Origin of the sequence: Corynebacterium yudongzhengii (assembly GCF_003065405.1) — a bacterium.
GTDB lineage: Bacteria > Actinomycetota > Actinomycetes > Mycobacteriales > Mycobacteriaceae > Corynebacterium > Corynebacterium yudongzhengii.
The window spans coordinates 2,240,322-2,355,664 of the sequence record NZ_CP026947.1 but is presented as its reverse complement, the minus strand read 5'-3'; the positions used below and the strand labels follow the sequence as shown (position 1 = coordinate 2,355,664).

The 115,343-nt window shown below is 65.3% G+C and carries 94 protein-coding genes, 1 tRNA gene and 5 pseudogenes (2 of these 100 cut by a window edge); 62 read left to right on the top strand and 38 right to left on the bottom strand.

The genetic code is table 11. The features are described from left to right. Window positions 1-126, bottom strand: the 5' portion of a protein-coding gene (trmB, locus tag C3B44_RS10885) for a tRNA (guanosine(46)-N7)-methyltransferase TrmB (RefSeq protein WP_108432380.1). It extends 684 nt beyond the left edge of the window; only the first 126 of its 810 coding nucleotides appear in the window; it begins with the start codon at window positions 124-126; its stop codon lies beyond the left edge, outside the window. A 541-nt stretch (window positions 127-667) separates the two neighbouring features. Here trmB and C3B44_RS10880 point away from each other — a divergent pair. Then, a complete protein-coding gene (locus C3B44_RS10880) occupies window positions 668-2,491 on the top strand; it encodes a phosphoenolpyruvate carboxykinase (GTP) (RefSeq protein WP_108432379.1) in 1,824 nt (607 codons plus the stop codon). 450 nt (window positions 2,492-2,941) lie between these two features. Here the strand turns inward: C3B44_RS10880 and C3B44_RS10875 are convergent, their stop codons facing one another. The 3 genes from C3B44_RS10875 to C3B44_RS10865 form a co-directional block, all read right to left on the bottom strand. Then, a complete protein-coding gene (locus tag C3B44_RS10875; RefSeq protein ID WP_108432378.1) occupies window positions 2,942-3,985 on the bottom strand; it encodes a FecCD family ABC transporter permease in 1,044 nt (347 codons plus the stop codon). Beyond that, window positions 3,986-4,927 (bottom strand): FecCD family ABC transporter permease, encoded by a 942-nt coding sequence (locus C3B44_RS10870; protein WP_328588280.1) that lies wholly within the window; start codon window positions 4,925-4,927, stop codon window positions 3,986-3,988. An 85-nt stretch (window positions 4,928-5,012) separates the two neighbouring features. Further along, window positions 5,013-5,966: an iron-siderophore ABC transporter substrate-binding protein gene (locus C3B44_RS10865; protein WP_108432377.1), complete on the bottom strand. Its 954-nt coding sequence runs from the start codon at window positions 5,964-5,966 to the stop codon at window positions 5,013-5,015. 207 nt (window positions 5,967-6,173) lie between these two features. On the opposite strand from C3B44_RS10865, the pseudogene C3B44_RS10860 reads away from it, so the two are divergent. The 5 genes and pseudogenes from C3B44_RS10860 to C3B44_RS10840 all read left to right on the top strand — a co-directional run bounded on the left by C3B44_RS10860 (window position 6,174) and on the right by C3B44_RS10840 (window position 9,660). After that, window positions 6,174-7,038 (top strand): annotated as a pseudogene (locus tag C3B44_RS10860) (ABC transporter ATP-binding protein). Window positions 7,039-7,379: 341 nt separating this feature from the next. After that, window positions 7,380-7,808 (top strand): phosphatase PAP2 family protein, encoded by a 429-nt coding sequence (locus C3B44_RS10855; RefSeq protein ID WP_146183456.1) that lies wholly within the window; start codon window positions 7,380-7,382, stop codon window positions 7,806-7,808. 136 nt (window positions 7,809-7,944) lie between these two features. Beyond that, entirely contained in the window at window positions 7,945-8,430 is a 486-nt protein-coding gene (locus tag C3B44_RS10850) for a hypothetical protein (protein WP_146183457.1), read from the top strand. Between the two features lie 99 nt (window positions 8,431-8,529). Then, window positions 8,530-8,922, top strand: coding sequence for a sensor histidine kinase (locus C3B44_RS11690; RefSeq protein ID WP_146183458.1), 393 nt, complete (start codon window positions 8,530-8,532; stop codon window positions 8,920-8,922). A 27-nt stretch (window positions 8,923-8,949) separates the two neighbouring features. Next, on the top strand, window positions 8,950-9,660 hold the full coding sequence (locus tag C3B44_RS10840) for a response regulator (protein ID WP_108432373.1): 711 nt from the start codon (window positions 8,950-8,952) through the stop codon (window positions 9,658-9,660). Here the strand turns inward: C3B44_RS10840 and C3B44_RS10835 are convergent. Beyond that, entirely contained in the window at window positions 9,564-10,292 is a 729-nt protein-coding gene (locus C3B44_RS10835; RefSeq protein ID WP_108432663.1) for a class I SAM-dependent methyltransferase, read from the bottom strand. The two genes, C3B44_RS10840 and C3B44_RS10835, sit on opposite strands and share 97 nt — an antisense overlap. Before the next feature lie 84 nt (window positions 10,293-10,376). On the opposite strand from C3B44_RS10835, the gene C3B44_RS10830 reads away from it, so the two are divergent. Continuing rightward, window positions 10,377-11,489: a glycosyltransferase family 4 protein gene (locus tag C3B44_RS10830; RefSeq protein ID WP_108432372.1), complete on the top strand. Its 1,113-nt coding sequence runs from the start codon at window positions 10,377-10,379 to the stop codon at window positions 11,487-11,489. On the opposite strand, the gene C3B44_RS10825 is transcribed toward C3B44_RS10830, so the two are convergent. Both C3B44_RS10825 and C3B44_RS10820 read right to left on the bottom strand, forming a co-directional pair. After that, entirely contained in the window at window positions 11,461-12,963 is a 1,503-nt protein-coding gene (locus C3B44_RS10825) for an MmpA family trehalose lipid delivery protein (RefSeq protein ID WP_108432371.1), read from the bottom strand. The genes C3B44_RS10830 and C3B44_RS10825 overlap by 29 nt on opposite strands. Window positions 12,964-12,968: 5 nt before the next feature. After that, window positions 12,969-14,174: a porin PorA family protein gene (locus C3B44_RS10820; protein ID WP_158268628.1), complete on the bottom strand. Its 1,206-nt coding sequence runs from the start codon at window positions 14,172-14,174 to the stop codon at window positions 12,969-12,971. 78 nt (window positions 14,175-14,252) lie between these two features. Between C3B44_RS10820 and C3B44_RS10815 the strand changes: the two genes are divergently transcribed. Next, complete coding sequence (locus C3B44_RS10815; protein ID WP_108432369.1) at window positions 14,253-15,416, top strand: acyltransferase family protein; 1,164 nt, start codon at window positions 14,253-14,255, stop codon at window positions 15,414-15,416. Window positions 15,417-15,867: 451 nt separating this feature from the next. Here the strand turns inward: C3B44_RS10815 and C3B44_RS10810 are convergent, their stop codons facing one another. The 3 genes from C3B44_RS10810 to C3B44_RS10800 are packed head-to-tail and all read right to left on the bottom strand — an operon-like array spanning window position 15,868 to window position 19,910. Continuing rightward, a complete protein-coding gene (locus tag C3B44_RS10810) occupies window positions 15,868-19,128 on the bottom strand; it encodes an alpha-(1->3)-arabinofuranosyltransferase domain-containing protein (protein ID WP_199222399.1) in 3,261 nt (1,086 codons plus the stop codon). 22 nt (window positions 19,129-19,150) lie between these two features. Continuing rightward, a complete protein-coding gene (locus C3B44_RS10805; RefSeq protein ID WP_108432368.1) occupies window positions 19,151-19,348 on the bottom strand; it encodes a DUF2613 domain-containing protein in 198 nt (65 codons plus the stop codon). 34 nt (window positions 19,349-19,382) lie between these two features. Beyond that, window positions 19,383-19,910 carry a universal stress protein gene (locus tag C3B44_RS10800; RefSeq protein ID WP_108432367.1) on the bottom strand — a complete coding sequence of 176 codons (528 nt, stop codon included), beginning with the start codon at window positions 19,908-19,910 and terminating at the stop codon, window positions 19,383-19,385. Window positions 19,911-20,000: 90 nt separating this feature from the next. On the opposite strand from C3B44_RS10800, the gene C3B44_RS10795 reads away from it, so the two are divergent. The 5 genes from C3B44_RS10795 to C3B44_RS10775 all read left to right on the top strand — a co-directional run bounded on the left by C3B44_RS10795 (window position 20,001) and on the right by C3B44_RS10775 (window position 27,649). After that, window positions 20,001-21,167 carry a glycoside hydrolase family 3 N-terminal domain-containing protein gene (locus tag C3B44_RS10795; RefSeq protein ID WP_108432366.1) on the top strand — a complete coding sequence of 389 codons (1,167 nt, stop codon included), beginning with the start codon at window positions 20,001-20,003 and terminating at the stop codon, window positions 21,165-21,167. Window positions 21,168-21,225: 58 nt separating this feature from the next. After that, window positions 21,226-22,905, top strand: coding sequence for a VanW family protein (locus tag C3B44_RS10790; protein WP_235840397.1), 1,680 nt, complete (start codon window positions 21,226-21,228; stop codon window positions 22,903-22,905). 555 nt (window positions 22,906-23,460) lie between these two features. Continuing rightward, window positions 23,461-25,248 (top strand): gamma-glutamyltransferase, encoded by a 1,788-nt coding sequence (locus tag C3B44_RS10785; protein ID WP_158268629.1) that lies wholly within the window; start codon window positions 23,461-23,463, stop codon window positions 25,246-25,248. A gap of 74 nt (window positions 25,249-25,322) precedes the next feature. After that, a complete protein-coding gene (pgsB, locus tag C3B44_RS10780) occupies window positions 25,323-26,561 on the top strand; it encodes a poly-gamma-glutamate synthase PgsB (RefSeq protein WP_108432364.1) in 1,239 nt (412 codons plus the stop codon). A gap of 47 nt (window positions 26,562-26,608) precedes the next feature. Beyond that, window positions 26,609-27,649 (top strand): poly-gamma-glutamate biosynthesis protein PgsC/CapC, encoded by a 1,041-nt coding sequence (locus C3B44_RS10775; protein WP_108432363.1) that lies wholly within the window; start codon window positions 26,609-26,611, stop codon window positions 27,647-27,649. A 15-nt stretch (window positions 27,650-27,664) separates the two neighbouring features. Here C3B44_RS10775 and C3B44_RS10770 read toward each other — a convergent pair. Beyond that, window positions 27,665-27,738: transfer RNA gene (locus C3B44_RS10770), tRNA-Gly, on the bottom strand. Between the two features lie 82 nt (window positions 27,739-27,820). Between C3B44_RS10770 and dcd the strand changes: the two genes are divergently transcribed. The 4 genes from dcd (at window position 27,821) to C3B44_RS10750 (ending at window position 30,678) form a co-directional block, all read left to right on the top strand. Next, a complete protein-coding gene (dcd, locus tag C3B44_RS10765; protein ID WP_108432362.1) occupies window positions 27,821-28,384 on the top strand; it encodes a dCTP deaminase in 564 nt (187 codons plus the stop codon). A gap of 65 nt (window positions 28,385-28,449) precedes the next feature. Continuing rightward, window positions 28,450-29,769, top strand: a complete 1,320-nt coding sequence (locus C3B44_RS10760) for a UDP-glucose dehydrogenase family protein (protein ID WP_199222400.1) — start codon at window positions 28,450-28,452, stop codon at window positions 29,767-29,769. An 11-nt stretch (window positions 29,770-29,780) separates the two neighbouring features. Further along, on the top strand, window positions 29,781-30,146 hold the full coding sequence (locus C3B44_RS10755) for a hypothetical protein (protein ID WP_146183459.1): 366 nt from the start codon (window positions 29,781-29,783) through the stop codon (window positions 30,144-30,146). Window position 30,147: 1 nt separating this feature from the next. Beyond that, window positions 30,148-30,678, top strand: coding sequence for a hypothetical protein (locus tag C3B44_RS10750; RefSeq protein ID WP_108432359.1), 531 nt, complete (start codon window positions 30,148-30,150; stop codon window positions 30,676-30,678). Window positions 30,679-30,684: 6 nt separating this feature from the next. Here the strand turns inward: C3B44_RS10750 and C3B44_RS10745 are convergent, their stop codons facing one another. The 8 genes from C3B44_RS10745 to C3B44_RS10710 are packed head-to-tail and all read right to left on the bottom strand — an operon-like array spanning window position 30,685 to window position 39,171. Continuing rightward, a complete protein-coding gene (locus tag C3B44_RS10745; protein ID WP_108432358.1) occupies window positions 30,685-32,247 on the bottom strand; it encodes an ABC-ATPase domain-containing protein in 1,563 nt (520 codons plus the stop codon). Next, entirely contained in the window at window positions 32,248-33,522 is a 1,275-nt protein-coding gene (locus C3B44_RS10740) for a pyridoxal phosphate-dependent aminotransferase (protein ID WP_108432357.1), read from the bottom strand. Between the two features lie 21 nt (window positions 33,523-33,543). Continuing rightward, the gene (locus C3B44_RS10735; RefSeq protein WP_235840398.1) at window positions 33,544-34,167 is read right to left on the bottom strand and encodes a DUF1707 SHOCT-like domain-containing protein; all 624 of its coding nucleotides are present in this window, start codon (window positions 34,165-34,167) and stop codon (window positions 33,544-33,546) included. A gap of 10 nt (window positions 34,168-34,177) precedes the next feature. Next, on the bottom strand, window positions 34,178-35,059 hold the full coding sequence (locus C3B44_RS10730) for an anchored repeat-type ABC transporter permease subunit (protein WP_108432356.1): 882 nt from the start codon (window positions 35,057-35,059) through the stop codon (window positions 34,178-34,180). After that, a complete protein-coding gene (locus C3B44_RS10725; RefSeq protein ID WP_108432355.1) occupies window positions 35,059-35,784 on the bottom strand; it encodes an anchored repeat-type ABC transporter ATP-binding subunit in 726 nt (241 codons plus the stop codon). Before C3B44_RS10725 ends, C3B44_RS10730 begins: the two co-directional genes overlap by 1 nt. Beyond that, window positions 35,784-36,632 carry a choice-of-anchor M domain-containing protein gene (locus tag C3B44_RS10720; RefSeq protein ID WP_235840399.1) on the bottom strand — a complete coding sequence of 283 codons (849 nt, stop codon included), beginning with the start codon at window positions 36,630-36,632 and terminating at the stop codon, window positions 35,784-35,786. Before C3B44_RS10720 ends, C3B44_RS10725 begins: the two co-directional genes overlap by 1 nt. Beyond that, window positions 36,629-38,104: an anchored repeat ABC transporter, substrate-binding protein gene (locus tag C3B44_RS10715; protein WP_108432353.1), complete on the bottom strand. Its 1,476-nt coding sequence runs from the start codon at window positions 38,102-38,104 to the stop codon at window positions 36,629-36,631. Before C3B44_RS10715 ends, C3B44_RS10720 begins: the two co-directional genes overlap by 4 nt. Next, window positions 38,101-39,171, bottom strand: coding sequence for a choice-of-anchor M domain-containing protein (locus tag C3B44_RS10710; RefSeq protein WP_158268630.1), 1,071 nt, complete (start codon window positions 39,169-39,171; stop codon window positions 38,101-38,103). The genes C3B44_RS10715 and C3B44_RS10710 overlap by 4 nt, the downstream gene beginning before the upstream one ends. 161 nt (window positions 39,172-39,332) lie before the next feature. Between C3B44_RS10710 and C3B44_RS12105 the strand changes: the two genes are divergently transcribed. Then, window positions 39,333-42,758 carry a choice-of-anchor M domain-containing protein gene (locus tag C3B44_RS12105; protein WP_108432351.1) on the top strand — a complete coding sequence of 1,142 codons (3,426 nt, stop codon included), beginning with the start codon at window positions 39,333-39,335 and terminating at the stop codon, window positions 42,756-42,758. Between the two features lie 743 nt (window positions 42,759-43,501). Here C3B44_RS12105 and C3B44_RS10700 read toward each other — a convergent pair. Both C3B44_RS10700 and C3B44_RS10695 read right to left on the bottom strand, forming a co-directional pair. Further along, a complete protein-coding gene (locus C3B44_RS10700) occupies window positions 43,502-46,744 on the bottom strand; it encodes a (Fe-S)-binding protein (protein WP_108432350.1) in 3,243 nt (1,080 codons plus the stop codon). A gap of 69 nt (window positions 46,745-46,813) precedes the next feature. After that, window positions 46,814-48,220, bottom strand: a complete 1,407-nt coding sequence (locus tag C3B44_RS10695) for an FAD-dependent oxidoreductase (RefSeq protein ID WP_108432349.1) — start codon at window positions 48,218-48,220, stop codon at window positions 46,814-46,816. 337 nt (window positions 48,221-48,557) lie between these two features. Between C3B44_RS10695 and C3B44_RS10690 the strand changes: the two genes are divergently transcribed. From C3B44_RS10690 to C3B44_RS10655, 8 genes and pseudogenes are all read left to right on the top strand, one after another. Further along, a complete protein-coding gene (locus C3B44_RS10690) occupies window positions 48,558-50,246 on the top strand; it encodes a nitrite/sulfite reductase (RefSeq protein ID WP_108432348.1) in 1,689 nt (562 codons plus the stop codon). A gap of 65 nt (window positions 50,247-50,311) precedes the next feature. Beyond that, the gene (locus tag C3B44_RS10685) at window positions 50,312-50,518 is read left to right on the top strand and encodes a hypothetical protein (protein ID WP_235840400.1); all 207 of its coding nucleotides are present in this window, start codon (window positions 50,312-50,314) and stop codon (window positions 50,516-50,518) included. Window positions 50,519-50,523: 5 nt separating this feature from the next. Beyond that, window positions 50,524-51,318, top strand: coding sequence for a phosphoadenylyl-sulfate reductase (locus tag C3B44_RS10680; protein ID WP_108432346.1), 795 nt, complete (start codon window positions 50,524-50,526; stop codon window positions 51,316-51,318). Window positions 51,319-51,352: 34 nt separating this feature from the next. Continuing rightward, entirely contained in the window at window positions 51,353-52,255 is a 903-nt protein-coding gene (cysD, locus tag C3B44_RS10675) for a sulfate adenylyltransferase subunit CysD (RefSeq protein ID WP_199222401.1), read from the top strand. After that, window positions 52,255-53,568: a sulfate adenylyltransferase subunit 1 gene (locus C3B44_RS10670; protein ID WP_108432344.1), complete on the top strand. Its 1,314-nt coding sequence runs from the start codon at window positions 52,255-52,257 to the stop codon at window positions 53,566-53,568. Before cysD ends, C3B44_RS10670 begins: the two co-directional genes overlap by 1 nt. Then, entirely contained in the window at window positions 53,568-54,245 is a 678-nt protein-coding gene (locus C3B44_RS10665) for a sirohydrochlorin chelatase (protein ID WP_108432343.1), read from the top strand. The genes C3B44_RS10670 and C3B44_RS10665 overlap by 1 nt, the downstream gene beginning before the upstream one ends. Next, complete coding sequence (locus C3B44_RS10660; RefSeq protein WP_108432342.1) at window positions 54,242-55,162, top strand: sulfite exporter TauE/SafE family protein; 921 nt, start codon at window positions 54,242-54,244, stop codon at window positions 55,160-55,162. Before C3B44_RS10665 ends, C3B44_RS10660 begins: the two co-directional genes overlap by 4 nt. Before the next feature lie 667 nt (window positions 55,163-55,829). Then, window positions 55,830-57,047 (top strand): annotated as a pseudogene (locus C3B44_RS10655) (thiolase family protein). On the opposite strand, the gene C3B44_RS10650 reads toward C3B44_RS10655, so the two are convergent. Then, on the bottom strand, window positions 57,044-58,162 hold the full coding sequence (locus C3B44_RS10650; protein WP_108432341.1) for an MFS transporter: 1,119 nt from the start codon (window positions 58,160-58,162) through the stop codon (window positions 57,044-57,046). The pseudogene C3B44_RS10655 and the gene C3B44_RS10650 overlap by 4 nt on opposite strands. Window positions 58,163-58,180: 18 nt before the next feature. Continuing rightward, entirely contained in the window at window positions 58,181-59,395 is a 1,215-nt protein-coding gene (locus tag C3B44_RS10645; protein ID WP_108432340.1) for an acyl-CoA dehydrogenase family protein, read from the bottom strand. A 190-nt stretch (window positions 59,396-59,585) separates the two neighbouring features. Here C3B44_RS10645 and C3B44_RS12015 point away from each other — a divergent pair, with 190 nt between their 5' ends. The 4 genes from C3B44_RS12015 (at window position 59,586) to C3B44_RS10630 (ending at window position 64,126) form a co-directional block, all read left to right on the top strand. After that, window positions 59,586-60,134: a TAXI family TRAP transporter solute-binding subunit gene (locus C3B44_RS12015; RefSeq protein WP_235840401.1), complete on the top strand. Its 549-nt coding sequence runs from the start codon at window positions 59,586-59,588 to the stop codon at window positions 60,132-60,134. Beyond that, on the top strand, window positions 60,053-60,697 hold the full coding sequence (locus tag C3B44_RS12010; RefSeq protein WP_235840402.1) for a TAXI family TRAP transporter solute-binding subunit: 645 nt from the start codon (window positions 60,053-60,055) through the stop codon (window positions 60,695-60,697). Before C3B44_RS12015 ends, C3B44_RS12010 begins: the two co-directional genes overlap by 82 nt. Before the next feature lie 134 nt (window positions 60,698-60,831). After that, window positions 60,832-62,823 carry a TRAP transporter permease gene (locus C3B44_RS10635; protein WP_108432339.1) on the top strand — a complete coding sequence of 664 codons (1,992 nt, stop codon included), beginning with the start codon at window positions 60,832-60,834 and terminating at the stop codon, window positions 62,821-62,823. 118 nt (window positions 62,824-62,941) lie between these two features. Then, window positions 62,942-64,126 (top strand): CaiB/BaiF CoA transferase family protein, encoded by a 1,185-nt coding sequence (locus C3B44_RS10630; RefSeq protein ID WP_108432338.1) that lies wholly within the window; start codon window positions 62,942-62,944, stop codon window positions 64,124-64,126. 50 nt (window positions 64,127-64,176) lie between these two features. Here the strand turns inward: C3B44_RS10630 and C3B44_RS10625 are convergent. Next, window positions 64,177-65,568, bottom strand: a pseudogene (locus C3B44_RS10625) (aldehyde dehydrogenase family protein). A 187-nt stretch (window positions 65,569-65,755) separates the two neighbouring features. Here C3B44_RS10625 and C3B44_RS10620 point away from each other — a divergent pair. After that, window positions 65,756-66,277 (top strand): gamma carbonic anhydrase family protein, encoded by a 522-nt coding sequence (locus C3B44_RS10620; protein ID WP_108432337.1) that lies wholly within the window; start codon window positions 65,756-65,758, stop codon window positions 66,275-66,277. Here the strand turns inward: C3B44_RS10620 and C3B44_RS10615 are convergent. Both C3B44_RS10615 and C3B44_RS10610 read right to left on the bottom strand, forming a co-directional pair. Further along, entirely contained in the window at window positions 66,274-67,494 is a 1,221-nt protein-coding gene (locus C3B44_RS10615) for an acyl-CoA dehydrogenase family protein (RefSeq protein ID WP_108432336.1), read from the bottom strand. The two genes, C3B44_RS10620 and C3B44_RS10615, sit on opposite strands and share 4 nt — an antisense overlap. Further along, window positions 67,491-68,696, bottom strand: coding sequence for a CaiB/BaiF CoA transferase family protein (locus tag C3B44_RS10610; RefSeq protein WP_108432335.1), 1,206 nt, complete (start codon window positions 68,694-68,696; stop codon window positions 67,491-67,493). The genes C3B44_RS10615 and C3B44_RS10610 overlap by 4 nt, the downstream gene beginning before the upstream one ends. A 143-nt stretch (window positions 68,697-68,839) precedes the next feature. Between C3B44_RS10610 and C3B44_RS10605 the strand changes: the two genes are divergently transcribed. The 3 genes from C3B44_RS10605 to C3B44_RS10595 all read left to right on the top strand — a co-directional run bounded on the left by C3B44_RS10605 (window position 68,840) and on the right by C3B44_RS10595 (window position 71,575). Beyond that, on the top strand, window positions 68,840-69,745 hold the full coding sequence (locus C3B44_RS10605; RefSeq protein WP_158268631.1) for a LysR family transcriptional regulator: 906 nt from the start codon (window positions 68,840-68,842) through the stop codon (window positions 69,743-69,745). 118 nt (window positions 69,746-69,863) lie between these two features. Further along, on the top strand, window positions 69,864-70,673 hold the full coding sequence (locus C3B44_RS10600) for an enoyl-CoA hydratase/isomerase family protein (RefSeq protein ID WP_199222402.1): 810 nt from the start codon (window positions 69,864-69,866) through the stop codon (window positions 70,671-70,673). Window positions 70,674-70,684: 11 nt separating this feature from the next. Then, window positions 70,685-71,575 (top strand): 3-hydroxyacyl-CoA dehydrogenase family protein, encoded by an 891-nt coding sequence (locus tag C3B44_RS10595; RefSeq protein ID WP_108432332.1) that lies wholly within the window; start codon window positions 70,685-70,687, stop codon window positions 71,573-71,575. 98 nt (window positions 71,576-71,673) lie between these two features. Here C3B44_RS10595 and C3B44_RS10590 read toward each other — a convergent pair whose 3' ends face one another. Both C3B44_RS10590 and C3B44_RS10585 read right to left on the bottom strand, forming a co-directional pair. Then, window positions 71,674-73,488 carry a flavin-containing monooxygenase gene (locus tag C3B44_RS10590; RefSeq protein ID WP_108432331.1) on the bottom strand — a complete coding sequence of 605 codons (1,815 nt, stop codon included), beginning with the start codon at window positions 73,486-73,488 and terminating at the stop codon, window positions 71,674-71,676. 30 nt (window positions 73,489-73,518) lie between these two features. Next, window positions 73,519-75,051, bottom strand: a complete 1,533-nt coding sequence (locus C3B44_RS10585; RefSeq protein WP_108432330.1) for a carboxylesterase/lipase family protein — start codon at window positions 75,049-75,051, stop codon at window positions 73,519-73,521. Between the two features lie 712 nt (window positions 75,052-75,763). On the opposite strand from C3B44_RS10585, the gene C3B44_RS11835 reads away from it, so the two are divergent. Then, a complete protein-coding gene (locus tag C3B44_RS11835) occupies window positions 75,764-76,003 on the top strand; it encodes a transposase (protein WP_108430616.1) in 240 nt (79 codons plus the stop codon). Window positions 76,004-76,108: 105 nt separating this feature from the next. After that, a complete protein-coding gene (locus C3B44_RS11830; RefSeq protein ID WP_199906018.1) occupies window positions 76,109-76,594 on the top strand; it encodes a transposase in 486 nt (161 codons plus the stop codon). A 392-nt stretch (window positions 76,595-76,986) separates the two neighbouring features. Here C3B44_RS11830 and ahpD read toward each other — a convergent pair whose 3' ends face one another. Further along, on the bottom strand, window positions 76,987-77,514 hold the full coding sequence (ahpD, locus tag C3B44_RS10575; protein ID WP_108432329.1) for an alkylhydroperoxidase, AhpD family: 528 nt from the start codon (window positions 77,512-77,514) through the stop codon (window positions 76,987-76,989). A 2-nt stretch (window positions 77,515-77,516) separates the two neighbouring features. Beyond that, window positions 77,517-78,113, bottom strand: a complete 597-nt coding sequence (locus C3B44_RS10570) for a peroxiredoxin (RefSeq protein ID WP_108432328.1) — start codon at window positions 78,111-78,113, stop codon at window positions 77,517-77,519. 217 nt (window positions 78,114-78,330) lie between these two features. On the opposite strand from C3B44_RS10570, the gene C3B44_RS10565 reads away from it, so the two are divergent. Further along, window positions 78,331-79,692 carry a M20 family metallopeptidase gene (locus C3B44_RS10565; protein ID WP_108432659.1) on the top strand — a complete coding sequence of 454 codons (1,362 nt, stop codon included), beginning with the start codon at window positions 78,331-78,333 and terminating at the stop codon, window positions 79,690-79,692. Here the strand turns inward: C3B44_RS10565 and C3B44_RS10560 are convergent. Continuing rightward, window positions 79,689-81,200 (bottom strand): AI-2E family transporter, encoded by a 1,512-nt coding sequence (locus C3B44_RS10560; RefSeq protein ID WP_108432327.1) that lies wholly within the window; start codon window positions 81,198-81,200, stop codon window positions 79,689-79,691. The two genes, C3B44_RS10565 and C3B44_RS10560, sit on opposite strands and share 4 nt — an antisense overlap. A 794-nt stretch (window positions 81,201-81,994) precedes the next feature. On the opposite strand from C3B44_RS10560, the gene dnaK reads away from it, so the two are divergent. From dnaK to exaC, 5 genes are all read left to right on the top strand, one after another. After that, window positions 81,995-83,845, top strand: coding sequence for a molecular chaperone DnaK (gene dnaK / locus C3B44_RS10555; protein WP_108432326.1), 1,851 nt, complete (start codon window positions 81,995-81,997; stop codon window positions 83,843-83,845). A gap of 34 nt (window positions 83,846-83,879) precedes the next feature. Beyond that, window positions 83,880-84,623 (top strand): nucleotide exchange factor GrpE, encoded by a 744-nt coding sequence (gene grpE, locus C3B44_RS10550; protein ID WP_108432325.1) that lies wholly within the window; start codon window positions 83,880-83,882, stop codon window positions 84,621-84,623. Between the two features lie 183 nt (window positions 84,624-84,806). Then, on the top strand, window positions 84,807-86,000 hold the full coding sequence (gene dnaJ, locus C3B44_RS10545) for a molecular chaperone DnaJ (protein ID WP_108432324.1): 1,194 nt from the start codon (window positions 84,807-84,809) through the stop codon (window positions 85,998-86,000). Window positions 86,001-86,015: 15 nt separating this feature from the next. Continuing rightward, window positions 86,016-86,420 (top strand): heat shock protein transcriptional repressor HspR, encoded by a 405-nt coding sequence (locus tag C3B44_RS10540; RefSeq protein WP_108432323.1) that lies wholly within the window; start codon window positions 86,016-86,018, stop codon window positions 86,418-86,420. A gap of 66 nt (window positions 86,421-86,486) precedes the next feature. After that, the gene (gene exaC, locus C3B44_RS10535; RefSeq protein ID WP_108432322.1) at window positions 86,487-88,007 is read left to right on the top strand and encodes an acetaldehyde dehydrogenase ExaC; all 1,521 of its coding nucleotides are present in this window, start codon (window positions 86,487-86,489) and stop codon (window positions 88,005-88,007) included. Here the strand turns inward: exaC and C3B44_RS10530 are convergent. Both C3B44_RS10530 and C3B44_RS10525 read right to left on the bottom strand, forming a co-directional pair. Further along, window positions 87,973-89,184 carry an alpha/beta hydrolase gene (locus tag C3B44_RS10530; RefSeq protein ID WP_108432321.1) on the bottom strand — a complete coding sequence of 404 codons (1,212 nt, stop codon included), beginning with the start codon at window positions 89,182-89,184 and terminating at the stop codon, window positions 87,973-87,975. The two genes, exaC and C3B44_RS10530, sit on opposite strands and share 35 nt — an antisense overlap. Continuing rightward, complete coding sequence (locus C3B44_RS10525; protein ID WP_146183492.1) at window positions 89,181-89,444, bottom strand: hypothetical protein; 264 nt, start codon at window positions 89,442-89,444, stop codon at window positions 89,181-89,183. The genes C3B44_RS10530 and C3B44_RS10525 overlap by 4 nt, the downstream gene beginning before the upstream one ends. 90 nt (window positions 89,445-89,534) lie before the next feature. Here C3B44_RS10525 and C3B44_RS10520 point away from each other — a divergent pair, with 90 nt between their 5' ends. Further along, the gene (locus C3B44_RS10520) at window positions 89,535-90,353 is read left to right on the top strand and encodes a carbon-nitrogen hydrolase family protein (protein WP_108432319.1); all 819 of its coding nucleotides are present in this window, start codon (window positions 89,535-89,537) and stop codon (window positions 90,351-90,353) included. On the opposite strand, the gene C3B44_RS10515 is transcribed toward C3B44_RS10520, so the two are convergent. Together C3B44_RS10515 and C3B44_RS10510 are read right to left on the bottom strand one after the other, a co-directional pair. Beyond that, a complete protein-coding gene (locus tag C3B44_RS10515; RefSeq protein ID WP_108432318.1) occupies window positions 90,331-91,557 on the bottom strand; it encodes an FAD-binding oxidoreductase in 1,227 nt (408 codons plus the stop codon). The two genes, C3B44_RS10520 and C3B44_RS10515, sit on opposite strands and share 23 nt — an antisense overlap. Before the next feature lie 10 nt (window positions 91,558-91,567). Then, window positions 91,568-92,632 carry an LLM class flavin-dependent oxidoreductase gene (locus C3B44_RS10510; RefSeq protein WP_108432317.1) on the bottom strand — a complete coding sequence of 355 codons (1,065 nt, stop codon included), beginning with the start codon at window positions 92,630-92,632 and terminating at the stop codon, window positions 91,568-91,570. Window positions 92,633-92,837: 205 nt separating this feature from the next. Here C3B44_RS10510 and C3B44_RS10505 point away from each other — a divergent pair, with 205 nt between their 5' ends. The 4 genes from C3B44_RS10505 (at window position 92,838) to clpB (ending at window position 100,113) form a co-directional block, all read left to right on the top strand. Continuing rightward, window positions 92,838-94,223: a sodium/glutamate symporter gene (locus C3B44_RS10505; RefSeq protein ID WP_108432316.1), complete on the top strand. Its 1,386-nt coding sequence runs from the start codon at window positions 92,838-92,840 to the stop codon at window positions 94,221-94,223. 502 nt (window positions 94,224-94,725) lie between these two features. Continuing rightward, window positions 94,726-96,186 (top strand): DHA2 family efflux MFS transporter permease subunit, encoded by a 1,461-nt coding sequence (locus C3B44_RS10500; RefSeq protein ID WP_328588299.1) that lies wholly within the window; start codon window positions 94,726-94,728, stop codon window positions 96,184-96,186. 33 nt (window positions 96,187-96,219) lie between these two features. Next, window positions 96,220-97,458, top strand: coding sequence for an MFS transporter (locus tag C3B44_RS10495; RefSeq protein WP_235840502.1), 1,239 nt, complete (start codon window positions 96,220-96,222; stop codon window positions 97,456-97,458). Window positions 97,459-97,548: 90 nt separating this feature from the next. Next, on the top strand, window positions 97,549-100,113 hold the full coding sequence (clpB, locus tag C3B44_RS10490; RefSeq protein ID WP_108432315.1) for an ATP-dependent chaperone ClpB: 2,565 nt from the start codon (window positions 97,549-97,551) through the stop codon (window positions 100,111-100,113). 14 nt (window positions 100,114-100,127) lie between these two features. Here the strand turns inward: clpB and C3B44_RS10485 are convergent, their stop codons facing one another. Continuing rightward, window positions 100,128-101,219 (bottom strand): M20 family metallopeptidase, encoded by a 1,092-nt coding sequence (locus tag C3B44_RS10485; protein WP_158268673.1) that lies wholly within the window; start codon window positions 101,217-101,219, stop codon window positions 100,128-100,130. A gap of 28 nt (window positions 101,220-101,247) precedes the next feature. On the opposite strand from C3B44_RS10485, the gene C3B44_RS10480 reads away from it, so the two are divergent. The 7 genes from C3B44_RS10480 (at window position 101,248) to C3B44_RS10450 (ending at window position 105,679) form a co-directional block, all read left to right on the top strand. Beyond that, window positions 101,248-101,679 carry a DUF4265 domain-containing protein gene (locus C3B44_RS10480; protein ID WP_108432656.1) on the top strand — a complete coding sequence of 144 codons (432 nt, stop codon included), beginning with the start codon at window positions 101,248-101,250 and terminating at the stop codon, window positions 101,677-101,679. An 11-nt stretch (window positions 101,680-101,690) separates the two neighbouring features. Then, the gene (locus C3B44_RS10475) at window positions 101,691-102,056 is read left to right on the top strand and encodes a hypothetical protein (protein ID WP_108432313.1); all 366 of its coding nucleotides are present in this window, start codon (window positions 101,691-101,693) and stop codon (window positions 102,054-102,056) included. Between the two features lie 92 nt (window positions 102,057-102,148). Next, entirely contained in the window at window positions 102,149-103,063 is a 915-nt protein-coding gene (locus tag C3B44_RS10470) for an ABC transporter ATP-binding protein (RefSeq protein WP_108432312.1), read from the top strand. Between the two features lie 25 nt (window positions 103,064-103,088). Further along, on the top strand, window positions 103,089-103,634 hold the full coding sequence (locus tag C3B44_RS10465; protein ID WP_108432311.1) for an ABC transporter permease: 546 nt from the start codon (window positions 103,089-103,091) through the stop codon (window positions 103,632-103,634). Then, window positions 103,631-103,876 (top strand): hypothetical protein, encoded by a 246-nt coding sequence (locus tag C3B44_RS10460; protein ID WP_108432310.1) that lies wholly within the window; start codon window positions 103,631-103,633, stop codon window positions 103,874-103,876. Before C3B44_RS10465 ends, C3B44_RS10460 begins: the two co-directional genes overlap by 4 nt. Before the next feature lie 28 nt (window positions 103,877-103,904). Then, window positions 103,905-105,059, top strand: coding sequence for a sensor histidine kinase (locus C3B44_RS10455; protein WP_108432309.1), 1,155 nt, complete (start codon window positions 103,905-103,907; stop codon window positions 105,057-105,059). After that, window positions 105,056-105,679, top strand: coding sequence for a response regulator transcription factor (locus C3B44_RS10450; RefSeq protein ID WP_108432308.1), 624 nt, complete (start codon window positions 105,056-105,058; stop codon window positions 105,677-105,679). The genes C3B44_RS10455 and C3B44_RS10450 overlap by 4 nt, the downstream gene beginning before the upstream one ends. Before the next feature lie 437 nt (window positions 105,680-106,116). Here C3B44_RS10450 and C3B44_RS10445 read toward each other — a convergent pair. Both C3B44_RS10445 and C3B44_RS10440 read right to left on the bottom strand, forming a co-directional pair. Beyond that, window positions 106,117-107,039: pseudogene (locus C3B44_RS10445) on the bottom strand (IS256 family transposase); the annotation flags it as partial. Between the two features lie 54 nt (window positions 107,040-107,093). Then, window positions 107,094-107,902: pseudogene (locus tag C3B44_RS10440) on the bottom strand (IS256 family transposase); the annotation flags it as partial. A 175-nt stretch (window positions 107,903-108,077) separates the two neighbouring features. On the opposite strand from C3B44_RS10440, the gene C3B44_RS10435 reads away from it, so the two are divergent. The 8 genes from C3B44_RS10435 to C3B44_RS10400 all read left to right on the top strand — a co-directional run. Next, a complete protein-coding gene (locus C3B44_RS10435; RefSeq protein ID WP_235840500.1) occupies window positions 108,078-108,284 on the top strand; it encodes a LuxR C-terminal-related transcriptional regulator in 207 nt (68 codons plus the stop codon). A gap of 269 nt (window positions 108,285-108,553) precedes the next feature. Beyond that, the gene (locus C3B44_RS10430; protein WP_108432307.1) at window positions 108,554-109,384 is read left to right on the top strand and encodes a sulfurtransferase; all 831 of its coding nucleotides are present in this window, start codon (window positions 108,554-108,556) and stop codon (window positions 109,382-109,384) included. 11 nt (window positions 109,385-109,395) lie between these two features. Then, entirely contained in the window at window positions 109,396-110,427 is a 1,032-nt protein-coding gene (locus C3B44_RS10425) for a type III secretion system chaperone family protein (RefSeq protein WP_108432306.1), read from the top strand. Window positions 110,428-110,471: 44 nt separating this feature from the next. After that, a complete protein-coding gene (pyrE, locus tag C3B44_RS10420; RefSeq protein WP_108432305.1) occupies window positions 110,472-111,023 on the top strand; it encodes an orotate phosphoribosyltransferase in 552 nt (183 codons plus the stop codon). Further along, window positions 111,007-111,687: a TrmH family RNA methyltransferase gene (locus C3B44_RS10415; protein ID WP_108432304.1), complete on the top strand. Its 681-nt coding sequence runs from the start codon at window positions 111,007-111,009 to the stop codon at window positions 111,685-111,687. Before pyrE ends, C3B44_RS10415 begins: the two co-directional genes overlap by 17 nt. A 97-nt stretch (window positions 111,688-111,784) precedes the next feature. After that, on the top strand, window positions 111,785-112,984 hold the full coding sequence (locus C3B44_RS10410) for a glycoside hydrolase family 76 protein (RefSeq protein WP_108432303.1): 1,200 nt from the start codon (window positions 111,785-111,787) through the stop codon (window positions 112,982-112,984). Window positions 112,985-113,091: 107 nt separating this feature from the next. Then, window positions 113,092-114,126: a class II fructose-bisphosphate aldolase gene (gene fbaA, locus C3B44_RS10405; protein WP_108432302.1), complete on the top strand. Its 1,035-nt coding sequence runs from the start codon at window positions 113,092-113,094 to the stop codon at window positions 114,124-114,126. A gap of 96 nt (window positions 114,127-114,222) precedes the next feature. Then, window positions 114,223-115,343 carry the 5' portion of an FUSC family protein gene (locus C3B44_RS10400; protein ID WP_235840497.1) on the top strand. The gene runs 55 nt beyond the window's last position, so 1,121 of the gene's 1,176 nt are visible here — the first part of the coding sequence; the start codon lies at window positions 114,223-114,225; its stop codon lies beyond the right edge, outside the window.

Below are 115,343 nucleotides of genomic sequence, written 5' to 3'. Positions count from 1 at the left end.
GGTGACCTGGCCGAGGCGTGGATAATCGAGGCCGTCGCGGAACTCGGTCTGCGGCGGGCGGCCGGCGGGGAGCTCGCCGAGGCCAGTGTGGGTCGCGTCGGCGGGGTGCGGGTGTGAAACGTTCATCGCTACCTATTGTTCACGTGACGTGCGGCAACACAAATCTCTGCGGGGGTTTTAAAGAGTTCCTGTGACACGCGCGAGAGGTTATGACCTCTTTGCTAGTGGCGGTGTGGGGCGGTGGTGTCGTCGAGGTGTCCGCGGGCTGGGCGTGCTCCGCCGGTTGTTTGCAGACGAAAAGGAATGCGCAGCGGGGGTAACAGGGGAATGGGACTATCTAACAAGCTGTGCCTATGGCACTGTCACTGTGCGAACCTGGCCTTGGCAGGGGTGTGAATGTGTGGTGTGGCCGGGCGCTATACCCCGCTTCGGGGGTGGATTTGGTGTGGTGCTGGTCAAGTTTTGCGGGGGCCTATCCGGGGCCTTCGCGGGTGGGCGCACTGTTTATGACCAGTGGACTTTGCCTGCGCAAAGTTAAGGTGCGCGAGGTCGGTGGGAGTGGATATTCTGGAGGTGCGAGAGCGAAGGGTTCGCCGCGTCCGCTTCGGGTGCGCAGCATCCCGGAGCTGGTAACTCACCGTTGACGCTTACTTAGTCAGGAGAATGCATGACCACCGCAATCAAGGGCCTGGTCGGCGAAGCGCCGACCGACAATGAGCAGCTGATCAGCTGGATCAACGAAGCCGTGGAGCTGATGCAGCCGGAGAGCGTTGTCTTCATCGACGGCTCCCGCGAGGAAGCCGACCGCCTTTCTGCCGAGCTGGTCGAGGCAGGCACCCTGATCAAGTTGAACGAGGAGAAGCGGCCCAACAGCTACCTCGCCCGTTCCAACCCGTCCGACGTTGCCCGCGTCGAGTCGCGCACCTTCATCTGCACCGAAAGCGAGAAGGATGCCGGTTCGACCAACCACTGGGCCCCGCCGAAGGCGATGAAGGAAGAGATGCGTGAGCACTTCCAGGGCTCCATGAAGGGTCGCACCATGTACGTCGTGCCCTTCTGCATGGGCCCGATCAGCGACCCGGACCCGAAGCTCGGCGTCCAGCTCACCGACTCTGCCTACGTCGTGCTGTCCATGGGCATCATGACCCGCATGGGCCAGCAGGCCCTCGACAAGATCGGCACCGACGGCGAATTCGTGCCCTGCCTGCACTCGGTGGGCCACCCGCTCGCCGAAGGCGAAGAGGATGTTCCCTGGCCGTGCAACGAAACCAAGTACATCACCCACTTCCCGGAGACCAAGGAGATCTGGTCCTACGGCTCGGGCTACGGCGGCAACGCCATCCTCGCGAAGAAGTGCTACGCCCTGCGTATCGCCTCCAAGATGGCCCAGGAAGAGGGCTGGATGGCTGAGCACATGCTCATCCTCAAGCTGACCAACCCGGAGGGCAAGGTCTTCCACATCGCGGGCGCCTTCCCTTCGGCCTGCGGCAAGACCAACCTCGCGATGATCACCCCGACCATCGAGGGCTGGAAGGCCGAGGTCGTCGGCGACGACATCGCCTGGCTGCACCTGCGCGAGGACGGCCTCTACGCCGTCAACCCGGAGAATGGTTTCTTCGGTGTCGCGCCGGGCACCAGCTACGACTCCAACCCGATCGCCATGAAGTCCATGGAGCCGGGCAACATCATCTACACCAACGTTGCGCTGACCGATGACGGCGACGTCTGGTGGGAGGGCATCGACGGGGAGACCCCGGACCACCTCATCGACTGGAAGGGCAACGACTGGACCCCGGAGTCCAACGACAAGGCGGCCCACCCGAACTCCCGCTACACCATCCCGATCGCGCAGTGCCCGACCGCGGCGCCGGAATACGACGACTGGAAGGGCGTCAAGCTCGACGCCATCCTGTTCGGCGGCCGCCGCCCGGACACCGTCCCGCTGGTCACCGAGTCCTTCGATTGGAACAACGGCACCATGATCGGCGCGACGCTGGCCTCCGGTCAGACCGCGGCCTCCGCCGAGGCTTCGGTGGGCTCCCTGCGCCACGACCCGATGGCGATGCTGCCGTTCACCGGCTACAACATCGGTGACTACTTCCAGAACTGGCTGGACATGGGTGAGCGCGGCGGTGACAAGCTGCCGAAGATCTTCCTGGTCAACTGGTTCCGCCGGGGTTCCGACGGACGCTTCCTCTGGCCCGGATTCGGCGAGAACTCCCGCGTTCTGAAGTGGATCACCGAGCGCTGCGAGGGTAAGGCCGGCGCCGCTGAGACGCTCGTCGGCTACACCGCGCGCCCGGAGGACCTCGACCTCGAGGGTCTGGATGCCCCGGCCGAAGACGTCGCGGAAGCATTGGCTGTCAACCCGGAAGAGTGGCAGCGCAACGCCGAGGAATCGGCGCAGTACCTGTACACCCTCGGCGCGCGCGTGCCGGAGGAGATCTACAACCAGATCAACGAGCTCAAGGCTCGCGCCCGCAACGCTTAAGCTGCGCTAGCTGACCTTAGCTAATTCAGGCCGTCCACCGTTTGCCGGTGGGCGGCCTGAAGTGCTGATACTTATTGTGTTGTTTGGTGGAGAATGGAACGGGCCTACGACTATGCCGCGGCATAGTGCGGACTGAGTTTTTACGCATGTGCGTAATCGGAAATTGATGAATCCCGGGGAACTCATAGGTACGCGGGACGCACTGTCATCTGCGCCGCTGGGGCCTGGGACGTGACTGCCAAAGCCGGATGGCTTTTACCAATTACCCCGACATCGTCGCTACCGTCTTGCCGGAGAAGCGGTACAAACAAACCGCATCTGACACTTAATGATGGAGAACTATAGCGGGCTGACGGTAGCGGAACGCGATAAAGCCGCACGGGGTCTTGTCGCCGCCCCAGAGAATGAGCCCTCCACGGCATCCCAGCAATAACGTAAAAGAAGCCGGGGCTAGCGGCGGAAGGCTCGTGAACTATGCCGCCCGATGAGGACGACGAGGGCAATGCCGCCGATAACTGACGTGATTGCGCCAACCGGAGCGGTGACCGGCAAGAGTCTTTCGATCACAGCGCAGACCGACAGCAGTGCCGCTCCTGCAGCCCCAGCTACGATCGGTGAGGGCGGGGCGTTTCCCGTGAGAAGCCGGGCGCCATGTGGGGCGAGCAACGCCACGAAACCGATGGGCCCGGCGACGGAGACGACGACAGCGGCTATGCCCGTGGTGGCGAGGAGCAATAGGGCGCGCTGCATACGGACGTTGACGCCGAGCATAGTGGCAGAGACATCGTCGTGAGCAAGCACGGGGAGGTCTTTCGCGCACCACGCCCCGACGATGAGGAAAGGCACTAAGGCGAGACAGAGTGGGGCGATGGCGTCCATGCGGATGAAGCCGGTGGCGCCCGCGAGCCAGGTCTGTGCCTCTGCGGCGCGCAGGATCTGCGTCTTCAGCAGGAGGTAACTGACTACCGCATGACACATGAGCGAGAGGGAGAACCCAATAAGAACAATCCTTTGGCTGGTGCCCACTCCTCCTAAAAGACTCAGGACGACGACGATCGCTAAAGATCCCAACATGGCGAGGGCTGCGCGCCACCAGAAGGTCGGGATGTCCTGGGCGAATTCTGGTCGCGTAGAAATGGTGCCCAGCACCACTGCGACGGAGGCACCCCCGGTCACTCCCAGCACGTCGGGTGAGGCCAACGGGTTACGCGACATGGTTTGGCTCCAGGCCCCGGCCATTCCCAGAGCAGCGCCGATAATAACCGTCGCGAGCGCGACCGGAAGGCGAAGGTCCCAGATCACGTTGATATGGGAACGACTACCTCCGCCGGTGAGAACGTCAATGACTTCCACGGGAGAAAGCTGCAGAGCCCCTAGGCTCAGCAGCGCCACATACGCCCCGGCGGTGATGAGGAGAAAAACCAGCAGCACCACGGTGGAACGGCGGCGCCGACGTGTGTGCAAGGTGTGTAACTCGTCGAGCGTGGTCGGCATTTAGATAGTGTCCTTCTTCCACCCCAGGCCCCGCTTCACGGCAATGATCAGCAGGGGAGCGCCGATCATGGAGACCACGATCGCCATTTCCAACTCGCCGGGGCGCATGATCAAACGGCCGACGATATCAGCGATGAGAACCGCCACCCCGCCGAGGAGAGCGGCGGGCGCCACGAGCACGACGACGCGTGGACCCAGCCAGGCGCGCAGAAAATGGGGCACGGCAAAGCCGACGAAAGCAATCGGGCCCGCCGCGGCGGTAGCGCAACCTGCGAGGATGACAATTCCGGTGGTCGCTAGAAGCCGGGCGCGCAGCGGTGAACCGCCGAGGGCGGTCGAGGTCTCCTCGCCCATGGCGAGCAAATCGAGCGGGCGGGCAGCCAGAGCCGCTAAGACCAGGCCAATGAGCAGCCCGCAGCCCGCGATCGCCACATCTTCGTAGGAGCGCCCGAACGTCGAACCGACGGTCCAGCGGCGCATGCTTTCCAGTACCTCGGTCGAAAACAAACCGATGACGACGGCCGCCGACTGCAGAGAGGCGGACACGCCTACTCCCGCTAGCACTAAAGCCAGAGGGTTCAATGACCGGTGGGCGAGGAAGACGACGAGCAAGACGGCCAGCGCGGAGCCGATCAACGCCGAGAACGTTCTGCTCCCCGCGGTGATCGCGAACCCCGACACGGCGCCTAGGGCAACGAAAAACGACGCGCCCGCAGTGATGCCGATAATCCCGGGATCTGCCAGCGGGTTTCCCGTCCATGACTGGGTGAGCAGCCCTGCGACGGCGAGTGCGGCTCCGGCGAAGAACGCCAAGAGCGTTCTCGGGATGCGTAGATCCCACACGAGATCGCGGATCTCGGCAGGGGCGGTGCCGCTCAGTCCGGCGATCACGTCGGCAGGCGCGAGCATCCGGGAGCCGAGGAACAGCGATGCGACCAGCAACAGGACCGCGATGCCCCCAAGAATCGTGATCGCTAAATGTTTCGGTGTCGTGTTTTTCGCCCGTGTCACTGTTTGCACGGTGTTTTTAGGAGAGCTGATCGTCGAACTGATCGATGACCCACGGAATGGTCACGGGATTCGGCATGCTCATGGCGTTGCCCACATCAGTGGAGAAGTAGTGGACGCGCCCGTCTTTGACGATGTCGAGATTCTGGAAGGTCTGGTCTTCCTTAATGGTGTCGACGGCGCCGTTGTAGTCCAGAACAAACAGGTAGTCCACGTCGTTGAGCTCCGCGTAGTTCTCCGGCGCGTAGTCCACGAAGAAGCTGGAGCCATCGCCTTCGAGTTCCTCCGGAATGGTGAACCCGAGGTTCTCGATGAACTGCCCGCGGCCATCACCAGGGGTGTAAAGGCCGAGCTTTCCTTCGTAGGGCATGACGATCGCTGCGGTCTTGCCCTGTAGCTCAGCGTGGGAGTCTTTGAAGTCCGCGAACTTCTGGTTCGTCTCCTCGACGAGCTCGTCGCCTTCTTCCTTTTTGTCAACGGCCTCGGCGATCGTCTCGATCTGCACATCCCAGGGGACCTGCCAGTCCTCGTGTTCCTCGGGCCTGACGGTGGTGGGTGCGATGGCCTCGAGCGCGTCGTAGGCTTCCGCGTCGACGGCCTGGTTAACGGCGATGATCTGCGTGGGATCGGCCGAGGAGATCTCTTCGAGGACGTCGGCCGTAAATCCTTGCGCGGTGTTGTAGATGACGGTCGGCTCCGCATCGCCGATCAGATCTTTCGACCAGGGCCCCACTCCGGGCTCTTCCACGTCGCCTTCGGTGCCCCACGGGGCAATCGCTACGGGGGTGATGTCCAAGGCAAGCAGGGTATCGGCATCTCCGAGGCCGACAGCGGCGACCCGCTGTTCCTCGTTGTTGTTGGCAGCCGCGTCCGGGGTGGGTTCGCCTTCGCCCTTCGAGCAGCCAGTAAGAACGAGTGCGGCGGAGGCGACCGCAGCTCCGGCGGCGGGCAGGCGCTTGGTGAATCGGTCCATGGTGTCCTCGGCTAGGGATTGGCAGGGGTGCTGATCGCAATAATAGTAAACACACCGCACCTGATTTAGGCAAGGCTACCCTTATTCTCTGGGTTAGTGATGGGGCGCACGCTGCGCAGCGTGGCGGATGCGACGATCCAGTAACGGGATCTTGCGCACACTCAAAGAACCGGAAAATCGCGAAATTCTTAGGCTAGGCTAGCCTCTATGGCACTTCCGGATGTAGAGCACGCCACCACGAAGACGACCACCTCCAGGGCGCAGACGGTACACAGTGACATCGCTCCGCTCGAGGTCACCGATCTGCGCGTTGGGTATCGAGACGGCCGGGATGTGGTCAAAGGGATTAGCCTGCAGGCCCGCGCCGGCAATGTGACCACCCTGATCGGGCCTAACGGCTGCGGCAAATCGACACTGCTGAAATCTATGTCCAAAGTGCTCACCCCCCAGCGCCGGATCCGTGCGGGTGCAGGGGAAAAACCTTCATGATCTCAACGCCAACGCCGCCGCGCGATTAGTGTCCATGCTGCCGCAGCACCCCCTGGCGCCGGAAGGCTTGCAGGTTGGCTCGCTCGTGGCGCGCGGCCGCCATCCGTGGCAGCGCAGGTTTGGGGGACTGTCGGACATCGATAAGCGAGCCGTCGAAAAAGCCTGCGACGAGACCAATATCGCCCACCTGCTGGACAGCAGCGTCGATTCCCTGTCGGGCGGGCAGCGCCAACGCGTGTGGCTGGCGATGGTCCTGGCGCAGGATACGCCGGTGATTCTTCTCGACGAGCCCACCACCTTCCTCGATCCCGCCAACGCCATCGTGATGCTGCAGTTGGTTCGCCGCCAGGCCGAGGCCGGGAAAACCGTGGTGATGGTGCTGCATGATCTGACCCTGGCGAGCCAATACTCGGATACCATTTTCATCATGAAAGACGGCGAGGTCTTGGCCCAGGGAAGCCCCAAAGAGGCGCTGACGCCGGATGCACTCGCGCGCGTCTATGGGCTCGAGGCGGAGGTGTGGGATGACCCCCAGAGCTCGCGCCCGGTGATTGTTCCGCGAGGTTTAAGCGCAGTGGTGTAGGGGCGTCACTGTCGGCGGTGCTCGCAAAGCGGTACTAACGGACAGGGTGGGCCGGGGCAGGGGTGTCCATCGGAACCGTAAATCCCCTGTGGTGTGTACTCGCTGCCCTTTGTGGGGGATCCTTATAGTCACAGTCGTTGTGGCTGGTGATGGCCGTATTTGAAGGACGTGTCTATGTCTGACCGAGGCGCGATCACACAGAACTGCGAACGATGTTGATGAAAGGAACAAAAAATGCAAGAAATCCGGAACAAAACCGGTTACCTCGAAGCTATCAACACAATACCCTACATCTTTAAAGCAGTCGTTGCGGGGCCCTGGGAGTTGCCTTCTGGGTGATCATGTTTTCCGACGAAGGATTCTGGCCCAAGGCGCTGATCACACTCGGAATCCTAGTTCTCCTCGTCCTGTTTTTTCGCGGCAGGACCTATTTGCGTATTCATACTGAAGGTCAGGTAGCAGTCGGGTTGTTCCCGCTTGCTCGGCGGAAATTCGGCGTGGACGAGATCGTCGACGTGTGCCCAGAAGTGATCCCGAAGGAACAACGGATCCGCAGAGAGTGGGGCGGCCGCGGGAAGATGGAGGACGAAGACGGGCAGTTATTCGATTGTGGTTCGTCAACTCGGTCGATTGTCCTGTACTTAACCGAGGGCCGCATCGTGAAGGTCGGGTTCGGCGATGACGACGGCAACGTCGATGAAGCGGCGGCGAAGGTCCGAGAGGCCGTCCTGAGCGCCCAACGCAGGCAAGAGAGTGAGTCGCGGCCGTAAAAGTAGAAAGCATTCGAAAAGTAATCTACTTCGGCAGAATTAGAGCCGCGTCTTTTGTACGCTCAGTGCTGTGTACCTAGCGCGTAGCTTTTTTCGGACCCGGCAGATCTTGAGGTCGCCGCGTGCGATTTCGGCCGTGGCGCTGGTACTGACATTCACCGAGATTCTGGTCAGGGGATGGGACGTCGATGTTGCCGCGCTCATCTGTGCCTGGGGAGCGGCCGCCCTCATGGGCGTAGCCCCTTTCAGAGGAATCCCTTTGATCCTTGGCTTGGTGTTGTTGCCGGCATTCATCAGCAGCGACATCATCTACGCCCCAGCTTTCGCTTTCATAGTTCTGCTGTGGAGTGAAGCGGCGCGGGTGGGGTTCGCGGCACCGGTGGTGAGCACGGTGTTAATAGGGGTTTCGTACCTGCTGGCCGATAACGGCGACAGCGAGTTATTCACCGACACGCAGTGCCAAGCTCTAGCTTTTGCTCTGCTCTCAGCGGCGTTTCTCTTCACCTGCTTCCCGAGGCTTACAGGAAAGCTCGCGGATCGAGAGCACGATCACAAGGAGATCCACGACCATCTGGGTACGCCGCTGAGCAACATCTCGCTGTTGGCGAGGGGGTCCTGTTAGGACGGGCGGAAACTTGCCGCAATCCAGACGGAAGCCAAACAAGCGCTGCAGTTCATTCGCGGCGGCTCGCAGGCCTTGGAGAAGCGGGACCCGGGTGCGGTGGACACGCTCGTCGATAATTGCCGAGCCTTGTCGTCCGTAGCCGGTTTTCCTGTCCAGGTCACGGGGAATGCGAAGAATATCTCTTTCGGCGCGAGGCGTGCTCGGGAAGTGCGGTATTGCTTGCGAGAAATCACCGCCAATGTGATCAAACATGGCCACACCGAGGACCCGGTGACTATCACCGTGTCGCAACATCAGGGTGGGGTCTACATCGGGATCGAGAATTCGCTGAGCCGCCAACGCGTGCCGAATATTTATAGTACGGGCAGCGGGCTCGACATCTTGTCGGACCGCATGGAGAGAGTCAATGGCCGATTCGATTACACAACCGACGGCACGCGGTGGTGCTCGGCCCTTATTCTCTTCGACGAAGACAACGAGAAGAGGTAATCTCCTGTGGTCGGAACACTCCCAGTCATGGTGGTTGATGATGACCCCATCAGCGTGCGGGGCATATCGGCAATGCTCAAATCCGATGAATCGATCGAGGTCATAGTCGCCCCGAACGATCCGGATCAGGCGATCGAAACCGCCCGGAAAACCCGACCCAAGGTCATCCTGCTCGATTATCACTTCCCAGAAACGACGGGCATCGACCTGATCCATCAATTCCGCTCGGTTTATCCCACGCCGAAGATCCTCATGCTGTCGGCGTTTTCTACTCCGGAGTTAGCTTATGCCGCGCTGGGGCGCGGGGCGCAGGGCTTTCTTGAGAAGACGGTCACGCGGGAATACTTGACTGGGGCCTGCCACCAGGCGCTCTACGGAGGCATCACTCTCTCGCCGGCGCTGTGCAACGATGTCCTGAGGCAGCAAGTAAAAAGCTCCAAGAAGTCATCCTGGAGATTTACTCCCCGAGAAATAGAGGTAGCCGAGCTCCTCGCCGAGGGTAGAAGCAACGCGTCGATAGCGAACGAGCTGAAGCTCACCGAGTCAGCGGTCAAGAAACACGTCAGCAGCGTGATGCGCAAGACGAAGACGGGATCCGCTTCGAGGCGGCACTGGCCCTTAGGCACTTCCACTTTGGCGTTTCACCATTTTGACACCCGCGCCACGATGACGAGGTTGGACACGAAAAACTCGCGCAGGCCAGGTATGCGCACCATCCACCACGCCCAGGCGGGGTGATAGCGCGGGAAGCAGAGCTCGATGAGCGCCAGCCCGCGGTCCTCGAGCGATTGGGCCCACCGGAGGCCGTCGGAGCAGGAGACGTCGAAAAGCGAGGTACCCCAGACGTTTTTCGGCGGGCGGCCGTGGAGGCGCTCGTAGCGACGCCGCGCGTACTCCCCGCCGACGTAGTGCGGCCAGAGCCCGGTCTCGTGGCCGCCGAAGGGCCCGAGCCAGACGGTGTAGGAGAGTACGACCAACCCGCCGGGGCGGGTGACGCGGACCATCTCGTCGCCGAGGGCGGTGAAGTCGGGGACGTGTTCGGCGACGTTCGAGGAGTACGCGATGTCGAGGGAGTGGGTGCGAAAGGGCAGGGCGGTGCCGTCGCCACGCACGGAGGTGCTCAGGCTGATGCCGGCGGCGGCCATCTCCCCGACGTCGGGCTCGAGCCCGAGATAGCGCGCCCCGCGGCGCTCGAAGGCTTCGGCGAAGTAGCCGGGGCCGCCGCCGACGTCGAGCACTGTCTTTTCCTTAAGGTCCTCGCCGGTGATATCCCCGGAGAGCGCGCTGATGAGGCGGGCGGTGTCCTCGGCCAGCGGCCGGTAGAACTGCGCGGGGGCGGTCTGTTCGTAGCGAAACGAACGCAGCAGCATGAGCGATCTGTCGAGTGTGGCCAGGCCACGGGTGGCGGGAAACTTCACGTCTACCCAGTCTAGGGAAGTAGGGTGGCGCGAAGGATGAAGATTTTTTTGTTGTGCTGGAGAGATTCCACCCACCCCCAGGGCGGTGGCTCTGAGCGCTACCTGGAGCGCGTCGGCGAGCACCTCGCGGCGCAGGGCCACGAGGTTGTCTACCGCACCGCCGGGCACACGGATGCCCCGCGGCGGAGCCGCCGTGACGGGGTCCGGTACTCGCGCTCCGGGGGCAAGTACACGGTGTATCTCAATGCGTTGGCGGGCCTGCTGTTGGGCCGGCTGGGGCTGGGGACGTTGCGGGGGTGTGACGTGGTCGTCGATACGCAAAACGGCATCCCGTTTTTCGCCCGCCTGGTCGCGGGGGTGCCCACGATCCTGCTCACCCATCACTGCCACCGCGAGCAGTGGCCGGTGGCCGGCCCCATCATCGGGCGTCTCGGGTGGTTTCTGGAGTCGGTGCTCGCCCCGCGCATCTACCGCGGCGCGCAGTACGTGACAGTCTCCGGCGCCTCCCGCGACGACCTCGTCCACCTCGGGGTGAGGCCGCAGGATATCGCGATCATCGAAAACGGCATCGACCCGGTGCCGGAGCACGTGCCCCACCTTGAAAACGATGGCCTCACCCACCTGGTCACCCTGTCGCGTTTGGTGCCGCATAAGCAGATCGAGCACGCCATGGACGCGCTCGCCGGTCTGGAGGAGTCGGTGGTGCTCGACGTCATCGGCAACGGCTGGTGGGCGGATGCCTTGCATGAATACGCCGCTGAGCAGGGCATATCGGATCGCGTTATCTTCCATGGCACGGTCAGCGAAGAGCACAAGCACGCCCTGCTCGAGCAGGCGCGCCTGCATCTCATGCCCTCGCGCAAGGAGGGGTGGGGCCTGGCCGTGGTCGAGGCGGCGCAGCACGGCGTGCCGACGATCGGCTACCACTCCGCCGGCGGCCTCGGCGACTCGATCCGGCATGGAGAGACCGGGTTGCTTATCGACGGCCCCGCCGACCTCTCCGCCACCATCCAGGCGCTCTTGGACGATGACGCGAAACGCCGCCGCCTCGGCGAGGCGGCGCGCACGCTCGCGCACAGCTATTCGTGGGCGTCGACGGCACGCCGTTTCGAAGAGTTGCTCAACGACGTCGTCGCAGCCAACCGCTGAGTACGAGCCCGGCACCTAAAAACATCCAGAAGACCGTGAGCACGATGCCGGCGGTGCGCTCGCCTGGCTCGGCAGCCGTCTCGATGACGGTGCCATCGCCGGCGACGACCATCCCGACACCCAGGCGCTCCAGCCGGTGGAGATCGCCCTGATGAAAGGCCTCGACGGCGGCGGTGTAGCGACGGATCGGCGGGTCGGTGCGCACCCCGTCGACGAAGAGTTCGCCGGATTCGACCACGGACATCGCCTTCGTGTGTGGCTCGATGATGACCGCGCCGTCCTCGCGCCGGGTCAAGGCGTCGCGGTCGAGGAAGAGGGTGTCGCGGCCGTCGGCACGCGCGATGAGCTCTTCGTCGAGCGTGATCTCCACTGGGCGCAGCTCGTCGACCGCGAGGGGCGCGTCGGGAATCTGGGCGATCGCCAGGGCCGCCGCCAGCGCGCAGAACGCCGGGCGCAGCATGCCGGCGAGCGCGACGTAGGCGGGAATCGCCAGCATCACGAGCTTCTGGCTATCGCGCACCAGCCCGCCGCCGGGCACCGTGGTGACCAAGAGGCGCAGCAGGTCCGGAATCAGCCACGCCGAGATCGCCACCGCCAGCCCACAGCCCGCGAGCACCAGCAGCCGGCGCGGCACGTTGCGCCACACGCTCAGCAGCAGCAGAAACAGCGCCACCCCGAACAGCGCGAAGCCGGCTTCGCGGGAGGCGGGCACGGCCTCGGCGTTCCAGATCCCGCCGAGGCCCACCAGCGCGCCGGGCGTGCCGACGTACTGCTCCGCCCGCGGCGCGAACGCCGTCACCGAACGTGCCAGCGAGGTGCCGGCGGAAGGATCGGCCAACCCGGGTAGCAGCCACGGCAGGCTCGCCGCCGTCCCGGTCACGAGAAGCCCGAGGCGCATGAGGTGCCGGCGGGCGGTCACGACCGCGACGACGGTGGCGATGATCGCGCCCGTCGGCGTCAGCGAGGCGGCCACCACGGCGATGGCGGCGATCAGCGGGCGAGCGCTCAGGCCGGCCGCCGCGATCAGCGGCAGCAGCCAGGCGGCGATCACCAGCGACCAGTGGCCCTGCAGCAAGCGCTCGACGACGAAGGGGTTATAGACCGCGATCGTCATCCCGGCCGCGATCGCCCAGGCGGAGGCAGCTGCGCCAGCACGTTCGCAGACCACGACGACCAGCCACCACGCCCCCACCGCGGCGGCGGCGCCGGCGGCGATAAGGGCGAGGCGGGCGAACCACGAGGCGTCGATAAGCATCCCCACGATCGCGAGCACCCCGTCCTGCGGGGCGTTACGCGCGGGCAGATCCCCCATGCCGACGGCCGCGGGACTCAGCGCCGGATCGGCGAGCACGAGCATGTCGCGCAGCGCCAACTCGCCGGGGTGCAGCAGCGGGTGGGTCAGCGCCCCGACGAGCAGCACCGCCCAGGCGGGCAGCAGGATCCTAGCGAGGGGGTTGAGCCGGTCTAACGCCATGGTCTCTAGCGCTCGTTGGCGGGCAGGGACTGCAGCGCGCGGCGGTGGCGCAGGATCAGCCAGGCGATCGCGGCGGTGGCCACGACGGCGAAGAAACGGCCGATCCACGCGAGGATCTGCAGGATGCGCAGCTGGGTGACTTCGCGGGCGGTGGCGTCATAACGCGCCTCGCGCATCTCTTCGGTCCAGGAACCGCTTAAGTGAAACACCGTGCGGGAAGGGTTCGGGTCGGTGTGCTCGCGGGCGAGGTTTTCGGCCTCCTCGGCGTCGCGGGCGAGAAACGCGTAGTAGTAGCTATCGACGTCGAGGACGTGGCCGGTATCCGGCTCCACGACGATCTCGCGCCCGGAGGTGAGGTAGGTGTGCAGCTCGACGTCATCGTCGGCGCTCAAGCCCAGGGCGGCGAGCTCCTCGTCGCTGTAGAAACGCTCGGCGCGGCCGTTGAAGTCGAGGTTGCCGAGGAGCAGATCGGCGATGGGGGCGTTGGGGGCGGTGGCGTCGATACGCACCGGGTTTAAGTCCTGGGCGAAGACGTAGGCATCGAGATCGCCGACGGCGGTGGGATCGATGTAGTCGATCGGCTCGTCGCGGCCCGTGGCCGGATCCGAGAACAGATACGAGCGGCGCTCGGTGTTGAAGGGGACGAAGTGGCGCAGGCCCGGGCGGGCCTCACCCTCGGCGGTGGCTTCCTCGCTGAGGGCAGCGGAATACGCCCGGTAGGTGTGCGGGGTGCCCGGCACCGGCAGGGCGGAGCCGCGATCGAGGGTGACGTGTTCGTCGAAAAGCACCAGCGGCTCGCCGTCGAAAATGATCTCCGTGTGGGCCTCTAAGATGAGCTCGTCGCGTTCTGCGCCCTTCGAGGTGGTGTGGGTCTGCTCAAGGGACGCCGGCGCGGTAGCTATGGTACAGCGCAGGGGCGCTTCGTCGCGGGTGTCCCGGTACTGGGCGCACTCCGGGTCCTGCGGCAGGTTGCGCTCGCCAGCGGGCCAGGAGCCGCCGAGGTGCATCACGGTCGCCGGCGTCGGAGCGGTCGCGGTGGTGAAGGTCTCATTGACCGGCAGGGGCTTCAAGAAGTTGATGACCAGCGGCGGAACCACAGCGCCCACGAACAGCGCGAGAAGCAGCGTGACGACGAGCCACCGCAACGCCCGCACCGGCAGAACCGGGCGCTGGGTGACGTCCTCGGCGGCGGTGTGTGCAAGTGTTCCCATCCGCGGTCCCTCCCTATACAATCGTGCGCAATCCTCCCACGCCTGAAAGCCGGGGCCGTCGACGAAGAAGAGAGGCAGATGGCGCATTCACCTCGCGACCCTACCGGTACAGCTTACAAACCCCGGCACATCGATTCCCTGGAAGGGCTGCGGGCGGTGGCGTCGGTGGGGATCATCGTCACCCACGTCGGCTTTCAGACGGGCGTCGATCCCGCCAGCCACCTCGGCGCCGTGGTGAGCCGCTTCGACTTCTTCGTCGCTGTCTTCTACGCCTTATCCGCCTTTCTGCTGTGGCGCTCCTATGGGCCGGGCACCGGGCGTTTAGCCACGGCGCGCGGGGTGGGGAAGTACTATCGCTCGCGCATCGGGCGGATCATGCCGGCATACCTGGTGCTGGTGGTTTCCGTGATCGTGCTGCTCCCCGAGGCCACGACGATGACGGCGCCGCAGATCATCGCTAACTTAACGCTCACCCAGATCTACATCCCCGACGGTCTGGTCTCCGGGCTTACCCACCTGTGGTCCCTCGCGGTCGAGGTGGCGTTTTACGCGGTGCTTCCTTTGATCGCGCTGGTGTTGGCCCGCGGTTCGAAGCGCGTGCGGGTGGCGGTGATCTGCGTGGTGGCGGTGATCTCGCTCGGCTGGGCCTACCTGCCTTTTGTTGAGGCCAGCCCCGCCGACGGCGTGGCCAACCGGCAGATCTGGCCGCCGGCCTATACGCTGTGGTTTTCCGTCGGCCTGCTCGCCGCGGAAGCGGAAGGTCATGTGGGCCCGCGGCTGCGGCGTGTGCTCTCTGTGCGCTGGCCCTTGTGGATCTGTGCGCTGTTAATCGCGTGGATAGCCGGGCGTGAGTGGTACGGGCCGCTGGGGCTGACCCACCCAGAGCCCGACGAGTTCGCCCGCCGCATCATCGCCGGCGCGCTTTTTGCCGCGCTCTTCGTGGTCCCGCCGGCGCTCGCGCCGCGGGAGGAGTTCCTCTCTGGTGCGGTGATGACCACGCTGGGGCGCTGGTCGTATTCGATCTTTCTGTGGCATGTCGCGCTCATGGCGGTCATCTTCCCGCTGAGCGGGATCTCGTACTTCTCCGGCGGCTTCGTGCCGATCCTGGTGCTCACCGTCTTGGTGACGGTGGTGGTCTCCGCGCTGAGCTACCAGTTCGTCGAAGTGCCCGGGCAGCAGATCGTGCGGAGGATCGGTGGCCGTGTGGTGAGCAGGGGCGAGGCGGGGCGCGTGGGCAGCTGACGGTGCGGCGGCGCTGGAGTTCCACGTAGTGGTATCGCTTCATGGTCCCTGAGGTGAGTGCCCTGCTTTTTGGTGCGGTTTGACGTTGCTGCCGCACAAACCCTTGAAGGAAGATGCTTGAGGGGCGCGTCCTTCAAGGGTTTGCATGTTCGCTCCACGGAACCGACCGCGACTGGGATTGAGTCCCCGCATCCGCATGCCGCGCTAGCGCTGGTCGAAATCAGCCTTATAGAAAGGGCTCTCGCGCGGTCGAAACCAGTACTCCTTTAGGGGTGACTGTTTTCGACCGCGGTGAGAAAGAAGCGTAAAAACCGGCAATCCACGAGGAAAGATCGCCAAATCTCCACCAGTGAGAGCGACGAGCACGCTGTTTTTCTAGCTCAGCACGTACCAAATAGTAAAGATAGTAAAGGATAGTAAAGCACGCCCGCGCCGAAGATCCGCACGAACCTCACCGTTCGCGCCGGTGTCGCCCCGGCGATCCATCCCGCGCACTCGGCAACAACCCCGGCAGCGCACACGCGAGAGCCGCGGCCAGGACGACGGCTAGGATGGTCTCATCGCCCGCGTAGTTGGGGCTCGGCCACGGCGCACGCGCCAGCCACGCCCCGCCGACGCCCGTGAGTACCGCCGCCAGCGCATACGCCGGCAGCAGGGTGAAGCGGCGCACCAGCGCCACCAGCGCGATGGCGAGCGCGCCGGGCCACCCCGTCGCCACGACGATCCCGCCGGCGAGCACCGCCGCCGTGCCCAGCCCCGGCGCTTGATCGTGGAGGCCGTAAGTGAAGCGACGGGTCGTCGTCACGCGAATGCCAAGCACCCCCAGGCAGGCCAGCAGCACCAGGATGCCGATGCCGCCGCCGATGAACAGCGCGCCGCGGTAGGCGTAATCGCCGGCGAAGCTCAGCTGGAGCTCGCCGCCGACGCCGGCGGGCACCACGAAGCCCTGCATGCCGGCGCCGATGGTGGTGGGGGTGAGGGGGTGGTCGTCGATACGCGCGCGCAGACCCTCGTTGGCCGACAGCCCGGGGAAGACGATGCGCTCGGTATCTGATGCCTCGATGTGCCGGCCGGTGAGGCGCTCGGTGGCGGGCGCAGGGGCAAAGCCTGGCTCGGTGAGCGTGACCCACTCGGCCTCGGATTCCACGCGGTGCGTGCCGGGGGCCAGGGTGAGCTCGTCGCCGGGGGAGTAGGTCTCGCCATCGATGGTGACGTCGGTGTCCGCATCCACGGTGACGGTCATCTCGCGGGGGGCGGTGATGTCGCGGATGAGCACGCCCGTGTCGACGATCAGGCGCTGCAGCACGAACATCCGCACGTTCGGGGAGGTATCGGGTACGGTGACGACGCGCTCAATGTCGTGGCCCTCCACCTCGATCTCCTGCAGGCCCACCGGGTTGTCGGAGGCGATGGTCAGCCGGATCGTGCCGGTCGCAGGCCCTGGGACCACCACCTCCCGGGACTCGCCGGCGGGGATGTCGAGGGTGGTGCGAGGTGGGTCGTCGGCAAGTGGGGCGGTGGAGGCGACGAGCTCGGCGTCCTGGTTCGCGGTGATGCGCACCCGCTCCTGGCCTGTGAAATCGCCGCTGAGCTCGATCCACTCGCCGGCGGTCTCGCCGGGGGCGGGCCACCAGGCGGTCTGCTCGGAGCCGTCGACGGCTGCGGTCACCGAGCGCGCCGGGTCTGCCCCGCCGAGGCTCGTGGCCTGGGCGGCCGACGATGAGGCGCGCACCGCACCACCGTGCTCCACGACGGCGGTACGCGGGCTCGTCGAGGGGTAGTCGGGGACGTGGTTGCGTACGTCGGCACCTTCGGCGCGATCCGCCAGTGGCGCGGAGATCGCTTCGTCGACCGTGCCGTAGTTCCGCGTCGCGAGCATCGGCGTATCGGTGACGATCTCCGCGTCCTCGGCCACCAGTTCGCGGGGGCGAAAACCGGTCAGTGCGTCGAGCACCGCCACCGACTCGCCGCCGCCGGCCACCGTGACGGGAGCCGCCTCGGTGAGGAAACCGCGCCGATCGGCGGCGAAGGTGATGATCTCCAGCTGCCCGTCGCCGAAGCGTGCCACCTCCGAGCCCGGGGCCTCGGCGAGCGCCTCGGCGTCGATGTCCGCACCGGCCACGTGGTCGTCGTCTAAGTCGTGGCGCACGAGCACCGCCCCGATCCCGAGCGCGGGCAGAACGTCGCCGGCGCGCTCCGGGTGGTCTTCGAGGACGCTCATCACCCCGTCGAGACCCCGAATCGCTTCGGGCGTGACCAGCGGGATGGCGTCACGGACGGCCCACGGGACGTCGAGAAGCGGCTGCGCCGGCTCGTCGCGCGTCCAGCCCCACTCCTGCCGCGCGAACGAGGCCTGCGGCACGATGAGGCTGCGCGTGCCGGCGGCGTGCTCGTTGAGGTGCGCGGTAGCCTCCACCCAGTGCTGCGGGGTCTGCGACCACGTGCCCAGAGGCAAAAGCCGCCCGGAGAACACCGGGCTGATCGCCGCGAGCCCCACGAGCACCACCATGACGGCGCCCGCGTGCCGACGGCCCGGCTGCCCCAGCGCCGCGCGCGTGGCGGGCAGCGCCAGGTGGGTGCCGAGGTGCGCGAGCCCCACCATGAGCGGCAGGCGCACCAGCGGGTCGGCCTTGTGCAGGTTGCGTAGTGGGGCGCCCGAGGTGTCCAGAAACTCCAGCCAGGCGCCGGCGGCAGGCCCGTGGGCGGCGCCGAGGATCGCCACCCCGGCGGCGAGCAGAACCAGCCACAACCCGCGGGCGGGCAGGCGGCGCCGGCACAGCCCGGCCAGGCCGGCGGCGGCGATCGCCATGGTCACGAGCACCAGCACCGGTTCGCTGACTAAAAGCAGGCCGGCGCGGCGTTCGGCGTCGGCAAACGGGGACCAGCTGGTGGTGCCGCGCAGGATCTCGCCGAGGTTCAACCACCGGTTGGTCACGAACGCGGATTCGATGAAGTCCGTAAACGGCGGCGCGTAGCGCCCGAGCACCAAAAGCGGGCCGATCCACCACAGGCTCACCAGCGCGCAGCCGGCCAGCCAGGCCAGCGCGAACCCGGCGGCACGTCCACGAGAGGCCTCGGCGCACGGCCTTGCGATGCGCCAGAGCAGCGCGATTGCCGCCGGCAGGCAGGCGAACGCCGTGGCGGTGGCGTTGACCGCGCCCATGAGCGCCACCGGCACGATAGCCGCGGCGAGCGCGCGCACATCGAGGCGCGGGGAGAGCACCGCCCACAGGACCCAGGGGGCGAGCATCGTCGGCCAGGTCTCCGAAGAGATCGCCGTCAGCGTGGTCAGCGTGCGTGGACTGAAGGCATAGAGGGCGGCGGCGATGATGCGGAAGGGGTGGCTGCCGACGTCGATACGCTGCGTCAGCAGCAGAAAACCCGAAAAGCCCACGCCGACGACGATCGTCCACCACAGCCTTTGGGCGACCCAGTCGGGAAGAAAGTCGGTGAGAAGGAAGAACGCGCCCTGCGGGAAGAGGTAACCGTAGGCCTGGTTCTGTAGCTGGCCGAGCGGGAAATTGGGGGTATAGGCGCTCAGCGCCCCGGCGAGGAAGCCGGCAGGATCGACGTGGAGATCGAGCTTGGTATCGGCGGCGATCTCGCCGACCGGTTGGAAAAACATCGCCAGCGCAATAAGCACCCACGCGACAACGTGGGTGGTGGCGGCGGGATGGCGCTGCGCTGTGCGCCAGGGCTGCGCGCGGCGCATGCGGGTGATACCCGGCCGGCGGCTACTCGCGGGAGCCGTACTCAGGGCTACCCATCAGGGCCTGCTCCGCTGGGACGGCGTTGCCCTGCGGCACCGTGTTCTGCCCCGAGAACAGGGAGACGCCGATCACGCCGACGACGCCGAGTGCGACGCCGACGACCGCACTGGCCACGACGGGGCCGAGGGTGCGGCGGTTGAGCGAATCCGTTTCATAGGCCATGAGGGGAATAGTACCAGGTGGGACGCGAGAAAAGCTAGAACGCGCTCAGTGGGGTGTCGTGATCGTCGCCGTCTTCCGGCTGCTCTTCGTCCTCGGCGGGCGGGACGACGAACACCGGCAGGCCCCCGTTTTGCATGAGCTGCTCCGCGGTCGAGGTGTTGAACCACGAGCGCACGCCGCTCAGGCCCCGGGTGCCGACGACAATCACGTCCACATCCAGCTCCTTCGCCGCGTCGATGATGGCTTGGGCGGTGGTCCCGGAGGTCTCGACGAGGTGGGCGCGCGCCTTGATCCCGAGGTCCCCGGCCAGCGTGACCCCCTCTTCGAGGGCTGCGCGGGCGTGGGTCTGGGCGGCGTCGTGGTCGTCGTACTCGAGCTCGACCGTGGTCTGCGGCAACCCGGTCCGGCCCAGCGCACGGGCGGTCTGCCGGGTTACCGGCTCCCAGGCGGTGATCAGCTCGACGGCGCCGGGGCGCAGGAAGCGCGCTGCCTGCTCGAGAGCGCGCCGCGCCCTCCAGGTACCGTCGAAGGCGATGAGAATGGTCAGGGTGGAATCGGTCACTGTCTTGTAAATCCTCCCTTGGGGGCGCAGGTGTGCATCCCAGTGTAGGCACACTGTTACAGTGGTGGACTGAAACCCTGCGAGGTGGGTATGACCAGTAGACGACGTTTCCTTCTCGCCACCACGGCGGCCGCCGCCGGGATGGCCGCCTGCTCACGCCCTGAAGAAAAGCCTGACGACGCCCACCCTTCCGCCTCCACACCCCCGTCGACCTCCTCTACGGAGCCGGCGCCGCCACCCAGCCCCGAGGAGATCGCCCGCCAGCGGGTGCCGGCGGATCTGCGCGCCCGGATCGCCTCGCTCATGCACGTCGGCGTGCGCAACGCCGACGACGCCCGGGCGAAACTCGCCGAAGGGGTGGGTGGCTTATTCGTCGCCAGCTGGGCTGATCCTCGCCTGCTCTACGAGCCGGGCCGGGATCTCGCCGCGCTGCGGCATGAGGCCGGGCATCGGTTTGCCACCTCCATCGACTTCGAGGGCGGTCGCGTGCAGCGCCATCAGCAGGTGCTGGGGTCTTTTCCTTCGGCGCGCGAGCTCGCGGCCACGGGGGATACGGACCTGGTGCGCGATACTGGCTACACGATTGGGCTTTCGCTGCGTCGGCACGGGGTGACGGTGGACTTCGCGCCGGTCTTAGATATCGACGTCGCCGCGCTCGACGTCATCGGCGATCGCTCGTTTTCCCCGGACCCCACGGTCGTGGGGAGATTCGGCGCAGCCTTCGCCGAGGGCCTCAACTCCGCCGGCGTGGCACCCGTGTACAAGCACTTTCCCGGCCACGGGCGCGCTTCCGGCGATACCCACTACACCCAGGCGATCACCCCGCCTCTGGAGGAGCTCTATTCCTTGGACCTGCCGCCTTTCGCCACGGCGCTGGCCCGGCGCCCAGCCGCGGTGATGATGGGGCACATGGTGGTGCCGGGTTTGGGTGCCGACGGCCTGCCCTCCACCCTGGACGGCATCGCCTACCAGCTGCTGCGCACCGGCGACTATCCCGGCGGCCGGAAGTTCTCGGGCCTCGTCTACACCGACGACTTATCGGGCATGCGCGCGATCTCCGATATCTTCTCCCTGCCGGATGCTGTGACCACCGCCATCGAAGCCGGCGCCGACCAGGCGCTGTGGTCCTCGGGCGCGCAGGTGGCAGAAGCCATCGACGCTGTACAGCACGCCGTCGAGAGCGGGCGTATCCCCGAGCGGCGTATCGACGAGGCCGCCCACCGCCTACAGCTGCAGCTCTATTGGGCAGGCGTCTAAGTCGGTGCTGGATAGCTCCAGTTCTGGTTTTTAGGTGGAATGCAGTTACCCTAGGGTTGTGAATCAGCCTGGAAATACCTCAAGTGGACGGCGGGTAGCTGCGATCGTGCTCGGCTCCATCGTGGGCCTGACCGTGATCCTCGGGGGCCTGTATGCCTGGGACTACCTGTCCAACAAGGACAACGTCCCCCGCGGCACCACCGTCGGGGGAGTAGAGATCGGCGGCATGTCTCATGCCGAGGCCGAGGAGAAGCTGCGCACCGAGCTCGGCGGCGTCGAAACCGACCCCGTCACCGTCGCCGCGGGCGAGGAGTCCAGCCAGCTCATCCCCGCCGAGGCGGGCCTGAGCATCGACTGGCAGGCCACCATCGCCCAGGCCGGCGAGGAATCCGCCAACCCGATCGAGCGGCTGCGCGGGCTGCTCAGCTCGCAGGAGGTGCCGGTGGTCTCGCAGACCGACGAGCAGGCGCTCTCTCCGGAGCTCGACCGCGTGACCGAGGAGCTTTCCACCGAGGCCGAAGACGGCGCCGTGACCATCGAGAACGGTAAGCCCGTCACCAAGGACCCGGTCAACGGGCAGACCGTCGAACGCGAAGAGCTGCACCTCAAGGTCACCGAGAACTGGCTGGATCCCGAAGGCGTCGAGGTCGAACCGCAGGTAGTGGAGCCGCGGATTAACGACGACGTCATCACCGCCACCATCGACGGCCCACTCGGCGAGGCTCTCGACGGCCCGCTGACCATCCACGGCGAAGGCGGCGACGGGGTGATCCCGCAGGAGCGCCTCGGCGAGGTCATCAGCACCGAAAACGCCGGCGAGACCATCGACATCAACGTCAACGACGAGGCCGCCCAGGCGATCTTCGCCGAGCAGCTCGCGGAGACCGAAACCCCGCCGCAAAACGCCAAGCTGAACCAGGACGGCTCCGTCGTGCCGCACGAGGACGGCCGCGTCATCGACTGGGAGGTCACCATGGAAGACTTCTCTGCCCGCGTCGTCGGTGACGCCGACCGCGAATGGGACGCCGCCTACAAGGACAAGCCGGCCGAATACACCACCGAAGAGGCCGAAAACGCCACCTTCGACCAGGTCATCGGTGAGTTTACCACCAGCGACTTCAGCCAGACCTCCGGCCAGAACATCGCGGTGATCGCCAACCAGATCAACGGGGTGATCGTGAACCCGGGTGAGACGTTCTCGGTGAACCAGTTCACCGGTCCGCGTGGTACCGCCCAGGGCTATGTCGAGGGCGGCACGATTGAAAACGGCCGGGCTGGCACCGCCGTTGGTGGAGGCATCTCCCAGTTCGCCACCACCTTGTACAACGCCACCTACTTCGCCGGCATGGAGGACGTGGCGCACACCCCGCACAGCTACTATATCCCCCGCTACCCGGCCGGCCGCGAAGCCACCCTCTACGAGGGCGCGATCGATTTGGTGTTCCGCAACTCCAACTCGAACCCGGTGCGCATCGACACCGAGATGGGCTCGAACTCCATCACGGTAAAGATCCGCGGCGTGAAGGAAGTCAACGTCGAATCCATCGACGGCGGGCGCTGGGCCTACACCGAGCCGGACGAGCGCCGCATCAGTGGCGACGACTGTATCCCCTCGAGCGGCAACAAGGGCTTCACCACCTCGGATACCCGCGTGATCTCGGATCTCGACGGCAACGAAATCTCCCGCGAAACCCAGACCACCGTCTACGATCCGCAGCCGATCGTGCGGTGTGGGTAGGTTCTGGCCGGTTCTGGCCTGTTCTGGTCGGGCCTGGCCGGGCCTGTGAGCTGGGGTTTTGTGCTTTCGCGCTCGCGAGGTCGAAAGGAGGAGTATAGAAAGGAGTCCTGATTTCGACTTCGTGGGACTCCTTTGGGGGCTACTGATTTCGATGAAGCGGAAAGGTGCGGGGAATGGCGCGCTAGGTCTTTGGGAGGGGCTGAGGCGGGCCGGAAGTCATGGTGGCGGTAGCGTTCGTTCGGCCGAGCGGGCTCTCGCGTCGGTCGGCCCGCCCCCACGCACCCCACCCCCACAAAACTGTGAATTCCCTCATTTCCGCCGCGGTGCTACCCCTCCAGAAAACTAAGGGGACCCTTAGTTCGAGTGTACACATTAACCCGTCGTGACCTGTGGGAAGGGGGCTGGCCTGCAGGGCGGCCCATAGTCGAAACGGGCACACCGCTCGCCACGAGCGGTAACGCCCCGGCTCAAACAGGCTGAACACCTCTTGGCATTATTCTGGGTAATGCATTAATGTCCCTTTATGTGTCTTATAGAAAAAGAGATGCATTAAGTATGGGGGTGGGGATAGCCCTCGTCGCGATCATTGTTATCGCGACGTTAACCGTGCTGCTGTATCCACGCAGCGGCACCGGCTACTGCGGAATAACTCCAGGTTATGAGACTCATCTAGTTTCTGAGGATCCGGAGAAGTTTGCCGCGGACACCTCTGCGCATGTGCCGGCGGACGGGTTCATGGCCGTCACGCCGCATCCTGAGGCTACCCGCGTGGCCTGTGAGGTCTTGCGCGAGCGCGGCAGCGCCGCCGATGCCATCGTCGCAGCTCAGTATGTGCTGGGCCTTGTCGAGCCGGCGGCCTCGGGCCCGGGTGGGGGAGCGCTCGTCACCTACGCGGATAAATCCGGCACGGTCGAGAGCTGGGACGGCACCGTCTACGCGCCTGCCGAGGACACCGGCGAGCGTCGCAACGGTTCCCGCGTGCGTGAGGTCGGGGTGCCGCGCGTCGACGCCCTCTTGCGCGACCTGCACGCCGCCCACGGGGCGGGCGCCAGCTTTAGCGAGCTCACCGAACCCGCTGTGCACCTCGCGCGGGAGGGCTACACCGTCGATACCCGCCTGGCCGGAGAGATCGAGGCACACCCGGACCTGCTGGGCTCGACCGACTCCGCGGTGCGCCGTGTCTTCGGCGATGACCCGCAGGTTGGGGACACCATCGTCAACTCTGCTTATGCCGACTATGTCGAAGAAACCGCGCGGCGGATCGACGAGGATGAGCCTTTGCAGGGAATCGATAAGCGAGCCGAGACCTCCCTGCGAAACCAGGTCGGCGCGGAGGATCAGGCCGAGGTTCTCGTCGACGATTGGCGCAAGAACCAGTCCGCCGCAGTCGAGCCCGATGATGCCCTGTGTGAAGACTTCCAGGACCTAGAGGTCTGCGGCTCTCCCTCGCCTGCGACCGGCATGATGATCACCGCCCACGTGCTCGGCATCGTCGATGACCTCGATCTGGCCCGGCTTACTCCTTACCAGGTAGACAGCCCCCAGCCGGTAATGCGGGCGACCGCGGCGCACCTGCTCAGCGAGGCCGAAAGGCTCGCGTTTGCCGACGCCAATGCCTACATGGGCGATCCCGCCCCGCACCCGGAGCTCTCGCGGGCGTACCGGGAGAAAATCGTCACCAACCCCGAGTACCATGCCGAGCTGGCCGATGCGATCACTCAGCAGGAGACACTTCCCGAGCCGTCGCCACGCCGCCTTCCGGGCTTTCCCAACCCGAGCTACGCCGAGTACTGGGAAGAAGGAACCTCCCAGGTCAGCGTGCGCGATTTCCGGGGCAACACCGCCTCGATGACCACCACCTTGGGCGCCAAGTTCGGATCTAAACTGATGGTCAACGGTTTCTTTTTAAATAACTCTTTGGCCAACTTCACTCGCGGCCCCAACCAGCGCGCCGCCGGCCTGCACCCCAAGACGACCATGAGCCCCGTCGTCGTCCTCCGGAACGGCGAGCCCATGGCCGCGTTGGGTTCGCCTGGGGGCAACAAGATCCCCGCCTACGTGCTCAAGACCCTCCTCGCCTGGAACTTATGGGGGCTGGACCCGAATGCCGCGGTACTCATGCCGACCGTCGGGGCCGTCTCCCGCAACCAGGTGCTGGCAGAGCCGCCGCTGAAGCACTCCGAGGACTTCGATAAGCAGGTCACGCTGCTAAAACGCTGGGGCCAGGACGTGGAGACACAAACGATGGATTCCGGCGTGAGCTTCGTCGTGCTTGACGACGAAGGCCTCCACGGAGCGGCCGACCCACGCCGGCACGGCCTTGCTCGAGGAGGAGAAATGTAGCGGGCCGCTGTCTTTGTGCTGCTGTTTTTGTGTTTTAACCCCGTAATATTCCGGAAAGGAAAACTGCGCTAAAAATGATCGTTCCTTTATCCCTCGCAGGTTTGGCCACCCTCGGCTCCATGGGCTTCTTTGCCCGCAAGGAGCGCCGCCACACCGACCTTTTGGCGCATCTGGATTACAACGTGCACGTCAACGGCATCCGAGGGAAATCGACCGTGACCCGGATGATTGGCGGAGCCCTGCGCGGTGCCGGTGTGCCTACTATCTCTAAGACAACTGGAACCTATGCGTGTGTCATCGACACGGAGGCCGACGAGCACCCGATCCGCCGCACCGGCCCGGCCAACATCGCCGAGCAATATGAATTCCTGCGGCAGTGGGCGGATGCTCACGTCACTGGTTTGGTCGTCGAGTGCATGGCGGTAAAGCCCAAGTATCAAAACATCTGCCAGCACCACATCCTGCGCTCGCCGGTGTGCGTGATCACGAATGTGCGGCTCGACCACCAGGATGAGATGGGCGATAGCCTGGAGGAGATCGCCGCCAGCTTGTGCAACACCGTCCCCCAGGACGGCGTGGTGATTACCGGCGAGCGCAAGCCTGAGATCGTCGAGGTCATGCGTGCCGAAGCCGAGAAGCGCAACGCGACCCTGATCGTCGCCGAGCGCACCGAGGAGTCGGAACAGCTCGTCGAGCGCTTCAACTACCACCAGTTCGAGGAAAACGTTGCCGTCGGTCTCGCTGTCATCGACTACCTCAACCTCAACCGTGAGGCGGCCATTGCCGGCATGATCGCCGCCGAGCCCGACCCGGGGACCACCACGGTCACCCGCCTGGAGAGGAAGGAGGGCGGCAACCTCTTCTGGGCCCCTATGTTCGCCGTGAACGACTGGGAGTCGACCACGAAGGTCTACCGCTCCCTGTCGGAGAAGAAGCTGGACAACCAGTGCCGTAGGGTCAACGCACTGAATAACCGCGCGGATCGCACCGACCGGGCCACCATGTTCGTCAACGTCGTCGCCCAGGACCTGCTGGGCGAGTTCGACCGCATCGTCCTCTACGGGGACCTCCAGGACGCCGTGCACAAAGCCCTGATCAACAAGGGAGTGGACGACTCGCTGATCTGCACCACGATGGACGTGGACGACGAGGACGGCACCGCTCTCCTCGACTGCGCGACCGCAGGCTTCGGCCAGGATAGCGTTGCCGTGTTCGGCATGGTCAATATTCACACCACTGCGGTCAGCGCTATGCGACGTCACGTCACCTCACTCGTCGACAGCCAGGCTCAGTACCAGGCCGTCTACAAGTAAAAGCGCCCCGCTGCTCGTTGCCCAAGCTTTAAGGTTTCTCTGCTTCTATGATTGTTAACCCCGCCGAATTGAGCCCGTCTCAGTACGGCTTCTTCGTCGAATATCTCCACACCGCTTTCCTGCTCGCGGTGTTGATCGGGTATCTCTACTTCCGTCGTACCCATGTCTCGCCGGGCGGAAGCCTGGCCGTCGGCTACCTGTCCGCAGGGCTGTTCTTCCCGCTCAACGTGCTGGCCACGATTGGAATCGCGCTGATCAGTTTCGTCGTGATCCATTTCGTCGTGCTCAAGATCTGGCTTCCCAGGCCCCGCAGAATCTTCGCTATCGGGCTGTTCACCGGCGTGTTCATGGGCTTCCTCTGGCTCGTGGTGGTCGATGGGCTCGTCGAGAACACGTTTGAAATCGTGACGGGCCTGGCCCTGGTCGGGGTGATCGTCCCGGGCATGCTGTGCAACTCTTTCAACAAGCAGGGCGTGCTGAAGACCCTGGTGCCTCTGGCGTGGATGATCCCGCTGGCCACCGGTGGTGCTTTATTGATCACCTGGATTATCTCGCAGGTGGTGAGGACCAGCGCGGCGGAGAACCTTTTCGAGCCGACCAAGAGCAATACCGTGGGGCTCTTCGCCCTCAGCGCGGTCTCGGTGATTTCCGCCATCCTCGTGCAGGAAGGCCCGCTGGCCCGGTTTAATCTGCGCACGGGCGGATATGTCACCGCCGGGCTGATCGTGGCCACCGCGGGCGATCTGCGCTACTTCGGGCTCATCCTCTTGGTCAGCCTGGCGGTGTGGGGCGTGGGCGAATTGTTCACCCACTCAACCCCGCTATTCGGAAAAGACCGCTTCATACTCCTGGTGATGCTGTCATTCAGCTTCGCGATCCTTTTCGAGCTCATCATCCTGAACTTCTGGGATGCGCCATTCAACGGGGCGGAAAACCTAGTCTACTGCGTCCTGCCGGCCCTGATCGCGAATGATCTTTTGCAATACCGTCCGCGGCGCGTGGTACCGGGCATGGTGATCTCGGTGATGGTCTGCGCGATACTCAGCGGAATCCTCTTCGGGTTCACCGGAGAGCTGGTGAGCATCTAGCGCGAAGCGCCATAGTGGAGCCGGCGACGGGAATCGAACCCGCGCTCTCAGCTTGGGAAGCTGATGTTCTGCCATTAAACTACGCCGGCACGCGCCGAATAATCGGCGCTGAGATCACACTCTAACACTGGCGTGCCCAATGCCGGAAAACGCCTGACGTAAGGTGAAGTCGTGCTGCTTTCCGATCATGATATCCGCTCCACCGTCGAAGCCGGTGCGCTTCGCATCGACCCCTTTGATCCGGAGCTCATCCAGCCGTCGAGTATCGACGTGCGCTTGGACAAATACTTCCGGGTTTTCAACAACTCGAAGTACACGCACATCGACCCGAAACGGGAGATGGATGAGCTGACCACGCTCGTCGAGGTTGCCGACGACGACGCCTTCGTCCTCCACCCCGGCGAGTTCGTGCTCGCCTCCACGTTGGAGAAGTTCACCCTGCCGGCGCACCTCGCGGGCCGGCTCGAAGGCAAGTCCTCGCTCGGGCGCCTCGGCCTTTTGACCCATTCGACCGCCGGGTTCATCGATCCCGGTTTCTCCGGCTACATCACCCTGGAGCTGTCGAATGTGGCGAACCTGCCGATCGTTTTGTACCCGGGCATGAAGGTCGGCCAGCTGGCGCTATTCGGCATGTCCTCGCCGGCAGAGACCCCGTATGGCACCGGCAAGCTCGGCTCGAAGTACCAGGGACAGCGCGGGCCCACGCCGTCGAAATACTTCCTTAACTTCCGCTAATCTCTGAACATAATTTCTCCGAACGTTCAGCGCGCGTTAACCGTCGGCGGCTACCATCGTTTCTCATGCGTATGACGGTTATCGGCACCGGCTACCTCGGTGCGACCCACGCGGCCTGCATGGCCGAGCTGGGCCACGAGGTACGGGGCGTGGATGTGGATGAAGCGAAGATCGAGCGTCTGCGAAGCGGTGACGTTCCCTTCTACGAGCCCGGCCTCGAGGAGATCCTGCGCCGCAACCTCGACAACGGCCGCCTGCGGTTCAGCACTGACTACCGGGAGGTCGCGCAGTTCGCCCACGTGCACTTCTTAGCCGTGGGTACCCCGCAGCAGCGCGGCTCCTATGCCGCTGACCTCACCTATGTGCGCAGCGTGATCAGCGATCTGGTGCCGCTTCTGGAGGGCAGCCACCTCATCCTCGGCAAGTCCACCGTCCCCGTCGGCACCGCCGCGGAGCTGCAGGACCTCGCCGATTTGCTGGCCAAGGAGAACACGAAGGTCGAGATCGCCTGGAACCCGGAGTTCTTGCGCGAATCCCACGGCGTCGAAGACACCATCACCCCGGATCGCATCGTGCTAGGCCTGCGCGCGGGCTCGGAGGCCGAAGAGACCGTCCGCGAGGTCTACGCCTCCCAGCTGGAGGCGAACACCCCGTTCATCGTCACCGATCGCCAGACCGCGGAGCTGGTGAAGGTCGCGGCGAACTCCTTTCTGGCCACGAAGATCAGCTTCATCAACGCCGTCGCCGAGCTCTGCGAGATCTCGGGCGCGGACGTTAAGGCGCTCGCCGACGCCATCGGCTACGACGACCGCATCGGCCGCAAGTTCCTCGGCGCCGGCCTCGGTTTCGGCGGCGGCTGCCTGCCGAAGGACATCCGGGCGTTCATGGCCCGCGCCGGCGAACTCGGCGCCGACCAGGCGCTGTCTTTCCTGCGCGAGGTGGACACCATCAACATGCGCCAGCGCGACCGCGTGGTCCAGTTCGCCCGCGAGGAATCGGGCGGAAATCTACTCGGTACCCGCATCACCGTCCTGGGTGCGGCGTTTAAGCCGAACTCGGATGATGTGCGCGACTCGCCTGCCCTCAACGTCGCCGGCCAGCTCTCTCTTGGCGGCGCCGCGGTGAGCGTGTATGACCCGCAGGCGATGGCCAACGCGCGCCGCGAGTTTCCCACCCTCGTCTACACCGACACCGTCGAGGGGGCCCTGGAGGGCGCCGAGCTGGTCATCTTGGCCACCGAGTGGAAGATCTTCCGCGAGTTGGACCCGGAGAGGGTGGCTGGCCTCGTCGCCAAGCCAGTGATCATCGACGCCCGCAACGTCCTCGATGCGCGCGCCTGGCAGGACGCTGGCTGGCGCGTGAGGGCGCTGGGCCGCAGCCTGTAGTCTGAGAAGCCATGAGCGTTGTGACCGTCTTCGACCCGCAGTCGGTGCCGACTGGGTCGATCAGCGAATTCCTCCACTGGTATGACCTGACTACCGAGTGGGCGGAAGACCGCGACTACGACTCCACCGCCGGCACCGCCGAGGTGCTTTTGCCCTGGTATGAGGCCATGCGCGCGCAGTTCCCGCCGCACACCGACGGCGCGGAGGAAACGACGCGCTACATCATCGGCTCGTCGTGTATCTACGCCCGCTTCGCCGAATCCAGCGCTGACGCCGCCTTAAGCGCCGCCGCCGAGCGCGCCCGCGCCCACGGGCTAGGTGTTTATGTCTCCGGCAGCGGCGAGGTAGTACTTGCCGACGGAAGCGTGCTCACCTGACATGCGCGCCCGACACATCACCGCCCCGGCGGCGCTGGCACCACTGGTGGCCGCCGCGCTCGTGGCGTGCGGGGGTGAGGAGGCCGGGTTCGTCGGCACCAGTGGGCTCTATCGCACCGCCACTGGCGCGCCGGGGATGACCGTACAGACCTGCGGGCAGGAGCTCGCCGAAATCCGGGTCACCGAAGGCCCCGCGACGGAGGAGGCGGATACCTCCGAGGAGCGTATGATCGCGCGCATCATCCCCACCAAACCGATGTCGGGGCTCATCGACATCGATCTCGGCTCCATTGATCCCTTGCTTTTCGACGTCGAAGGCGACCCCCTATCCCCCGTGCCGGAGGGCACGACGGTGGTGTTCGACCCTTATCTCGATAACGGGCAGTCGACGATCCCGCACGCCTCGGCCACCGTGGAGGACATCGCCGCGTTGGACCACGGCGAGTACATCACCCGCCCCGGGGTATCCGGCGATGCCTATCCGGCCAACGAGGAAGGCCGAGCCTACTTCGAGAACTACTGCGAGCGCTAGCGCCTACTAGCGCAGGTGGCTGACCGCGAAGAGCAGTTCTTGCACGCGCGGTTTCGCCAGGCGCCCGGACTTGCCGGAATCCCAGCGCTCTAAAGCCTGCTCGCAGGCCTCGTAGAGCGAGGCGCCCGCCCCCAAGCGTTCGGAGACGTCGTTTAAGGCGGCGGCGATGGCGCGGGTCTGGGAGGCGTCGACAAGCTGGCTGAGCGCGGCGATGTCGAGCTGGTCGTGGCCGACCCGGATGGTGTGCATGCCCTTCGCCTGCGGGGGCTTGCGCCCGGCGACGTTGATCCGCATCCGCCGCGGCGTGGGTGCGGAGAAGTCGCTGAACGGCGGGGCAGGCTCGGCGAGCTCGCGGGCCTTCGCGGTGGCGTCGGTGGGCTGGTAGGCGTCCATGATGATGACGGTGTCCGCGACGTCGAGAAACGCCGAGGTACCGCCGGTGATCACCACGGTGGAGGTGCCCAACGACTGATGCAGGCCAGTGATGCGGTGATGCAGCGGGGTGATCGGCTCGCGATCATCCGGCACGAGCTGGCGCATGCGCTCGTCGCGGATCATGAAGTTGGTGGCGGAGGTGTCTTCGTCGATAAGCAAGCAGCGCGAGCCGGCCTCGAGCGCCTCCATGAGCCAGGCGGCCTGGGAGGTGGAGCCGGAGGCATTCGGCGTGGAGAAGCTCGTGGTGGCCTGCCCGGTGGGCAGGTCGTTGATGAACGGCGAGATGTCCACCTCGCGCACCGCCCGGCCGTCCTCGGCGCGTAAGGAGCAGGCATCAGCGCGGGTGATTGCGAACTCGCGGCCATCGCCCGAGATGTGGTTGTACACGCCGTCGGCGATCGCGCGCATGAGCGTGGACTTGCCGTGGAAGCCGCCCCCGCCGATGACGGTGATACCTTCCGGTACGCCCATTCCGGTGACGGTGCGCCCGCTCGGCAGGTGGAAGGTGACCCGCAGGCTCTCCGGCGACTGGAAGCGCACGGCCTCTGTCAAAGGCAGGTCGCTGTCGCCGGAGCGGCGCGGCAGGATGGAGCCGTCGGCGATGAAGGAGACCAGCTGCTTATCGACGAGCCCCTCACGCAGCGCGTTCTGGTCCACGTCGAGGCGCGCGGCCTCGTCGAGCTCCGCGGGATCGACGTCGAGCGCGTCGTCGAGACACGCCGGCAGGGTGCGGGTGAGCAGCGTGGCGGCGGCGCGCCCGCGGATGCGCCGGCCGTCGGCGGGCAGGGCGGCGTCCATGCGGATCTCGATTGTGCGCTCGTCCGGAAACAGCACCGCGGTGCGGGCGAGGACGTGCTGGCCGCCGACGTCGATACGCAGCTGGCCCTCCTTCTTCCCGCCGCGCGGCAGGCGCTCGGCGATGCGGCGCGAGAGGTGATCGGCCGCCGCGACGTCGCTGACCGTGCGGTGGGGGAAATTGCCGGTGATGCGTATCGACGACGGCGGCGCGAAAGGATCCGACTGCACGCGGTCGATGTGCAGCGTGTAGCCGCCGAGGCGGTGGCGGCCCTTGAGGGACTTGTAGGCGCCGTAGCCTTTGCCGTCAATCGAATGGAGTTGGGAAGAAAGAGACATCTATCTCCGGTAGTTGCTTAAGAAGTTGCCGAGTCTTTCGAGGGCGTTTTCCAGCTGGGACGCCCAGGGGAGGGTGACCACGCGGAAGTGCTGCTTATCCGGCATGTTGAAGCCGGAGCCCTGCACCATGAGGATCTTCTCCTGGCGCAGGAGGTCGAGCATGAGCTGCGTGTCGTCCTCGATGGGGTAGAGCTCCGGATCCAGGCGCGGGAAGGCATAGAGCGCGCCGCGGGGTTTCACGACACTGACGCCGGGGATCTCGCCGAGCTTCTCGACGGCCACGTTCCGCTGCCGCAGCAAACGTCCACCCTCGCCGGTGAGCCCGTAGATGGACTGCTGGCCGCCGAGGGCGACCTGGATGGCGTGCTGGCCGGGCACGTTCGAGCACAGGCGCGTGCCGGCGAGCAGATCTAGGCCTTCGATGAAGCCGGCGGCCTGGTTCTTTGGGCCGGTGATGATGAGCCAGCCGGCGCGGTAGCCGGCCACCCGGTAGGCCTTGGACAGCCCGTTGAAGGTCAGGGTGAGCACATCGGGGGCGGCTTCGGCCATGGAGATGTGCTCGGCGCCGTCGTAGAGGATGCGGTCGTAGATCTCGTCGGCGAGGATCATCAGGCCGTGCTCGCGGGCGATCTGGGCGAGGCCGTCGACGATGTGCTTCGGGTACACCGCGCCGGTGGGGTTATTCGGGTTGATCACCACGATCGCCTTGGTGCGGTCGGTGATCTTGGCCCGAATATCGTCGAGGTTCGGGTTCCACTCGTCGTCCTCGTCGAGCTCGTAGTGCACGGGCTTGCCGCCCGAGAGCGTGGTAGAGGCGGTCCACAGCGGGTAGTCCGGCATCGGGATCAAGACCTCGTCGCCGTTGTTGAGCAGCGCCTGGGTGGTCATGGAGATCAGCTCCGAGACCCCGTTGCCGAGGTAGACATCGTCGAGGTCGAAGGCGGGGAAGCCGTCGATAAGCTCATACCGGGTGACCACGGCGCGCCGGGCCGGCAGGATGCCCTTCGAGGTGGAATAGCCCTGGGAGACCGGCAGGTTGGCGATCATGTCGCGCATGATCACATCCGGGGCGTCGAAGCCGAAGATGGCCGGGTTGCCGGTGTTGAGCTTCAAAATGGAATGCCCGTCGGCCTCCATGCGCTCGGCCTCCTGGGCGAGCGGGCCGCGGAGGTCGTAGAAGACGTTCTTCAGCTTGTCCGACTGATCGAACGTGGGTACCTGGCGGCGCCACGGGGTGGGCTGCGGGTGGGGCTGGGAGGAATCGGGCTCGTTCATACCTGTCTATGGTGCCATAACTTACTTGCGCATCCGGTCGATGGAGCGCTTCACAAAGCCCATCGCCTCATTCGTCAGCTCCCCGGCGAGCTGGGAGCGCTGCGCGCGCAGCTCCTCGCGGCGGGCCTCGTTGTGGGCTTGGCGCTCGGCGTTTTCTAAGGCATAGGCCGCGCGGATCTCGCGCAGCCGCTGCTTTTCGAGCGCCCGCGGCGAGGGGGCAAACCAGCTCGCCGGGCCGATCTTCATGATGTAGAGCAGGATGAACACCGTGGGGATGATCGCGATGAGCGCGCTGAAACCCGGGTGGACCAGGATCAACAGCGGCGTGGCGACGAACGTGCCCACCGTGGTCAGCCCCATCACCCCCAGCCGGGTTTTCTTACCCGCGCGGTGGGCGGCTGCGATCTCGGCGGCCGAGTACAGCGGCCCTTCGGCGGGGGAGTGCTGGATGTCGGCGGGCAGGTCGTCGAAAAGCTGCGTAAGCTCCGAGTGCTTCGTGGCGGCGGTGACCTGCCGGCAGCGCTCGTCGTACTCGTCCATGGTGAGCCGGCCTTCGGCGAAGGCGCGGCCCAAAGCGTCCATGGCGGTGCCGCGTTCTTGATCGCTGAGGCGGATCTCCGGGCGAGAGGGGTGCTGCGAGCTCATGTGACCCACTCTACTGGGCCGACTGCGCTGCCGGAACCGGGGAGTTTCCGTATTTCCGGCTGCGGGTGCGCACCGAGACCCCGATCCAGGCGATGGCCAAAAAGGCGGTGACCACGAGCACGATCGTGGCGCCGGCGGGGTAGTCGAGCGCCCAGGAGAGGTACATGCCTAAGATCGCGGCGGCCACCCCGATGCCGGCGGCGAGCCAGGTCATGGTGGGCAGGTGGTTGGTCAGCAGCCGGGCGCAGGCAGCCGGGGTGATCAAGAGAGCCAGCACCAAGATGTTGCCGACGATCTGCACCGAGATCACCACCGCCGTGGTCACCGCCAGGTAGAGCAGCAGATCGAGGGCGAGCACCGGCAGGTTCATCGCCTGCGCAGTCTCCCGATCCAGGCTCACGGCGGTCAGCGGGCGGCGCGCGAGATACATCACCACGATGACGATCGCCCCGACTATCGCGGTGATGATGAGCGAGCGCGTCGAGACGCCGGTGAGCGAGCCGAAGAGGAACGTGGTGAGGCTCGCGGTGTAGCCCTCCACCCGGGAGATCACCACGAGGCCGAAGGCGAAGGAGGCGGCGAAGAGCACACCGATGATGGTGTCTTCGGTGATGCGGCGTTTCTGCGAGAGCACCGCCACGCCCACGGCCACGGCTGCGCCGGCGATCGCCCCGCCGAGCAGCACGCTGGCCTGCAGGGCGAAGGCGATGGCGATGCCGGGGAAGACAGCGTGGGCGACGGCGTCGCCGATAAACGCCATGCGGCGCAACACCACATGCGTGCCGACGACCGCGCACACCACCGCCGCCACGATCGCCGCGATGAGCGCGCGCGGCAGAAACGCCAGCGCCGGGTTGGTCAAATCGTCGAGGAATTGCCCAAAGGTCAGCATCACGCTACCCCCACAGAGCGCAGCAGCGCCGAGTCCGGGCCGATGCCGAAGGCACGCTGCCAGGCGGTGGGCTCGGCGGTGGCGTCGAGAAGCTCGCCGGAGACCAAAAGCACCCGGTCGCAGGCCTCGACCGCGGCGCGCAGGTTGTGGGTGGTCATGAGGATGGTGGTCCCATCGTAGGCGAGCTCGGAGAAGAGCTCCATGAGCGCTTCCTCGGTGGGGGCGTCGACGCCGGTGAAAGGCTCGTCGAGGATCAACAGCTCCGGGCGGCGCGCGAGTGCCCGGGCGACCAGCACGCGCTGTTTCTGCCCGCCGGAAAGCTCCCCGATGGGCCGGGAGGAAAGGTGTGCGATGCCGCAGGTCTCCAGTGCCTCCTGCGCGGCATCACGATCGCTTGCCGACGGCCTGCGCCACCACCCCGTGAGATCCCCGCGGCCGGTGAGCACGCAATCGGCGACGTTGATCGGATACGTCCAGGCGATCTCGTGTTTCTGCGGCACATACCCGGTGCGCCGGCGCAGCGCCTTGCCGGTGTGGCTGCCGAGCTGTGCGCGCCCGCGCGCCGGGATGAGCCCCAAGATCGCGCGCAGGAGCGTCGTCTTGCCGGCGCCGTTGGGCCCCAGCAGGGCGGTGAAGCTGCCGCCGGCGATCTCCGCGTGGGCGTCGTGGATGATGACGCGCTCAGACAGGGCGATCCTGTCGAAAGAGAGCGTGAGGTTGTTCATTACTTGGCGCCTCCCGCGGTGTCCTTACGGCGGGTGGCCCGGGCGATGAGCGCGACGATCACCACGGCGACCAGGGCGGCCACACCGCCGATGATCAGCCAGGTGTAGTCGGACTCCTCTTCGGTGATCATGGAGTCATCCGGGCGGGTGTAGGTGGCCGGGTCGATGCCGACGGCGAACTGCAGGCGCGCGTCGCTGGTGTATTCGTTGCCGTCCGGGGCGTCGATGGTGGCGCGCACCGTCACCTCGTGCGGGCCGGGCTCGGTGAACACCCAGTTGGCGTGGGTGTGGGTATCGGGCTCGACGAAGATGGAGTCGTGCTTGGCGCCGGTCCACAGAACATCCGGGTCGGAGAAGCCGCCGGCCTGGATGAACAGCGAGTGATCACCCGGGCCGCGGTGCTCGAGGATCTCCAGCTCGACGCCGGTGCCGACGATGTCATCGATCGTCGGCGACTGCGTGTTCCAGCCCAGCCACGGCACGTCGGCGACCTCAGTCTGCGGCACGACCCACACGGTCTGGCCGGGATCGGCCTTCAAGAAGTCATAGGCGTCGTCCTCGGGGACGACGAGCTCGGCGGCCTCGCCGACGCCGAAGGTTACTGAGTCCGGGGTGCGCCAGACGGGGTCGGTGCCGGAATCGTCGCGCAGCAGCAGTTGCAGGCTGCCGTCCTCGCCGCGGTGCGGGCCCATGTCGACGTGCCCGCTGCTGATCACGGCCGGCTCGCTGGAGACCTCCTCGTCGGCACTGACCTGCTGCTCGAGGGCCGGATCCGCCGGCTGGGCCGCCGCGAGCGGGGCGAAAGCCATGGTGAACGAGGCGGCGAGCAGGGCGATTTTCTTTTTCATTGCAGACATCTCCTCAGTGTCAACGCGTTGGTTTTCATTAAATCGAGATAGGTGGGCACGGCGTCGCTAAGCATGTCGCCGTGGATCGTGCAGACGTTCAACCCCAGGTCCCGCGCGATCTCGCTGAGCGTACCCGGACCGTTCTGCTCAGTGGGTTCGAGAAACACCGCGGGGACCTCGAGGTGCTGCAGGGTGCGGGTCAACGCGATGACATCGCGTGCCGACGGCTCCACCGCCGGGTTCGGCGAGACCACCCCCGCGACGTTAAGGTCGTAGGCGGCGGCGAGATAACCGTAGCCGTCGTGGGTCGTGACCAGGTTCCGGTTCTCCGGCGGAATGTCGTCGATAAGCGCGCGAACCTCCTTATCGACGGCGTCGATCTCCTCGCGCAGGCGCGCGCTATTGGCGGCGAAGGTCTCCGCGTTGGCCGGATCGAGCGCGGCCAGCTTGTCCTCGATGACGCGCACCGCGGCCGCGGCATTCGCCGGGTCGTGCCAGGTGTGCGGGTCGATCTCGCCGTGGACATGCTTGCCGAGCACCGCCTGCGGCAACACATAGACCTCCGCGCCGGGCCGGCCGAGGAAGCGATAGGCCGGATCCGGCGGCACCTGCTGCAAGGCGCGCGCCGGGACCTCGACGACGCGGTCGGAGAACTCGTGGTCGTCGCCACGCAAGCCCACCTCGCCGGTGTGCGTATCGACGGCCACGTCCACGTGGCCCTCCCTGACCGCATCGACGCCGGGATCGACGCCGACGGCCAGCCGGATGCTCCCGGCGCCGATCTCTGCGCCGCTGTCGGCATCGCGGGCGGAGATGTCGAGCTCATAGCGGCCGGCCTCGGTAAACGACCAGCTCAAGTGCGTATGCGCGCCGGTGGGCAGGCGGAGCTTATCGCGATCGTCGACACTATCGGAGGTGTCGAAGTATCTCACCGGCTGCCCGAAGGTACCGGTGAGATACGCCGCCACCTCGCCGGGGCCACTCGACTCAGTGAGCACGAGATCCACCGCCTGGCCGGCGCCGTGATCGCCGACGACCTGCGCACCCAACCACGGGGTATCCAGCGTGAGGTCCTCGACCAGCGGGATCAGGGTCGCGCCGTAGGTCTCCGAGTTCTCGGAGACCGTGACCAGCTCGGTCGACTCCGGCCGGGCGTTGCGCACGGTATCCATGAGCGCCTGGTCCTCTAACAGCAGGTGATTGGCCAACACGAGATCCGCGTGCGCGACGGTCCGGATGTCGCGCAGACCCGGCTCGAAGGAGTGCGGGTCCGCGCCCGGCGGCACGAGCGCGGTGACGCGGGCGGCATCCCCCGCCACGCCTTGGGCCAGATCCGCGAGGATGCCGGTGGTGGTGACGACGTCGGTCACCCCATCGTCACGCTGCGGGACCTCCGGGGCCGGAGCACAGGCGGTCACGCCCAGCGCGGTGAGGGCAAGGGCGGAGAGCGCGCGGGCACACCTGCCCGTCACGAGAGCTTGTCCTCAGGGGTGATCTGTTGGGTGGCGGCCTCGACATTGGCGTCTTCCGTGCTTTCGGCGGCGTCTGCCTCGTCGTCCTTGCCCTTGCGGAAACGCCAGAAGATGGCGATGCCGGCGGCGAGGATCAGCAGCGAGCCGACCAGGAACCACAGCGAGCTCATGCGCAGCGCGGAATCCTGCGAAGCCTGGCCCGCCAGGGCCGAGAAGCCGGGAATCGGCGGGGCGTCAGCGGAAAACGGCGCATCAGCCGACGCCGGATCGAGGGCGTCCGGGGCGCCGGGAGCGCCCGGAGCACCAGGTGCCGACGGTGCGCCCGGCGCCCCGCCGGACTGCGCACCACCGCCCGGTGCGCCCGGGGCACCGCCCGAGCTTGCCGGAGCGCCCGCACCGCCAGCGGCCTGCTCGCCGCCGGAGGCTGCCTGGCCGCCGCCACCGACGCCAGCAGCGGCCTGGCCGCCGCCGCTGCCATCGCCGACGGTGAAGGTGTAGGTGGCCTGGTTCGAGTTCACGCGCTGGCCGTCGGCGTTAATGCCGCTGGCCTGGGCGGTGATGGTGTAGGTTCCCGGGGCGTCGAAGCCCCAGTTGACGTGGACGTGCGAGGGCTCGGCCTGGCGGATCACGACACCGTCGTAAAGCCACAGCGCGCCGCTGGTGGTTACCGGCGAGGCGGCGCCGAAGGTGTCCTGTTGCCACATGAAAATCGTGCCCGGCCCGGAGACCGAGGTGAGGTGGAAGTCGATCGTCGAGAAGCCAGCGCCCTTCACCCCGTTGGTGTCCCAGCCCGGCCACGGCCGATCGGAGGCCTGGGCCTGAGGCAGGAAGTAGGTGGGGCGGGCGACGCCGGAAACATTGTTCGTGGAGTCGGTGTAGGTGTGCTCACCGATGACGATGTTGACGTTTTCGGCCCGGTGCCGCACGCTCTGGCCCGTCACATCCTCCTTGAGGTCGAGGACGAGTTCCCCGGAGTTCGGGGCGGTGACGTGGAAGGCGTCGATATGGCCTTGGTCCAGCGTCAAAGCGCGCGCGGGAGCTGCGAAAGCAAGGGCCGCGGTAATCAAAACAATGAAGGTAAAACTGAGCAGTACAGGCAGCCTGTGAAGGCGGATCATGGGCATTCCCTCCCATGGTAGATGGAAACGAGTTTCATAATCGCGTATGCTACACGTTCGCGGATTGAAACCCGGGAATCCGCTGTCAGAAACATGTCAAGGAGTGACATATGAACAGAATGCGTCGGTTCGCCTCACGCGTGGCGGCCGTCTCTACGGCGCTGTTGCTCACCAGCGCCCCACTGGCCATAGCCGGGCCCGACGATGGTTCCTTCGTAGCTACCGAAGCCCATGTCGACTCTCCTAAGGCCTTTTGGGAAGACAATGACTTCAGTCTCAAAACCTCAATCAAGGGCCAGACCCCGCCGGTCGAGGACACCGTCCTCTGGATCGGCAAGAACTCTGGCAAAAAACAGCAGCAATACGTTTATGAAGTCGGTCACGCCAAGGGAGAAGAGTTCCTCGGCGAAGACGGCACGTTGCACTATTGGGGCCCCGCCAAGGTCTACGGGCAGGACTACCCCATCTGGGCGGGCTTCGGTGCGGATGCTGAGGTGCCCGTCGATAAGTTCCGCGACAGATCCTTCAGTCTGGATATCGTCGGCTTCAACGGCCCCGGCCGCATGGAATCCTTCACGTACAACGCGTGGAACCATAACCCGATCACCCGCCTGTGGTCCTCGCACGATCCAGGGCTGCGTCAGACGTGGGTGAGCGCGGGCAGCCACCTGCACACGGATACGACCTTCACCAAGCCGGGTCGCTATGAAGTCACCTACCAGGCGACCGCGCGCGACAAGGAAGGCAACCTCATTGCTTCCGAGCCGCAGACGGGCGTCTGGCAGGTCGGCGGCACCCGCCCTGCCGAGGAAGGCGAGGGCCTGGGCGATGTGCGCGAGGCTTATAACGCTGCGAGCGCGGACGGTCTGCCCAAAGACCCGAAGTTCACCATGCGTAAGCATGAGGGCAACGACATCATGGGTGCGGAGTACCTCACCGATTTGATCTTCGAAACCGGCGACGAGAAAGACGACGGCCACGCCGTCTTCTTCATCGACGGCTACTACCTCGCCGAGGTGCCCGTCGAAAAGGGCCGCGCCGTATGGCCGGAGATGATCGGCTCTTACTCCTCGGACTTCCAGGTCGTCTACGTCCCCGACCAGCACGGTCAGCGCTGGATCTCGGAGCCGCTGAAGTACGACCGCAGCCAGAAGGAGGCCAGCACCAGCAAGCTGGGCAACTATCCGGAGGAGAACACCCAGGACCCGCCGCCGAAGTTCGGCGCCTCGGAGATCAAGGTCTCCAACCCGGAGGTCTCCGCCGGCACGAAGATCGACGGCGAGACGATGACCGTCAACGTCACCCCGGCCGAGGAAGACTTAAGCCTGTATGTCAACGGTGGCGTCTACAAGGAAGGCAATACGCACCCTTCCTGCGACATCAAGTTCATCTCGACGCCGACCGAGCGTAACCGCCCCGTCAACGTCAAGCACTGCACTGGCGACGACTACGAGGTGCGCTTTAGCGCGATCCCGTCTGCTCGCTGGACCGAAGGCGGCACGCTGTTCCAGATGGATCCGGGCGAGTCGCAGAAGACCAAGCTCGGCGACCTTGAAGCCGCCGCGGCTCGGCAGGGCGACTCTGACGGTGCGGGCGATGCTTCGAACACCAAGCCGGGGCAGAACCCGCCGAGCACTGGCAACGCGGAAGGCGAGCAGCAGGACGATGCCAACACCGAGGCTAACCAATACGAGATCTCGCAGGGCCACATCGACTTAGGCCCAGTGCAGGGCGAGGACGGCTCGGTCTCCTTCCGCCTGGGTGATGAGTCCAACCAGTACGAGCGGGGCAAGGTGTACCGCGACCCCGATGACGTCACCATGGTGGTCGGGGAGCCTTTCCGCGAGACGCTGCGGGAAGAGTATGTCTCCGGCGAACTGTCCTTCCTGGGCAACGCTGGCGATGAGATCCACATCGTTCCCCAAGTTCAGAAGGGCAACGAGCTGTGGCCAGGCTTCTCCACCGAGTACTCCGGCGGCAAGGCCTACGACATTGAGATCGAGCCCGTCTCCGCCCCTGAAGGCGGCGAGTGGTACGCGTACACCTCCGGTTCGTTCGGTGGTGTCTCCGAGATGCTCGGCAGCTCTGAAGGCTCCAGCCGTATTGAGCGTTCCAAGCAGATCCACCTGCACAACAACTGGGCATTCACCAAGCCGGGTGAGTACGTCATGCGTATGCGTGCCGTCGAAAACGGCGGTACCGAGGCCACCGAGTGGGAGAACGTGACCTTCCGCGTCGGTGACGGCAAGGGCGCCGGTAACTCGGGCAACACCGGTGGGCCGGGCGCCAAGCCGGCGAACCCGGCGCCGAAGCCTGCCCCGGCCCCGGGCACCAACCCGACTCCGGGTGCGCCGGGTGCGAATCCGGCCCCGGGTGCAGACCCGGCTCCGGGCGCTCCGGGTGCGAACCCGGGCGGCCAGGGCAACCAGGGCCCGGAAGCTCCCGTGGCTGATGGGCGCGTCGAGATCTCTCAGGGCCACATCGACCTGGGACCGGTGACCGACGCTGGCAGCACCGAGTTCCGCCTCGGCGACGAGTCGGGCCAGCATGATCCCGGCAAGGTCTTCCGTGACCCGGAGGATGTTGTCATGCTCGTCGGCGACGAGTTCCAGCACCAGCTCACCGAAGACCACGTTGCTGGAGACATGGCCTTCCTCGGCCATGCCGGCGACACCGTGTACATGATGGGCCAGGTGCAGAAGGGCAACGAGCTGTGGCCGGGCTTCTCGACGCAGCACGCCGGCGGTACCCCGTACGACATCCAGATCGAGCCGGTCTCGGCACCTGACGGTGGCCGCTGGTTCGCCTACACCTCCGGCACCTTCGGCGGCGTGGGTGAGTTCTTCGGTTCCTCGGACGGCGGTTCGTTGATTGAGCGTTCCCAGCCGGTGCACATGCACAACAACTGGGTGTTCACCCAGCCGGGTGAGTACGTCATGCGCATGCGTGCCCTGGAGCACGGCAACCATGGCAACGCCACGGGCTGGAAGAACGTGACCTTCCGCGTCGGCGGCGACAGCGGCAGCGGCCTGGCCGCTGGTTCGGTCAACGGCGGTGGTGCCGGTGCTGATGGTGCGCCGGAGGCCCCGGCCGCACCGGGTGCTGGCGGCGGAGCCGCCGGGGCACCTGCTGGTGGCGCATCGGTCGCCCCGGGTGCCAAGGCTGGTGTTAAGCCCGCCGGCGGCGCTGCTGGCGCACCGAGTGCCGGTGGTGGCGCTGCGGGTGCACCGAGCGCTGGCGGTGGAGCCGGCGCGGGGCCGGCCGGTGGCAAATCCGGTGGTGCCCCGGGCGCCCCGGGTGCTGCTGACGCCCCCGGTGCCGAAGGTGCTGAAGGAGCGCCGGGTGCCCCGGACGCCGTGGGTGCCGATGCGGCAAACGCGGAGACCTCTGCCTCCATGACTCCGTCTGGTGGCAAGGGCGCTTCGGAGCTGACGATCTGGGACAAGATCGTTCGCACCCTCAGCCTGATCCTCACCTTCGTTGGTGTGGGGCTGGGTGGCGTCGGAGTGTGGCGTCGCTTCGGACCCTTCTTCTGATCCAGGTGAGTCCGGCTGTCAGCGGGCCGCTGTGTGCGGCCTGCTGAGAGCGCGGGACTGATCCGGTTGCGGAAGCGTCCACGGAATTGTCTCTGTGGGAAGGGCCCGCTCACCGTTGTGATTCGGTGGGCGGGCCCTTTTCTTATTGTTTGGGTTGCTATAGGTGGCCTTCTGGGGTGGCGTTGATTCCACTATGCCGCGGCATAGTTCTCGATCCCCGTGGTGCGGCGGCACCAGCGCTCGCCGCACGGCGCAGGAGACAGTGTGTCCCGTGTGCCTATGAGTTTTCGGGGATCCATTGATTCTCGATTACGCACGTGCGTAAGGCCAGAGGCCTCAGGCGACAGTGCGCCTCACGTACCTATAAATCCCCTGGGAGTCATCGATGTCCGATTACGCACGTGCGTAATCGTGGGCGGGATTCAGTGAGGTGAAAGCGCTCCGACGCCCCCGATCCGGCTCACTATGCCGTGGCATAGTCGCTAGAAATTACGCACGTGCGTAATGGAACGGGGTCGACTCCTTCAGCCTTGAGAGTCGGATTACGCATGTGCGTAATGATTGAGGCGCCGCGGTCGCACACCCAGATTGGTTTCCTCGCCTATAGCGTTTTATGGACCAACCTTAGGAGCCGGAGGGGCCGCTTCACCGAGTTCGCATCCCCTCAGGGAGCCCGGTTTATCCGCCCAAGGTGTCGATGGGTGGATCTACCCGCGAAGACCCGTTCATTGCAGACCCCGTGCTTAGTCGCCCTTGTCCGCGCCATCTTCCGTCGACCCCTCATCCGTAGTGGGCGCTGCCGGCGGTGCCGGGGGAGCGGGAGGGGTACTTGCTCCTGGGGTCGGCGGCGGGGTCGGAGCAGACGGTGCCGCCGGAGGCGTGGGGGCCGCAGGCGCGTCCGGCGCTGATGCTGCTTCGTCGGACTCCGTAGCTACGTCGTTTCCCGACACCGGTGCGGTAGGCGCGGCCGGAGCACTCGGTGCGGCCGGGGGAGTTGGCGGGGTCGCTGCGTTGGGTGCCGACGGCGCCGCGGGAGCGTTGGGTGCTGCAGGCGGCTTGGGTGCCGCGGGCGGTTTCGGGGCCGACGGCGAAGCGTCAGACTCCGCGGCCGCATAGTTGTCTGGACTGGGCGCTGCCGGAGCGGCGGGCGCACCTGGTGCAGCTGGGGGAGCCGGCGGCGTGGCTGCGTTGGGACCCGCTGGTGCGGCGTCGGGCTCTGCGGCCGCAGACTTATCCGAACTAGGCGCAGCCGGAGCCGCGGGAGCACTCGGTGCGGCCGGGGGAGTCGGCGGGGCCGCTGCGTTGGGTGCCGACGGTGCGGCAGGCGCGTTCGGTGCCCCCGGAGTGCTGGGCGCCGCAGGCGGGGTCGGCGCCGACGGCGCAGCGTCAGGCTCTGCGGCCGCAGAGTTGTCCGAACTAGCCGCCGGAGCGGCGGGCGCACCTGGTGCGGCCGGGGGAGTCGGCGGGGCCGCTGCGTTGGGTGCCGACGGTGCGGCAGGCGCGTTCGGTACCGCCGGAGCATTGGGTGCCACCGGAGCACCCGGCGCCGCAGGCGGGGTCGGGGCCGACGGCGCAGCGTCAGGCTTTGCAGCCGCAGAGCCAGGAGCCCCAGGCGCCGCGGGTGCAGAAGGAGCTGCTGGCGCGGATGGTGCAGCAGGCACAGAAGGAGCCCCAGGTGCCGCATCGATCTGATCAGACACCGGAGTCGAACCACCTGCAGAACCCTCAGAAGACCCAGCCCCAGCATCCTTCGCCTTCCGCACGGGCGCGAGGCCGAGGTCCTTGCGCGTCGGGTGCTCGACGGCGGCCTTTGCGTGCGGGGTGGGCAGTTGGCCGTCGATAAGCACGTTGTCGCGCAACATGACAGCGACGTCCTTGACCTGGGCGCGGGGGCTGTCCGCACCTTGGGAGAGCGCCTTGACGCCGCCGGTGAACATGGAGTTGCAGAAGGGGCAGCCGACGGCGATGTCTTCGGCGCCGGTGTCGAGGGCCTGCTCGGTGCGGAACTCGTTGATGCGGCGGCCCTGCTTTTCCTCCATGAACATGCGCGCGCCGCCGGCGCCACAGCAAAACGCCTCGCCGCGGGAGTGATCCATCTCGTTAAGCTGCATGCCAGCGGATTCGACGAGCTCGCGCGGCGGGTCATAGACCTGGTTGTGCCGGCCGAGGAAGCAGGGATCGTGGTAGGTGACTGGGCGGCGGTTTTCGGCCGTGCGCGGCACCGGGGTCAGGCGCTTGTCACGCACCAGGCGGTTGAGCAGCTGGGTGTGGTGGAAGACGTCGTAGTGGCCGTCGAAATCCGGGTACTCGTTGCGCAGCGTGTTGAAGCAGTGCGGGCAGGTCGTGATGATCTTGCGGCGGCCCGGGTCGACGCCCTCGAAGACCTCGTCGAGCGTCTCGACGTTCGCGGCCGCCTGCATCTGGAACAGGAACTCGTTGCCGGCGCGGCGGGCGGGATCACCGGTGCAGGACTCGCCCGTCGACAGCACCGTGAACTTCACACCCGCGGTGTGCAGCAGCTCGACGACGGCGCGGGAGGTGCGCTTGCCGGCGTCGTCGTAGGCGCCGGCGCAGCCGACCCAGAAGAGGTACTCGCAGTCGTCGAAACTATCGACGTCCTCGCCGAACACGGGGACGTCGATGCCATCGCGGCGGGCCTGCTCCACCCAGTCGGCGCGCTCGGAGTTGTTGCGGCCCCAGGGGTTGCCCTTGTTCTCGATGTTGGCGAACATGCCGGCCAGCTCGCTGGGGAAATCCGAATCCGCCAGCACCTGGAAGCGGCGCAGGTCGGTGATGTGGTCGATGTGCTCGATGTCGACGGGGCACTGATCGACGCACGCGCCGCAGTTGGTGCAGGCCCAGAGGACGTCGTCGTCGATAAGCCCGCCCTCACCGGCGAGCTTCAGCACGTCGACGCCCGCGTGCTCCTGGGGTGCCTCCGCGGCCGAGGGATCCAGCAGGTAGGAGGCGTTATCCACCGCGGCCTTGCGCAGGTCCATGACGAGCTTCTTCGGGCTCAGCGGCTTCTGCGTGTTCCACGCGGGGCACAGATCCTGGCAGCGGCCGCACTCGGTGCAGGCGGTGGTGTCGAGGAGCATCTTCCACGACGCGTCCGTGATGCTGCCAAGACCGAGCGGGGTGTCGTCCTCGACGGTGTCGATGTCGACGGGCTTGCCGTCGGCGACCATAGGCTTGAGCTTGCCCAAGGCGCGGGAGCCGTCGGCGTTGGTCTGGAAGAAGATGTTGAACCACGCGGTGAAGCGGTGCCAGCCGATGCCCCACGTGAGGTTCAGCGCGACGCAGACCAAAAAGACCGTGCCGGAGGCCAGCTTGAACAGCGCGAACAGGCTGACCATCACCGGAGAGGCCGGCAGGAGGCTCGCGAGATGGACAGAGAGGAAATCCGCCCACAGGGAGCCTTCGCGGAAGGTGGCGATCTGGCCGGCTTTCACCAGCAGCATGCCCAGGCCAGAGGCCAACACGACGGCCTCGATGACGTGGGCGGATAGCCTATTCGAGTGATAAAAGCGCGAGGAGCGCTCGCTATCGCCGTGACGCAGGCGGATGCTGATGAGCACGGCGATGCCGATCACCGTGCCGAGCGCAAGGATCTCCTCGACGAGGTGATAGCCCGCCCAGCCGGAGAGCAGCGGCCAACCTGCGGCCGGGTTGAACGTCTGGATGACCGATTCGAACCAGACCACCACGCCCATGAGGAAGCCCAGCATGACCGCCAAGTGGGCGATGCCGACGGCGGGGTGTTTCTTCCAGAAGCGGGTATGCCCGAAGACCTCGGCGAACACGCGGCCTAGGCGGCGGCCCAGCTGATCGGTGCGCCCATAGGTGGGCTGGCCGGAGGAGATGAGCCGGTAGATCTTCCACGCGCCGAACAAGAACAGCGCGAACGCCGGGATCGCGATCACTAGGCCGATCACGCCGATCGTGAGGGTGGCCCCGGAGACCGCCTCGGATGCGGGATAAGGCATCGGTCACATTCCTTCCGCGTCGCCGCCGAGTAGGGGTGTAGTGTTCTCGTCTACCTTAGGCCGCGATCGCTACTGCGCGGTCGCGGCGTCGACCATCTCGTCCCACTCGACGAACTTCTTGCGCTCGCGGCCCTCGGCCTCGCCGGCGGCGCGCTCCGCCTCGTCGAGGCGGTACCAGCCGTCCCAGGTGGTCACGGTGACGTCGCGGCTCTCCAGCAGCGCCAGGATCGCGTCCGGGTCGCTGTGCTCGGGGGTGCTGAGCTTAGCGACGTCCGCGAACAGCATGTCCGTCGTCTGCTTCGCATCCGACTTGGTGTTGCCGATCAACCCGATCGGTCCGCGCTTGATCCAGCCGGTGACATACACGCCGGTAATGGCCTCGCCGCCGGCGTTGGCGAGCACGTGGCCGCCGTCGTTGGGGATGACGCCGAGCTGGTCGTCGAAAGGCAGGCCCGGCAGCACATCGGAGCGGTAGCCGATGGCGGTGTAGATGGCCTCGACGGGCCAATCGGTGGTGGTGCCGGTGCCGCGGACCTGGCCGGTGCCGTCGAGCTCGGTGCGCTCGGTGCGCAGGCCGACGACCTTGCCGTCGTTGGTGAGGACCTCGACGGGGCTTTCGAACAGGTGGATCTGCAGGGTGCGCTTGGAGGGATCTTCGTCGCGCATGGCGTAGCCCTCGAGGATCTGGCAGACCTGGTCGGTGGCCTTCGCGTTCGCGCGGGCGGTCTCGGAGGCCTCGTCGTAGTCGATGTCCTCGGGGTCGACGATGACGTGGACGTTCTCCGAGTGGTCGAGCTCCTTGAGCTCCTGCGGGGTGAACTTGGTCTGGGCGGGGCCGCGGCGGCCGAAGACGTGGATCTTCTCGGCCTGGTTGCGCTTTAAGGCTTCGTAGACGTTGTCGGGGATCTCCGTGACGTGCAGCTCCTCGGCGCTCTTGGCCAGGATGCGGGAGGCATCCAGGCCGACGTTGCCGACGCCGATCACCGCGACGTTCTTGGCGCTTAAGTCCCAGTCGCGTTCGAAGAGGGGGTTGCCGTCGTAGAAACCGACGAACTCGGCGGCGCCGTGCACGCCCTCGGCGTCGGCGCCGGGCAGGTCGAAGTCGCGGTCCTTGGTCGCGCCGGTGGAGATAACCACCGCGTCGTAGTAGTCCTGCAGCTCGTCGAGGGTGATGTCCTTGCCGATCTCGACGTTGGCGATCAGCCGGATACCCTCCTTGTCGAGCACCCGGTGCAGGCTCTTGACGATGCCCTTGATGCGCGGGTGGTCGGGGGCCACGCCGTAGCGGATCAGGCCGAACGGCGCCGGCATCTTCTCGAACAGATCCACCTGGACGTCATGATCCTGGTTGTTGATCAGGAGGTCCGATGCGTAGATGCCGGCCGGGCCGGCGCCGATCACGGCGACCCGCAGGCGACGGCGCTCAGCGGCGGGGGCGTCGGCGGAATCGGAGTGGGGCTGCGAAGTATCGCTCATCGATATCAGGGCCTTTTCTCGTGGGTTGCGTACAGGTCGGTCCATATCTGTAGACCGCATGGTCTGGAAAGCTACGGGGTTCAGGGGTCAATTGTCATCCTACGGGGGTGATTATATTCATCGCAGTACCCCTGCGGGAAAGTGTAAGAAATATATTCTTAAAGAATTGTTCTCCTAAAATCCCAGCTAGAAACGTAAAAGGTGGCCCGTCGACAAGCGAATCCCGCCGGGAGAACGACCGAACAATGAGACATAGACCGATCAGTACGCTACGGTTGATCGAACATTCCGACAGTTCGTTGATCACACCCGCGAATCGGGTAAGGAGCATCACTACATGAGCACCACCACGAAAAGCGAGCGCTCCGCCAAGAAGCGTCCCGCCCGGAAACCCAAGCCGGAGGGCCAGTGGAAGATCGACGGGTACGCCCCGCTGAACCACGACGAAGAGGTCAAGCAGGAAGACCCGGGTCTTTCCGTCAAGCAGCGCATCCTGGATACCTACTCCAAGGAGGGCTTCGACTCGATCGCGACGGATGATCTGGCCCCGCGCTTCAAGTGGGTCGGCATGTACACCCAGCGCAAGCAGAACCTGGGCGGTGAGCACACCGGCAAGGACAACTCCGAGCTGCAGGACGAATACTTCATGATGCGTATTCGTTTCGACGGCGGCCAGTCCTCCCCGGAGCGCGCCCGCGTCGTCGGCGAGATCAGCCGCGACTATGCCCGCTCGACCGTCGATCTCACCGACCGGCAGAACATCCAGCTGCACTGGCTGCGCATCGAAGACGTCCCCGAGGTCTGGGAGAAGCTCGAGACCGTCGGCCTTGACACCCTCAACGGATGCGGCGACGTCCCCCGCGTCATCCTGGGTTCGCCGACCGCCGGCATCGCCGCCGACGAGATCATCAACGGCCAGCCGGCGATCGACATCATCAAAAACGAACTGCTGCCGAAGGACGACTTCCAGAACCTGCCGCGCAAGTTCAAGTCCGCCATCTCCGGCAACGCCCGTCAGGACGTCACCCACGAGATCCAGGACCTCGCCTTCCAGGGCGTGAACCACCCGGAGCTGGGCCCCGGCTTCCAGGTGTTCGTCGGCGGCGGCTTATCGACGAACCCCATGCTCGCCCGCTCCCTGGGCGTGTTCGTCACCCTGGAACAGGTCCCCGAGGTCTGGGCTGGCGTGGTCAAGATCTTCCGCGACTACGGCTACCGCCGCCTGCGCAACCGCGCGCGCCTGAAGTTCCTCGTGGCCAAGTGGGGCCCGGAGAAGTTCCGCGAGGTCCTCGAAAATGACTACCTGGGCTATAAGCTTCCCGACGGCCCCGACCCCGAGCCGAACCCCGTCAACCGCGACCACATCGGTGTCCACGCGCAAAACGACGGGCGCTACTACCTCGGCGTCAAGCCCACCGTGGGTCACATGACCGGCGAGCAGCTCATCGAGTTCGCGGACATCGCCGAGAAGTACGGTGTCACCCGCATCCGCCACACCACCTTCAAGGAGCTGCTCCTGCTGGATCTCGAAGAAGACCAGCTCGACGGCATCATCGCGGATCTCGAAGAGATCGGCCTGTACACCAAGCCGAGCGAGTTCCGCCGCGGCATCATCTCGTGCACCGGGCTGGAGTTCTGCAAGCTCGCGCACGTGACCACCAAGGCCCGGGCCATCCAGCTGGCCGACGAGCTCGAGGAGCGCTTCGGCGACCTCGACTCCCCGATCACCATCTCGCTGAACGGCTGCCCGAATTCCTGCGCCCGCACCCAGATCTCCGATATCGGGCTCAAGGGCCAGATGGTCACCGACGAGGAGGGCAACAAGGTCGAAGGCTTCCAGGTCCACCTCGGCGGCACCGTCGGCGAGGGCGCCAACTTCGGTCGCAAGCTGCGCGGACACAAGGTCTTGTCCAGCGAGCTGACCGACTACGTGGTAAGGGTCGTCGGTAATTACCGCGACAAGCGCAACGAGGGCGAGATCTTTCGTGACTGGGTCCTGCGCGCGGACGAGGAGGACCTGAAGTAATGGCCTTTCGGCGTGAACCGAATCCGAACCGGAACCACCCCACCCACTGCCCGTATTGCGGGGGCATGGACCTGTTTCCGGACGCGGAGGGAGACTTCGCCTGGAGCTGCCAGGAGTGCCTGCGGGTCTTCTCGGTGATGTTCCACGGCCAGGACGACCCGGATCACGCCCCGGAGCCTGCGCCCTCGACCGCAGAGGCGCTGCAGAACTCGCTGGCCCGCAAGGGACACGAAGCCGCATACCGTCACGACAACAACGACAAGGAGAGGTGAGTCGGGTGACCACCAGCATCAACCTTCTGGGAGGCTCCGGCGGCGGCAACTACCGGGACCCCGAGATCAGCCCCGAGGGCCAGACCACCGCTGACCCGTTGAGCGAGGAGATCCTGGCGAAGAACCGGGAGTTCGTCGACACTTATGCCGACGAGCTCTACGACGCCGAGGCGAAGAAGATCCTCGACACCGTCCGCGAGCACGCCCCCGGCCCGCTCGTGATCACGATGAGCATGGAAAATACCGTGCTCGCCGAGCTCTCCGAGCGCTACCTGCCCGGCACTGACCTGTTGTTTCTGGATACTGAGTACCACTTCCCGGAGACGTTGGAGGTCGCCGACGCCGTCGAGAAGCGCTACCCGAACAACCGCCTGATCCGGGCGACGGCGACGCTGTCGCGCTCCGAGCAGGACCGTGTCTACGGCCGCGACCTGTACCGCTCGAACCCGACCGCGTGCTGCCGCATGCGCAAGGTCGAGCCGTTGCAGCGCAACCTGAGCCCTTATGCCGGGATGATCGACGGGCTGCGGCGTGCCGACGGGCCCACCCGCGCCCACGCGCCCGCCGTATCGATCAACAAAACCGGCCGGCTCAAGGTCTCCCCGATGATCACGTGGACGCTGGAAGACACCGACGAGTTCATCGACTCCGAGGGCCTCATCCTGCACCCGCTGACCAGGCAGGGCTACCCGTCGATCGGGTGCGCCACTTGCACCATGCCGGTCGCCGAGGGCGAGGACCCGCGGGCCGGTCGCTGGGCTGGCAGCGCGAAAACCGAGTGCGGCCTGCACACCGAATAAGTTATCCAACCACCGAATAAAGAGGCGAAGCGAGTTGTCCACCACCCTGTCCCCGCACCTGCGGGATCTGGAAAACGAATCCATCCACATACTGCGCGAGGTCGCCGGCCAGTTCGACAAGGTCGGGCTGCTGTTTTCCGGCGGCAAGGACTCGTGCGTCGTCTTCGAGCTGGCCCGGCGGGCCTTCGCCCCGGCGACCGTGCCCTTCGAGCTTTTGCACGTCGACACCGGGCACAACTTCCCGGAGGTCCTCGAGTTCCGCGACCGCCTGGTCGAGGAGACCGGCGCGCGTTTGCACGTGGCGAAGGTGCAGGACTGGATCGACTCCGGCGAGCTCGTCGAGCGCCCCGACGGCACCCGCAACCCGCTGCAGACGGTCCCGCTCGTCGAGACCATCGCCGATCGTGGCTACGACGCGGTGCTCGGCGGTGCCCGTCGTGACGAGGAGCGCGCCCGCGCCAAGGAGCGTGTGTTCTCCGTGCGCGACTCCTTCGGCGGCTGGGACCCGCGCCGCCAGCGACCGGAGCTGTGGAGCCTCTACAACGGGGAGAAGCTGCCCGGCGAGAACATCCGCGTCTTCCCGATCTCCAACTGGACCGAGGCGGACGTGTGGGAATACATCGGCGCCCGTGACATCGAGCTGCCGAGCATCTACTTCGCCCACGACCGCGAGGTCTTCCAGCGCGACGGCATGTGGCTGACCGCCGGCGAATGGGGCGGGCCGAAGGAGAACGAGACCACCGAGACCCGCCGCGTGCGCTACCGCACCGTCGGGGATATGAGCTGCACCGGCGCCGTCGAATCGGACGCCACCACGATCGACGAAGTCCTCGCCGAACTCGCCGTATCCACCCTGACCGAGCGCGGCGCCACGCGTGCCGATGACCGCCTGTCCGAATCCGCCATGGAAGACCGCAAGAAGGAGGGCTACTTCTGATGAGTGCTCCCACCGTGAACGACACCACCGCCACCGACGTCATCGCCGAGCGCGAGACCCTGCGTATGTGCACCGCCGGCAGCGTCGACGACGGCAAGTCGACCTTCGTCGGCCGCCTCCTGCACGACACCAAGTCGGTGCTCGCCGACACCCTCGCCTCGGTCGAGCGCTCCTCCTCCGACCGCGGTTTCGAGGGCCTCGACCTCTCCTTGCTGGTCGACAGCCTGCGCGCCGAACGCGAGCAGGGCATCACCATCGACGTCGCCTACCGCTACTTCGCCACCGACGAGCGGGCGTTCATCCTCGCCGATACCCCCGGCCACGTCCAGTACACCCGCAACACCGTCACCGGCATGTCCACCTCCCAGGTGGTGGTTTTGCTTGTCGACGCCCGCCACGGCGTCGTCGAGCAGACCATCAGGCACCTCACCATCGCCTCCCTTCTGGGCGTGCGCTCGGTGGTGCTGGCGGTCAACAAGATCGACCTCGTCGACTACTCCGAGGACGTCTTCCGCGAGATCGAGTCCACCTTCAACGCTCGCGCGGAAGAACTCGGCGTCTCCGATACTTACGTGGTGCCGATCTCCGCGCTCAAGGGCGACAACGTCGTCGAGTCCAGCACGAACATGGACTGGTATACCGGCCCGACCGTGCTGAGCATCCTGGAGACCGTGCCGGTCGGCGCGCGCCGGGCCCGTGAGCTCGACTTCCGCCTGCCCATCCAGTACGTCATCCGCGAGCACGGCTCCGACTACCGCGGCTACGCCGGGCGCATCGAGGCCGGAACCATCAGCGTCGGCGATACCGTCACCGCGCCGCAGGGTCGCGAGACCACCGTCACCCACATCGACACCGCCGACGGCCTCGACGCCACCGAGACCGCGACCACTGGCGACTCGGTGACCTTAAGGCTTGCCGCCGACATCGACCTCGTCCGCGGCGACCTCCTCGCCGCTGGTCCCCGCCCGGAGGCCGTGCGCTCTTTTGATGCCACCATCGTCGCGCTCACCGAGAAGGACCTCACCGCCGGCCAGACCGTCAAGGTCCGCTACGGTGCGGCCCTGGTGCGCGGGCGGATCTCCGCCATCGAGCGCATCATCAGCCTGGACTCGGCGGCCGAGGACAACCTCTCGCCCGAGGCCGTCGCGCTCAACGAGATCGCCCACGTGCGCATCGACACCGCCACCGAACTCCCCATCGAGGAGTATGCGGCGCGCGGTGCGGTGGGCAACCTCCTGCTCGTCGACAAGGCCTCCGGCAACACCCTCGCCGCCGGCCTAGTTGGCAAGCGCCTGCGCGAGGGGGAGAGCTAATGACCGACGCGCCGCTCATCCTGCTCTCCCACGGCTCCCGGCACCCGGAGGCCGCCGGCGGGATTGCGGCGCTCGCCGAGGCCGTCTCCGACACCCTCGGCGTTTTAGTCTGCGACGCTCACCTCGACTTCAGCGATGACACCCTGCCCGCGGTCGCCCGTCGGCTAGCCGACGAGGGCCACGAGCAGGCTGTCGTCATCGCCCTGCTCTTCTCGACGGGCTACCACGCCCGTCACGACGTCCCCGCCGAGATCACGGAGGCCACGTCCGCCAGCGGATTGTCACTGGTCAACGCGGGCACGCTGGGCGCCGGCGCGGATATCGCCGAGCTTATCTCCGCCCGTTTTCAGTCCGAGCGCCCCGCGGCCGCCGAGCTGGTTATCTACCCGGTCGGCTCGTCAACGGCCACCGCTCTGGCGGACTACGAGCGGCTGCGAAGCCTGGTCGCTGGTCTGGTTTCGGCCCGGGTGCTGGTGCACCCCGCCACGCGCGCGCCTTTCCCGTTAGAAGAGCTGGAACTGAGCGACGCCCACCTCATCCCCCTCTTCGTCACCGAAGGCTTGCTTCTCGACAAAGCCCGCCACCACCTTCCCCCACACACCACCATCTCGTCGCCGCTGGGCACGGACCTGGCTCCACTCATCGCGGCGCGCTACCGTCAGGCGGTTTCCCCATGATCACACTGCTTCTCATCAGCATCGCCGGCCTTGCGGCCCAGCTTGTCGACGGCGGTCTCGGCATGGGCTTCGGCGTCACCTCCACCACCCTGCTCATCACGCTCGCCTCGCTGACGCCGGCGACCGCCTCCGCCGTCGTCCACACCGCCGAGGTGGGCACGACGATGGCCTCCGCCATCAGCCACTGGCGTTTCGGCAACGTGGACTGGAAGGTCGTGGCCAAGATCGGCATCCCCGGCTCGGTTGGCGCCTTCGCCGGTGCGACGGTCCTGTCGAACCTGAGCACCGAGGCCGCGGCCCCAGTCATGGCCCTGATCCTCGCCGGAATCGGCGTTAACCTCATGGTGCGCTTCTCCCGCGGCAAGGTGCGCCGCGAGGTGACCGAGAAGCCGCACTCCACCGGCTTCTTGGCTGTCCTCGGCCTTGGCGGCGGCTTCGTCGACTCCACCGGTGGCGGCGGCTGGGGACCCGTGACTACCTCGACTTTGTTGTCTCTGGGGCGCAGCGAGCCGCGCCGGATCGTCGGCACCGTCAACACCGCGGAGTTTTTGGTCTCGCTGGCGGCGACGATCGGCTTCGTCATCGGACTCTGGGAAGACCTGGTCGCGAACTTGGCGGCGGTGCTGGCCCTGCTGGCCGGCGGCGTGATCGCCGCCCCGATCGCGGCGTGGCTGGTCACGCGGCTGAACCCGATCGCTTTGGGATCTGTCGTCGGCACCTTCTTGGTCGTGACCAACGCCCCGACCGTCCTGGAAGCACTCGGTGCTTCCGAGCCGATGCTGTGGTTCGTGCGCATCGCCGCAGTCGTGTTCGGCCTGACCCTGGCGTGGGTCGGCGTGCGCCGCGGGCGCCGCAACAAGCGCAAGCTCGAAGCCGAAAAGGCCGAGGCGGCGGAGAAGGCCACGAGCGGGGCGTAGGTTGTGGGGTTTGGGGACCGTTTAGGTTGCCTTGGAGCTCGGTTAGCTTGTGGGGCGTGTGGGTGGATCAAAAGCGGATCTAATGAAAGGCCAGCCTCGAAAGGCTGGCGATGGTGGGTGGGTAGGTGGTTGGGCCTACCTCGTGGGGCCCCTCAATGAAAGGCCAGCCTCGAAAGGCTGGCGATGGTTGGCTCAGGTCGCGGTCTCCGCGTCTTTCCCGCCCGCCCCTCAATGAAAGGCCAGCCTCGAAAGGCTGGCGATCCGAGATGATCGCCACCACGATCACCAACTGGGCCGACCCTCAATGAAAGGCCAGCCTCGAAAGGCTGGCGATCAGTGTGGGGTTCATGGACGGGGTGCAGCTGGTCGAAACCCTCAATGAAAGCTAGCGCGTTATCTGTGGCCCCGGTCTGATTTGTGTGGGGCGGAGTGTGTGAGGGGCTTCAACTTACCGTCGCCGAAAGCCCCTTTTGGGTCTCAAAACCTCATGGATCGTCGGTAGTTGCTTAAATCCCCTCAACAAACCGCCAGACAACCCAGCATTCCCCGCTCGGTATCAGTACCCACCCGATTTATCATGAATGTGATCTGAACAACATAATCGGGCTTAGTGCGGACTAATCTCGTGGCTCAATATGTCCCTATTTTCACACTCAAGGAGCCCACGATGAGTGACAACACAAGTGACAATAAAGCCCTTCTCGTTTCTGGTTTGCGCACCCCGGTCGGCCGCTATGGCGGCGTGCTGTCCAGCGTGCGCCCAGACGACCTGGCGGCCGCGACGATCAAGGCGGTCATCGACGAAACGGGTATTGATCCCGCAGTCGTCGACGAGGTCATCCTCGGCAACGCTAACGGCGCTGGCGAGGACAACCGCAATGTCGCGCGCATGGCGTGGCTGATCAACGGCTACCCGGACACGACCCCGGCCATGACCGTCAACCGCCTCTGCGCGTCGGGTATGTCCGCGATCAGCACGGCGGCGGCGCTCGTCGAGACGGGGCAGGCGGACGTCGTCATCGCTGGTGGCGTGGAGTCCATGACCCGCGCGCCGTGGGTGATGGAGAAGCCGGCGAAGCCTTTCGCGAAGCCGGGCGAGGTATTCGATACCTCGATCGGGTAGCGTTTCGTCAACCCGGTCTTCCAGAAGTCGGAGAAGCTGACTTACTCCATGCCGGATACCGCCGAGGAGGTCGCGCGCGTGCGCTCCATCTCCCGCGAGCGCGCCGATGCCTTCGCCGTCGAATCCCAGCGCCGCGCCTGCCAGGCCATCGAGGACGGCAAGTTCGCCAACGAGATCGTGCCCATCGAGGTCCGCGACCGCAAGGGCAACACGTCGACCGTCACGGAAGATGAGGGGCCACGTCCGGGCACGACCCTCGAGAAGCTCGCCCGCCTGCGGGCGGTGGTCAAGGACGGCACGGTTGTGACGGCGGGTAACGCATCGTCGCTTAACGACGGCGCCTCCGCCATCCTGGTCTGCTCGCAGGTAGCCGTCGAGAAGTATGGGCTCACTGCGCGTGCCCGCGTGGTGGGTAACGCGGTCGTCGGCTTAGCACCCGAGGTGATGGGCTTGGGCCCGATCCCGGCGACCCGCAAGCTGATCGAGCGCACCGGGTGGGACCTCGAGAAGGTCGATGCCATCGAGCTCAACGAGGCTTTCGCCAGCCAGTCGCTGGCCTGCATCGATGAGCTGGAGCTGGATCATGAGAAGGTCAACGCCTGGGGCGGGGCGATCGCGCTGGGGCACCCGCTGGGTTCGTCCGGTTCGCGTATCGTCATCACGCTGCTCAACCGCTTGGAGCAGGAGGGCGGTGACCGGGGCGTCGCGACGCTGTGCGTCGGCGTCGGCCAGGGCCAGGCGATGGCGATCGAGCGCGTCTAGTTCTTCTTCCAGGCCGGGTTCTTGAGCTCGAGGGCGAACGCGCTGACCATCATCAGCGCGGGGATCCAAAACGCCCAGTTCGCGGAGCTCAAGTAGACCGGCATGAGTAGTACGGGGGTGATCGACGGTCCGTAGAAGCGGAAAGCCTGGACCGTCGATAACAGCGAGGCGCCGCCCGGGGTGCGCAGCATCGAGAGGTTGATGCAGGTCTGCATGCCCTGGGTGGCGAACACCGCCACGGCCCAGCCGGCGGCGACGAGCGCGGGATGCGGCACGATCGGCAGCAGTGCCATCGCCACCGCGGAGGCCGTCGCGCAGGCCAGGAGAATGGTTTTCGGGCCGGCCCGGTCGACCAGCGCGCCGAGCGGGCGGGCTAAGAAGAACGCCGTGAGGCCGCCGCACATGATGACTGCGCCGCGCCCGACGGCGCTGGCGTCGAAACGCTCGCCCACGCTGAGCGCCGTCAGGGGAGCCATGCCGATAACCCTGATGCCCATCATGAGGCACGCGCAGCAGTGGAGAATGACCGGCCACCATAACCGGCGTCCCGTTCCGGCGGACTCGGTTGCCCCTGGGGGAGGGATGTCCGGGACCTTGATGATCAAAACCCACAGGGCGGCGGCGGTGACGATGAGATAGAGGTACTGCCAGCCCACCAGGGTGGCCAGCCCGGAGATCAGGGGAGAGGAAAACAGCCCGAAGGATTGCATCGCCGCGTAGGTGTCCAGCGCCTCGCCGAGGTGGCGGGCGGGGACGATCTCGCGCAACATGATCTGGAAGACGGGCAGGGTGAAGGCGTTGGCGAGGCCCATCGTCGTGAAGCCAACGAGGAAAAGCGCCCAGCTAGTGGAGAGCAGACAGACCAGCGAGCCGAGGAAGGTGACCGTATAGGCGGTCATGATCACCCGCCGCGGGCGCAGATTCTGCACGATGCGCGTGGAAAACAGCATCACGGTGGCGAAGGGGAACAGATACGCCGAGACCGTCAGTGCGGCCTGTTCGATCGTGATGCTGAACGTTCGGGCCACGTTCGGCAGGATCACCGCGACCGACTGGCCGGCGAAAGGGCCGATGAACCCGCCGAGATAAACCGTGGCTAGCTGGAGTCTTCTCATACAAGCAACTCGTGGAGGTTAACGGAAGGCGGCTTCCCCCGTGAGCTTCTGGCCGAGAATGAGGGTGTGGACCTCGTCGGTGCCTTCGTAGGTGCGCACCGACTCTAGGTTGCTGGCATGACGCAGCGGGGAATAGTCGACGGTGATGCCGTTGCCACCGAAGATGGTGCGGGCCTCCCGGCAGATTTCGATCGCCGCGCGGCAGTTCGCGAGCTTGCCCACCGAGATCTGGTGCAGCTCCATCTTGCCGGCGTCCTTGGCGCGGCCCAGCTCCAGGGCGAGAAGCTGGCCCTTGTTGAGCTCGAGGGTCATATCGACGAGCTTCTTCTGCGTCAGCTGGTAGGCGCTCAGCGGCTTGTTGAACTGCAGGCGCTCAGCCGAGTAGTCGAGCGCGGCCTCGATGGAGTCGCGGGCGGCGCCCATCGCGCCCCAGGCGATGCCATAACGGGCCTCGTTAAGGCACATAAACGGGCCCTTCAGCCCCGGGTTGTTCGGCAGGAGGGCGTCGGCCTCGACCGTCACCGCCTTGAGCTCGATGTCGCACTGCAGGGAGGCGCGCATGGACAGCTTCCCGGTGATGGCCTCGGCCTTAAAGCCGTTCGTGTTGGTGGGGACGATGAAGCCGCGCACCATAACGCCGTCGGTCTTATCGCCGGTGTCCACACCTGCCGCGATCAGGTCCTTTACCGGGACGACCGCCCAGATGATGGCCACCTGCGCGATGGAGGCCAGCCCGATCCAGCGCTTCTGGCCGTGGATCACCCAGCGCCCGTTGACCCAGTTGGCCTGGGTCTTCATGGTGCTCGGATCCGAGCCTGCGGTCGGTTCGGTCAGGCCGAAGCAGCCGATCACCTTGCCGGCGGCCATCTGCGACAACCAGTGTTTCTTCTGTTCCTCGGAGCCGTGCTTATAAATGGCCGACATGGCCAGAGAGCCCTGCACCGAGACGACGGTGCGCAACCCGGAGTCGCCGGCCTCCAGCTCCTGCATGGCGATGCCGTATTCGACCGCGCTGCGCCCGGCGCAGCCATAGCCCTGGAGGTGCATGCCGAAGAGCCCGAGTTCCGCCATCTCCGGTAAGAGCTCGGTGGGCAAGATGGCCTGGTCGTACCACGTGCCGATGTGGGGGCGGATACGGCGATCGACGAACTCGGCGACCTGGTCGCGCAGGGCGATCTCTTCGTCGCTGAAGCGAGATTCCACGTTCATCAGGTCGGTGGGGTGCTTAGGCATAGCTATACCTCCAGAAAGGGCCTAGATAATACAGGTCTGCTAAATGTGACGCAGAGCACGGCTCCACTGTATAACTCCGTGTCCGACATTTCGGCGAAACTGTTACCTCCTTGCGCATAACGCAGGTGATTATTTCCGAAACGGCAATAATCGCCGAAGACTGTGCTTCGGTACTAAAAAGTGTCCTATAGTGACTGGGATCACTTCACCGGCCGTGGTGAAAGCGGCCGGTACGGATGTTCCGACGAAGGAGGACGTTCATGGGGAAGTCGATAAGCCGGAGGCCTTCCTGAAAAGCGCCGGAGCACTCGGAGTCTTGAGCGCCCTGTCGGGGTGCGCCCGCACCACCGTGCCCGCCGATAGCGCCCTGCCCCAGCAGAGCGTGTGGGTGACCTACCCGGCCGGGACCGGCACGTATAACGACATAGCGGCGATCGCGAACACCGTCACGGCCGAAAGCGGCGTGCGTGTGCGCCTGATGACCGGCGATACCGGCATCGCCCGCATGGGGCCGCTGATCTCGGGCACGGCCCAGTACTCGCGGGCAGGAGACGAGTACTTCTATGCGTTCGAGGGTGACGACGAATACGCCTCCCAAGTGTGGGCCCCCAGCCCGTGCGGCAGATTTGGGCGCCGCCGGGCAACTATGGCGTGGCGGTGCGGGAGGATTCCGGCATCGACACCGTCGAAGACCTCAAGGGCAGGCGCTGGCCGCGGCTCATCGCGTCGACGTCGATGAATCGCAAGCTGGAAGCGATCCTCAACTTCGGTGGCCTCACCTCGGCGGACGTGGAGCTCGTCGACATCTCCTATTCCGAGCAGGTGGAGGCAATGAAGACGGGGCACATCGACGCGTTCTACCAAAACGTGGTGGGCGCCGCCGTCGAGGAGCTCGACTCCCAGTACCCGATCAAGTGGCTCAACCTCGGCGGCGGCTCCCCGGAGCAATACGCAACATGGGAGCGGCTCGCTCCCATGGTCATACCCGGGGAGTTCACCCACGGCGCCGGCATCGAGCCGGGTGAGGTGGGCGTCAACATGCAGTACTCGATTCCGCTGACGACCCTGGCTGATCGCCCCAAAGACGAGGTCAAAGCCCTCTTGGGGCTCATTAAAGACAACTACGACTCCTACAAGGACGCCACGCCTGATGCCCACATGTTCGGCGTGGACGAGGTGCTGCTCTACCCCTCGTCGTCCCCTTCCACGAGGGTGCCGTCGAATTCTTCCAAGAGGTCGGACGCTGGACGCCGGATCTGCAACGCCGCAACGACGCGCTGCTCGAAAGGGAAAAACTCATGACTGACGCGTGGCCGGAGTTCTGGGCGAAGTATCCCAACGACGCTAACCCGGCCGAGGAGTGGTTCGAGTGGAAGCGCGAGAACCTGCCGTCGCTACCGCCGGTCAACGATGTCTAAAAGGACAAAGAGGTGAACATGTCATCTACGGCCACCCACGCCGCCGAAACTCCTGAAGCCCCTGTAAGCAGCGTCGATCCGCCGAACCCGCGGCTGACGGCGTTCTGGAAGGTAGTCGTTATCGTGCTCACGCTTCTCGGGGTCGGCGGCACGATGAACCAGGTCTTCTTCTGGGATCTTTTCGGCCTGTCCTTGCCAACGAACTCCTTCCTCTACCTCATCGCCGCTTGTTTCTTGCCCATCGTCTTCATCGTCTATCCCCTGCGGAAGAAAGACGCCGAAGAGGACACCTCGCCCCCGCGGCCGGGAGTGCCCTGGTATGACATCGTGCTCATCGTGGCGTTCATCGCCATGGCCCTGTGGTTTACGGTGAAAGGCCCGGTCATCACCGAGTTCGGGTGGTCCCTGGTCGCCCCGACGAGCGCCAAGGTGCTCAGCGTCCTCTACTGGCTCATGGTCTTAGAGATGCTGCGTCGCGCCGCGGGGCTCATCGTGGCCGGGTTGGCGGCGCTGGTGTCCATCTACCCGATGTTCGCCGGCGAGGTCCCCATCGTGTTCTTGCAGGGAATCACCTATGATCCGGTCACCCTCGCCCAGGTTCACGTCATGGGCACCGAATCCATCCACGGGCTGCCGCTGCAGACGGCGGCCACCATCCTGGTTGGGTTCATGCTCTTCGGCGTGGTGCTCCAGCACACCGGTGGCGCGCTCTTCTTCAATGACCTCGCGATGGCTATCTTCGGCAAGTTCCGCGGGGGATCCGCGAAGGTCTCCGTCGCCAGCTCCGCCTCGATGGGCATGATGTCCGGCTCCGCTGTCTCCAACGTCTTGACCACCGGTCCCATGACGATCCCCGCCATGGTCAAGGCCGGTTTCAGCCCGAAAACCGCGGGTGCGGTGGAGGCGACCGCCTCCTCGGGAGGCTCGATCACCCCGCCGATTATGGGCACCGCGGCTTTTCTCATGGTCTCCTTCGTCGGCGTCCCCTACACCGAGGTCCTCGTGGCGGCCACGATCCCCGCGATCCTCTACTTCTTGGGCATTTATATCCAGGTCGACGGCTATTCGGCCCTGCGGGATCTGCGCGGCACGCCCAAAGACCTGCTGCCGAAAATCCGCGACGTCCTCGTCCAGGGCTGGCCGTACATCATCGCGCTGGCGCTTCTAACGGTCATGCTCATGACGATGCCCTCGGAGGCACAGGTGCCCTTCTACGCCATCGTGCTGCTCATCGGCATCGCGCTGATCCGCCCGTCCGTGACGTTCGGGCGGCGCGAGATCGTCGAGATGCTTCTCGACGCCGGCAAATCCCTCGGACAGATCATCGGCATCATCGCTGGTGTGGGGCTGATCCTCGGCGGGCTCTCGGCCACGGGGGTGGCGCTGTCGCTCTCGCGCGACCTCATCGTCCTAGTCGGCGAGAACCTGATCCTCATCCTCATCGCCGGCGCCGCCGCCTGTTTCGTCCTCGGCATGGGGCTGACCATCTCCGCCGCGTATGTCTTTCTGGCGATCGTCATGGCCCCGGCGATCACGGCGATGGGGGTGCCGCCGATCGCGGCGCATCTGTTCATCATCTACTGGGCGTCGGTCTCGTATATCACCCCGCCGGTGGGCTTGGCCGCGTTCGCAGCCGCCGGTATATCGAAGGCCTCGCCGATGGGCACCAGCATCGAGGCGATGAAGTTCGGGGCCGTGAAATACATCGTCCCGTTTGGTTTCGTGCTCAACCCGGCGCTCGTCGCTCAGGGCAGCCTGGCCGAGATCGCGATCGCGTTTGTCTGCAGCATCGTCGGCGTGTTTGCGCTGGCGGGGGCGTTTTCCGGATACGTCCAGTTCGTGGAGGCGCGGATTCCTCTCGTTTTGCGCGTGCTCATCGGGGTGGGCGGATTCCTCATCTTCTTGCCGCAGTATTCGATCACCCTCGCCGGCGTCGGTCTGATCGCGGTGGCGCTCGCCGGGGCGTTCGTGATGAAGAGGCGCGCCGGGGCGGGGGCCGTGAGCAATTAAGCACGTCCGGGTATTAAAAGTTCCCCATTAAGTATTGGACAGCACACAATAGTGGTGTTTATATGAAGCGCATCACTACTTTGAAGGTTGTGGGAGGAGTAACGTGACCTTTCAGCATATGACTCAGCACTCGGGATCCGGTCCTCTCGACGGAATTGTGGTGGCCGATTTCTCGCGCGTGTTGGCCGGGCCTTATGCCACCATGATGCTCGCAGATCTGGGGGCGACCGTGATCAAGGTCGAGGCGCCGCGCGGGGACGACACCCGCTACTTCACGCCGCCCAGCCGCGAGGGCGTGAGCACCTACTACCTGTCGGTCAACCGCAACAAATACTCCATCGTCTTGGATCTGTGCGACCCAGAGGATCTGGAGACCGCCTATCAGATCCTCGACCGGGCGGACGTGTTCGTCGAGAACTTCAAGCCCGGTAGCCTCGGCAAGTTCGGCCTCGCCCCGAAGGACGTGGCCGCACGCTGGCCGGAGATGATCCACGCCTCGATCACCGGCTTCGGCATGGAAGGCGGCGCCGAGCTGCCCGGCTATGACCTCCTGGTGCAGGCGCTCTCCGGGCTGATGCACGTCACCGGCTCGGCCGACGGTCCACCGCAGCGCGCCGGGGTGGCCATCTTCGACGTGATCACCGGCATGCACGCGACCATCGGCATCCTGGGCGCGCTCCAGGAACGCCATGTCTCCGGCCGCGGCCAGCGCATCGTGCTAGACCTGCTCTCCTCTGCCCAGTCGGCGCTGGTCAACCAGACCACCGGCAACGTCGCCTGCGGCAACGAGCCGATGCGCATGGGCAACGAGCACCCGAGCCTCTACCCCTACGGTCCTTTCGGGGCTTCCGATCGCGACATCATCATCTGCATCGGCAATGACACGCAGTTCACCCGCTTCTGCGAGCAGCTCGGCATGCCGGAGGTGGCCGAAGACGAGCGCTACCGCACCGTGGATGCCCGCAACCGCAACCGCGCGTCCTTGAAGGAGCTGATCGAAGAGCGCCTCGGCACGAAAACCGCCGCCGAGTGGTTCGCCGCCTTCCGGGCCGTGAAGATCGCCTGCGCGCCGATCTTCACCGTCGGCGAGGGGGTCGACTTCGCGGAGGGCCTCGGCCTGCACCCGGTGGTGAAGATCAAAGATGGCGACGACGAGGTCCCGCTGATTAAAAGCCCGATCCGCTATAGCCGCAGCGCGATCAACTATCGGAAGGCCCCGCCGCGGCTGGGTGCCGATAACCAGAGCGTGCGCGAGTGGCTCGGCCAGACCGCGCCGCGTGTCTCTGCCCAGGTGGAGGCCTAAAAGTATCCCCGGATCCTCACGAGAGGGTCCGGGGGTACTCTTATGATCGCCTAGGGGCGCTGGACCAGCTCCTTGTTGGCGAACTCGTTGAAGCCAAAACGGCTCAGCTCGCGGCCGAAGCCGGAGAGCTTCACGCCGCCAAAGGGGAGCTCCGGGCGGGACTGGGCGGTGGCGTTCTGCCACACCATGCCCACCTCGAGCTCGTTGGCCAGCTGGTCGAAGGTATCGTCGTCTTCGGTAAACACCGACGCGCCGAGGCCATACGGGGACTTGTTCGCCGCCGCGGCGGCCTCCTCGATCGTGGAGAAACGATACGCCACGGCGACCGGGCCGAAGGCCTCCTCGCTGTCGATGCGCATCTCTTCGGTGACGTCGGTGAGCAGCATCGGCTCGAAGAAGTTCGACTTCTCCCCGGCGTTATCCCCCTCGCCCGGCACCGGGCCGCCATCGATGGCGACGGTGGCCCCGTGGGAGACGGCGTCGTCGACAAGCGACTGCAGATCCGACAGGGCATCCGCGGAGGAGAGGGGCCCGAGCTGGCTGTCCTCGGCCAGCGGGTCGCGCGGGGCGTAGTGCGTGTATTCCTCGCGCAGCTTCTCCAGGAACTCGTCGTAGACGTCCTCGTGGACGAACAGGCGCTTCGAGGCGGTGCAGGCCTGGCCGGTGTTGCCCAGGCGGTTGGCCGCCGCGCCCTTGGCGGCGAGGGCGATATCGGCGTCCTTGCACACGATGAGCGGGTCGGAGCCGCCGAGCTCGAGTACGCACTTCTTCAGGTTGCGCCCGGCGGCTTCCGCGACGGCGGCGCCGGCGCGCTCCGAGCCGGTCAGGGAGACGCCCTGGATGAGCGGGCTTTCCAGCGTGCGCGAGACCTGCGCGTTGGAGATGAATACGTTGGTGTAGACGCCGTCGGGGAGTCCGGCGCTCTTGAGTACGTCCGCGATCGCCAGCGCCGAACGCGGGCAGTTGCGGGCGTGCTAGATGATGATCGTGTTACCCAGCCCGATGTTTGGTGCCGCGAAACGCGCGACCTGGTAGAAGGGGTAGTTCCACGGCATGACCCCCAGCAGCGCGCCGAGCGGCTGCGTGCGGATCACTGCCGTGCCCTTGCTGGGGAACTCGAGCTCCTCGTCGGCCAGGAACTTCTCGAGGTTGTCGGCGTAGTAGTCGAAGATGTTGGCCACCAGCGCGATCTCACCCTTAGCCTGGGCGATCGGCTTGCCCATCTCCTCGGTGATGATGCGGGCCAGCTCGTCCTGGCGGTTGCGGTGCTCGGTGGCGATCGCCCGCAGCGCCTCGGCGCGCTTGGTCGCCGGGGTGTCCTTCCAATCGCGGTAGGCGCTGTGCGCACGGTTGACGATGTCGGTGAGCTCAGCGTCGGAAATTTCCGGGTAGGTGGCGAAGACCTCGCCGGTCGCCGGGCTGAGAGAGGTGTAGGTTCCCATGTACATCCTTTCGCTCTGGCAGTGATGTGGGTTACATTATTGTGTCGTCCGGCGTATGAAACAACCGTTTATTTATACGCAGTTGGCAATGATTTCCCCTGTGAAACGTATTGCGCGTCACAGTCCTACAGTGGGAGGCCAAGACTTAAAATCGAGCCGGAAGCGAACTCACGGAGGCGTAGTCGAGATGACCATCTATCCCTACCAAGGCAAAACTCCCCAGATTCACCCCAGCGCCTTCATCGCGCCGGGCGCGATGATCATCGGCGATGTCACGATCGGGCCGGATGCGTCCATCTGGTATAACTGCGTCCTGCGCGCCGACGTCAACCGCATCGTCATCGGCGCCCGCTCCAACGTGCAAGATGGCACCGTCATGCACGTCGACAGCGATGCGGAGTACGTTCTTGGCGACGACACCACCGTCGGCCACCAGGCGCTCGTGCATGGAGCGCGGGTGGGCGACGGCGCACTCATCGGTATGGGCTCGCGGGTGCTGTCGCGCTCGGTGGTGGGCGATGGGGCGCTCGTCGCCGCCGGTGCCGTCGTGCTGGAGGGCTCGCGGGTGCCGGCGCGCTCGCTCGTGGCGGGGGTGCCGGCGAAGGTGCGCCGCGAGCTGGGCGACGAAGAATCACGCGCCTTCATCCCCCACGCCGCGCGCTACGTCGAGCTGGCCCGCGAGCACGCGCAGCTGCGCCCGAGCGATTAGCGCTTGCGGGCCTTTTTGTTGGTAAACGCCGAGATGTCGGTGATCTCGCGGCCGACGATGAGCGCCTGCATGGAATCGGTGCCCTCGTAGGTGGAGACGACCTCCATGTCCGTGAGGTGGCGGGCGACGTGGTTTTCCAGCAGCAGGCCGTTGCCGCCCATCATGTCGCGGGCCTCCCGGCAAATGGCCAGTGCCTTGCGCGAGGTGGTCATCTTGATCAGCGACGCCATCGGGCCGGTCACCGCGTCCTCCTCCTGCAGCTCAGCCATGCGCAGGGTGAGGAGTTGGAGCTGGGTGACGTCGGAAAGCATCGTGGCGAGCTTTTCCTGCACCAGCTGGAACGCGGCGATGGGGGAGCCGAACTGCTCGCGCTCCAAGGCGTAGCTGCGCGCGATTTCATAGCCGGCCATGGCGTGGCCGACGGCCTCCCAGGACGCGCCGCCGCGGGTGGCGGCGAGCACCTTGTTGACGTCCTTGAAGGAATCGCAGTTCTGCAGCCGGTTGCTCTCCGGGATGCGCATGTCGGTGATCGTGATATCACCCTGCAGGATCGCCCGCTTGCCGATCTTGCCGGTGATTACCTCCGGGGCGTATCCGGCCGGGTAGTTGCCGTCGGTCTTCTCCACGACGAAGGCCTTGACCTGGCCGTCGGCCTCGTCGCGGGCGTAGACCACGATGACGTCGCCGGCATGCCCGTTGCCGATCCAGCGCTTGTGGCCGTTGAGTACCCACTCGTCGCCCTCGCGGCGCGCGGAGGTCTCGAGCGAGACGGAATCGGAGCCGTGCGTGGGCTCGGTGAGCGCGAAGGCGCCGGTTTTGTTCAGCTTCGCCAGATCGGGCAGCCAGCGTTCGCGCTGCTCATCGTCGCCGAGGATGTAGATCGAGCCCATGCACAGGTTCGAGTGGACGCCGAGGAAGGTGTTGATGGAGCCGTCGATACGCCCCATCTCCCGGGCGACGAGTCCAGCCTGGCGACGCGTGAGCCCCGGGCATCCGTAGCCCTTGATGAAGGTGCCGATGATCCCGAGCTCTGCTAGCTGCGGCAGGATCTCATAGGGGAACTCGGCGCGCTCCCAGTAGTCGTTGATAATGGGGAGCACGACGTTCTCGCCGAAGTCGCGTACGCGGTCGCGGATGGCGATGTCTTCCTCGCTGAGCTGGCTATCGAGCAGGAGGAAGTCGGCGCGATCCAGGCCGGAGGTGGTGTAGGTGCTCATTGTGTGTGGTCCTTTCTCGGTGTGGTGGCGATCCAGTCGCAGATTGCTGCGTTGTCAGCGTTGAGGGCGGGCGGGGCGAGGCGGTAGGCCGCCGGCGTGCGCCCGAAGGTGATGGGGTTGGCGACGGTCGGGTAGGCACCCGGTTCCTCAGAGCTCCAGACGGGTTCGAGGCCCAGCTCGGTGGCGTAGTCGATGCCCCCGCCGACGGTGAGGATGGGTGCGCAGCAGATGCCGACGTCGGAAAGCTCGGCGAACCATTCCTCGACCGTCTTGGCCGCGAGGCTTTCTTCGATCGACGCCCGCAGCGCCTCGCGGTGGGCGTTGCGCAGCTCCATGGAGGTGTAGCGCTCGTCGCTGGCCAACTCCGGGGTGCCGAGCGCGGCCATGAGCGTGGCGAACTGGGTGTCGTTGCCACAGCAGATGACGATTTCGCCGTCTTTCGCCGCGAAGGGGCCGTAGGGAAAGAGGCTCGGGTGCTCGTTGCCCATGCGCATCGGCTCGTATCCGGCGGCGGTATAGGCCGCGGTCTGGTTGACCATCGCAGACAGTGCCGAGGACAGAAGGTTCACCTCGACCGACTGGCCGGCATGCTTCTGTGTTAGCCCGCGCTCGTGCAGTGCGGCGAGGATGCCGACGGCCGCGTGCAGGCCCGTAAAGACGTCGAAGATGGCGAAGCCGGCGCGCTGGGGGCCGCCGCTGGGCTCGCCGGTGACATGCATGAAGCCGGAGAGCGCCTGGACCAATAGGTCGTAGCCCGGCATGCCGGCGCCGCCGCGGGTGCCGAAGCCCGTGATGGAGGCGTGGATGAGGTTCGGCCAGCGCTCGCTGGTCTGGGAGACATCCAGGCCGAACTTCTTCAGCCCGCCGGGCTTGAAGTTCTCGACGAGCACGTCCGCCCGGTCCACGATGTCGTAGGCCGTCTGCAGGTCCTTGTCGTCTTTGAGGTTGAGGCAGATGGACTGCTTGTTGCGGTTGATCGAGAGGTAATAGGAACTGATGGCATCAACCGACGGCGGCATCCACTGGCGGGTGTCATCGCCGCGGGCCGATTCGATCTTGATCACGGTCGCGCCGAGGTCGGCGAGGATCATCGTGCAGTAGGGGCCGGCGAGCACCCGTGAGAAGTCGACAACGACGATCCCGTCTAAGGGGCCGGGAGGAGGGCTGGCTGCGTCCCGGGCCCGCGTCAGAGAATGGCCCATGTCACCTTCCTTGTCATTTAGTGGTCTGTATCATAAAATCACAGAAGATTATTGCCGTCCAATACTTAACGTGTAGGCTATTGATACTTGAAATGTAAAGAAGTCTCGCGGTGCAGAAACGCTGACGAAAGAGGGTGCATGCCGTGGAGGTATCAGAAGCTCGCGCGTTTTTGGTGCTCGCAGAAGAGCTCCACTTCGGCCGAGCGGCAGATCGTCTCAACATTGCTCAACCGCCGTTGAGCAGGACCATCAGACAGCTGGAGCGCAGGCTCAAGGTCCAACTCTTCGACAGAAGCACGCGCAAAGTCGAACTCACCGTGGCCGGGGCCGCCCTCGTGGAACCGGCCACCAAGCTCGTGGAGGCCGCCGATGCAGCCGTGCGCGCCGCCCGCGACGCCGCGGCCGGGACCACCGGCGTCATCGCGCTCGGCTTCGCTAACGCTTCGATGCGCAAGACCGTGACCTCGATCGCGCGCGCCGCTCAGAAGTATCTGCCGGGCGTGTACCTGGACCTGCACTCTTCGCTACTGTCCGCCCAGGGTTTAGAAAAGCTGGTCTCCGGCGAGATCGACTGCATGATCGGCCGGTGGAACACCGTGCCCGCCGAAGTGCAGGTGGCCCACCTCTTCCGCGAGGAGATCGTGGTGGTGGTCTCGGATACTCATCCGCTGGCGCGCGAGAACCGCTCGTCGGTAGCCATGTCGGAGCTTGCCGAAGAACAGTGGATCACTCTCAAAAGCGGCCCCGGCGCGGCGCTGCAGACCAAGTTCTCCACGCTGGCGCGCCGGGCCGGGTTCATTCCTTCGGTGCGCTCCACCGCGCCCGACTCCTGGACCATGATGGTCCTCGTCGCTGCCGGGCTGGGTGTGGCCATCACCCTCGACACCGTGCGCGATAACACCAACGAGGATCACCTGCACTACATGGCCCTCAAGGAGGAGGACCGCTACGTCGACGTGCAGCTGGCGTGGAAGAAGGAGAACAAGAACCCCGCCTTCCACAGCCTGCTCGAGGTGGTCAAGGGCATGCCGCCGGAATGCCTGCGGTAAATGGCCAACCGTGAACGATTAATACGTACGCGGTACTAATGCGTTCAGCCTGCTCATTGTGATGCCAGACACCCTTAAGGTGACAATTAACGCAGTATCACAGTTAAAAGGAGGCTACGTGGACTACACCATCGTCTTAAGAAGCGATCAGGACGCGGTAGCGACGTTGACGGTCAACCGACCCGACAAGATGAACGCCGCCAACCGCGACGTGCTCGACGAACTCAACGCCCACCTCAGCGACATCGAGGCCGACGACAGCGTCGAGGTCGTCATCATCACCGGCGAAGGCGATAAGGCGTTCGTCGCCGGAGCAGACATCAACGAGCTCGCCCGGCGCGAGCCTCTCGACGGCCTCGAGGCCTACATGCAGCGCACCTACACGCGCCTGGCGGGCCTGTCCAAGCCCACGATCGCCGCCGTCAACGGCTACGCCTTGGGCGGCGGCTGCGAGCTCAGCCTGGCCTGCGATATCCGCGTGGCCTCGGACAACGCCGTCTTCGGGCTGCCTGAGACCGGGCTGGGCATCATCCCGGCCGCCGGCGGCACGCAGCGCCTCGTGGAGCTTCTCGGCCGCGGGCCGGCGCTCGACATGATCATCACCGGTCGCCGCCTCAGCGCCGAAGAGGCCCACCGCTGGGGCCTAGTCACCTACCTCACCGACGCGGAGGCGCTGATTCCCACCGCGGCGAAGGTGGCGGAGCGCATCCGTCGTAAAGGAATCACCGCCGTGGCCCTGGCCCGCCAGATCGTGGCGCACACCGCGAAGGGGGATACGGACAGCGGCATGTTCATCGAACGCCTCGCCCAGGCCGTGCTCTATGCCACGGCAGAAAAGCAGGAAGGCGTCGAGGCCTTCCTGGACAAGCGCCACCCCGACTTCGCCTCAGTCAAAGGCCAGCACCGTTTTACGTCCGCTAACAACTAAAAGGAGCGCACATGACTATCAACAACGTCACCGTCATCGGTTCGGGAACGATGGGATCGCAGATCGGCATCGTCGCCGCGTTGAACGGTTTTCGCACCACCATCGTCGATATTTCCGACGACGCCCTCAAAGCCGCCGACGAGCAGCTGCGCTACCGCATGGGCCGCGACGTGAAGAAAAAGCGCCGCAGTCAGGCGGATGTCGGCGCCGCCTTCGAGCGCCTCACCCTCACCACCGACCAGGCGGAGGCGGTCAAGGACGCGGACATCGTCATCGAGGCGGCCGTGGAGAACATCGAGATCAAGCGCAAGCTCTTCGCAGAGCTCGACTCCCAGGCGCCCGCGCACGCGATCTTGGCCACGAACTCCTCCAACATCGTCTCCTCCCGCCTGGCGGACGCGACCTCGCGCCCGGAGAAGGTGTGCAACATGCACTTCTTCAACCCGGTGCTGGTCATGGAGGCCTGCGAGGTCGTCGGCCACGACCAGACGAGTGAAGAGACCCTCGATACCGTCGCCCAGCTGGCCACCGACATGGGCAAGAAGGTCATCCGGGTGAACCAGGAGATCCCCGGGTTCATCGCGAACCGGCTGCTCGCCGCCCTGCGCACGGAGGCGCTGAAGCTCTACCAGGGCGGCTACGCGAGCTTCGAGGACATCGACATCGCCGCCACCGCCGCCCTGCGCCACCCGATGGGCCCCTTCGAGCTCATGGACCTCGTGGGCATCGATGTCGCCTATCTCATCCGCAAAGCGGAATACGAGCAGACCGGTGAGCAGGAGTCTTTGCCCTCCCCGGCGCTGGAGAAGAAGTACAACAGCGGAGAATACGGACGTAAGACCGGCCGCGGCTGGTACGTCTACGACGAGGAAGGCAAGAAGATCGGGCCCAACGAGGGTTAAGGGTTTTTCTGCGGCTGCAGAATCCTAAAGGAGCCCCCGCTCTCCTAGAGAGCGGGGGCTCCTTGCCGTGATGCGGTCCTAGTTGCCGTGATGCGGTCCTAGCCGCCGAACTCGATGCCCTCGAGCTCATCCGCATTACGCCACTGCTTCATGAGGTTGAAGAAGGCTTTCTTGCCCTTCGGATAGCCGACGCTGCGGCGCGCGGCGAGGCCGATTTCGCCGCCCTCGTTGTTGTAGTAGCCCGGCGTGCACTCGGGGTCGTCGCCCACCTCGCCCTCGGCCATCAGGTACTCGACCCAGTCGTCCTCGGCTTTTTGGGTCGCCTCAAAGGTCTTTTTGCCGGCGTCGAGAGTCCGGTCGACTACGGCGGCGAGGGCGCGCGAGCCCTCGTAGTAGTTCTGCGAGACGTTAGAGGTCAAAAACGCGCCCTGGACGGACTGCTGGAAGAAGAAGTTCGGGAAATCCCGGGTGAAGTAGCCCATGTAGGAAAGCATTCCGTCCTTCCACTTGTCGCGGAGGTTGAGCCCGTCACGGCCGACGATGTCGAAGAAGGCGTCCTTCGAGGCGTTGCGGTTGTACTCGAATCCGGTCGAGTAGATGATGACGTCGGCCTCGTACTCCTTGCCCTGCACCATGACGCCGTTTTCCGTGATGCGTTCGACGCCCTGGCCATCGGTGTCGTCCAACTCGACGTTGTCCCGGTTGAAGGCCTGCAGGTATTCGTCGTGGAAGCCGGGGCGCTTGCACCAGCGCCGGTACCATGCCTTGAGGCCGTCGGCGGTCTTCTTATCCTTTATGACCTCGTCGGTGCGGTCGCGGACGCGCTGCTGCATGTCGTCGTCCCATTCGAGCATGGCAGAGCGGAACTTCTCCGGGGTCATCTCTCCATCGACTGCGCGGAGGTATTCGGAGAGGGAGGTGCCGATGTGGGTCCAGCCGTCGTCAAGCAAGTCGACCGCGTCGGCGGGCGGGATGTTGCCCACCTTGTACTCCTCGACGAGATCGAGGAAGTTTTCGTAGATTTTCTGCTGCCAGCCCTCCTCCTGGGTGAGCTCGTCCCACCAGTCGTAGTTCATCGGCCCGTTGTCGCGGACATCGACGGCGGTGGGGGTGCGCTGGATCACCAGCAGCTTCTTGGCGGAGCGGGCGAGTTCCGGCACGATCTGAATGGCGGTGGCGCCCGTACCGATGACAGCTACGGTCTTGTCCGCCAGCTTGTCCATACGTGGGTCGTCGGGGCCGCCCCCGGTGACGTCGTAGCGCCAGCGGGCGGTGTGGAACCAATCGCCCTTGAAGTCCTTCATCCCGCTAAACGACGGCAGGCGCGGGACGTTCAACGCCCCGAGTCCCATGCTGACGAACTGGGAGGTGAACTCGTCTCCGCGGTTGGTGGTAATCCGCCAGCGCTTGGCCTCTTCGTCCCACGTCACGCCGGTGACCCGGGTGTGGAAGTAGGCGTCCTTGTACAGGTCGTAGTGGCGGCCGATGCGCTGCGCGTGGGCGAAGATCTCGGGTCCGTGTGCATACTTCTCGGTCGGCTTGTAGCCCGTTTCCTCGAGAAGCGGCATGTAGACCACCGACGCGGTATCGCACATGACTCCGGGGTAGCGGTTCCAGTACCACACGCCCCCGAAGTCGCCCGCCTGGTCGAGGATGCGGATTTTACGCCCGGACTTGCGCAGCTCGGCAGCGGACATGAGCCCCGCCCAGCCGGCGCCGATGATGGTCACTTCCACGTCGTCGTGAAGCGGCTCGCGCGGGGTGACCTCCTTGTAGGGGTCCTGTGAGTCGGGGTTGATGATGTTTTCGATGCGGACGTAGTCATCTTCCTTCTTGCCGCGCGCGGCCTTGCGCTTGTCGCGCTCCTCGGCGTACTTCCGGCTGAGTTCTTCGTGGTTGAGGGTGGTAGTCATGGGATTTCACGGTCCTTTCTTAAGGTCGCTTTAGCGGTAGTCTTCCCAGGTGGACAGCAGTTCTTCGTCGAGGTCTTCGGCTACGGTGAGCCCGTTGGCATCGAGCACACCGGTGGTGGTTGTCTCGGCGTCGAAGTACGGCTTCCAACCCGGATCGAAGTTCTTGATGAAGCTCACCCACGCCCCGTGCGCGGCCGCGACGAGTGTTTTTGGCAGGTCCTCGCCGGCCGTGGCCTTCGTGGCCTGAGTGTCGACGCTGTTGAACACGAAAGGCAGCTCGAGCATGTGGTACGCGCCCAGCAGCCCGCCGAACTTCGGCGAGGCCCACGTGAACTTGTAGCGGTACGTCGGGGCGGAGTAGTTCTTCCGCCGCTTGAGGAAGTCCCTCAGCGGCAGCTGAAACTTCCACATATCGGTGAAGGTGGTGAGGCTGGCGCCGGGGTGCGGGTTGGCCTCGTCGGTAGCAAGCTTGGCGACGGCCTCCGGATCCGCCGCACCCGCCACCCGCGCCGCCTTCACCACGTGCTCGGCGGTGGCATCTTCGTATAGGCCCTGGCCGGCGACGAACATCGTGCCTTCGTCCTGGTTGGTGCCGATGAGCACCGGCACGTCGAGCGCCTCGCCCGCCGACAGCACGTCGAGGGGGTGCTGGGGCAGGACGTCGCCGTCGATACTCGGCTGCCAGGTCATGCTGTGCCCGGCGAGGTCTGCGTAACGCTCATCGCCGGCGGCCTGGCCGATCTCCGCCTCGATCTCGGCGGAGGCCTGCAGGATCTGCTCCTCCGGCAGGGAGCCTAGGGCTTCGGCGGTCGGTTCCACGCCGAGGGACTCGGCAAAACGCTTGCCGACGGCCACCGCCCCCTCCTTCCGCACCACATTGTGCGCGGCACCCGATTCGAGGATCGCGGCGTGGAACAACCCCTTGGCCTTAGGCGAAGCCAGCAGCGCGCCGATGCTCATGGCGCCGGCGGACTCCCCGCCCACGACGACGTGCTCAGGATCGCCCCCGAACGCCGCGATTTGGTCGCGCACCCACTCGAGCGCCGCGATTTGGTCGCGCAGCATGTTGTTCGACGTGCCGTCTTCCAGCTGGATGCCACCCTCCGCGCCGAGGCGGTAGTTCAGGGTGACCGCCACGATGCCCTGGGCGGCAAAGGACGCGCCGTTCCAGGTCTCCGAGGCGCCGGAGCCATGGCGGTAGGCGCCACCGTGGATGAACACGTACACCGGCGCCTTGCCCGCGGTGTCCGGGGTCCACACGTTGAGGTTCAGTCGCTCGTTGCCGGCGATCAGCGGATTATCGACGATCGCCAACGCAGCCTCCGGGTACTGATTCTGGGCGGCGGTCGGGCCGTAGGTCTCTGCGCTGAGCTCGCCCTGCAAGCGCGCCGGGGCCGGCGGGAAAAACCGCCTCTCGCCGGTCGGTGCCTGGGCGTAGGGGATCCCGTAGAAAGCGGTAACCTTCTGTGCCTTGTCTGCCTCATCTGCCGATGCTCCCGGCGAGGCAGGGGCGTCAATGGTTCTACCGCGAATAATACAATCAGCAATTTCGACGGTGCTCATCGACTTCCTCTCTGTGTCAGATTCTGTGTCAGATGGATTCGAGGTATGTCTTCCGGTGTCTCTTCCGGTCTGTTCGCGGCCGTTCAGGCAACGTCTGTGATGTGCGTTCCCTAAAACTGTGGCCGTGATGTACAGAGCACACTAATCAAAAAAGTGATCTAGGACTCACTAAATTCGGGCAAGTGGGGCATTAATGACAAAATCGCGGAGCTTTGTTCCGGCGTGATTATTAAAGATGGGGGTTGTGGGGTTGTTGTGGGTTCGTGTGGTTGTGGGTTCGCGCGCAAATGCTTGAAGGGAGATGCTTGTAGGGCGCGTCCTTCAAGGTTTTGAGCGAGAAAATGGGGCTGCGGGGCTGGGGGTGGGATTCCGTGCGAGCGTGGTGCTACCGCGTCATGTGCTACACATGCCTGTGCCGGGTACAGCGTTAGTGCGTTTTCGCGTCATGGAATTCAGTAGCGCCGAAAGGGCTACCGCGAAGCGCTGTGCTTTCGAAAACCAAGCGAAGGCATTGCCTTCGTGCGCCTGGTCGAAAGGATCCTCATAGAAAGGGCTCTCGCGAAGTCGAAACCAGTACTCTTTTAGGGCTGACTCATTTCGACCAGCGATATCGCTGCATGTAAACGAAGGGCGTCTTGCTCTGGCCCTAGGGCGTGTCTGACAATTGAGGGAAGCGTGGCATGGGACCCTGGCTCCCGTGTCGCGTTTTCACATGTTGAGTGATGCCCAGTGGGAGATGGTCGAAGAGCTTCTGCCCCGTCGCACGGGGAGAAAAGGCCGACCGTTCTCCGATCCCCGGCAGATGCTCGAGGCCATCCTCTACTGCCTTCGGGCAGGGATCGCGCGGTGTGACCTGCCCGCCTGCTTCGGGTCCTGGCAGACGGTCTACACCTGGCACAACCGGATGGCCAAGGACGGACACCTGGGACGTGATCTTTCAGCGACTTCTTAGACAGGCCGATACGGAAGACCTGATCGACTGGTCGGTGTCGGTGGACTTTGACGATCGCCCGGGCCCATCAGCACGCCACGAACATCACGCGGGTCACAGGGGGCTTTGTCGAATTACAACAACCTGCTGGCCGAGCCGCCTGATCACGCGGTCGGCCGATCACGGGGTGGTCTGTCTACCAAGGTCCACGCCCTGGTCGACGGCCATGGCATGCCCCTGACCATGATCGTTACTGCGGGCCACCGCGGTGACTGCCCGGTGCTGATCCCGTTGTTGAAACGCCTGCGGGTGCCCGGGATGGTGGGCCGACCGCGCACCCGGCCCGATGAACTGCGCGCGGATAGGGCGTATGCATCGAAGGCTGTGCGCAGGTATCTGCGCGAGCGCAAGATCACGGCGACGGTCCCGGAGAAGAAGGACGTGATCGCCGTCCGGAAGCGGAAAGGCTCGATGGGTGGGCGTCTACCGACGTTCGATGCGCAGTCCTACAAGGGCTGCAACGTGGTGGAACGGTTTTCGGCAACCTCAAGCAGTGGCGGGGTGTGGCAACCCGGTACGACAAGCTCGCGGTTGTCTACCGGGCCGGCGTGATGGCTATCGCCGTCATGACCTAGCCGAAGAAATTGTCAGACACGCCCTAGGCGGTCCGTCACGTTTGCGCAACATTCCGACCAAGGGGAGTACTGCGATTCCGAAAACCAAGCGACGGCATCGCGTTCGTGCGCCTGGTCGAAAGGACCCTCATAGAAAGGGCTCCCACGAAGTCGAAACCAGTACTCCTTTAGGGCTGACTCATTTCGACCAGCGATAGCGCTACATGCAGCCACCGCCACCACAACAAGCAACCACCGCTACAGCCAACCACCACAACAAGCAACCACCGCTACCGCCGTATGCCCCCTCAACCAGCCCGTACCCGTCCCCCAGAAAAGTGAAAAACCGCCCAGGGAAAACCCTGGACGGTTTTAAACCGAAGCTAAAGCTTAGCGCGAAGCCTCGATCTGGACGGTCTGTGCAACCGCCTGAACGACGGCGGCGACCTTGACGGCCTCCCAGACCTGCTCCTTGGTCAGGCCACCTTCGCGGACGACCTTCTCGTGGGCGATCACGCAGTGGTGGCAGCCGTTGATGGAGGAGACGGCGAGCTGCCAGAGCTCGAAGTCGGTCTTCTCCTCGATGCCGGGCTTGGAGATGATGTTCATGCGCAGGCCGAACTTGGTCTGTGCGTAGTCATCACCGAGCCAGCCCTTGGCGCGGTAGGCGACGTTGTTCATCGCCATGACGGTGGCGGCACCGAAGGCGGCCTCGAAAGCCTCGTCCGACAGGTGCTCCTTGGCCTCTTCGGCGATCTCGGAGATCACGGTGTCGTTGCGGGTGGCTGCGGCGGAAGCCAGCAGGGTGCCCCACAGCTGCTGCTCGTTGAGCTCGTTGGAACGGGTGAGGGTTCCGATGTTGAGCTTCTGATCCTTGGCGTACTCCGGAAGGGAGTTCTTCAGGTTCTCGATCGACATGTTTACTTCAGCGACTCCTGTACGACGTCCATCTTGTTGATGTTCTTGGTCGGGTCGTTGGCCTCCCAGTTGCAGGCGCAGACCTCTTCGGACTGCAGAGCGTCGAGGACACGCAGGACCTCGTCGACGTTGCGGCCGACAGCGTCCGGGGTGACGGACACGAACTGGATGATGCCGTCCGGGTCGATGATGAAGGTTGCGCGGTCGGCGACGCCGTCAGCGTTCTCGACACCGAGGGTGCGGATCAGGTCGTGCTTGATGTCGGAGAACATCGGGAACGGCACGTCCTTGAGCTCCTCGTGGGTGGCGCGCCAGTTGAAGTGGGAGAACTCGTTATCGGTGGAGCCACCCAGGATCTGGGTGTCGCGGTCCTGGAACTCCTCGTCGAGCTTGCCGAAAGCAGCGATCTCGGTCGGGCAGACGAAGGTGAAGTCCTTCGGGTAGAAGAAGACGACCTTCCACTTGCCCGGGTACTTGTCCAGGGACACGTTCTCGAAGTAGTCATCCGGCTGCTGGGCGTTGGCCTCTGCCAGGTTGCCGCCCTTCAGGGCGAGGAGCTCGAACTCCGGGAACTTCTCGCCAACGGTCATGATGGCCATGTTGGTACCTCTCTCACTGGATAGATAACTGTCGGTAATGTTCGGGTGCAGGTCCAAGCCCGACGATACTCAATTATCGGTGAGTGGGGTCGGAGCTTGATCCGCACAGTGACTCCCAGCATAGAGCGTTACCCCGGTATCTGCAATAGGTTGGCGAAAATTTATAACTAAATCCATAATCTGCCTGGGGTTCGGAACAGTACGTATCGTGGACGCCATGTCCCACACCCCGCGCAACCGCCCCTCGACGACGTTTCTCGACGCCACCAACCGCGCCATCCGCGAACGCATGGCGCGCACCCGGCGCCCGGATCTCGACGGCCACTGGGACCACCCCTACCAGCAGCAGCTGTGGGAGACGGTGGATAACTATGTCGAGATTTTAGGCCCTGAACTGCGCGACCTCGCCTTGGATCTCCATGCGCACCCCGAGCTCGCCTTTGAGGAGCGCCGCTCGGCGTCGGCGGTGGCACGCGTCGTCGAAAAGCATGGTTTCGCCGTGGAACACGGCGTCCATGACGTGGCGACCGCCCTGCGCGCCGAGTGGTCGTCGCCGGGTTTCGGCGCCGCGCAGCACCCCACTATCGCCGTCATGAGCGAGTACGACGCCCTGCCCGGCATCGGGCACGCGTGCGGGCACAACCTGATTGCGGCGAGTGGGGTGGGGGCGTTTGTGTCGTCGGTACGCGCGCTGGAGGCCGCGGGTATCGACGCCCGCGTGGTCTTCTTAGGAACCCCCGCCGAGGAGGGGCACTCGGGCAAGGAGTACATGATCCGCGGCGGGATGCTCGAAGGCGTCGACGTCGCCGTCATGATGCACCCCTTCAGCTTCGACATCGCCTCGCACGCGTGGGTGGGCCGGCGCACCCTGAACGTGACGTTTAGCGGCATTTCGGCGCATGCGTCGTCGCAGCCTTTTATGGGTCGCAACGCGCTGGATGCCGCGACGCTCGCCTACCAGGGCATCGGGCTTCTGCGACAGCAGATGCCGCCGTCGGATCGACTGCACGCCGTCATCGCCGAAGGCGGCAACCGCCCGAGCGTGATCCCGGATCGCGCGCGGATGGACATCTACGTGCGCTCACTGATGGTGGATACGCTGCTAGATCTCTCCGCGCGTATCGACGACATCCTCCACGGCGCAGCGCTCATGGCCGGCGTTACGGTCGAGCGGGTCTGGGACGTGCATCCGATGAGCCTGCCGATCCGCAACAACCAAACCCTCGCGTCGCGCTGGGCGGTCACGCAGGCCCGCCGCGATCGGCTGGCCCTGCCCGCCGGCGTCGTGCCCGACACGCTCGCGGCCTCGACCGACTTCGGCAACGTCTCCCACCTCGTGCCGGCGATCCACCCGATGGTCAAGATCGCCCCGGAGGGTGTTGCGCTGCACACCGAGGACTTCGCCACGTGGGCGCGCAGCGACGAGGGCATCCGCGGGCTTATCGACGCCACCGCCGGCCTCGCCCAGGTCATCACCGACTGTGCGGCAGACGAAAAACTCCTGCTTGATGCCCAGCAGGAGTTTCGCGACGCCGGCGGCGAGCGCTCAGTCAGAGAAATGCTCGCCCAAGAGTCCTAGCTCTTGTCCGGCTTGTTTTCGTCGTAGGGCTGTTCCAGCCACTCGCCCTCGCCGTCCGGGCCGTTGGGGTCCTGGATGCGGTCGGTGGCGACGGCGTCCTCGGCGACCTCCGCGTCCAGTGACTTGCTGGCGGCGGTCGACCCGGAGCCCGAGGGCTTACGCGGTCCGATCGTGGCGAGGTGCTCGCGCACGGCGTTGAAGGCCTCGCGGGAGGTCATGGTCTGGCCGGCGGCGGTGGCGATCTCGACGTCGTCGACGGTGATCTCGCCGGCGCGCAGCGCCACCATCTCGGAGTGGTAGCGGACCCACACCGCCAGGGCGGCGGCGATCGGCACGGCCAGGAAGGCGCCAATGATACCGAACAGTGTCGAGCCCAGCGTGACCGACAGCAGCACGACGGCCGCGTGCAGGTTCATAGCCTTCGACTGCAGGATCGGCTGCAGGACATTGCCCTCGATCTGCTGGACGGCGACGATGAGGATGAGGGCGAAGATGGCCGTCGTGAAGCCCTGGGTGACCAGCGCGATGATGACAGCCAGCGCACCCGCGGAGAACGCACCGACGATCGGGATGAAGCCCGCGAAGAACGTGATCACAGCCAGCACGAACGCCAGCGGAACGCCCAGGATCCACAGGCCGATGCCGATGAACAGGGCATCGATGAAGGATACCAGCGCCTGCGTCATGATGAAGCCGCTGAGCGTGTTCCACGTGCGGGTCAGTACCTCGCTGAGGTGCCAGCCGGTGGTGGTGCCGGTGCAACGACGCAGCATCGGCAGGAAGCGGTCACCGTCTTTGAGCATGAAGAAGGTGATGATCATCATGATCACCAACGTCACCACCACGCTGCTGATGGCGGACACACCCGCGAACACACCCGACGCGATGTTCTGTGACTGCTCCTGGAGGAAGTTCAGGCCGTCCTCGATGAGCTGATCGAGATTGAGCTCCGCGGTTCTCAAACCGAAGGGGTTGGTCTGCAGCCAATCGGTGAAGTCCTCGACCGCCCGGACCATCTGATCCACGATCGCCGCACCCTGATTGCGCACCACCGGGGCCATCGCTGCGAACACGCCGCCGACGATGAGGAAGAACCCCAGAATCGACGTCAGCGCGGCGAGAGCGGCGGGGAACTTCCGGTTGCGCAAGAAACGCGTCGTCGGCCACAGCACCGTGGACACCAGGATCGCGAGGATCACCGGCAGCAGGCCGACCCAGATATAACTGAGTACCTGGCCGGCCAAGTACAGCGCCACCGCGATGACGATGAAGCGGAGCGCCCACCCGGCGACGACCCGACCGTCATGGCCGATAATCGCCGAGCGGTCATACTTCTCATCCGCAGCCGAGACCGCCGGCTGGCGCGGATAGTCCGTGCCCGGAGCCTGGCCCTCTACGGAATCGGGCAGGGTGTCGGCGAAATCCTTCTTCGGGGTCGCGGAGTGGCGGGGAGAATCTGGCTTGCGGCGCTGGTCATCCTGCGCGGCAGAGCGGCTGTGCTTGTTCATCAGTGTGGAATTATGCCACCTTTCTCCCTTGAGTAAACTCGGTTGGTTTGGCGGGGTTGGGGTGTGGTGGCGCTTGCGCTTCTCGGTGGGCGCATTTGGTTCGGTTCGGTGGATACTCGTGCCTCAGCTTTGGGGGGGCGTTCCCGTGACGCTCTAGCGCGCTATGGGTGGCGGCGCTGTGGATGTGGTGGTGGGGTGTTGCTGGTGCGCCGCTGTGGCTGGCGGGGTTGACGGGGCGCCTGGACTGCAGCACAGAGCGCGGGCGCTGGCCGAGTGCTTATAGTGCGTTAACGCTGGTCGAATTCACCCTTATAGAAAGGGCTCTCGCGCGGTCGAAACCAGCACTCCTTTAGGGGTGGCTGTTTTCGACCAGCGCTAGCGCTTTACAGGTGGCGGCGCTGCGGATGCGTTGCCCGGACGTCGCGGAGGCGCCGCTGTGGCTGGCGATGTGCACGGTACTGACGGGGCACCTGGACTGCAGTACAGAGCGCAGGTGCCGGCCGAGCACCAATCCAACTCCAACCCCACGAACCAAAACTTGAGCCGACCTCTATCAACCGTAATGTAAATCACATCCCACCAAACCATAACCCCTCTAGCCAGTGCAGACGCAAAGGCTTGAGCCTGCCGGGAATAACCTTAAGCCCTAAGCGTTGAACAGATCGAAAAGGTTGAGTCGCCCAGGCTCAAGGGGCTCTGCTACAGTGGTCCGCGGAAGTTGAGCCAGGGGTGTTCAACTTGATCGACAACTTCTTAAACAGAAGCTCTTAGAAGCGACAGAAAGGAAACGTGCAATGGGACGCGCAGTAGGAATTGACCTTGGTACCACCAACTCCGTCGTGTCGGTGTTGGAGGGTGGCGAGGCCACTGTTATCGCTAACTCCGAGGGTTCCCGTACCACCCCGTCAGTGGTTGCCTTCGCGAAGAACGGTGAGGTTTTGGTCGGCCAGTCGGCGAAGAACCAGGCCGTCACCAACGTTGATCGCACCATCCGCTCCGTGAAGCGCCACATGGGCTCGGACTGGACCACCCAGATCGACGAGAAGACCTACACCCCGCAGGAGATCTCCGCTCGTACGCTGCAGAAGCTGAAGCGCGACGCGGAGTCCTACCTCGGTGAGGATGTTACCGACGCCGTCATTACCGTCCCCGCCTACTTCGAGGACGCCCAGCGTCAGGCCACCAAGGAGGCCGGCCAGATCGCAGGCCTGAACGTCCTGCGTATCGTTAACGAGCCGACCGCGGCTGCCCTGGCCTACGGCCTCGAGAAGGGCGACAACGAGCAGACCATTCTGGTCTTCGACCTCGGTGGCGGTACCTTCGACGTCTCCCTGCTGGAGATCGGTGACGGTGTCGTCGAGGTCATCGCTACCGCCGGTGACAACGAGCTCGGCGGCGATGACTGGGATCAGCGGATTGTGGATTGGCTCGTCGATAAGTTCAAGTCCTCCAACGGTGTGGACCTGTCCAAGGACAAGATGGCCATGCAGCGTCTGCGTGAGGCTGCGGAGAAGGCCAAGATCGAGCTGTCCAGCTCCCAGCAGTCCACCATCAACCTGCCGTACATCACCGTCGACTCGGAGAAGAACCCGCTGTTCCTCGACGAGACCCTGACCCGCACGGAGTTCCAGAAGATCACCCAGGATCTGCTGGACCGCACCAAGACCCCGTTCAACCAGGTCATCAAGGATGCGGGCCTGTCGGTCTCCGATGTTGATCACGTCGTTCTCGTCGGTGGTTCCACCCGTATGCCGGCCGTCTCCGACCTGGTCTCTGAGCTGACCAGCCGCGAGCCGAACAAGGGCGTCAACCCGGATGAGGTCGTCGCTGTCGGTGCTGCCCTGCAGGCCGGTGTCCTGCGCGGCGAGGTCAAGGACGTCCTGCTGCTGGATGTGACTCCGCTGTCGCTCGGTATCGAGACCAAGGGGGGCGTCATGACCAAGCTCATCGAGCGCAACACCACCATCCCGACGAAGCGTTCCGAGACCTTCACCACGGCCGAAGACAACCAGCCGTCCGTGCAGATTCAGGTCTTCCAGGGTGAGCGTGAGATGGCTTCGGCCAACAAGCTGCTCGGCTCCTTCGAGCTCGGCGGCATCGCCCCGGCCCCGCGCGGTGTCCCGCAGATCGAGGTCACCTTCGACATCGACGCCAACGGCATCGTGAACGTCTCCGCCAAGGACAAGGGCACCGGCAAGGAGAACACGATCACCATCCAGGAAGGCTCCGGCCTCTCCCAGGAGGAGATCGACCGCATGGTCAAGGACGCCGAGGAGCACGCCGAAGAGGACAAGAAGCGCCGCGAGGAGCAGGAGACCCGCAACACCGCGGAATCCACCTCCTACCAGACCCGTAAGTTCGTCGAGGAGAACTCCGAGAAGCTCTCCGAGGACAACGTCAAGGCCGTCAACGACGCCGCCGACGAGGTCGACGAGGCCCTCAAGGGTGATGATCTGGACGCGGTGAAGGCGGCCGTCGAGAAGCTGAACAAGGCTGCTCAGGAAGCTGGCCAGGCCCTCTACGAGACACAGGCCAACGAGGGGGCAACCCCGGGCGAGTCCGCCGAGGAAAGCGACCCGAACGTCGTAGATGCCGAGGTCGTCGACGAGGACACCGACAACGAGAACAAGGATGGCGAGAAGTAAGCCGACCCTGAGGAGAGAAACGGAGGAGTAGGACATGACTTCCCCCACCAACCCCGGGGACCCGGAGAACACCGACGAGCAGAACGTCGGCCCCGACGCCGCCGAGGAACTCAACGAGGAAGCGGCCGACGCCCAGGGCGTCGACGGCGACGACGCCACCGCCACCCCGACGCCGGACCCGCACATCCCCGTCGACGGTGACATCGACCCCACGGTCGAAGCCGACGTCGACGCGGCACTGGCCGACGTTGACGAGCAGAGCCAGGTCGACCAGGCCGCGGCAGACGCGCAGGCCGACGAAGCCGTCGCCGCCGCGGACGCCGAGGTCGAGGCAGAGACGCCGGGGGAGCCGAGCCTGGAGGAACAGCTCGCCGAGCGCACCAGCGACCTGCAGCGCGTGAGCGCGGAGTACGCCAACTACCGGCGGCGCACCGAGCGCGAGCGCGAGCAGGTGATCGCGAACGCGAAGGCATCCGTGATGTCGTCGCTGCTGCCGATCCTCGACGACCTCGAGCTGGCTCGCCAGCACGGCGACCTCGACGAAGGCCCGCTCAAGGGTTTTGGTGAGAAGCTCATCAACACCCTGGAGGGCCAGAAGTTGGCCCCATTCGGTTCCGAAGGCGAGGCGTTCGACCCGGAGATCCACGAGGCAGTGCAGGATCTGTCCACGGGTGACGAAAAGACCGTCGGCACCGTGCTGCGACCCGGCTACCGGGTCGGAGAGCGCGTGATCCGCACGGCGATGGTGATCATCGCCGACCCGGATAACGGCTCTTAGGCCGCGGGCTTTTAGCACCCGACGACGCGACGTGACCATCTCCCACCGATCAAGGCCCGGGATAAGGGGTCACGTCGCGTTTTCGCGTACCGGCAGTAATAGTTAGTAACTACACACAACAAAACAGCATTAGACACACTTTTCGACAAACACTGAAACACCAAGAAAGGAGGGGATGGCATCGTGAACGCACCGAGCGAATGGGCGGACAAGGACTTTTATGCGGACCTCGGGGTCTCGTCGTCGGCATCTGCCGAGGAGATTAAGAAGGCCTACCGCAAGCTCGCCCGCGAGAATCACCCCGACGCCAACCCCGGAGATGACGCCGCGGAGGCGCGGTTCAAGAAGGCCGCCGCGGCCTATGACGTCCTCGGCGACGAGAAGAAGCGCAAGGAATACGACCAGCTGAAGGCCATGCTCCGCAATGGAGGTTTCCCAGGCTTCGGCGGGAACGGAGGTGCCGGCTCGGCCGGCGGGTTTCGCTCGCAGGGCCCGACGTCGGGCTTCGACTTCTCCGACGTCTTCTCGCGCACGGGCGGAGGGTTTTCTGAAGAAGGCGGCTTGGGGGATATCTTCGGCAGCTTCTTTGACCGCGGCCGTGGTACTGGCCGCGCAGCTCGGCCGACGCGAGGGGCCGACGTCGAAACGGAAATCACGCTCGACTTCCGCGAGGCGGCCAAGGGGACGACGATCCCGGTAGAACTCAGCGGGAACGCGCCGTGCACCACCTGCCACGGCTCGGGCTCGCGCTCCGGTAAGCCTTCGACCTGCTCGAAGTGCTCGGGCACGGGGTTCGTCTCCGAGCAGCGCGGGGCTTTCGGGATGTCGCAGCCGTGCGACGAGTGCGGCGCGACCGGCAAGAAGGTCACCGACCCCTGCTCGGCCTGTAAAGGCACGGGCACCCAATACCGGAAGCGTTCGATTACCGTGCGCATCCCGGCCGGCGTCATCGACGGCCAGAAGGTTCGGCTTGCCGGCCAGGGCGAGGCGGGGCCGAACGGCACCCCGTCGGGAGACCTGTTCGTCTCCGTGACGGTCCGCCCGGATAAGGTCTTCACCCGCTCCGGCGACGACCTCGAAGTCACCGTCCCGGTGAGCTTCGCCGAGCTCGCCTTGGGCGATACCATCACCGTGCCGACGCTCGATAGTCCCGTCAAGGTCCGCGTGCCCGCCGGCACCCCGGACGGACGCACCCTGCGTGTGCGCGGGCGCGGCATCCCCAAGCGCGGCGGCAAGGCCGGCGACCTGCTGGTCACGGTGCGGGTCACCGTGCCCTCGTCGCTTGACGACGCCGCCAAATCCGCACTCCGCACCTACGCCCAAGCCGAACGCGACAGCGGCTTCGACCCACGCGCCGGCTGGGCAGGACGCTCGTAGGGGAGGTGTCAGGTAATGAGCAGTGAAGATGATGCCTCAGGTGAGGTCTACGTCATCTCCGTGGCGGCGGATCTGACCGGTATGCACGCCCAGACGCTGCGCACCTACGACCGCATCGGCCTCGTCGTTCCGCAGCGCACCTCGGGCGGCGGGCGCCGGTATACGCGCCGGGACCTGGACCTTTTGCGCGAGATCCAGCGCCTCAGCCAGGACGACGGCGTGAACCTCGCCGGCATCAAAGAGATCATCCGCCTCAACGAGGAGAACGCGAAGCTGCGCGACGAGCTCGACCGCACCCGCGCGGAGCTCGCCGAGGCGAAAGACAAGCCGGCAAATGCCGGGCGTGAGCTGGTGCATGTGCCCCGCTCGACCGCTGTGGTGATGTGGGACCGCCGCCGGCGACGCAGGCCCGAAATGTGACCCTTGACACTGTATGTTGGAGGGCACATTATGGGGGAAGATCGTCTCCGAGTGAAAGGTCCCCCTATGACTGTCTACGCCCGCCCCGGCACCGACGGTGCCCTGATGAACTACGCCGACAGCTACGACAACTACATCGGCGGTGAGTGGGTCCCGCCGGTCGACGGCGAGTACATGGACAACATCACCCCGGTCACCGGTGAGGTGATGTGCCGAGTAGCCCGCTCCAACGAGAAGGACATCAACCTCGCAATCGACGCCGCCGAGAAGGCCGCCGACCAGTGGGGCAAGACCCCGCCGGCCGAGCGCGCCCTGCTGCTGCACCGCATCGCCGACCGCATGGAGGGGCACCTCGAGTCCATCGCGGTCGCCGAGACCTGGGAAAACGGCAAGGCGATCCGCGAAACCCTGGCCGCCGACATCCCGCTGGCCGTCGATCACTTCCGCTACTTCGCCGGCGCCATCCGCGCCCAGGAGGGCGGCATCTCCCAGATCGACAACGACACCGTGGCCTACCACTTCCACGAGCCGCTCGGGGTCGTGGGCCAGATCATCCCGTGGAACTTCCCCATCCTCATGGCTGTCTGGAAGATCGCCCCGGCGCTGGCCGCCGGCAACTGCATCGTGCTCAAGCCGGCGGAGCAGACCCCGGCATCGCTGTTGTACGTCATCGGCCTGATCGAGGACCTCCTGCCCGCCGGCGTGCTCAACATCGTCAACGGCCTCGGCGACGAGGCCGGCGCGGCGCTCTCGGGCTCGGATCGCATCTCGAAGATCGCGTTTACGGGCTCCACGGCCGTCGGCAAGATCATCAACAAGGCCGCCGCCGACAAGATCATCCCCGTCACCCTGGAGCTCGGCGGCAAGTCGCCGTCGATCTTCTTCCCGGACGTCATGGACGCCGACGACGACTTCCGCGCCAAGGCCATCGAGGGATTCACCATGTTCGCCCTCAACCAGGGCGAGGTCTGCACCTGCCCGTCGCGCGCCCTGATCCACGAGTCCATCGCCGATGAATTCCTGGAGCTCGCCATCGAGCGGGTGCGCCAGATCAAGACCGGTGACCCGCTCGACACCGAGACCATGATGGGCGCGCAGGCCTCCCAGGAGCAGATGGACAAGATCACCGAGTACCTCTCCATCGGCCCCAACGAAGGCGCGGAGACCCTCACCGGCGGCAAGATCAACGCGATCGAGGGCCTGGACAACGGCTTCTACATCGAGCCCACCGTCTTCAAGGGCACCAACGACATGCGCATCTTCCAGGAGGAGATCTTCGGCCCGGTGCTCTCGGTGGCGACGTTCAAGGATTATGACGAAGCCATCCGCATCGCCAACGACACCAACTACGGCCTCGGCGCCGGCGTGTGGTCGCGGGAGGCGAACACCTGCTACCGCGCCGGCCGCGACATCCAGGCCGGCCGCGTGTGGGTGAACCAGTACCACAACTACCCGGCGCACGCGGCGTTCGGCGGCTTCAAGGAATCCGGTATCGGGCGGGAGAACCACCTGATGATGCTGGCTCACTACCAGCAGACCAAGAACCTCTTGATCAGCTACGACCAGAAGCCGACCGGCTTGTTCTAAGCGCCTCTTCGACGGCCGCATAGAAACCCTCGTCTTCGAAGTAGCTGCCGTGATCGCCCGTGACCCCCGGGTCGTGGACCTGCGCACCGAAACTCGGGTGCGTGGGATCCGTCCCGTGGGGTCCTTCGGCGTGGTTGGGGCCGTTGATTAAGGTGATCGGATCGCCCGGGGAGGTCATCACGTGCACGCAGGGATGATCACCGTAGAGCTTCAGCTCGCCGGCGTGGGCCGCGCCCGAGCCTGGGGAGCCGAGCAAGAGGAGATCGTCGGAGTGCAGGCCTTGGTGAAGCGCGGCCTCCGAGGCGATCGCCGCGCCGTAGCTAAAACCCACGGTCACCCGGCGCTGCTCAGGCGCCCGGCGGTGCAGCTCTGCGTGGAGCTCCGAGAGCTGCTTTCCGGCGCGCGTGGCGGGCTCGCGCTGCAGGCCGTTGATCAGGTTCGACGGGGTGTGCCGGCCCAGCCACACGATGCCTCCTGCCGAATCCCCGCCGACCGCCCGGGCTAGCTGGCTGGTGCGCTCGATATGCGTCGACCAGCTCTGCGGATCCGCCGAGCCCACCCCCGGCACATAGGTGGTCACAGTCTCCACGTCCTCCAAGGAGACCGGATCTCCCGCCTGCGGGTCGGCGGGGAGGAAGGCGACGAGCCCATCTTCCGGGTGCTCCAGGATGAGCAGGCCCGGGTGCTTATCGACGAGCCCGCGCACCCAATCATCCGCAAACATGAGGTGAAACTCGTGGAGCTGGCGCGAATCCAGATCCTTAAGATGCGACATCCGCATCACCGGCTCCGGGGACTCCGGGGTGCACAACGAGGTGATCTGCTGCGCGCATGCCACATCGAGTGCCGTGCCGAGCCCGCGCAGTAACTGCAGCGTATCGCGGGCGAAAGGGAGATACCCCACCAGCGGGGCCACGCGTGCGATGGCGGAATCGAGCAGCTCGGCCAGCTCCCCGGAGGCCTCGAGCACGCGCGCGATCGCCTCCATGCGCTGCCACTGCACGACCAGGGGCTCTCGCAACACATGGATCTTGCCGCGCAGCGCCTCGAAAGAGGCGGCGTCGGCGCGCTCGCCGAGCGCGGCGGCTTCCTCGACGGTGATCTCCTGCTCGTCGACGAGTTCGGCGGCGCGCCTGTGGAGGTCAGCGGCCGCGCGGTAGATGAGCAGCGGATTCATCGGCTGCCCCGGAAGCGGTGGGCGAGGTGGCGGTCGCCGTCGAGAAGCGAACGAAACAGCCACGCTGCCTGTTCCCAGTAGTCGGCGGCGGCACTGGCGTGGGCGTCGGTGGTGGCCGCCATGATCGCGGCGGCGTGGGTCAGGGCGGCGTCGGTGTGCGGGGCGCCGGCGCGCAGGTGCAGCGGCGGCAGGTTTCGGGGGCGGTGGCGGGCGTTGGTGATGACCTCTTCGGCGGAGAGGTCCATGCGTAAGTTCTCCATGGCTGGGATGGTGCCGAAAAACGCCCGGGCGTGCGTTCGGGTGCTCGTCAACCTGTGGACTACCCGGAGTTATCCACATATTGTGGCACCATGAAGATCGCAGCCGTGCAAATCTCCAGTGGACCTGATATAGAAGACAACCTTGCCCGCGCCGTCGATGCCATCGAACGCGCCGCTGACCAGGGCGCCCGCCTGATCGTGCTGCCGGAGGCGACGAGCCAGTCCTTCGATTCCGGGCGCCTGGATAAGCAGGCCCAACAGCTTGACGGCCCTTTCGCCCGCGGGCTCGCGCAGGTTGCTGAAGAGCGCGACGTGGTGGTCGTCGCCGGCATGTTCTGCCCGGCCGATTCTGTGGAGAAAGGCGACAAGACGATCAACCGCGTGTACAACACCGCGCTGATCACCGGCGGCGGCTACCACCAGGGCTATGACAAGATCCACACCTACGACGCCTTCAACTACCGCGAGTCCGACACCGTGCGCCCCGGCGATGAGCTCGTGACCGTTGAGGTCGACGGGATCACGGTGGGCATCGCCATCTGCTACGACATCCGTTTCCCCGAGATGTTCAAGGAGCTCGGCGAGCAGGGCGCCGAGGTGATCGTCGTGCCCACCAGCTGGGCCGATGGCCCGAAGAAGCTGCCCGCCTGGCGCACCCTCGCCGTGGCGCGCGCGTTGGATTATGTCGGCTACATCGTGGCGGCCGGCCAGGCCCGCCCGGGTGGCGACGAGGAAGCCGGCAACCCCTCCGGGCCCACCGGCATCGGTTATTCGGTGATCGTCGATCCCACCGGTGAGCGCCTCGCCGAGGCCGGCTACACCCCGGAGATCATCTACGCCGACGTCGACTCCGAGACCGTTGCGAAGGCCCGCAAGGCTCTGCCGCTTATCGACGGTGGTGCGCACTAACCCCCGGCCACGAATTGGCGGCGTCGAAATCGAGGGTGTGGATGGCGGCGGGGTTGACGCCGTAGTCGGTCAGCGCGGCGTGCGCGTCGCCGACCTCGTCGACCGGCCCGGTAAGTAGCACCTGCGTGCCGCTGCGGTGCTGCGCAAGTGACGAGGCCAACGCCACCGGCGATTCTTTAAGCGCCCCGATCTCGCTTGCTTCTCGACGCCGCCCGCCCGGCGCCGGCAACCAGAAAGGATCGATTGCCTCGGCGACGGTGACATGCACGGTGAGCCAGTCGGCATGCTCGGCGAGGCTGCGCAGGCGCTCGAGGTCGTAGTGATCGCCCGGATAGCACGCATGCACCAGTAGGTGGGTGGTGGGGCGGGCGGGGGCGTCGAGAAGCGAGAACACCAGCGCCTCGGCGGCCGCCAGGCCCGTCTCGAAGGCGAGGATCACCAGCTCATGCTCGGTATCCGGCCGATACGTGCGGCCGTGCGCGGCGCCGACGGTCCAGAAATCGCCCACCTTCGCGCGCGCCAGCAGCCCAGTGGCGGTGCCCTTCTCAGTTGCGCGGACATGGAACTCCAGAAAACCTCCCGGGTTCTGCGGCGCGGCCGGGGTGAGCGCGCGCCAGAGCCCCGGGGTGTAGGAGGCGGTGACCATGAGTGCCTGGCCCGGCGCGAAGCTCGGGCCCGGGGCGGCCTCCAGGCGCACGACGGACGTGCGACTCGTGGCCCGGTTGACCTCCCGGACCCGCGCCATCTGGGCGGGCGGCTCGCCGGCGAGGTCGGCGGCCTCGGCAGCCTCGGCCATGGAGGCGCAGTAGGCGGCGAAGGCGCGGGCGGCGGCCTGGATAAGGTGCTTTACGACGGGCCGATGCGTCCGCCGGTTGAGCTCACCTAAAGCAGCGGTGCACATCTCGGCGAACGGGGCGTAGATGGTGCTCGGAAACCCGTGGCGGCGATGCGCGATCCCCAGCTCGCGCATCCGGTCGCGGACCTCGTCGGGGATGTGGATGTCGCCGTCTGCGTCGGTGCTGGTCCGCTCGAGCGCCCACGCGAGGGCGGGGGCGAGCTCGCGGTGGGCGGCGGCCTGCTGCAGCGGGAAGAGGTGTCGGGCCTGGAGCTCGGCGACGAACAGCTGCTCGTGAACGAGGTCGCGGAACTCCTCTGACCTGCGGCGCAGCAGCTTTCCGACGGTCTCCAGCGTGGTGGAACTCATAGCTTCCACACTAGCTTTCGTAGCCGGTGACCTTGCCCTCGGTGTTCGGTTGCCAGCCCAGTGCTGGGGCGACGTGTTCGGCGAAGTTCTGCAGGATGGAGACGTTGACGTCGACGCCCATCTGGTTCGGGATGGTTAAAAGGAGAGTGTCGGCGGCGGCGATGGCGGGATCGGCGCGCAGCTGTTCGATGAGCACGTCGGGCTCAGCGGCGTAGGAGCGCCCGAACGTGACGTTGCGGCCCTCGCCGAGCGAGCCGATCTGGTCCTCGTTCGTGGCGGTGGGGCCGAAGAGCTGACGGTCACGCTCGGTGACGATCGGGAAGATGGAACGCGACACCGAGACCCGAGGGGTCCAGTCGTGGCCCGCGTCTTTCCAGGCGGCGCGGTAGGCGGCGATCTGCTCGGCTTGGACTTCGCCGAGGCTGCGGCCGTCGGCCTCCGAGACGAGCGTGGAGCTCATGAGGTTGACGCCATCGCGGGCCGCCTGCTGGGCGGAGGCGTTGGTGCCCGAGCCCCAGAAGATGTTCTTGCGCAGCTTCGGCGAGTGCGGGAACACCGGCAGGGGAGTGCCCGAGCGATACATACGCGGGTACTGCTTCTCGGCGGGCGCGGCCTTGGCGACGCCGTAACCATCGATAGCGGCCAGGAAAGCCTCGAACTTCTTGCGCGCCATATCCGAGGCATTGTCTTCAGAACCGGAGTAGCCGAAGGCCTCCCAACCCTTGTCGGCCGGCTCCGGCGATCCCCGGGAGACGCCGAGGGCGACCCGGCCGTCGGCAAGCAAGTCGAGGGCGGCGGCCTCCTCGGCGAGGTATAGCGGGTTTTCGTAGCGTAAATCGATGACGCCGGTGCCGACCTCAATGTTTCTCGTGGAACCGGCGATCGCGCCGAGTAGCGGCATGGGGGCGGAGGCCTGCGGGGCGAAGTGGTGGACGCGGAAGCTGGCGTTGTTGACGCCGATCTCGTCGGCGGCCTGCGCGATGGCGAGGGCATCGTGGAGGGTCTGGCGGGCGTCGGGGCCCTGCTGGCCGCCGATGGCGTGGTGGCCGAAGCTTAAGAATCCGAAGGCCTTCATGGGTGTCTCCTTAAGTTGTTGTCTGTTCCTGCCACCGAGGGTAGTTGATACGTCAATAAAATGGAAGGTGGGGATTACCCTAGGTTTTCCTGAGGATTAGCTTTAAGATGAAAGCAACCATGATCGGCCTCGTGTGGTGCGCAACGTCATTTTGTTGGCGCCTCCGGGCCGATTGCCATGAGAAGTGAAAGGACGGACCGGGCGTATGGAGTTCACTCCCAACGATCTGCTCGTCGACGTCGGCTGGATTTCTTTCCTGCTGGTCGTCGGTAATATTTTGCGAAACCGCATCGCGCTGCTGCAGAAGCTACTGCTGCCCGCGCCGATCACCGCCGGTCTGCTCGGTCTGCTCTTGGGCCCAGAGGTCTTAGGGCTCATTCCGTTTTCCGATCAAGTCGGCAACTACACCGGCATCCTCATCGCCTTCGTGTTCGCCTCGATCGCGTACTCGATGGAGCTGTCCGGCTCCGTCTCGCACGGCGCGCGGAACATGTGGAGCTACTCCACCATCATGTTCATGGGCCAGTGGGGCCTGTTCATCCTGCTCGGCGTCTACTTTTTTGCGCCCGTGTTCAACACCGAGAACTGGTTCGGCATGATGCTGCCGGTTGGCTTCGTCGGTGGATTCGGTTCGGCCGCCGCCGTCGGCTCCGCCCTCGAGGACGCGGGCGCGGAAGCAGCGCAGTCGCTGGGCTTCACTTCGGCGACGATCGGCACGCTCGTGGCGATCATCGGTGGCGTCATCGTCGCTAACTGGGGCATTCGCGCCGGCAAGTCCACCGAGCTCTCCGGCGATCTGCCGAAGGAGCTGCGCACCGGCTTCATCGCGGACGCTAAGGAGCGCCCGTCGATCGGCAAGGCCACCACCAACCCTTCCGCGATCGAGCCGATCGCCCTGCATGTCGGCTTCGTGACCTTCACCGTGCTGCTCGCCTACACGATCAACAACGGCGTCAGCGCCATCTGGCCCTCGGTGAGCATCCCGCTGTTCGCGATGTCCTTCCTCGTCGGCCTGCTCGGCCGCTTCGCACTGGGCCTGTTCAACCGCCCGGATTACCTCGACCGGGACACCGTCTCGTCGATCTCCGGTGCGGCGACCGACTACTTGATCGCCTTCGGTGTGGCCTCGATCGTGCCGGCGGCGATCGTCGACTATTGGGTCGCCCTCGTGGTCATGTTCGTCCTGGGCACCGCCTACTGTGTGTTCTTCCTGCTCGTGGTCTCGCCGAAGTTCTTCGGTACCTACTGGCTCGAGCGCGGTCTGTTCGGCTGGGGCTGGGCCACAGCAGCCGTGGCGACCGGTATCGCGCTGCTCAAGATGGTCGACCCCAAGCTGCGCTCCGGCACGCTCAACGAATACGGCGTGGCCTACGTCGGCTTCGCCCCGTTCGAGCTCGGCATGACGATCATCGCGCCGATCGCCGTCCTCGCCGGATTCACCGCGGGCTTCGGCTGGATCTCGCTGGCTGTGGCCATCGGTATCCTCATCACCGTCTTGGCGCTGAAGTGGGTGCCCGAAAAGGGCGACGGACCCGGCGGCGAGAGACTGCGGAAACTGCAGGAGTCCGCGCGCAAGCACGGCGAGGGGTAGCTCTACGCGGGGGTTGGTTTGGGGTGTGGGTAGGCGGGTAAGCGGGTAAGCAGGTGTCCCATCAGTCACGCCTTTCCCAGTAGTCTCGCCTGGGGCTCATGAACGTTGCTTCGGGTGTCCATGTGCTCGCTTGGTCGAAAGCAGGAACCCCTAAAGGAGTGGTGGTTTCGACCGCGTGAGGCTCCTTTCTATAGGGGTGAATTCGACCAGCGTTAGCGCAACACGAGCGTTTGTCCACCCGCACCGTCCACGCCGCCGATGAGAGGCAACACCAGCCCCGCCCGTAACCAGGCAACGCGACCAACGCAAGCAAACGCACTAGCAACCCACCCGCGCCCCAACGCAACCTCCACCTTGACACCCGACCGCTGAGTACTAGGATATTGCTGGTCAATCTGACCGGGCCGCCACCAAGGCGGCCCCTGATTGTTTTGTGGGGATACCAGCGGTGACCTGCGGCATAAGAGTCACCGTGACGAGCGAGCGAAGGTAGGGATGCGTTATGTCGACGGCTTCGAGCTCCCACGCAGCGGGTGCGGGCGACAAGGGCATGACCCCGGAGACCGTCCTGGTGCTGGTGTCTTTGCTGTTCACCGCGTTCGTGATGATGGTCAACGAGACCACGCTCGCGGTGGCTCTGCCGACGATCATGGAGGATTTCCATGTCACCGCCGCGACCGCGCAGTGGCTTTTGACCGGCGTGATGCTCACGATGGCGATCATCTTGCCCACCACCGGCTGGATGCTCGATCGTTTCACCACCCGGCAGGTGTATCTGGCAGCGATTTCCTTCTTCCTGCTGGGCACGGTGGTCGCGGCGCTGTCGCCGAGCTTCGCGGTCATGCTCACCGGCCGTGTGTTGCAGGCGGTGGGTACGGCGATCATCATGCCGCTGCTCATGACGGTGGTGATGACCGTCGTCCCGCCGACGCGCCGCGGCATGGTCATGGGCATCGTGAGTGTGGTCATGGCGGTCGGCCCTGCCCTCGGCCCCACCATCGCGGGCGCGATCCTCGCCGTCGGTGACTGGCACCTGATCTTCTGGTCGCTCACGCCGTTCGTGGCGGCGGCCGGGGTGATCGGCATGTGGAAGCTGCGCAACGTCGGCGAGTACGGCGAGACCCCGCTGGATATTCCGTCGGTGCTGCTCGCCGCGGTGGCTTTCGGCGGCCTCGTCTATGGGCTCAGCTCGATCGGTGTGATCGCCGCCGGTGCCGAGGGCGCCGGTATCGCCTTGGTCCTCGCCGTCGCGGGCATCATCGCGCTCGTCCTCTTCGTGCTGCGCCAGCTGCGCCTGACCAAGACCGGCCGGGAACTGCTCAACCTCGCTCCGCTGAAGGAGTGGAACTTCACCGTCGGGCTGGTCGGGCTGTTGATGCTGCATATCGCGCTGCTCGGGACGGTGGCGACGCTGCCGCTGTACCTCCAGGGCGCGCTGATGACCACGGCGCTCGTCGCCGGCTTGGCCACCCTGCCGGGCGGCATCGTGGAGTCCATCCTCTCTCCGATCAGCGGGTGGCTCTTCGACAAGGTTGGCCCGCGCCCGCTCGCGGTTCCGGGCGGCATCTTCTTGGCCGTTGGCCTGTTCCTCATGGCCACCGAGGATCACGAGACCTCGGTCTGGCTGATCGTCGTCCACTTCATCGTGGTCTCCATTGGCTTGGCGTTCCTCTTCACCCCGCTGATGACCACGGCGCTCGGATCGCTGCCGCAGGAGATCTACTCGCACGGCTCCGCGATCTTCAGCGCCCTGGTGCAGCTCGCAGCGGCCTCGGGCACGGCGCTGATGGTGGCGATCTTCTCCTATGTCTCGGTGACCGGCGGCGAAACTCCGGAAGCTATTGCCGACGGCGCCAACTCCGCCTTCCTGCTCGCCGGCTTCGTTTCGCTCGTCGTGATCCTGGCGGCCCTGCTATTCCGCCCGATCCCCCGGGAGAAGGCCAAAGTCGAGCCGGTAGAGTGACCGAGATCTCCGCCTGTTGTTAAAATCACATCCGTGAGTGACGGAGATCAGACGAAGATACACGTGCCCGACGATGCCTACCGCCACTGGTGGCGCGTCGGCTTCGCTATGTTCGCCGTCGGCTTCGGGGCTAACCATTTCATCCCGTTGCTGCAGGTTTATCGCGAGGGCATGGCCAGCTCCGAGGCGTCGCTGACCGCTATGGTCGGCGTCTATGCCGCCGGCCTGATACCCGCGCTTTTGTACTTCGGGCGCCTGTCCGACCAGATCGGCCGCAAGTCGGTGTTGATGCCGGGGTTGTGGGTGGCGCTCGTCGGCACCCTTATTCTTGCGCTCGGCGCGTTCAGCCAGGAATGGCCGCTGTATCTCGGGCGCATCATCATCGGCGTCTCCGTGGGCATGGGCATGGCCTGCGGCGCGGCGTGGATCAAACAGCTATCGACGGACGACCCCGTCGCCGGCCCACGTCGCGCCACCGTCGCGGTCTCCGCCGGTTTCGGCCTCGGCCCGCTCATCTCCGGGGTGATCGCCGAGTTCGCCCCGGCGCCCGACTTCCTGCCGTACGTCATCCACGCCGCGGTGACCCTCTGCGCACTCTGGTGGCTGCGCGCGGCGCCGGAGACGCAGGAGGGGCGGGGCGTCGGCAAGCGAAAGATCGTGCCACCTGTGGTGTTTACCGCCGCCTACCTGCTCGCGATCGTCGCGTGGGCGCCGTGGACCTTCGGCGCCCCGACCACCGCATTTGTCACCAACCCCAGCCAGATCGGCATCGATTCCGCCTTCCCGACCCTCGTGCAGGGACTCCTGGCCTTCCTCACGATGTTCTCGTCGCTGTTCATTCAGCCGGTCGTCGCGAAGCTGTTGGCGAACGGGCCCCGGTGGTTGGCGTTGGCGGCCTTAGGCTTGACGACGACCGCCGCCGGCCTCGGTGTCGCCGTCGCCGCGGCGCTGACAGGTTCGGTGTGGCTGATGCTGATCACGGCGCCGGTGCTCGGCACGGCGTATGGCATCTTCATGGTCGCCGGCCTCGCCGAGACTGAGCGTTTCGCCGATGACGGCGAGCTCGGCGCCCTGGTGGGGATCTTCTACTCGTTGACCTACCTGGGCTTCTTCGTGCCCTTCCTGATCTCCATGCTGGTCACGGGCGCGGAGAATGTCTTCGGCATGGACCCGACGCAGGCGTATGTGGGCGTGCTCGCGGTCGGGGTGGTGGTGTGCCTCGCCTCCATCTGGCCGGTGTCCAAGGCTGCGGGCTACGGTGGGCGGTCGTAGAAAAGTTTTTTGACTTGAGTGGAACAGACTCAACTTTCTGAGCGTTGTACTCAGTGACAGACAAACTTTTAGCAGAAAGGACGCTCACCTATGAGCTCGTTCAACCCCACCACGAAGACTCAGGAGGCCCTGCAGCAAGCACTGCAGCAGGCCGCGCAGAACGGCAACCCGGATATTCGTCCGGCGCACCTGCTCGCCGCGATTTTAGACCAGCCGGAGGGCATCGCCGCGCCGGTGCTCAAGGCCACGGGCGTGGACCCGGAGACCGTGCTCAAGGAGGCGCGTGAACTCGTCGAGGGCTACCCCAAGGCCAGCGGCCAGAACATGGCCAACCCGAACTTCAACCGCGACGCGCTCAACGTGCTTAACGGAGCACAGGAGCTCGCCGGGGAGCTCGGCGATGATTATGTCTCCACAGAGGTGCTGCTCGCGGCGATCGCGAAGGGCAAGTCGGATGCCGCCGAACTCTTAGTAAAGCGCGGCGCGACCTATGACGCGATTAAGGGTGCTTTCCAGTCCGTGCGGGGCTCGCAGAAGGTGACCTCGCAGGATCCGGAAGGCCAGTTCCAGGCGCTGGAGAAGTACGCCACCGACTTAACCGCCCGCGCCCGAGAGGGCAAGATCGACCCGGTCATCGGCCGTGATGCGGAGATCCGCCGCGTCGTCCAGGTACTCAGCCGCCGCACCAAGAACAACCCGGTGCTTATCGGTGAGCCGGGCGTCGGTAAGACGTCGATCGTCGAGGGACTCGCCCGCCGCATCGTCGGCGGTGATGTGCCGGAGTCGCTGAAGGGCAAGACCCTGCTGTCGCTGGATCTCGGCGCGCTGGTTGCGGGTGCGAAGTACCGCGGCGAGTTCGAGGAGCGGCTGAAGGCCGTGCTCGATGAGATCAAGTCCTCCGAGGGCGAGATCATCACGTTTATTGATGAGCTGCACACCATCGTCGGCGCCGGTGCTTCCGGCGAGGGCGCGATGGATGCCGGCAACATGATTAAGCCGATGCTCGCCCGCGGCGAGCTGCGCTTGGTCGGTGCGACCACGCTCGATGAGTACCGCAAGTACATCGAGAAGGATGCCGCGCTCGAGCGCCGCTTCCAGCAGGTCTACGTCGGCGAGCCCTCGGTGGAAGACACCATCGGCATCCTGCGTGGCCTGCGTGAGCGCTACGAGGTGCACCACGGCGTGCGCATCCAGGACTCCGCGCTGGTGTCGGCGGCCGAGCTGTCGAACCGCTACATCACCAACCGCTTCCTGCCGGACAAGGCCATCGACCTAGTCGATGAGGCCGGCTCGCGGCTGCGGATGGAGATCGACTCCTCGCCGCAGGAGATCGATGAGCTCGAGCGCATCGTGCGCCGTCTCGAGATCGAGGAGATCGCCCTCGAGAAGGAGACGGACGAGGCCTCGAAGGAGCGCCTCGAGCAGCTGCGTGCCGATCTCGCCGACGAGCGCGAGAAGCTCGGCGAGCTCAAGGCCCGCTGGGCGAACGAGAAGGCCGCCATCGACCGTGTCCAGCAGGCCAAGGAGGAGCTCGAGCAGCTGCGCAACGCCTCCGAGATCGCGGAGCGCGACGGTGACTTCGCCAAGGTCTCCGAGCTGCGCTACGGCCGCATCCCGGAACTGGAGAAGGAAGTCGCCCAGGCCGAGGCGGACGCCGAGCAGCGCGGCGCATCCACCATGCTCACCGAGGAGGTCACCCCGGATGTCATCGCCGAGGTCGTCAGCGCCTGGACGGGTATTCCGGCCGGCAAGATGATGCAGGGCGAGACCGAGAAGCTCCTGCACATGGAAGAGGTGCTCGGCGAGCGCGTCGTCGGCCAGAAGGAGGCCGTCACCGCGGTCTCCGATGCGGTGCGCCGCTCGCGGGCCGGCATCGCCGATCCCAACCGCCCGACCGGCTCCTTCCTGTTTTTGGGCCCGACGGGTGTCGGCAAGACCGAGCTGGCGAAGGCCCTCGCCGAATTCCTCTTCGACGACGAGCGCGCCATGGTGCGCATCGACATGTCCGAATACGGCGAGAAGCACTCCGTCTCCCGCCTGGTCGGTGCCCCTCCGGGATACGTGGGCCACGACTCCGGCGGCCAGCTCACTGAGGCCGTGCGCCGGCGCCCGTACACGCTCGTGCTTTTCGACGAGGTGGAAAAGGCCCACTCCGACGTCTTCGACATCTTGCTGCAGGTGCTTGACGACGGACGCCTCACCGACGGCCAAGGCCGCACCGTCGACTTCCGCAACACGGTGATCATCCTGACGTCGAACCTCGGCGCGGGTGGCACCCGGGAGCAGATGATGGATGCGGTCAAGGCGACGTTCAAGCCCGAGTTCATCAATCGTCTCGACGACGTGGTGGTCTTCGATTCGCTCAGCCAGGAGCTGCTGCGCGGCATCGTGGACATCCAACTGCGCGGCCTGCGCGAGCGCCTGGAGGGCCGCCGCTTGAACCTCGAGGTCACCGACGCAGCCCGCACCTGGCTCGCCGAGCGCGGCTACGACCCGGCCTACGGTGCCCGCCCGCTGCGCCGGCTGATCCAGCAGGCGATCGGCGACCGCCTGGCGAAGCTCCTGCTCGCCGGCGAGATCCGCGACGGCGACACCGTCCACGTGGATACCGCGGACGACGGCGAGTCGCTGGAGATCACCGGCCAGGAGGCCTAAGGCGCTTTTAAGCCTTAAGCCAGCTCCTCGATGAGGCGGCGGTAGTTAACCACCGCCTCGTCGAGAGAGCTAATCAGCATGCGCTCGTCGACGGTGTGCATCTGATCGTCCTCACCCGGGCCCCACACCACGATCGGTGCCCCGCCGACGACCTCCTGCAGCATCGCGCCGTCGGTGAAGTAGGGGACCGGGCCGATGTCGGTGTGCTCCTCGAGTGCCGCCGGCACGGGCCGGGCGACGAGCTCCGGGCAGTCGAGGACCTGCTCGACCATCACCGACTCGTGGAGCCCACCCAGCCACTCTTTGAGATGCGCCCCGCCGGCGACGGTGCGGCAATCCAGGGTAAGCCTAGCCTGGGCAGGCACCATGTTCGGCGCCGACCCACCGTCGATAAGCCCCGCGTTGAGGGTGTCTTCGCCCAGGTAGGCATCACTTTTGATGGGTGCTTCGTCCAGACGGTTAATCACCGCCTCGCTGAGCAGGCGGATGGCGTTGACACCTTCCTGCGGCCGCGACCCGTGTGCCGAGCGCCCGTGCGCGGTGACCTCGAACCAGTCCGCGCCTCGGTGGCCGCGGGAGTACCTGTTGCGGGTTGCCTCCGGGATCACCACCAGCTGCGGGGCGAGCTCGATGCCCGAGGCGGCGAACTCCGCCGCGCCGAGGCCGCCGACTTCTTCCTCTGAGGTCATGAGCAACCCGGCGCCGCGGCCGGTTTCCGCCGCATGGACGAAGGCAGCCGCGGCCGCGGCCAGCCCGCCTTTCATATCGACGCTGCCGCGGCCGTGGATATACGGTTGTGCGCCCTCTACCAGCTCGCCCGAAAAGGGCGGCAAGGACCAGTCGGCCACCGCGCCGGTGGGAACGGTATCCGTGTGGCAGGCGAAGAGGACTTTCGTATCCCCGCCGGTGGTTATTAGAGTCCAGGGCAGACCGTCACTAGGGCTGCGGCGCACCGAGATCTCGGCTTCTGGTGCGTGTGTGCGGAGGTGGTGGCGTAGCGTCGCCAAGCATTCTTCCTGCACCTTCCTTTGGCCGTCGAAGTTTCCCGAGACCGACGCGAGACGCACCAGCCTTTGGGTCAAGCCCACATGATCGAAACTCTTCATAACGTGCCAGCCTAGAACGCATACTGATATGAGCCCAGACAGAAGCCCAGAGCGCATCACTATCCGCACCCGAGCGCACGAGAGCGCCAGTGAGGAACTCGCCGCCCTGCCGGCCGGCGGGAATGCCTTCGTTGTCGATTCGATCCCTTTTCTCGATACCACTGTTGCCCTCGGCGACATCGTCGCCTGCGTGGAGGTGGAGGGGCGTTTGCACGTCGATAAGGTGTTGCTGCGCGGCGGGAACTCGACGCTGCGCATTCACGCCCCAGAAGTCGATGTGGTCTCCCCGCTGCTTAACCTGGGCTTGAGGGTGGAGCAGGGCCCGGCGGGGCTGGTGGCCGTCGCCCTCGGGCCTGACGCCCCGGCCCACGGCCTGGAGGAATGGTTGGGCGGGCTCGTCGACCAAGGCCTCATCCGGGTGGCGTATGGCTACCAGGCACAGGGCGGCCCAGCCCACTAGGCTGGTTGCCTATGGCCACCACGAATAAGACGGATACCTCCTGGGTCTGGACCATGCCGACCATGGGCACCCCGTGGTGCAACTGTGGTCGCGACCCGCTGACCAAGGAGCCGAAGCATAAGGTCACGCGCCAGCTGATCGCGAAGAACGTGCTCGAGGCTTTCGGCGACATCCCGGAGAGCTTCAGCAACCAGGACATCTCGCAGGTCGTGCTACACCTGTGGAAGAAACCCGAGATCACTCCGGTGATGGCGCAGGCGCTTCTGACCTCCGTGACCGCCGTGGCCGGTGGGGTGCGCGAAAGCTATGACCCGCAGACGGCGATGGCCGTGGTCAAGCATTTCTCCAACACGGTGAACCTGAACGAAGGGCCGTGACAATTGTCATGGGTGGAAGGTGACGAAGCAGTAGCCGCATAGCTGACAAAAGGATCTACCTGCGGCGGTGATGCGCCGGCACCATCAGGGACATGGCACCTGCACCGATTATCACCGTCCACGAACTCACGCACACCTACGGCCGCGGCGACAGCGCCTATACCGCGGTGAAAAACTCCAGCTTCACCGTTGCGCGCGGCGAAGTCTTCGGCCTTCTAGGCACCAACGGCGCCGGCAAGACCACCACCTTAGAAATCATGGAGGGCCTGCGCGCCCCGACCGGCGGCGAGGTGTCCATACTGGGGCTCGACCCGCTCACCGAGCGCGCCCGCCTGCGCCCTTATATGGGCATCATGCTGCAATCCGGCGGGCTGCCGGCGGAGCTTTCCGCCCGCCACACGCTCGCCATGTGGGCCGGCATCTGCGCCGCCCCGCGCGACATCGACGAGGTGCTTGCCGACGTCGAGCTCACCCACCGTGCCGACCTCAAGGTGGGCGCGATGTCGGGTGGCGAGCAACGCCGCCTCGATCTGGCCTGCGCACTCATCGGCGACCCGCTCGTGCTCTTCCTCGACGAGCCGACCACCGGGCTGGATCCGCAATCGCGCCGCAACGTCTGGGCGCTGCTGGAGCGCCTGAAGGAGCGTGGGGTGACGATGGTTTTGACCACGCACTATCTCGAAGAGGCAGAAAGGCTCTGCGATCGCGTCGCGATCATGCACGAAGGCGAGATCGTCGTCGCGGGCGTGACCGACGAAATCGCCGCGACCGCCTCGAGTGAGCTCTCCGCGCACCTGCCCGTCAACCATCCTCCGCTGCCCGCCTTCAATGGGGCGCACGTCTCGGTGGACGGGGTGCGGCTCGTCATCACCACCGATGACCTTCAGGCTCACGCCGCCCAGATGCTGCGCTGGGCGGAGGACAACGAGCTGGCCCTCGGCCAGTTCACGGCCACGCCGGCCAGCCTCGAATCAGTCTTCCTCGCTATCGCGGATCAGCGCTCTTAAACACCTCACCCACAAGGAGAACCCCATGTCCACCATGATTTCCGCGCCCACCCACGATCTACCGACACGCTCCGGTAGCGCAGCGCGGCGCATGAAAGCCCTGATCACTGCCGAAGTCCGGCAATTCTTCGCCAACCGCACCCTGCTTTTCTTGGCCGCGTTACCGATCGTGATGACGGTGGCGATGTATTACTTCGTCCGCCGTGAGGCAGAGCAGGTCATGGGTATTGAGATGACCTTCGGTAGCGTCTTGCTTCCCTTCGTCCTTTTGTTCGTGCAGTTCTACTCGGTGATCTCGGCGGCGACGACCCGCCGCGACGAAAAGGTCCTGAAAAGGCTACGCACCGGCGAGGCCCGCGACCACGAAATCCTAAGCGCCCTGGTGGTGCCGGGGATGGTGATGTCGGTAATCACCATTGCCGCCTATATCGCCATCGTGCTTTTCGACGGCGCCCCCGCCCCCACCAACCCCCTGGTCATAGGTGTTGCGGTTGTTCTCGGGCTAATCATATGTGCTGCCGCGGGGCTTATCACCGCCACGTACACCAAAACGCAGAGGCCGCCCAGATGACCTCGATGCCCGTGTTCATCATCGCCGTCCTGGCCCAACCCATGCTGCGTGGCATCCTGCCGGAGAACGTCTCCACCCTCATCGAGAAAACCCCGTTTGCCCTGGTCTATGACTTAGGCGACGGCGCGTGGCTGGGCCAGCTCACCGAGGCAGAGATGTGGTCCGGGCTGGGACAGCTTCTCGGCTGGGCGATTGCGCTGTGCATTGCGGCGTCGAGGTTCCGGTTCGAAACGGCCCGCTAGAGCCCGCGAGAATAAGTACAGTGCCGGTATGAACCTGTTGAGCCTGCGGCAGTGGCGAGAGCTGGGATCCGCCGAGCAATACGTGACGTATTCGCGTTATTCCTTGTTGCTCGCGACCGCCCCGGTGATGCTGGTGATGCCGGGCGTCGTCCTCTTCCGCGCCGGGCAGAACAGCATCTTGCTGGCAGTACTCGCGGTGTTAGTCGTCGCGGGCGTGACGACGTGGGCCATCAGCACCCGCCCAGAATTTAACGTGTGCCCGCAACCGCGGGCACATATGGCGAGTACTGCGGTGATAGCAACACAAGCCTGCGCCCTGGTAGCGCCGGCGGCGGCGATCGTGCTGCTCGATTTAGCGAGTCACACCCAGGCGATGCTGGCCGTGATCGTCGTGGCCGGGTGCCTCTCGGCGGCCGTGGTGCCGTGGCCTTTGACTATGCCCTGGTGGCTTGTCGCGTTGGTCTGCGGAATTACCGCGGGCTGGGCGGCAGAAATCGCCGGGGAGAGCAGGGTCATTGGCATCTACGTGGTGATGCTCGCCGCTGCGACCCCGGTGACTGCCTGGACCATCCGCCTGTTCCGGGAGGTCGAGCGCGCCCGCGCCACCGAAGCACAGCTGCAAGTCGCCGAAGAACGCCTCCGCTTCGCCCAGGAGCTCCACGACACGATGGGGCAACACCTCGCGGCGATCAGCCTCAAGGCAGAACTGGCCCGCGCCTTAGTCGCACGTGACGACGCCCGCGCCGACCACGAACTCGCCGAGCTCCAAAAGCTCGCCAAACTCTCAACCGCGGAGATGCACGACGTGGTCACCGGGTACCGCACCATCAACCTGGCCACCGAGGTCGCCGGCATGAAGTCCCTGCTTGCTGACGCCAACATCGCCCTCATCGTCCACGGCGATGTTTTCGAGGTCCCCGAAGAGCATTGGGAGCTCGCCGGCTGGTTCGTCCGGGAGGCGACGACGAACGTCGTCAAGCACTCCCAGGCCACGAGTGTTGAGCTGGAGTTGGCGGCCGGCGGCGTCGTAATCAGCAATGATGGCGTGGGCGGTTACACCGGGCCGCTGCGCGGGTTGGACGCTTTGCGACGCCGCGCCGCCGCCCACGGTGCTAGTGTCCAGATAGTGCGGGAAGGTGAGCACTTCACGGCCCGCCTGAGTCTGAAGGAGGCCGCGGCATGATCCGCATCGCGTTGTGCGAAGACGAAGCGCTGATCGCCAGCTCCTTGGCCACGTTGTTGTCCCTGGAAGACGACCTGGATATCGCCGTGGTGACCGGCTCGGGCGAGGAACTCATCGCCTGGTGGCGAAAGGCTCTGGCCACCGATAACCCGCGTGCCGACATCGTGGTCATGGACCTGCACCTCGGTGGCCTCGATGGTATTGCCACCACCGAGCAACTCCTCGAGCTCGACGAAGATGTGCAGGTGCTGGTGGTCACCAGCCATGCCCGACCCCGCGCCCTGAAACGTGCCCTGGCGGCCGGGGCGAAGGGCTTTTTGACGAAAACCTCCTCAGCCGAGGAGTTCGCCTCCGCCATTCGGACCGTGCACGCCGGCCGCCGCCACATCGACGCCGACCTGGCCGCGCAGGTCATTTCCGCCGGCGAATCCCCGCTCACCGAGCGCGAGGCGGAAGTCCTCGAAGCCGCGGGCACCGGCAGTTCGGTCGACGACATCGCCGCGAAAGTCCACCTCGCGCCGGGCACGACCCGCAACTACCTGTCGTCTGCGATGGGGAAGGTAGGAGCGGCGAATCGCTTCGAAGCCTTCCAGCGTGCCCGCGAACTCGGGTGGATTTAGGAAGATAGATGTTTTCTGGCTACGTGGAAGGCCGGGTTGGGGTGGCGTGGGCGGGCGAATTGCGATTTCACCTGCGTTAGGGGACGTGGCTTTTATGCCATGGCATAGTTTTTCGTTGCTCGCCCCGTTGCGGCGCGTGGTTACGGGGTTGGAATCGATGGGTCAAGTCCTGGGTAGTGGTGTATCTGTTTTCGAATCTGGGGTTAGTTTCATGGCGGTGGTTTAGGGGCCATCTCGGGGATAAGGGGTGAGGGTATTCACGCGGCGATCTGAAGCGTCCTGGGTTTAGTTCCTACCTCAGCTAAGGAAGGATTGAACTATGCCTAGAAAGTATTCCGTCGAGTTCAAGGAGAAGGCAGTCCATCAGAGTTACACCACCTTAAGGGGCATTACTCATCTAAGCTGGCACGGGCGGTATCTTCGTTTGCGGCCGTCTAGATCGCACGTAGCGCACTGGAGACGGGTTTTCGGTCCTGATAGGACACCCACCTATTCGCCGCCCGGATCAGGTGCACGATGCAGGTTTGTACCATCGAATGTGGCCAGGTTGCCTCCACAAGCTTCCGGTAGGCCTTTAAGACCATCACAGCAGACGATGAAGACATCCTGGACGCCACGGTTGGCCAGATCTGCGCACACAGATGCCCAAAAGGCGGCACCTTCATTATCAGCAATCCACAAGCCCAGGATGTGCTTGATACCGTCTATGTCGATGCCCACCGCCATGTAGCACGCCTTGTTGACTACACGGTGGCCATCGCGGATCTTCACGCGTAGCGCATCAAAAAAGATTACTGGGTAGAACTCGTCGAGTTGACGGTTCTGCCAGATCATCACCTCGTCTAAGACTGCATCGGTAATCGTGCTGATCGTATCCGGGCTCATATCCACCCCCAGGGTGGAGCCAAGATGGTGCTGAATATCACGCACTGTCATCCCACCGGCGTACAGCGAGATGATCATGTCATCGAGCTCTGTCAGCCGGCGTGAGCCCTTGGGCACCATCTGGGCAGTAAACGTGCCGGAACGATCCCTGGGCACGATCCCTTCCAACGCGCCGTGCCCAGAATTGACGGTCTTGGTCTACGACCCGTTGCGGTGGTTACTACCCTGTGTTGGTTCAACCTGGGCCTTCATCGTCCGGTCGGAATGACCGTAGCCCAAATGGGCATCCATTTCCGCCTGCAAAACCAGCGTTAATCGATGCCTGCAACAGGGCTTTGACCAGGTCGCTGGCGTTATCGGTGGACGTCGACAACTCGCCAATCAGCTTGGCGAGCTCAGGATTTTCCATCAGCTTCTCGCTGATCTCGTTGACCTTGTCCTGGTCATGGTTTTTCTTCGTTGTCACCGTTGTCATTATCGGTGAAACTCCTTCTGGATCAGAGCCTCACACACAAATTTCCTGACACCCTCTGGGAACCTGGGCCGAGAGGTTCTTCGCGAAGTGCGTTCGACATCGCTGCCAACTAGCCTGCGGCAGGCAGTCACCCACGGCTGCTTGAATACCAAGATGGGCATCACTAGTAACGAGGAATACCCCGGTCAGGCCACAGGCGATGAGGTCCCGAAAGAACCCGGTCCACGACGCGGTAGATTCCGCGGTGGCAACCTGCATGCCCAAAAGCTCTCGGTAGCCGTCAGCGTTGACACCTGTGGCCAGCAACACGCTGGTCTTTACGACACGTCCTCCTTCCCGCACCTTCATTGTCAGCGCGTCGCAGGAGACAAAGTGGTAGGGGCCTTGGTCAAGCCGGCGGGTGCGGAAGTCATCGACCATGTCATCGAGTTCTTTGGCCATCTGGCTGACCTGAGACTTCGACAAGTTGTTGATCCCAAGGGTGGCCACCAGGTCGTTCATCCTGCGAGTGGAGACTCCTTTCAGGTAACAGGTGGCGATGACTGTGGTCTCAGGGCACGCTCGGTGCGGCTGCGGCGCTCTAGCAGCCAGTCAGGGAAAAATGCGCCGGTGCGTAGCTTCGGGATTGCCACATCAATGCTGCCGACTCGGGTATCAAGTTGGCGATGACGGTAGCCATTACGTGTGTTGGTGCGCTCGGCTGACACGGTGGCATAATCAGCCCCGCAGACGGTGTCTGCTTGGGCGGAAAGAATCTGGTTGATGAAGTCAGTGAGCATTTGGCGCATCAAATCTGGGGACGCTTGAGTCAGTAGCTCTTCGAGATACGCGGTCGGATCGATATGATGAGGGTCAGCGGCCATCGCAGGGTACTTCCTTTCGAGGATAGGTAGAAGTTGATTCGAAAGGTACCCGCGATGGTCGCCTTCATGCACACCGGCACAAGACTTACCGCGGGCTACAGATACACCACGCTAACGGACGCAACCCGAACGAGAGGTCGTCCGCTACGTCACCCAGGGACTCACCAACGCCGAGATCGGGGAGCGCTTGTACTGTTCGCCCGCGACGGTGAAAGCACACCTCGCGAACATCTACGCCCAATTGCAGATCACGAACCGCGTCCGCCTGGCCGTCCTCGGGCACGAGGCTGGCTTCTCGGGTGCAGCGGAGGGACCGTGCATAGATTTTTGGGCCCGTTTCGGCCGGATCCGCCCCGATTTTTTAAGTAACTACCGACGTTAACTCTCTTTTCGGCCTCGAATCCGCCGGATCGTCGGTAGTTACTCAAATCTTGGGCCCGTTTCGGCAGGATTCACCCCGATTTTTTAAGTAACTACCGACGTTAACCCTGATTTCGGCACCGAAACCCCAAGATCGTCGGTAGTTACTCAAATCCAGACCCTGTTTCGGCCCCAAACCCAACAAACCCCACATCTGTGTTCCAAACGCAACCCACAACCGCACATCCACTCGCTAAGCACTGCGGGGCAAAGCGCTTTACCATCGGGGCTATGTCGACGTTCATTTCCGTTCCGGAAACCCGCGAAGCTGTTTATCGGGGCCGACCTTTGACCATCCTTGCTTCCATTTGGGAGAAGGATGGCGAAGGCGGCCACCACCGTTACCAGAGTGGTCATATCCCGACCGCCCATTTTTGCGACCCCGCCGCCGCCCTTACCGGTCTGCCCGGTTCGAAGGACGGCCGCAACCCGTTGCCCAAGCTCAGCGATGTCCAGCGTTCCCTGCGTTTCTGGGGCGTGCGCGCAGGCATACCCACCGTCACCTACGACCAGGGCCACGGCCTGTTCGCCGGCCGCGCGTGGTGGGTGTTGCGCTGGGCGGGGGTTCGTGATGTCCAGCTTCTCGACGGCGGCCTCCGCGCCTGGCACGACTCCGGCGCCCCGGTGGTCGGCGGACCCGGCAACATCGCCGTGCACTCTGACGTCACGGCCACCACGGGTAACATGCCCACCGCCACGATCGACGACGTCCGCTCCCATGAGGGCGTGCTTATCGACGTCCGCCAACCCAACCGTTTCGCCGGCCGCCGTGAGATCCTCGACCTCAAGGCCGGGCATATCCCGGGTGCGATCAACGTGCCCGTCGATGACCTGTTCACTAAGGATCGCCTGGTGAAGTCGCCAGAGGAGATCCGCGCGCGTTTCGCGCAGGCGGGTATTGAGGACACCTCCGACGTCATCATGTACTCCGGTTCCGGTAATCACTCCGCGTTGGCGATTGCAGCTTTGGAACACGCCGGTATGCGGATCCCGGCGCACTTCGTTGGCGGTTGGTCGCAGTGGTCGGCCGATTCGCGCAATCCGGTGGAGCGCGGCGACTAGAATCGAGCCCCGTGGCTTATGTGATTCTTCTCCTCGCTGTCCTCTTCCTGCTCGCCGCCGGTGTCCTGATGTTCGTGGACCACCGGCGCCGCAGTGCTGAGGAGACCCCCGCCGAGGAAGAGCCCACACAGGAGCCCCAGCCAGAGCAAGACGAGGATTCCCGCCCGCGTTCTTCCGGCATCCAGCTGCCGGGCGCTACGCGCCGGGAGCGCCGGCAGTGGGCGGAGGCTAAAGGTTTCGACTTTTCCCGCCGCGATGATTATCTCGTGGATGAGTGGACCCGTGGCGCCGCAGCCACCGGTGCCGCGGCCCGCGATATCGTCTCCGGCAATGTCTACAACCACGAGATGCTGCTCATGGATTTAGGCGGCACCAATGTTATGGCGATGCGTACTGGCGCGAACTCGGGTACGGTCCTCGATTTCCGCCGCGACGGCGAGGATCTCGGGGAGGGTTCCGTCGATCTCGTCGAGGTGGAAACGGTCAGTGGTTTCCGTGCCTTCGGCACCGATGCCGGGGTGTTGCAACGTGCCCTCGACGTGCGCATTCGCACCGCGTTGGAAAACCTTCCGGAGGCGGTCACGGCCGTCTGGTTCGAGTCGGATTGGGTGCTGGCTCAGACCACGCGCGGCTCGCGTGCCGAGGATTGGGAGGAGATGCTCGCCCCGCTGGCCTTGCTTGCCGACGCCGCCCGCGTCCTTCCCCCGCTCTCCGAGGCGGGCATGGCGCTGCCGTTGCAGGAGCACACGCCGTCGCGACGCATGCCGACCGGCCAGCTCGCCTCCTTAGAGGCCCACACCGAAACCCAGCACCCGGAAGACGACGGCGTGCCCCCGAAGGCCTTACGCCCCGATGAGCCGGTGCAGCTGCCGAGCCGCACGCGTGCCGACGCCCGAGGCGTGGTCACCCCGCGCGCCTTGGGCGGCGACGAGGTCGATGCCATCGCCGACGGCCGGCCCGGCAAGCACCGCGCCGACGATACCCGGGTGCTGCGCGATCTCAGCGAGGGGCCGACGATCTTCGAAGACCGCGACGAGGACTAGCCTCGGAAGCTAGGAAACCGCCAACAAAAGGAGTAACCGCGCCGATGGCCGCTCACCCGCTCGATACGAAGAAGAAGCAACGCCTCGCTGAGCTCGTGCGCGAGCTCGCTGTTGTCCACGGCAGGGTAACCCTGTCTTCGGGCAAGGAGGCGGATTACTACGTCGATTTGCGACGCGCCACCCTGCAGCACGAGGCTTCCCGCCTCATCGGCGCCCTGCTGCGCGAGCTCACCGCGGACTGGGATTTCGCCGCCGTCGGCGGGCTCACCTTGGGTGCCGATCCCGTGGCCACCTCCATCATGCATGCCGACGGCCGCCCCATCGACGCCTTCGTCGTGCGCAAAGAGGCGAAGAAGCACGGGATGCAGCGCCGCATTGAGGGTGCGGATGTCGTCGATAAGAAGGTGCTAGTCGTCGAGGACACCACCACCACCGGCAACTCGCCGCTGACTGCGGTGCGGGCGCTTCGCGACGCCGGCGCCGAGGTCGTCGGCGTCGCCACCGTCGTCGACCGGGCCACGGGGGCCGAGGACGCCATCCGCGCCGAGGGCCTCGACTACCGCTACCTGCTGGGCCTCGATGACCTCGGACTCTAGGTCTCACGCCGAGCCCGGGCCGACCGAGTGGGGCGCCGGCCGCCACGGCGTGGGGCCGTGGGCCGAAGAACACCCCGGCGAGCCGCTGCCGAGCTCGGACCGCTTCGATCCGGAGCTGTTGGCGGAGGGGGATCGTCGCAACGTCGTCGACGCCTATCGCTACCTCACGCGCGAGGCGATCATCGCGGATATCGACACCCGGCGCCACCGGCTGCACATCGCGATCGAGAACTTCGAAAACGACGCCAACATCGGCACCGTGGTGCGCACCGCCAACGCTTTTGCCGTGGATACCGTGCACATTGTGGGGCGGCGGCGCTGGAACCGTCGGGGCGCGATGGTCACCGATCGCTACCAGCGGCTGCGCCACCACGCCGACGTCGCCACGCTGCTGGGGTGGGCCCGCGAGCATCACCTAGAGGTGGTCGCCATCGACAACACCCCCGGTTCGGTGCCCCTGGAGGAAGCCGAGCTTCCCGAGAACTGCCTGCTGCTGTTCGGCCAGGAGGGCCCCGGGGTCAGCGAGGATGCGCAAAGCGGGGCGATGATGACCTGCTCGATCGCCCAGTTCGGCTCGACGCGCTCGATCAACGCCGGGGTGGCCGCCGGGATCGCGATGCATGCGTGGATCCGGCAACACGCCGATATGAATAAAAGTTGGTGAGTTTCAGCGAAGTCGGGAAGATGGGGACTTAAACTGGTTAGGATGTGTGGGTATGACCACGTGCGTAGACGCACAGCCAAGGAGCGAATAGTTCACCGTGCACGAAAAATGGGCCCATCGCGCGAGCCTCGCTGAAAGCGCGATCAACGACCGGCACGCCACCCGTCTGTGGGGGCTGCCGCGCACGAACTTGGCCGTCGTTAGTTGGCCTCCGGTGATGAAAGAGCGCCTGTTCATCAACTGGCACTACTGGTGGCAGGCGCACTACCTCGACTGTCTCGTCGACGCCGCCCACCGCAAGCCCGCGCGCTCGAAGCGCCAGCGCATCAGTAACACCATGCGCGGCATCCGTTTGCGCAACGGCAAGTACACGCGCAACCGCTACTACGACGACAAAGCGTGGCTCTCCCTCGCGCTCGGGCGGGTGGAAAGCCTCGACAAGGCGCCGAAGGCCACCGGGCGTAAGGCCCTGGAGGCCAACATCATCGCGGGTATCGACGACATCACCGGCGTGGTCCCCTGGCGCACCGGGGAGACGTTTTTCAACGTGCCGACGAACGGCCCCGTCGCCATCATGCTCGCCCGCACCGGCCGGCTCGACCAGGCGGTGGGGATCATGGACTGGGTCTTCGACAACCTCGTCGACGACCGCGGCCTGATCCAAGACGGCGTGCGCATGCGCATGGACGGGCCCGAGACCGTCGGCAACATCCATACCTATAACCAGGGCGTGGCTTTAGGCGCCTGCCTCGAGATCGCCCTGGAGCTGCGCTCGCGCGCCGGGTTCGGCTACGCCGAAAGCATCGACGACGTCGCCGACGCCGACCGCGTCGACGACTCCATGCGCTTCATCACGCATATCCGCGAACTCATCCAGGCGATTGCGCTGCACTTGGCCACCCCCGGCGGCGTGATCAACTGGGGCAACGGCGACGGCGACGGGGGCCTGTTCAAAGGCATCCTCGCCCGCTACCTCGCTGACATCGCGGTGCGCCTGCCCGCCGACAACCCCGCCAACCGGGCGGCCAAGAAGGTCGCGGCTCGCCTCGTGCTCTCCTCGGCGACGAGCGTGTGGAACCATCGCCTCGAGGTCGACGGGCTGCCCGTCTTCGCCGCCGACTGGACCGCCGATGCCCGCCTGCCGCACAACTACGGGCTGGGCCCGACGAGTTTCGGCGAAGCCGTCGGCGTCATCCGCATCTCCGAGCGCGATCTGTCGGTGCAGCTGTCCGGCTGGATGCTGCTCGAAGCCGCCGCCCGCGTCAGCCTCCACCAGCACGAGCCGGGGGAGGCCTAAAAAGCCCACCCAGTTGGCGGCGAACGGGCCCAAATCCAGGCATACTGGGGGTTGGTCGGCGGCCACGACCGATTCGCTTTAGTCGTCTACACGTAAGGATGTCGCACATGCCTATCGCAACTCCCGAGGTCTACAACGAGATGCTCGACCGGGCCAAGAAGAACAACTTCGCCTACCCGGCCATCAACTGCACCTCGTCGGAGACGATCAACGCCGCACTCAAAGGCTTCGCTGAGGCCGAGTCCGACGGCATCATCCAGTTCTCCACCGGCGGCGCCCAGTTCGGCTCCGGCCTGGCGGTGAAAAACAAGGTGGCCGGCGCCAAGGCGCTCGCCGCCTTCGCGCATGAGGTCGCCAAGAACTACGGAATCAACGTCGCGCTGCACACCGACCACTGCCAGAAGGAGGTGCTCGACGAGTACGTCCGCCCCCTGATCGCCATCTCCCAGGAGCGCGTCGACCGCGGCGAGACCCCGCTGTTCCAGTCCCACATGTGGGACGGCTCCGCCATCCCGATCGACGAGAACCTCGAGATCGCCCAGGAGCTGCTGGAGAAGGCCCGCAGCGCCCACATCATCCTCGAGGTCGAGATCGGCGTCGTCGGCGGTGAAGAAGATGGCGTCCAGGCCAAGGCCGGCGCGAACCTCTACACCACCGAGGAGGACTTCGAGAAGACCGTCGACGCCCTCGGCACCGGCGAGAACGGCCGCTACCTGCTGGCCGCCACCTTCGGTAACGTCCACGGCGTGTACAAGCCGGGCAACGTCAAGCTGCGCCCGGAGGTTCTGAAGATGGGCCAGGAGACCGCCGCGAAGAAGCTCGGCCTCGACGCCGGCTCCCAGCCCTTCGACTACGTCTTCCACGGCGGCTCCGGCTCCGAGCGCGAGAAGATCGAGGAGGCCCTCGACTACGGTGTCATCAAGATGAACGTCGACACCGACACCCAGTACGCCTTCACCCGCCCGGTGGTCAGCCACATGTTCGAAAACTACAGCGGCGTGCTGAAGATCGACGGTGAGGTTGGCAACAAGAAGGTCTACGACCCGCGTTCCTACATGAAGAAGGCTGAGGAAGCCATGTCGCAGCGCATCATCGAGTCCTGCGAGGTCCTGCGCTCCGCCGCCCAGACGCTTAGCAAGTAAGCGCCCCACGGCTGCTTCCTCGAGCAGGCACCCCGGTGATCACCCTCAGTGATTGCCGGGGTTTTTCGTCTGCGGAGTTTGGCTAGTGTGAAGAGCATGGCGAAACAGCGGATGCGGACCAGAGAGCGCCTGCAACAGATCGAAGGATCGGTGCAGGCGCGGCTGAAACGCCTGCGCAAACGCACATTATCCATCCTGCAGGTCTCGGTTGCCGCGGCTGTCGCCTTCTGGGCCGCCCAGACAATACTTGGCCATGAGGTGCCCTTTTTCGCGCCGATCGCGGTGATCATCGTCATCGGTCTCACCGGTGGCGAGCGCGTTCAGCGCGGCATCGAGATGTCGATCGGCTGCGTCCTCGGCGTCCTGGTTGGCGACCTGTTGTTCTTAGGCTTAGGTACCGACTTCTGGCAGATCGGCATCATGATCGCCATCGGCATGTCCGTGGCGTCGTTGTTCTCGAAATCGCCACTCGTGTCCAACCAGGTGGCCATCGGCACCGTGCTCATCGCGACGATCATGCCCCCGGGCGCCGAGACCACCGGCGTCGACCGCACCCTGGATGCGATCGTCGGCTCCGCCGTGGGGCTTCTGACAGTGGCCTTGATCCCGTCCTCCGCGCTCAACCGCGTGCGCCAAGAGGTCGCCAACGTCATGTACCTGGCCTCCTCGGTGCTTAGCGACGTCGCCGACGGGCTCGAAGACGGCAAACGCGAACTCATCCAGGAAGCTCTCGACGAGGTGCGTGGCTCCCAGGCCAGCATCAACGCGATGCTCACCGCCGCGAAGTCCGGCCGCGAATCGGCGAACATCTCGCCGCTGATGTGGAATAGGCGGCGCCTGTACCGCTCGATTGACCGGGTGCTCACGCCCGTCGATAACTGTGTGCGCTCCACGCGCGTGCTGGCGCGGCGCGCCTGGGTGCTCTCGCGCGACGGCGACGAGGTGACCATGCTGCAGGTCAACATCATCGACGAACTCGCCGACATCATGCTCGATCTGGCGAACCTCTTTGAAGCCGGTTCCTCGCTGCACCAGCACGAGGAGATCCCGGATCTGGTCGCACGCCTGCGCGTGCTCGGCGCGCGGGCGGATATGTCAGTAGTAGGCGAGGAGCCCGTCTTGTCGAACTACTCGATCCTCGGGCAGTCACGCTCTTTGATCGTCGACCTGCTGCAGGTCTGCGGCATGTCCGAGGACTCCGCCTTGGCCGTGCTGGC

Excerpts from the sequence above, each read along its gene's own strand:
- C3B44_RS10880 (WP_108432379.1), top strand. The coding sequence starts at position 668 with ATGACCACCGCAATCAAGGGCCTGGTCGGCGAAGCGCCGACCGACAAT.
- C3B44_RS10875 (WP_108432378.1), bottom strand. The coding sequence starts at position 3,985 with ATGCCGACCACGCTCGACGAGTTACACACCTTGCACACACGTCGGCGC.
- C3B44_RS10865 (WP_108432377.1), bottom strand. The coding sequence starts at position 5,966 with ATGGACCGATTCACCAAGCGCCTGCCCGCCGCCGGAGCTGCGGTCGCC.
- C3B44_RS10855 (WP_146183456.1), top strand. The coding sequence starts at position 7,380 with ATGTTTTCCGACGAAGGATTCTGGCCCAAGGCGCTGATCACACTCGGA.
- C3B44_RS10840 (WP_108432373.1), top strand. The coding sequence starts at position 8,950 with ATGGTGGTTGATGATGACCCCATCAGCGTGCGGGGCATATCGGCAATG.
- C3B44_RS10835 (WP_108432663.1), bottom strand. The coding sequence starts at position 10,292 with ATGCTGCTGCGTTCGTTTCGCTACGAACAGACCGCCCCCGCGCAGTTC.
- C3B44_RS10830 (WP_108432372.1), top strand. The coding sequence starts at position 10,377 with ATGAAGATTTTTTTGTTGTGCTGGAGAGATTCCACCCACCCCCAGGGC.
- C3B44_RS10825 (WP_108432371.1), bottom strand. The coding sequence starts at position 12,963 with ATGGCGTTAGACCGGCTCAACCCCCTCGCTAGGATCCTGCTGCCCGCC.
- C3B44_RS10820 (WP_158268628.1), bottom strand. The coding sequence starts at position 14,174 with ATGGGAACACTTGCACACACCGCCGCCGAGGACGTCACCCAGCGCCCG.
- C3B44_RS10815 (WP_108432369.1), top strand. The coding sequence starts at position 14,253 with ATGGCGCATTCACCTCGCGACCCTACCGGTACAGCTTACAAACCCCGG.
- C3B44_RS10810 (WP_199222399.1), bottom strand. The coding sequence starts at position 19,128 with ATGCGCCGCGCGCAGCCCTGGCGCACAGCGCAGCGCCATCCCGCCGCC.
- C3B44_RS10805 (WP_108432368.1), bottom strand. The coding sequence starts at position 19,348 with ATGGCCTATGAAACGGATTCGCTCAACCGCCGCACCCTCGGCCCCGTC.
- C3B44_RS10795 (WP_108432366.1), top strand. The coding sequence starts at position 20,001 with ATGACCAGTAGACGACGTTTCCTTCTCGCCACCACGGCGGCCGCCGCC.
- C3B44_RS10785 (WP_158268629.1), top strand. The coding sequence starts at position 23,461 with ATGGGGGTGGGGATAGCCCTCGTCGCGATCATTGTTATCGCGACGTTA.
- pgsB (WP_108432364.1), top strand. The coding sequence starts at position 25,323 with ATGATCGTTCCTTTATCCCTCGCAGGTTTGGCCACCCTCGGCTCCATG.
- C3B44_RS10775 (WP_108432363.1), top strand. The coding sequence starts at position 26,609 with ATGATTGTTAACCCCGCCGAATTGAGCCCGTCTCAGTACGGCTTCTTC.
- C3B44_RS10760 (WP_199222400.1), top strand. The coding sequence starts at position 28,450 with ATGCGTATGACGGTTATCGGCACCGGCTACCTCGGTGCGACCCACGCG.
- C3B44_RS10755 (WP_146183459.1), top strand. The coding sequence starts at position 29,781 with ATGAGCGTTGTGACCGTCTTCGACCCGCAGTCGGTGCCGACTGGGTCG.
- C3B44_RS10750 (WP_108432359.1), top strand. The coding sequence starts at position 30,148 with ATGCGCGCCCGACACATCACCGCCCCGGCGGCGCTGGCACCACTGGTG.
- C3B44_RS10745 (WP_108432358.1), bottom strand. The coding sequence starts at position 32,247 with ATGTCTCTTTCTTCCCAACTCCATTCGATTGACGGCAAAGGCTACGGC.
- C3B44_RS10740 (WP_108432357.1), bottom strand. The coding sequence starts at position 33,522 with ATGAACGAGCCCGATTCCTCCCAGCCCCACCCGCAGCCCACCCCGTGG.
- C3B44_RS10735 (WP_235840398.1), bottom strand. The coding sequence starts at position 34,167 with ATGAGCTCGCAGCACCCCTCTCGCCCGGAGATCCGCCTCAGCGATCAA.
- C3B44_RS10730 (WP_108432356.1), bottom strand. The coding sequence starts at position 35,059 with ATGCTGACCTTTGGGCAATTCCTCGACGATTTGACCAACCCGGCGCTG.
- C3B44_RS10725 (WP_108432355.1), bottom strand. The coding sequence starts at position 35,784 with ATGAACAACCTCACGCTCTCTTTCGACAGGATCGCCCTGTCTGAGCGC.
- C3B44_RS10720 (WP_235840399.1), bottom strand. The coding sequence starts at position 36,632 with ATGAAAAAGAAAATCGCCCTGCTCGCCGCCTCGTTCACCATGGCTTTC.
- C3B44_RS12105 (WP_108432351.1), top strand. The coding sequence starts at position 39,333 with ATGAACAGAATGCGTCGGTTCGCCTCACGCGTGGCGGCCGTCTCTACG.
- C3B44_RS10700 (WP_108432350.1), bottom strand. The coding sequence starts at position 46,744 with ATGCCTTATCCCGCATCCGAGGCGGTCTCCGGGGCCACCCTCACGATC.
- C3B44_RS10695 (WP_108432349.1), bottom strand. The coding sequence starts at position 48,220 with ATGAGCGATACTTCGCAGCCCCACTCCGATTCCGCCGACGCCCCCGCC.
- C3B44_RS10690 (WP_108432348.1), top strand. The coding sequence starts at position 48,558 with ATGAGCACCACCACGAAAAGCGAGCGCTCCGCCAAGAAGCGTCCCGCC.
- C3B44_RS10685 (WP_235840400.1), top strand. The coding sequence starts at position 50,312 with ATGGACCTGTTTCCGGACGCGGAGGGAGACTTCGCCTGGAGCTGCCAG.
- C3B44_RS10670 (WP_108432344.1), top strand. The coding sequence starts at position 52,255 with ATGAGTGCTCCCACCGTGAACGACACCACCGCCACCGACGTCATCGCC.
- C3B44_RS10665 (WP_108432343.1), top strand. The coding sequence starts at position 53,568 with ATGACCGACGCGCCGCTCATCCTGCTCTCCCACGGCTCCCGGCACCCG.
- C3B44_RS10660 (WP_108432342.1), top strand. The coding sequence starts at position 54,242 with ATGATCACACTGCTTCTCATCAGCATCGCCGGCCTTGCGGCCCAGCTT.
- C3B44_RS10650 (WP_108432341.1), bottom strand. The coding sequence starts at position 58,162 with ATGAGAAGACTCCAGCTAGCCACGGTTTATCTCGGCGGGTTCATCGGC.
- C3B44_RS10645 (WP_108432340.1), bottom strand. The coding sequence starts at position 59,395 with ATGCCTAAGCACCCCACCGACCTGATGAACGTGGAATCTCGCTTCAGC.
- C3B44_RS10635 (WP_108432339.1), top strand. The coding sequence starts at position 60,832 with ATGTCATCTACGGCCACCCACGCCGCCGAAACTCCTGAAGCCCCTGTA.
- C3B44_RS10630 (WP_108432338.1), top strand. The coding sequence starts at position 62,942 with ATGACTCAGCACTCGGGATCCGGTCCTCTCGACGGAATTGTGGTGGCC.
- C3B44_RS10620 (WP_108432337.1), top strand. The coding sequence starts at position 65,756 with ATGACCATCTATCCCTACCAAGGCAAAACTCCCCAGATTCACCCCAGC.
- C3B44_RS10615 (WP_108432336.1), bottom strand. The coding sequence starts at position 67,494 with ATGAGCACCTACACCACCTCCGGCCTGGATCGCGCCGACTTCCTCCTG.
- C3B44_RS10610 (WP_108432335.1), bottom strand. The coding sequence starts at position 68,696 with ATGGGCCATTCTCTGACGCGGGCCCGGGACGCAGCCAGCCCTCCTCCC.
- C3B44_RS10595 (WP_108432332.1), top strand. The coding sequence starts at position 70,685 with ATGACTATCAACAACGTCACCGTCATCGGTTCGGGAACGATGGGATCG.
- C3B44_RS10590 (WP_108432331.1), bottom strand. The coding sequence starts at position 73,488 with ATGACTACCACCCTCAACCACGAAGAACTCAGCCGGAAGTACGCCGAG.
- C3B44_RS10585 (WP_108432330.1), bottom strand. The coding sequence starts at position 75,051 with ATGAGCACCGTCGAAATTGCTGATTGTATTATTCGCGGTAGAACCATT.
- C3B44_RS11835 (WP_108430616.1), top strand. The coding sequence starts at position 75,764 with ATGTTGAGTGATGCCCAGTGGGAGATGGTCGAAGAGCTTCTGCCCCGT.
- ahpD (WP_108432329.1), bottom strand. The coding sequence starts at position 77,514 with ATGTCGATCGAGAACCTGAAGAACTCCCTTCCGGAGTACGCCAAGGAT.
- C3B44_RS10570 (WP_108432328.1), bottom strand. The coding sequence starts at position 78,113 with ATGGCCATCATGACCGTTGGCGAGAAGTTCCCGGAGTTCGAGCTCCTC.
- C3B44_RS10565 (WP_108432659.1), top strand. The coding sequence starts at position 78,331 with ATGTCCCACACCCCGCGCAACCGCCCCTCGACGACGTTTCTCGACGCC.
- C3B44_RS10560 (WP_108432327.1), bottom strand. The coding sequence starts at position 81,200 with ATGAACAAGCACAGCCGCTCTGCCGCGCAGGATGACCAGCGCCGCAAG.
- dnaK (WP_108432326.1), top strand. The coding sequence starts at position 81,995 with ATGGGACGCGCAGTAGGAATTGACCTTGGTACCACCAACTCCGTCGTG.
- grpE (WP_108432325.1), top strand. The coding sequence starts at position 83,880 with ATGACTTCCCCCACCAACCCCGGGGACCCGGAGAACACCGACGAGCAG.
- C3B44_RS10540 (WP_108432323.1), top strand. The coding sequence starts at position 86,016 with ATGAGCAGTGAAGATGATGCCTCAGGTGAGGTCTACGTCATCTCCGTG.
- exaC (WP_108432322.1), top strand. The coding sequence starts at position 86,487 with ATGACTGTCTACGCCCGCCCCGGCACCGACGGTGCCCTGATGAACTAC.
- C3B44_RS10530 (WP_108432321.1), bottom strand. The coding sequence starts at position 89,184 with ATGAATCCGCTGCTCATCTACCGCGCGGCCGCTGACCTCCACAGGCGC.
- C3B44_RS10525 (WP_146183492.1), bottom strand. The coding sequence starts at position 89,444 with ATGGAGAACTTACGCATGGACCTCTCCGCCGAAGAGGTCATCACCAAC.
- C3B44_RS10520 (WP_108432319.1), top strand. The coding sequence starts at position 89,535 with ATGAAGATCGCAGCCGTGCAAATCTCCAGTGGACCTGATATAGAAGAC.
- C3B44_RS10515 (WP_108432318.1), bottom strand. The coding sequence starts at position 91,557 with ATGAGTTCCACCACGCTGGAGACCGTCGGAAAGCTGCTGCGCCGCAGG.
- C3B44_RS10510 (WP_108432317.1), bottom strand. The coding sequence starts at position 92,632 with ATGAAGGCCTTCGGATTCTTAAGCTTCGGCCACCACGCCATCGGCGGC.
- C3B44_RS10505 (WP_108432316.1), top strand. The coding sequence starts at position 92,838 with ATGGAGTTCACTCCCAACGATCTGCTCGTCGACGTCGGCTGGATTTCT.
- C3B44_RS10500 (WP_328588299.1), top strand. The coding sequence starts at position 94,726 with ATGTCGACGGCTTCGAGCTCCCACGCAGCGGGTGCGGGCGACAAGGGC.
- clpB (WP_108432315.1), top strand. The coding sequence starts at position 97,549 with ATGAGCTCGTTCAACCCCACCACGAAGACTCAGGAGGCCCTGCAGCAA.
- C3B44_RS10485 (WP_158268673.1), bottom strand. The coding sequence starts at position 101,219 with ATGAAGAGTTTCGATCATGTGGGCTTGACCCAAAGGCTGGTGCGTCTC.
- C3B44_RS10480 (WP_108432656.1), top strand. The coding sequence starts at position 101,248 with ATGAGCCCAGACAGAAGCCCAGAGCGCATCACTATCCGCACCCGAGCG.
- C3B44_RS10475 (WP_108432313.1), top strand. The coding sequence starts at position 101,691 with ATGGCCACCACGAATAAGACGGATACCTCCTGGGTCTGGACCATGCCG.
- C3B44_RS10470 (WP_108432312.1), top strand. The coding sequence starts at position 102,149 with ATGGCACCTGCACCGATTATCACCGTCCACGAACTCACGCACACCTAC.
- C3B44_RS10465 (WP_108432311.1), top strand. The coding sequence starts at position 103,089 with ATGTCCACCATGATTTCCGCGCCCACCCACGATCTACCGACACGCTCC.
- C3B44_RS10460 (WP_108432310.1), top strand. The coding sequence starts at position 103,631 with ATGACCTCGATGCCCGTGTTCATCATCGCCGTCCTGGCCCAACCCATG.
- C3B44_RS10455 (WP_108432309.1), top strand. The coding sequence starts at position 103,905 with ATGAACCTGTTGAGCCTGCGGCAGTGGCGAGAGCTGGGATCCGCCGAG.
- C3B44_RS10450 (WP_108432308.1), top strand. The coding sequence starts at position 105,056 with ATGATCCGCATCGCGTTGTGCGAAGACGAAGCGCTGATCGCCAGCTCC.
- C3B44_RS10430 (WP_108432307.1), top strand. The coding sequence starts at position 108,554 with ATGTCGACGTTCATTTCCGTTCCGGAAACCCGCGAAGCTGTTTATCGG.
- pyrE (WP_108432305.1), top strand. The coding sequence starts at position 110,472 with ATGGCCGCTCACCCGCTCGATACGAAGAAGAAGCAACGCCTCGCTGAG.
- C3B44_RS10415 (WP_108432304.1), top strand. The coding sequence starts at position 111,007 with ATGACCTCGGACTCTAGGTCTCACGCCGAGCCCGGGCCGACCGAGTGG.
- fbaA (WP_108432302.1), top strand. The coding sequence starts at position 113,092 with ATGCCTATCGCAACTCCCGAGGTCTACAACGAGATGCTCGACCGGGCC.